This is a genomic window from Azospirillum aestuarii (assembly GCF_016632405.1).
Classification (GTDB): domain Bacteria; phylum Pseudomonadota; class Alphaproteobacteria; order Azospirillales; family Azospirillaceae; genus Azospirillum; species Azospirillum aestuarii.
Map to the genome: position 1 here is coordinate 1 of NZ_JAEPIV010000014.1, position 114,026 is coordinate 114,026.

Sequence of the window (114,026 nt, forward strand, 5' to 3'; positions counted from 1 at the left end):
CGCGCTGCGTCACCGGAGTTCGGTGCGGCGCGTCGGGGCGCTGTATCTAGAAGGTTCGACTTGGCCTGTCAAGCCTTTGTTGTCACGCTGGCCTGACGTTACTTCATCTCGTCTTCGGCATCTCTGCCTTTTCCCTGCCGCCGTCGCGCTTCTCAGCGGCCCCGGCGTCGTGGGAGCCGGGTTATAGGCGGGTTGGATTAGCCCGGCAAGCGCTTTTTTCACCGCCGTCCATTTTTTCGCGGCGGGGCCGGACGGCCGATGGTGGAGATCGACGACGATGCGGCGACGACCAGCGGGGCGAAGCGCTCCTCCGCCTCCTGCGGGGTGAAGCGCGAGCGCGAGACAGCGATGTTGATGGCGCCAATGGGCGTCCCGGCTGGACCGACGATGGCCGCCGCGATCGACAGGTCGCCGTGGTAATACTCCTCGAAAGCGGTGGCGTAGCCGAGATCGGCGGACCGCTCGATCTTCGCCAGCAGATCCTCCCGCTTCCAGGTGGTGTTCGGCGTGTAGGGGTGCAGGTCCATGCGATCGATCAGATCGATGGCTTCCTCCATCGGCATGCGCGACAGCATCGCCACCCCCGGCGCCGTGCAGTAGGCCGGCATCCGCATCCCGAGGACGACGTCGGTGTTCAGCACATGGCGGCTCATGAAGCGCGACACGAAGACGATCTCCGTGTCGTCCAGCATGGTGAGATTGATCGTCTCCTCGGTCGTCTTGCTGAGATGCATCAGGTAGGGCATCGAGCGTTCGAGCAGCCCGTTGCCGCGCAGGTAATGATGGCCGAGGTCCAGCGTCTTGACCGTCAGTTCGAACCGCTTCGTTTCCGGGTCCTTGTGCAGGTAGCCGAGCTTTTCCAGCGTGTGGGTGAAGCGCTGCGCCGCGCTCTTGTCCAGGCCGACGATGGAGGCGATCTGGGTCAGGCTCATCGTCGGGCGCGCCGCGTCGAACGCGTTCAGCACGCGGAACGCCTTTTCCACGGACATCACCATCAGGGGATCGCCGGCGCGCGCGGCGCCGCCCTCCTTCACCGAGGCGTCCGCATCGACGGTTGCGGATTCCGTGTCTGACAGTCGGGAAGACGGACGGCGCGGAGCCATGGCGATCGGTCCTGTGGTTCGTGTGCGAGAGATACCGTTGACAGGTCTAGCAAAGCAAGCCAAGCTATTCAATACCAAGTATCGTATTGCAATACGACGCGCCGCCCCGACGGGCGCCGGAACATCGGCAAGGCGCGCGGAAGACCCGCTTACAGGAGTGAGCCGTGTTCAAATTCATCCTCACCGAGGTCCGTGGCCCGGTCGGCATCATCACGCTGAACCGCCCGGAAATCCTGAACGCCTGGAACGGCGCGATGCGCGACGAGCTGGTCGTCGCGTTCGAGCAGTTCGAGAATCAGGACGGTGTCCGCGCGATCATCCTCACCGGGGCCGGCGACCGCGCCTTCGGCGCCGGGCAGGACCTGAACGAGACCAAGACCTTCGACGCCGATCGCGCCGAGGAGTGGGTGGCGGAGTGGGAGCGCCTCTACCACCGCATGCGCACCCTGTCGAAGCCGCTGGTCATCGCGCTGAACGGCGTCGCCGCCGGCTCCGCCTTCCAGGTCGCCCTGCTCGGCGACTTCCGCATCGGCCACGCCGGGGTGCGCATGGGCCAGCCGGAGATCAACTCCGGCATCGCCAGCACCACCGGCCCGTGGATCATGAAGGAGATGATCGGCCTGGCCCGCACCATGGACCTGACGCTGTCGGGCCGGCTGATGGACGCCGAGGAAAGCCACCGCATCGGCCTGATCAACCGCATCGTCCCGCAGGACCGCGTGATGGCCGAATCCCTGGCTCTGGCCGAGGAACTGGCCGCCAAGCCGCCGGTCGCCATGCGCCTGGACAAGCAGCGGTTCCGCGAGATGACCGAGGCCGGCTTCCGCGACGCGCTGGCCGCCGGCGTGCGCATCCAGCGCGAGGCCTACGCATCCGGCGAACCGGCCCGGATGATGGAGGAGTTCCTCGCCAAGCGCGCCGCGAAGCGCGCGTAGAGCGGACACGTCGTTCCAAGGGCGCAACGATCCGCCCGCCCGCACCGCCACGGCGGTGCTCTTCCACCGGGGCAACAGAGACGCCCCGGACGCACAGAACAGGGAGTTTCACATGAGCAAGACCTTCGGCTTCTCCATGGACCGTCGCAGCCTGATGAAGGGAGCCGCCGGCGTCGCGCTGGGCGCTACCCTGCCCGCCGGGCTGCTCCGTCCGGCCTTCGCCGCCACCCAGCAGATCACCGTCGCCGATCCGGGCGGCCCCTACAGCCCGGCCTTCCGCAAAGCCTTCTACGATCCCTTCGAGAAGGCCACGGGCATCAAGGTGGTCAACGTCGCCCGCGAGGCGGAGCCGACCGCCCAGTTCAAGGCCATCGTGGAGACCAAGTCCTACACCTGGGACGTCTGCACCCTGACCCTGTCGGCCCGCGACATCCTGATGAAGCAGAACCTGCTGGAGCCGCTGAACTTCGCCGCCGCCGACGTCCCCGGCCTGATGCCGGAGTCGCTGACCAGCCATTGGATGGGCACCGACGTCTATTCGACCATCCTCGGCTATCGCGCCGACAAGTTCGCCGCCAACGCGCCGCAGAGCTGGGCCGATTTCTGGAATGTCGAGAAGTTCCCCGGCCGCCGTTCGCTGCGCAAGAACCCCATCGACACGCTGGAGCAGGCGCTGCTCGCCGACGGCGTGCCGCTCGACCAGCTCTACCCGCTCGACGTCGACCGCGCCTTCAAGGCGCTCGACCGCATCAAGCCGCACGTCGCCGTTTGGTGGACCGGCGGCGCCCAGTCCAGCCAGCTCATCCAGAGCGGCGAGGTCGACATGATCGCCCTGTGGAACGCCCGCGCCCAGGCGGTGATCGACGGCGGCGCCCCGGTGAAGATCAACTGGAACCAGGGGCTCTACTCGATCGAGGGCTGGGGCATCCCGCGCGGCAACCCGCGCGCCGACGCCGCCCGCCAGTTCATCAAGTTCTGCGCCGACCCGTCCCGTCAGGCCGTCTTCACCGAGGTCCTGGCCTACGGCCCGACCAACCTCGACGCCTACAAGAGCATCCCGAAGGAGCGCGCCCCGGCGCTGCCGACCTTCGAAGACAATCTGAAGGTGATGACCATCGCCAAGGAGGATTGGTGGGGCGCCAACCGCTCGAAGATGAACGAGCGTTTCAACGCCTGGATTCTCGGCTAAGCCCGCCTGCCGGAAAGGAGACCCGCCGCCATGCTCTCACCGCTCGCACAGGCGCGGACAGCGCCGGTCCAGGCCGGAGCCGCCGCCACGCCGAAGCTGCTGGTCGACGGCCTGACCAAACGGTACGGCGCCATCACGGCGCTGGAACCCACCCGCCTGGAGGTTCCGGCGGGCGAGTTCCTGACGCTGCTCGGCCCGTCGGGGTCCGGCAAGACCACGCTGCTGCAGATGATCTGCGGGCTGGTGGAGCCGAGCGGCGGGCGCATCCTGATCGACGGGCAGGACGAAACCCGGACACCCGTGCACAAGCGGGACATCGGTCTCGTCTTCCAGCATTACGCCCTGTTCCCCCACCTGACGGTGGCCGAGAACATCGGCTTTCCGTTGCGGATGCGGGGCGTCGCCGCGGCGGACCTGACGCGGCGCGTGAAGGAGGCGCTGGAGATGGTCCATCTGGGCCACCTCGCCGGGCGCTTCCCTAAGGAGCTGTCCGGTGGGCAGCAGCAGCGCGTCGCCCTGGCGCGCTGCTTCGTCTACCAGCCCTCGGTCATCCTGATGGACGAGCCGCTGGGTGCCTTGGACAAGAAGCTGCGCGAGCACATGCAGTACGAGATCAAGCGCCTGCACCGCGAGACCGGCGCCACGATCATCTACGTCACTCATGACCAGGAGGAAGCCCTGGCCCTGTCGGACCGCATCTGCCTGATGAACCATGCCCGCATCGAGCAGCTCGGCACCCCGCACGACATCTACGCCCGGCCGAAGACCGCCTTCGCCGCGGACTTCATAGGCGTGTCGAACATCTTCCGCGGGCAGGTCCGGCGCGACGGCAGCGGGGCGCCCATGCTGGTCACCGGCAACGGCAGCTTCCGCCTGTCCGCCGACACGCCGGACAACCAGGACGGAACGCTGGTCGTCCGTCCCGAGCAGCTCGACATCGACGGCGAGGGCGACAACGAGGTGCGGGGCGAGGTGGTGGACACCGTCTATGCCGGCTCCGAGACCCGCGTCCTGGTGTCGCTGGGCGGCGAGGAGACGATCACCGTCCGCCTGCGCCGCGGCATCGCCCCGCCGCGGCTGGGCGAGGTGGTCGCGGTGCGCTGGCGCGCCGACGCCGGGGTGCTGGTGTCATGAGCGCCGCCACCCTGAACCATGACGGCGCCTTCGCCGCGGCGCGGCGGCGGCTGCGCTTCGGCCCGTTGTGGCTGGCCGCCCCCGGCCTCGCCTTCCTGGCCATCTTCTTCCTGTTCCCGGTGCTGCGGCTGCTCGGCCTCAGCGTCCAGGATCTGGAGACCTCGGCCTGGACCGGCGACCATTACGCCCGCATCGTCGCAACGGACGTCTATTTCCGCGTCCTGATGAGCACCTTCCGCATCGCCGGGCTGACCGCCCTGCTGTCGCTCCTGTTCGGCTATCCGCTGGCCTACTGGCTGGCGCAGTTGCCGGAGCGCCAGCGCGGGCTGGCGATCCTTGCGGTGATGGTGCCTTTCTGGACCAGCTATCTGGTGAAGACCTTCGCCTGGATGGTCATCCTCGGGCGCACCGGCGTCATCAACCAGATCCTCTCCGGCACCGGGATGTCGCCCCTGCCGCTGCTGCACAACGAGTTCGGCGTGATGGCCGGCATGGTCCACGCCATGCTGCCGCTGGCCGTGCTGACCATGCTGCCGGTGATGACCACCATCGACCGCCGACTGGTCCAGGCGGCGGAAACGCTGGGGGCGCCGCCGGCCAACGCCTTTTGGCTCGTCTACTTCCAGCTCTCCTTGCCCGGCGTTGCCGCGGCGGGGCTGCTGACCTTCATCTCCTCGCTGGGCTTCTTCATCGTTCCGGCGCTGCTCGGCGGGCCGCAGCAGACCATGCTGGCGCAGCTCATCATCACCCAGATCCAGGAAATGCTGAATTGGGCCTTCGCCGGCGCGCTGGCCACCTTCATGCTGGTCGCGGCGCTGGTCACCTGCTGGGTCTACGACCGGCTGTTCGGCCTGTCCTCCCTGTCGGGAGAAACCTCCGGGCGGGCCGGCGGCGGCCAAGGGCACCTGCGCAGCGCCGGGATGAAAATCCTGTCGGCGTTCGCCAAGGCGTCGGCGGCGCTTGGCGGCCCGGTCGGGCGCGCGCTGGGGCCGAAGATGATGGACCGGCTGCTGCCGCTCTATTCCGCGGCGATCATCGTCTTCCTGGTCGCCCCGGCGCTGGTCGTCGTTCCCATCGCCTTCACCACCTCGCCCTTCCTCGACTTCCCGCCGCCGGGCTACGGGCTGGAGTGGTTCCGGGTCTACTTCAACTCCGACCTGTGGGTGTCGGCGACGATCCGCTCCTTCGTGGTGGCCTTCGCCACGGCGATCCTGGCGACGCTGGTGGCCGGTCTGGCGGCGCTGGCGCTCGCCCGCTCCTCCTCGCGCTGGCGGGGGGCGATCTTCGCCTTCTTCCTGGCGCCGATGATCGTGCCGCGCATCGTCATCGCGGTCGGGCTGTTCTACCTGTTCGCCCAGATCGGGCTGGTCGCCACCGACCTCGGCCTGATCATCGGCCACACGGTGCTGGCCCTGCCCTTCGCCTTCGTCGCCATCTCCGCGGTGGTCAAGGGGCACGACTGGCGGCTGGACCAGGCGGCGGCGACGCTGGGGGCGAACCGCTTCCGGACGCTGATGCTGGTCACCGTTCCGCTGATCCGCGGCGGTCTGGTGGCGGCGTTCCTGTTCGCCTTCATCACCTCCTTCGACGAGCTGACCGTGGCGATCTTCGTCAGCGGCGGCGTCAAGACCACGCTTCCGAAGCAGATGTGGGACGACATGATCCTCCAGTTGAACCCGACGCTGGCCGCCGTGTCCGTCGTGGTCTTCGCGATCGTGATGGCCCTGCTGCTGATGGCGGAATGGCTGCGCCGTCCGGCGCGCTGATCCGCAACCAACCGACCAAACGCATTCGAGATTACGCACCATGTCCGATTTCGAAGAAGGGTTCGTCCGCCTGTTCACGCAGGCGGCCCGGACCGGACGCGCCCGCCTGTTCGCCCGCTTCAACGGCGAGGCGCTGAGCTTCGCCACGCTCGACCGCCAATCCGACGGCGTGGCGGCCGAGTTGCGGCGGCTGGGGCTGAAGCCCGGCGACCGCGTGGCGCTGATGCTGCGCAACAGCCCGCTGGTGCTCTCCACCCTGTTCGGCCTCGCCAAGGCGGGGCTGGTCTGGGTGCCGATCAACGCCCAGCAGCGCGGCGAGGGCCTGCGCTACATCCTGGAGCATTCTGAGCCCGGCGCCATCGTCGCCGAGGCCGAGTTCCTGCCGGTGATCGCCGAGACGGGCGCGGTGCCCGCCGGCACGCCGCTGATCGTCCAGGGCGATCCCTCCGCCGCGCTGCGGCTGGAGACCCTGCTGGAGTCCGACGCCGCCTTCGAGGAGGCGCCGCCGGCCCCCGACGACACCTTCGCCATCATGTACACCTCCGGCACCACCGGGCGGCCCAAGGGCGTGCTGGTGTCGCACCGCATGATGCGGCTGGCCGGCGAGGCGGTGGCCCGCGTCTCCGCCGCCCGCGACGGCGACGTGCTGTTCGTGTGGGAGCCGCTGTACCACATCGGCGGCGCCCAGATGATCGTCATGCCGCTGATCCGTGCCGTGTCGCTCGCCATGGTCGACCGCTTCAGCGCCAGCCGCTTCTGGGATCAGGTGCGGGAGTACGGGGCGACCCACATCCATTACCTAGGCGGCATCCTGCAGATCCTGCTGAAGCAGCCGGTCTCCCCGCGCGACCGCGACCACCCCGTGCGCATTGCCTGGGGCGGCGGCTGCCCCAAGGAGACCTGGACGCCCTTCGAGGAGCGGTTCGGCGTGCAGATCCGCGAATGCTACGGCATGACCGAGGCGTCGAGCATCACCACCTGCAACGACGAGGGCGTGGTCGGCGCGGTCGGCCGCCCGATGCCCTGGTTCACCGTGGAACTGCTGGACGGCGCGGGCAAGCCGGTGCCGCAGGGCGAGCGGGGCGAGATCGTCGTCCGCACCGACCGTCCCGGTGCCATCTTCCCCGGCTATTTCCGCAACCCGGAAGCGACGGCCCGCGCGCTCAAGGACGGCGCCCTGCACACCGGCGACCTCGGCTCGCTTGACGACAGCGGGACGCTGCTGTTCCACGGCCGGATGACCGACAGCGTGCGCTGCAAGGGCGAGAACGTCTCGGCCTGGGAGGTCGAGCATGTCGCGGCCACCCACCCCAGCGTCGAGGACTGCGCCATCATCGGCGTCGCCGCCGACGTGGGCGAGCAGGACATCAAGCTGTTCGTGAAGCCGAAGGCCGGGGCGACGCTGGACATCCCGTCGCTGTCCGGCTGGCTCGGGAAGCAGCTCGCCCCCTACCAGAATCCGCGTTACATCGCGGTGGTCGAGGAGTTCGAGCGCACCCCCAGCCAGCGCATCATGAAGCACAAGCTGTCCCCGGCCTTAGACGGCTGCTGGGATCGGCTGGCCGGCTGACGGCGCGTCTCACCTCCCCCCGCATGCCCCATGGCCTGCGGGGGAATTTTTTGGCCCCGGCTCCGCGCGCCCCCTGCCGCCCCGCCGACGAAGCCCGCCTTATTGGAAAGCCCTGGACATGCCGCTGCACCGCTGGTTCTCGAACCGCAAGTTACTGCACAAGATCCTCGTTCCGGTCCTCGTCCTGCTGATCGTGATCGCCAGCCTCGTCTGGACCGCCCGGAGCGCGATCTCCGATCTGACAAGCTCAACCGCCCGCATCACCGAGCTGGTCGCCGACCGGCTCGGCGCGACGATCGCCGTCCAGTCGGCGCTGGGCGACGCCATGGACACCGAAGCGAACGCCATCGTCGCCTCCTCCCGCGAGGCCATCGACGCCGCCAACGCGCAGCTCACGGCCAACATCGCCAAGGCCCTGTCCGCCATCGACACGCTGGCCGCGGCCTATGACGATCCGGCGGAGCGCGAGAGCATCCAGGCCATCAAGTCGATCGTCGGGGAGTATGAGCGGGTCGCCCAGACCACCGTGCAACTGGCCCGCGGCTTCGACACCGACGGCGCCATCCGCGTGTCCATCGACGTCGGCCGTCCGGTCCGGCAGAAGCTGACCGCCGCGCTGGGCGAGCGGGTGGAGCAGAGCATGGCCGAGACGCGGGAGGCCGAGCGGCGCGCCACCGCCCTGTCCCAACAGGTCATGACGCGGCTCTACACCGTCGCGGGCGCCGGCATTCTGTTCGCCTTCGGCCTGCTGGGGTCCATCCTGCTGTTCTTCGTCGTGCGTCCACTGCACCGCCTGACGTCGGAGATGACCTCCATCGCCGCCGGCGACCTGACCGTCGCCATCCAGGGAACCGAGCGCACGGACGAGGTCGGCCTGCTCGCCCGCGCGCTCCAGGTCTTCAAGAGCAACGGGCTCGACATGCGCCGCCTCCAGGAGGAGAGCGACGTGCAGAAGCGCCAGATGGAGGCCGACCGCCGCGCCGCCATGCTGGCCCTGGCCGACCAGTTCGACGCCAACGTCCAGGGCGTGGTCCAGGCCGTCTCGCAAGCGGCCCGCCAGCTTCAGAGCAACGCGCAGACGATGACCGGAGCCGCCGAGACGACGACGGAACAGGCCTCCTCGGTCGCCGCCGCGACGGAGCAGGCGTCGGCCAACGTCGCGACGGTCGCCGCGGCGTCGGAGCAGCTGGGAAGCTCCATCGGGGAGATCGGCCGTCAGGTGAACGGCGCCGCGACGGTCGCCCGCGACGCCGTGGCCGAAGGGGAACGGACCAACGCGCTGGTCGAGCGGCTGGCCAGCGCCGCCCAGAAGATCGGCGACGTCGTCAACCTGATCCAGAACATCGCCAGCCAGACCAATCTGCTGGCGTTGAACGCAACCATCGAGGCGGCGCGCGCGGGCGAGGCCGGCAAGGGCTTCGCCGTGGTGGCGGGCGAGGTCAAGGCGCTGGCCACCCAGACCTCCCAGGCGACCGAGGAGATCGCCAGCCAGATCACCGAGATCCAGGCGATCACCGAAGGCACCGTGACGGCCATCCGCAACATCGCCCGGACCATCGCCGACGTGGACGCCATCGCCGGCGCCATCGCCGCCGCCGTGGAGGAGCAGACCGCCGCCACGCACGAGATCGGCCGCAACATCCAGCAGGCGGCCCAGGGCACCCGGCTGGTGTCGGGCAACATCGGCGGCGTCAGCCAGTCGGCCACCGACGTGCGCGAGGCCGCCGCCGAGGTGCTGGACGCCGCGAACAGCCTGTCCCGCGATTCCGACCTGCTGCGCGACGAGATCCACGGCTTCATCGCGCGGGTCCGCGCCGGCTGATATCTCTGCGAGAGCGTGACCCCCGCGTGACCATTTTCGCGTCGCGCGGGGGTCACGCTCCCAACGGCCGAATTCGTGGTAGCATGGCGGTCCACAGTCGGAATCCTTTGGAACCCATGCCGAGTCTGTCCAGCGGCCTCAACGCCCTCATCGCCACGGTCCTGCGCAGCCACCCGTCGCTGCGGGTGCTGCCGGTGTCCCGCTACACCCAGGATCAGGCCGCCGCCTACGCCGCCGCGAACGGGCGGGCCCTTGCGCACGCCGTCGATGAGCGGGGGCGGCAATCGCTCCTGGTCGCCCTGGCCGGGCTGGATTACGTCAGCGTCTGCGACCTCGACCACGACCTGACGGTTCCCGCCGAACAGCCGGTGTCGCTGATCGTGCCCGAACTGCGCGGCGGGCTGCTGGCCCGCTTCTCCCCGCGGACCGCCGGGGACGTGTGCCGGATCGTCGAGGCCGTCTGCCCCTGATCCGCACACGTCGCCGGTAAGGCCCCCGTCAAGGCACTCAGGCCGGCTGCATGCTGCCCGTCTGCTGGTAGCGCAGGTGCCAGGAGAAGGCCTCCTCCAGCAGATGCGGCGTGTGGCCGCCGCGCTGGAGCGCCCGGCGGTGATAGTCCAGCGCCAGCTCGCGGTAGCTGGGGTGGACGCAGTTGCGGATGATCGTCTCCGCCCGCTCGCGCGGGGCGAGGCCGCGCAGATCGGCAAGGCCGGTTTCGGTCACCAGGACATCCACGTCATGCTCGTTGTGGTCGGTGTGGGTGACCATCGGCACGACGCTGGAGATCCGGCCGTCCTTCGCCAGCGACTTGGTGACGAAGATGGCGAGGTGAGCGTTGCGCGCGAAGTCGCCGGAGCCGCCGATGCCGTTCATCATCTGCGTGCCGTTGACGTGGGTCGAGTTCACGTTGCCGTAGATGTCGCACTCCAGCGCCGTGTTGATGCCGATCACGCCCAGCCGCCGAATCACCTCCGGGTGGTTGGAGATTTCCTGCGGGCGGAGCAGCAGCCGGCCCTTGTAGCTGCCGATCCTCGGTAGGACCTCCGCGTATTTTCCGGCGCTCAGCGTGATCGAGGAGCCCGAGGCGAAGGTCAGCTTGCCGGCGTCGAACAGCTCGAAGGTGCTGTCCTGCAGGACCTCGCTGTACATGGTCAGGTCGTGGAACGGGCTGTCGATCATGCCGTGCAGCACGGCGTTGGCGATGGTGCCGATCCCGGCCTGGAGCGGGTTCAGCGAGCGGCCCAACCGGCCCTGCCGCACCTCGCGGTCGAGAAATTCGATCAGGTGCCCGGCGATGTCCCTGGTCTCGCCGTCCGGCGGCAGGATGGTCGCGCTGCTGTCCTGCTTGCGGGTCACCACGATGGCCGCGATCTTCGACGGGTCGATGGGGATGCAGGGCAGGCCGGCGCGGCTCTCCGCCGTCACCACCGGGATCGGCTCGCGAAAGGGACGGCGCGTCGGGATGTAGACGTCGTGCATCCCCTCCAGGTCGAGCGGCTGGGTCAGGTTCAGTTCAACGATGACCTTCTCCGCCAGGATGGCGAAGGTCGCGGAGTTGCCGATGGAGGTGGTTGGGACGATCCCGCCCGTCTCGGTGATCGCGCAGGCCTCGATCACCGCCACGTCCACCGGCCCCATTTGGCGGGAGCGCAGAAGTTCCACCGTCTCCGACAGGTGCTGGTCGACGAACATCACCTCGCCACGGTTGATCGCCTTGCGCAGCACCGGGTCGGCCTGGAACGGCAGGCGACGGGCCAGAACCCCGGCCTCCGTCAGAATCCGGTCCACGTCGTTGCCGAGCGAGGCGCCGGTCATCAGCGTGATCTTCAGCCGTTCCGTCGCGGCGCGTTCGGCCAGCGCCAGCGGCACCGCCTTGGCATCCCCGGCGCGGGTGAAGCCGCTCATGCCGATGGTCATGCCGTCGCGGATCAGCAGAGCGGCCTCTTCCGGCGTCACCACCTTCCCCCACAGGGCCTTCAGGCGAATACGGTCGCGGTACATGGTCATCCTTTGCACGTTCTCGGGCGTTTGTTGCCTGGGGCGTTTGTTCGGCGGACGATTCGTTCGCTTTTATCGTTGGGGTCCGTCATAGGCCCCGCTTTCGCAGCGCTGCAATTGCCGGTCGGTCATATCAGGGTGTCCTAATGGGCATGAATGGCCGCATTGCGCCGTGGCTCCTCAAACGCCCGGTTGTGCCCCGGCACCGCCCTGGGGCATATGGATGGGTCGTCCGCCGTGACCCTTGTCCGGCCAACGGGAAAGCCTGCCAGGGAGCCTCCGCCGATGCGTTTCTCTTCCCTCACCGACCGCATCCGCGGCGACCGCGTCGCGGCCTGGGACATCCATTTCGCCGCCTGGACCGCCAAGGGACGCGGCGAGGACGTGATCGTGCTGAGCGTCGGCGACCCGGATTTCGACACGCCCGCCCCGGTGCGCGACGCCGCCATCGCCGCCCTTCACGCCGGCGACACCCATTACACCCCGATTCCCGGCCGTCCGGAGCTGCGCGCCGCGCTGGCCCGCGACGTGGCCCGCCGCACCGGTCTGCCGGTGGAGCCGGAGAACGTCATCGTCTGCGCCGGGGCGCAGAACGGCCTGTTCAACGCCACGCTCTGCCTCGTCGAGGCGGGGGACGAGGTGCTGGTTCCGGAACCGATGTACCTCACCTACGAGGCCTGCGTCCGCGCGTCGGGCGCCACGCTGGTCCCGGTGGCGCCCGACGCCGCCACGCTGCGTCTGGACCCGGTGGCGCTGGCCGCCGCGGTGACCCCGCGCACCCGCGCCATCTTCCTGGCGACCCCCGCCAACCCCACCGGCATCGTCATGTCGGCGGAGGAGTTGGAGGCCGTCGCCGACCTCGCCCGCCGCCACGATCTGTGGGTGGTCGCCGACGAGGTCTACGCCAGCCTGACCTTCGACCGAACCCACATCGGCATCGCCACCCTGCCCGGCATGGCGGAGCGCACGGTGACCATCAACAGCCTGTCCAAGTCGCACGCCATGACCGGCTGGCGGGCCGGCTGGGTGGTCGCCCCGGCGCCGCTGGTCGCCCATATGGGCACGCTGGCGCTGTGCATGCTCTACGGCCTGCCGGGCTTCGTGCAGCAGGCGGCGCTGGTCGCCGTCGAGCAGGGCGACGAGGCGGTGGCGGCGATGCGCGAGGGCTACCGCCGCCGCCGCGACATCGCGCTTGAGGCGCTCGGCTCCGTTCCCGGCCTGCGCTGCCTGAAGCCGGAGGCCGGGATGTTCATGCTGGTGGACGTGCGCGGCACCGGTCTGCCGACCATGGAGTTCGCGTGGCGGCTGTTCCGCGAGACCGGCGTGTCGGTCCTCGACGCCGGCGCCTTCGGCCCGGCGGCGGCGGGCTGCGTCCGCCTGTCCTTCGCGGTCGGCGAGGCGGAGCTTGCCGAGGCCTGCCGCCGCATCGCCGCCTTCGTGACGGGGTTGGCGTGACATAACCCTCTCCCCTCCGCTCACGCGCAAACGAAGTTTGCGCTGACGCGACAGGCGGACCTTCGGTCCGCTGAAAGCGGGGAGAGGGTGGCCCGCAGGGCCGGTGAGGGGGTTGCGCTTGTGCCGAACGTGGCGCCACGCGCACCCCCCTCACCCTAACCCTCTCCCCGGAGGGGAGAGGGGACTCTCGATGCCCCCTCGACGCTGTTACCGAGCGTTACAAATCTAATCCCTTCTGGACATATTCTGCGCGCGACGCCGTGATAGCGTCCCGCCGGGATCGGGGCTGGGCCGCCGGCCGCCCTCCCGACGCGACGTTCAGGACGACGCCCGCAGGCGATGAAGGACCCGATGGATTTGGACACGCCTCTCAAACCGCCGCCCGCGCCCGGGCCGGACAGCCACGCGACGGCAGTGCCGGAGGCCCGCCGGGACCAGTCGGCTCCCGACGCCCAACGGACCGACGCGCCACGGCGGCGCTCGATCCTGGGGCGGGTGCTGGCGTGGCTGGTGGTGCTGTCGCTGATCGGCGGCGGGGTCTGGTGGTTCGCCTTCCGTCCGGCGCCGGAAATGGCGGCGCGCGGCGGCCCGCCCGGCGGCTTCCGGCCCGGCATGCCAACCGCCTCGCCGGTGGTCACCGCCACGGTGGAGAAGGGCGACATGCCGATCCGGCTGAACGGGCTGGGCACCGTGTCGTCGCTCGCCACCGTCACGGTGCGCCCGCAGGTCGGCGGCCAGCTCACCCAGGTCGCCTTCACCGAGGGGCAGGCCGTCCAGAAGGGCGACTTCCTGGCGGAGGTCGACCCGCGCCCCTTCCAGCTTGCCGTCGAACAGGCCGAGGCCCAGCTTCTGCGCGATCAGGCGTTGCTGAAGAACGCCCGGCTGGACCTGGAGCGCTACCGCCTGCTGGTCAAGCAGGACTCCATCGCCAAGCAGCAGCGCGACACCCAGGAATCGCTGGTCCAGCAGTATGAAGGCACGGTGAAGGCCGATCAGGTGGCGGTGGAGAACGCCAAGCTCAACCTGTCCTACACCCGGATCACCGCGCCCGTCTCCGGCCGCGCCGGGCTGCGGCTGGTCGATTCCGGCAACTACGTCACGGCGGGCGAGGCCGGCGGCATCGTCGTCATCACCCAGGTGCAGCCGATCTCCGTCCTGTTCACCCTGCCGGAGGACAACATCCCGGCGATCATGGCGCGGCTGCGCGACGGGGCGCACCTGCCGGTCACCGCCTACGACCGGACGCGCGACCGCGTGCTGGCGACCGGCACGCTGACCACGGTGGACAACCAGATCGACGTGACCACCGGCACGGTCAAGCTGCGCGCCCAGTTCGACAACACCGACCAGTCGCTGTTCCCCAACCAGTTCGTCAACGTCCAGCTTCTGGTGGACACGCTGGCCGGCGTGCCGATGGTCCCGGTGGCGGCGGTCCAGCGCGGGGCGCCCGGCACCTATGTCTATGTGGTGAACGGCGAGGACAGCACGGCCTCCGTCCGTCCGGTGACGCTCGGCGCCAGCGACGGGGCGAAGACCGTCATCACCCAGGGCTTGCAGCCCGGCGAGACGGTGGTGATCCAGGGCGCCGACCGGCTGCGCGAGGGCGCCAAGGTCGCGGCAACCGACGGCTCGGCCCAGCCGGCAACCCCGGCACCGTCCCCCTTTCCGGCCAGCGAGGGGCCGCGTCCGCAGCGCCGCCCCCAGCGCAATGCGTCGTAACGCGCGCCTGTCGCCATGAACATCTCCCACCCCTTCGTCGTCCGCCCGGTCGCCACCTCGCTGCTGATGCTGGCGATCCTGCTGGTGGGGGCGGTGTCCTACCGCTTCCTGCCGCTGTCGGCGTTGCCGGCGGTGGAATACCCGACGATCCAGGTCCAGACCTTTTTCCCCGGCGCCAGCCCGGAGGTGATGACCTCGTCGGTCACCGCCCCGCTGGAACGCCAGCTCGGCCAGATGCCGGGGCTGGTCCAGATGTCCTCGGTCAGCGCCGCCGGGGCGTCGGTCATCACGCTCCAGTTCGGGCTGGAACTCAGCATCGACATCGCGGAGCAGGAGGTGCAGGCGGCCATCAACGCCGCCGGCAACCTGCTGCCCTCCGACCTGCCCGCCCCGCCGATCTACGCCAAGGTCAACCCGGCGGACGCGCCGATCCTGACGCTGGCCCTGACCTCCAAGACGCTGCCGCTGACCCAGGTGCAGGACCTCGCGGACAGCCGCTTCGCGCAGAAGCTGTCGCAGCTTCCCGGCGTCGGTCTGGTCAGCCTCAGCGGCGGGCACCGGCCGGCGGTGCGCATCCGCGCCAACGTCCAGGCGCTGGCCGCCTACGGGCTGAACATCGACGACCTGCGCAGCACCATCAACACGGCCAACGTCAACTCGCCCAAGGGGACCATCGACGGGCCGACCCGCAACTACACCATCAACGCCAACGACCAGCTCCGCCGGGCCGACGAGTACAAGGACCTCGTCGTCGCCTACCGCAGCGGTGCCCCGGTGCGCCTGTCCGACGTGGCCGACGTGCTGGACAGCGCCGAGAACACCCGGCTGGGCGCCTGGATGAACGACACGCCCGCCATCCTCCTGAACATCCAGCGCCAGCCCGGCGCCAACGTGATCGAGGTGGTGGACCGGGTGAAGGAGATGCTGCCCAACCTGACCGCCGCCCTGCCCGGCTCGGTCGACGTCGCCGTGCTGACCGACCGCACCGTGACCATCCGCGCCTCGGTCGAGGACGTGCAGATGGAGATGATGGTCGCCATGGGGCTGGTGGTGCTGGTGATCTTCCTGTTCCTGCGCAACATCCCGGCGACGATCATCCCCAGCCTGTCGGTGCCGCTGTCGCTGGTCGGCACCTTCGCGGTGATGTATCTGGCGGGTTTCAGCCTGAACAACCTGTCCTTGATGGCGCTGACCGTCGCGACCGGCTTCGTCGTGGACGACGCCATCGTGATGATCGAGAACATCGCCCGCCATGTGGAGCGTGGCGAGCCGCCGCTCCAGGCCGCGCTGAAGGGGTCGAAGCAGATCGGCTTCACCATCGTCTCGCTGACCGTCTCGCTGATCGCGGTGCTGATCCCGCTGCTGTTCATGGGCGACGTGGTGGGCCGGCTGTTCCGCGAGTTCGCCATCACGCTGGCCGTCACCATCCTGATCTCCGCCGTCGTCTCGCTGACGCTGGTGCCTATGCTCTGCGCCAAGCTGCTGCGCCACCGCGAGCCGCGGGAGATGTCCGCCATCGCCCGCCGCAGCGAGGCGTGGTTCGACGCGGTGATCGCCGGCTACGCCCGCACGCTGCGCTGGGTTCTCGACCGCCAGGGGGCGACGCTGATGGTCGCCGTGGGGACGCTGGCGCTGACGGTGGTGCTCTACACCGCCATCCCCAAGGGCTTCTTCCCGGCGCAGGACACCGGCCTGATCCAGGGCGTGACGGAGGCCACCCAGTCCGTCTCCTACGCCGCCATGGCGGAGCGGCAGCGGGCGCTGGCGGCGGAGGTGCTGAAGGACCCCGACGTGGTCAGCCTGTCATCCTTCATCGGGGTGGACGGCACCAACACCACCATGAACAGCGGGCGCCTCCTCATCAACCTGAAGCCGAAGGAGCAGCGGACGGACCATGTGGCCGACATCATCCGCCGCATCCGCCACAACACCGCCGCCGTCCCCGGAATCGAGCTGTTCATGCAGCCGGTGCAGGACCTGACCATCGACGCCACGGTCAGCCGCACCCAGTACCAGTTCGTGCTTGAGGACGCGAATCCCGAGGAGCTGCGCGTCTGGGCGCCGAGGCTGCTGGACCGGCTGGCCGCGGTGCCGGAGATCACCGACGTCACCAGCAACCTTCAGGAGAAGGGGCTGTCGGCCGCCATCACCATCGACCGCGACACCGCCGCGCGCTACGGCGTCACCACGGCGGCCATCGACAACGCGCTCTACGACTCCTTCGGCCAGCGCATTGTCTCCACCATCTTCACCCAGGCCAACCAGTTCCGCGTGATCCTGGAGGCCGACCCGGACCGCATGACGGTGGACCAACTGCTGACCTCCATCCATCTGCCCTCGGCGGGCGGCGGGCAGGTGCCGTTGGCCGCCTTCGCCCGGATGGAGGTGCGCAACGCGCCGCTCCAGATCAACCATTTCGGGCAATTCCCGGCGGTCACCGTCTCCTTCAACCTGGCGCCGGGGGTCTCGCTGGGCGCCGCGGTCAAGGCCATCGAGGCGGCGGAGCAGGAACTCGGCCTGCCGGCCAGCGTGCTGACCCGCTTCCAGGGCGCCGCGCTGGCCTTCCAGGCGTCGCTGGGCAACCAGCTCCTGCTGATCCTGGCGGCCATCGTCACGATGTACATCGTGCTGGGCGTCCTCTACGAGAGCTACATCCACCCGATCACGATCCTCTCCACCCTGCCGTCGGCGGGGGTGGGGGCGCTGATCGCGCTGATGCTGGCCGGGCACGACCTGGACATCATCGCCATCATCGGCATCATCCTGCTGATCGGCATCGTGAAGAAGAACGCGATCATGATGATCGACTTCGCGCTCGACGCCGAGCGTGAGGAGGGCAAGCCCCCGCGCGAAGCCATCTATCAGGCCTGCCTGCTGCGCTTCCGTCCGATCCTGATGACGACCATGGCGGCGCTGCTCGGCGCCCTGCCGCTGATGCTCGGCACCGGCACGGGGTCGGAGCTGCGCCAGCCGATGGGCGTGTCCATCGTCGGCGGGCTGATCCTCAGCCAGCTTCTGACTCTCTACACCACGCCGGTGATCTATCTGGCCTTCGACCGGCTGGCAGCAAAGCTGCGCGGGCGTCCCGACGGGCAGACGGAAGGGGCCGCGCGATGAGCTGGGCGGCCAACCTGTCGGCGCCCTTCATCCGGCGGCCGGTGGCGACGACACTGCTGACGCTCGGGCTGGCTCTGGCCGGGGCGCTGGGCTTCGTCGGGCTGCCGGTGTCGCCGCTGCCGCAGGTGGATTTCCCGACCATCTCGGTCACCGCCTCGATGCCCGGCGCCAGCCCGGAGACGATGGCGGCCAGCGTCGCGACACCGCTGGAGCGGCATCTGGCGCAGATCGCCGACGTGACGGAGATGACCTCCTCCAGCTCCGCCGGATCGACGCGCATCACGCTGCAGTTCGGGCTGAACCGCGACATCGACGGCGCGGGCCGCGAGGTGCAGGCCGCCATCAACGCCGCCCGCGCCGATCTGCCGTCCAGCCTGCGGAGCAACCCGACCTACCGCAAGGTCAACCCCGCCGACGCCCCGATCATGATCCTGACCATGACCTCGGCGACGCTCAGTCAGGGGCAGCTCTACGATTCCGCGGCGACCGTGCTCCAGCAGAAGCTGTCGCAGGTCGAGGGCATCGGGCAGGTCAGCATCGGCGGCAGCTCGCTCCCCGCCGTGCGGGTGGAGCTGAATCCCCGCGCCCTGTTCCAGTATGGCATCGGGCTGGAGGACGTGCGCGCCGCCATCGCCTCGGCCAACGCCAACGCCCCCAAGGGCGCGGTCGAGGACGGGGAGCTGCGCTTCCAGATCTACACCAACGATCAGGCCCGCAAGGCGGAGGAGTACCGGTCGCTGGTGATCGCCTATCGCAACGGGGCCGCCGTCCGCCTGTCCGACGTGGCCGAGGTGTCGGACAGTGTGGAGGATCTGCGCAACGCCGGAATCACCAACGGCAAGCCGTCGGTCCTGCTGATGCTGAACCGCCAGCCGGCGGCCAACATCATCGAGACGGTGGACCGGGTGAAGGCCATGCTGCCGGAGCTGCGCGCCTCCATCCCCGCCGACATCGACCTGTCGGTCTCCAGCGACCGCACCACGACCATCCGCGCCTCGCTGGCCGAGGTGGAGCACACGCTGATCGTCGCCGTCGGGCTGGTGGTCATGGTGGTGTTCCTGTTCCTGCGCAACGCGCGGGCGGCGCTGATCCCCAGCGTGGTGGTCCCGGTGTCGCTGGTCGCCACCTTCGGCGCCATGTATCTGCTTGGCTACAGCCTGAACAACCTGTCGCTGATGGCGCTGACCATCGCCACCGGCTTCGTGGTGGACGACGCCATCGTGGTGCTGGAGAACATCGCCCGCCACATCGAGAACGGCATGTCCCGCACCCAGGCCGCGCTGCGCGGCGCGCGGGAGGTCGGCTTCACCGTCCTGTCGATGAGCGTGTCGCTGGTCGCCGTCTTCATCCCGATCCTGCTGATGGGCGGCATCGTCGGGCGGCTGTTCCGCGAATTCGCCCTGACCCTGTCCATCGCCATCCTGGTCTCGATGGTCATCAGCCTGACCACCACGCCGATGATGTGCGCCATCCTGCTGCGCGAGCCGCGCAAGGCGAAGGAACCGGGCCGCATCGTGGGTGGCCTGCGCCGGTTCGGGGCGCGGATCGGCGCCCGGATCGGCGGGGGCACGCTGCGCCTCTACGACCGGACGCTGACGGCGGCGCTCGACAACAGCCTGCTGACCATGGTGGTCTTCGCGGCGACCGTGGCGCTCAGCGTCCACCTCTTCACGATCATCCCCAAGGGCTTCTTCCCGCAACAGGACACCGGCCGGCTGATCGGCTTCGTCGTGGCGGACCAGAGCACCTCCTTCACGCTGATGAAGGAGAAGATGGAGCGCTTCGTGGCGCTGGTGCAGGCCGACCCGGCGGTGGACACGGTGGTGGGCTACACCGGCGGCAGCCGGACCAACAGCGGCTTCATGTCCGTCTCGCTGAAGCCGCTGGCGCAGCGCGACGTCACCGCCGACGCGGTGATCGCCCGCCTTCGCACCCAGCTCACCCAGGTCCCCGGCGCGAACCTCTACCTGTCGGTCATGCAGGATTTGCGGGCGGGGGCGCGGCAGGCCAACGCCAACTACCAGTTCACGCTTCAGGGCGACACGCTGGACGAGCTGCAAACCTGGGCGCCCCGCCTGACCCAGGCGCTCCAGCAGGTGCCGGAGCTGACCGAGGTGAACTCCGACCAGCAGCAACGCGGCTTGGCGCTGGAGGTGACGGTGGACCGCGATGCCGCAGCGCGGCTGGGCCTGTCCTTCAACCAGATCAACAACACGCTCTACGACGCCTTCGGCCAGCGCTCCGCCTCGACCATCTACAACCCGCTGAACCAGTACCGCGTCATCATGGAGGTCGCCCCCCAATACCGTGAGGACCCGGAGATGATGAAGGACATCCTCATCAGCAAATCCGGCGGCGCGGTCAGCGGAACGCAGGCGACGAGCGCCATCGTCGGCGCCGCGACCGCCGACACCGAGGCCGCGCGCAACCAGCGCATCAACCAGATCGCCACCACCGGCCGCACCGCCGCCTCCACCGGATCGGCGCTCAGCACCGGCGTGGAGACGATGATCCCGCTCTCGGCGATCGCCCGCGTCTCGCTGGAGAACACGCCGCTGTCGGTGAACCACCAGGGGCCGTTCGTCGCCACCACCATCTCCTTCAACCTCGCCCCCGATGTCTCGCTGGGCGAGGGGTTGACGCTGATCCGCCACACCATGGACCGGATCGGCGTGCCGACGACCATCCAGGGCAGCTTCCAGGGCACCGCGCGGGTGTTCCAGCAGTCGATCGGCGACCAGCCGGTGCTGATCCTGGCGGCGCTGCTGGCCGTCTACATCGTGCTGGGCGTGCTCTACGAGAGCTACATCCACCCGCTGACCATCCTGTCCACCCTGCCCTCCGCCGGGGTGGGGGCCCTGGTCGCGCTGATGGCGCTGGACAAGGAGCTGAGCATCATCGCGCTGATCGGCGTGATCCTGCTGATCGGCATCGTCAAGAAGAACGCGATCATGATGATCGACGTGGCGCTGGAGGCGGAGCGGAGCGAGGGGCTGGACCCGCGCACCGCGATCCACCGCGCCTGCCTGCTGCGCTTCCGCCCGATCATGATGACCACGGTCGCCGCCCTGCTGGGCGCCCTGCCGCTGGCGCTGGGTTCCGGCGACGGGGCGGAGCTGCGCCAGCCGCTGGGCATCGCCATCGTCGGCGGTCTGGTCGTCAGCCAGATGCTGACCCTCTACACGACACCGGTCACCTACCTGTATCTCGACCGCTTCCGGCTGTGGTGCCGGCGGCAGCAGCGGCGCCCCGGCGCGGGTGTCGCGGCATGATGGGCGGTTATGGCCATCGTAGCCCTCTCCCCTCCGGGGAGAGGGTGCCCGCAAAGCGGGCGGTGAGGGGGTTGCGCGTAGCGGCACGTCCGGCACAAGCGCAACCCCCTCACCCTAACCCTCTCCCCGCTTTCGGCGGACCGAAGGTCCGCCTGTCGCGTCAGCGCAAACTGTGTTTGCGCGTGAGCGGAGGGGAGAGAGGAATCGACCGACGGATGAACCTGACATGACGACGACATTCGGGCGGCGCGCCCGTCTCCTGGGCACGGCAGTCGGCGCCCTCACGCTGCTGTCGGCCTGCACCGTGGGGCCGGATTACGAGCGGCCGTCCGCCGCCGTGCCATCTGCCTACAAGGAAGGCGGCGTCACCCCCGTGGCCTTCGCACCGCCCCCTGTCCCGCGCGACGACGGCTGGCGCCCGGCCACGCCGGGACAGGCGGAGGCCGGCCCCTGGTGGACCGTCTTCGACGATCCGGTGCTGGACGGGCTGATGCGCCGGGTGGAGGTCGACAACCAGAGCCTGAAGGCGGCGGAGGCCGCCTACCGGCAGGCAAAGGCGCTGTCGGATCAGGCCCGCTCCTCCTTCTTCCCCATCCTGTCGGTCAGCGGCGGCGCCGACAGGGCGGGAACCGTCGGGTCGGGCAACCGCAGCACCTCCGGCACCGGCATCAGCCGCAGCGGAACCCCGGTGACCACCTACGACGCCGGGCTGGGGGCGAGCTGGGCGCCGGACCTCTGGGGCCGCATCCGCCGTTCGGTGGAAAGCAACGACGCCAACCTCCAGGCCAGCGCCGCCGACCTCGCCGCCGCCCGCCTGTCGGCGCAGGCGCAGCTGGCCACCGCCTACGTCCAGTTCCGCGTGGCGGACGAGCGCAAGGCGCTGCTGGAGCGGGCCATCGCCGCCTACCGCCAGTCGCTGGAGATCGCCCGCAACCGCCACGCCGTGGGCACCGCGACGCTGGCCGACGTCTTCACCGCCGAAACACAGGTCCGCTCCACCGAGTCGCAGCTCGTGGCGCTGGGGGTGCAGCGCGCCCAGTTCGAGCACGCCATGGCGGTTCTGGTCGGGCAGGCGCCCGCCGCCTTCGCCCTGGCCCCGGCGCCGTTGACCGCCGCGGTCCCGGCGATTCCGCCCGGCGTGCCCTCCGCCCTGCTGGAGCGCCGGCCGGACATCGCGGCGGCGGAACGCCAGATGGCCCAGGCCAACGCCCAGATCGGCATCGCGGAGTCGGCCTGGTACCCGGACGTGGTGCTGTCCGGTTCCCTCACCAACAGTGCGACGATCCTGCCAAAGCTCCTCCAGGCGCCGACGGCGCTCTGGGCGGTCGGGGCGCAGGTCGCCCAGACCCTGTTCGACGGCGGCACGCGGACGGCCGAGGTGGAGCTGCGCCGCGCCGTCTTCGACCAGAGCGTGGCGCAGTACCGCCAGACCGTGCTGACCGCCTTCCGGGAGGTGGAGGACCAACTCGCCGCCCAGCGCATCCTGGCGCAGCAGGCCGCCGTGCAGGACGACGCGGTACGGCTGGCGCGCGAGGCGGAGCGGCTGACCCTGAACCAGTACCGGGCGGGCACCCTGCCCTACAGCAGCGTCCTGACCGCCCAGACCGCCGCCCTGTCGGACGAGGAAAGCGCCCTCTCGGTGCGGCAGAGCCGCCTGCTGGCCGCCGTCTTGCTTCTCCAGGCGTTGGGGGGCACTCCGCCGAGTTTTTAATCCGGGGGAAGGCCGGGCTACCCCTTCGGACTCAGCATCGAAAGTGGTGCGGGGATGGGGCGGTCAGTCCTTTGAAAAAATGGATAAAACCCGCGCAGTTGCTGGCTGCGGGGGTGGTGCGGGGGTCAATCCGCTGGACGGGCTAGCCCGCAATTTCAGTAACGGCATGGGGAACTTGAGATTTATCTGAGTCCCGTGCGTTCAACCCTAAAGAAAAGCAGGCGCAGCATGATCCTCGATGCTCGCTCGGTGTCCTCGGGCACCAACCTTGACGCGGACCTCTGCATCGTCGGCGCCGGCGCCGCCGGGCTTGCCATAGCCCGTGCGCTGGCCGGTTCGCGCTGGAAGATCGTCCTTCTGGAAAGCGGCGGGCTCGACCCCGACGGCCACACCCAGTCGCTCTACGCCGGCGAGAATCTCGGCCTGCCCTACGAGCGGCTGTCCACCGCGCGCAGCCGCTATTTCGGCGGCAGCACCAATTGCTGGGGTGGCTTCTGCCGGCCTTTCGAACCGATCGACATGGAGGCGCGGCCCTGGGTGCCGAACAGCGGCTGGCCCTTCGGGCCGGAGATGCTGGCCCCCTACTACGCACGCGCCCACAGCCACCTGAACCTGCCGTCGCACATCTACGACAACGGCCATTGGGAAAAGACCCTGGCGCCGGACGGGATCGAGTTCCTGCCGGTGGAGGGCGGCGCCCTGGAGAACCGCGTCGCCCAGATCAGCGACCAGCCGCGCGTCGGCGTGACCTCCGTCGACGAGATCGTCCAGGCCGCGAACATCGCCTGCTACCTGAACGCCAACGTCACCGAGTTCGAGACCAACGACACCGCCACGGTGGTGGAGCGGGTGCGCTGCGCCGCCCTCAGCGGCGCCCGCTTCACGGTCACCGCGCGGCAGTTCGTCCTGTGCTGCGGCGGCATCGAGAACGCGCGCCTGCTGCTGCTCTCCAACCGTGTGCAGAGTGCCGGGCTGGGCAACGGCCACGATCTGGTCGGCCGCTACTTCACCGACCACCCGCGCATCAAGGCCGGTTCCGTCCGCCTGACCGATCAGGCGCGGCATCGCCGCCTCTACGACATGACGCTGACCCTGTCGCGCCGCCGGCTGAACGCCAAGCACCTCCCCGTCTCCGCCTCCCTGTCGCCGACGGTGGAGACGCAACGCCGGCTGGGGCTTTTGAACTCGCGCAGCTATCTGGTGGCGCAGTATCACGGCGAGGCGACCGCCGGGGTGCGGGCGTTGCACGACCTGCGCATGCTGATGTCCGACCGCCGCAAGTTCGGCCACGCCGAGGGCGACCTGCGCGCCCTCCTGCGCGAGGCGGTGCCGCAGATCGCGCTGCATCTGCCGAATCTCGCCTACGCGCTGTTCGACAATGTGGTGAATCCGGCCTGGGTGACGCGCAGCTTCCTGCTGGAAACCATCGTGGAGCCGGTGCCCAACCCGGACAGCCGCGTGACCCTGGCGACCGAACGCGACGCGCTGGGCCTCAACCGGGCCGACACGGTCTGGCGCCTGACCGAGCAGGACCGCGACAACTTCCTGCGCACCAACGAGCTGGTGCGGACGGAGCTGACCCGCAACGGCCTGATCACGGTGACCGAGCCGGACCCGCAGGAGGCCGCAGAACGCGCCTGGGCGGAGCGCATCTCCTGGTGCTGGCACCATATGGGCACCACCCGCATGCACGACGACCCGAAGCAGGGCGTGGTCGACGCGCGCTGCAAGGTGCACGGGATGCACAACCTGTACATCGGCGGCAGCTCCGTCTTCCCCAGCATGGGTTGCGACCACCCGACCGTCAACCTCGTGGCGCTGGCCTTCCGCCTCGCCGAGGAGGTGTCGGTCCGCCTGCAGCACGACCGCGCCGTCACCCTGGAGGGCCAGCAGGCGGCTTGAACGCCTTGCCGAGGCGGGCGGGGAGCATCTTCCCGCCCGCAACCCCCAATCCCGGTTGACCGAGAAATCAACTCAACTACTCTTGAGCCAAGAAGGGTTCTAAAGCGGATTGCATTCCGCTTTGGAGCCCGCCGGCGAATGAGGCGATGTCCCTGAAGCGAACGCAGGTTCGCTTCAGGGACAAGGGACGTTGGGGACGGGTATGGCGGACGATATCGGGACGGGAAATCCGGACCTCTTGCTGCGCTTTCAGGCCATGCTGGACACGGTGCCGGACGGAATCGTCATCATCGATGCCGGAGGGCGCATCCAGACCTTCAACCCGGCCTGCGAGCGGCTGTTCGGCTGGACGGCGGCCGAGGTGATCGGCCACAACGTCAAGATGCTGATGCCGCCGCCCTACCGGGAGGAGCATGACGGCTACCTGGAGCGCTACCAGCGGACCGGGGAGCGCCGGATCATCGGCATCGGGCGGGAGGTCACCGGCCTGCGCCGCGACGGCACCACCTTCCCGATGGAGCTGTCGGTCGGCGAGGCCTGCCGGGAGGCCGGCGGCGGCGGGGTCTACATCGGCATCATCCGCGACATCAGCGAGCGCAAGCGGGCCGAAACCGCCCTGCGCGAGCGCGAGGCCCGCCTCACCTCCATCCTTGAGACGGTGCCCGAGGCGATCATCGTCATCAGCGAGCGCGGTCTGATCGAGTCCTTCAGCCCGGCGGCGGAGCGGCTGTTCGGCTACAGCGCCGCCGAGGTGACGGGACGCAATGTCAGCCTGTTGATGCCCTCCCCCTACCGGGAGCAGCACGACCGCTACATGGACCATTACCTGACCACGGGGGAGCGCCGGATCATCGGCATCGGGCGGGTGGTCTCCGGGCTGCGCCGCGACGGCTCCGTCTTCCCCATGGAGTTGGCGGTGGGCGAGGTGCGGTTGGCCGGACACCGCTGTTTCACCGGCTTCATCCGCGACCTGACCGAGCGGCAAGCGACCGAGAAGCGCCTTCAGGAGCTTCAGGCGGAGCTTCTGCACGTCAGCCGGGTCAGCGCCATGGGCCAGATGGCCTCCACCCTGGCGCACGAGCTGAACCAGCCGCTGACCGCCGTCATCAACTACGCCAAGGCGGTGAAGCGCCTGCTCGACCGTCCGGACGGGGCGGACAAGGCGCGGGAGACGATGGACAAGGCCACCGCCCAGGCCGCCCGCGCCGGCCAGATCATCCGCCGCCTGCGCAACTTCATCGAGAAGGGCCAGACCGAGCACACGGTGGAAAGCATCGGCAAGGTGGTGGAGGAGGCCAGCGCCCTCGCCCTGGTCGGCGCCAAGGAACGCAGCGTCCATGTCCGTCTGGAGATGAGCGGCGACGAGCGGCCCGTGCTGATCGACAAGATCCAGATCCAGCAGGTCGTCCTCAATCTCGTCCGCAACGCCATCGAGGCCATGGCCGAGTCGGAGATTCGGGAATTGACGGTCGCCACCGGCCCCGACCCGGAAGCGGCGGCGCTGATGCGCGTCACCGTCCGCGACACCGGCCCCGGCCTGAACGAGGCCGTCCTGGCCCAGCTTTTCCAGCCCTTCGTCACCACCAAGGAGAAGGGGATGGGGCTCGGCCTGTCGATCTGCCGGTCGATCATCGAGGCCCATGGCGGCCGCCTGTGGTTGGAACCGGGAGACCGAGGGGCCACCTTTGCCTTCACCGTGCCGGTTGCCGGAGAGGATGATGCGCCCTGAGTCCCCATTGCCGCCCGAGTTATCCCCGTCGGACATGACGGTCTTCGTCCTGGACGACGACGAGGCGGTGCGCGATTCCGTCGTGATCCTGCTGGAATGCGAGGGCTTCCGGGTCGAGGGCTTCGCATCGCCCCTCGCCTTCCTGGAATCGGACGCGCCGTCGCGCCCCGGCTGCCTGCTGGTCGATGTGCGGATGCCGCAGATGAGCGGGCTCGACGTGCAGGAGCGTCTGGTGCAGGAGGGGCGCGGCCTGCCGGTGATCGTCATGACCGGCCACGCCGACGTGCCCCTGGCGGTGCGGGCGATGAAGGCCGGCGCCGTCGATTTCGTCGAGAAGCCCTTCGACGAGCAGGCCCTGATCGGCAGCGTGAAGACGGCCCTGGCCCGCGCCGTTCCAACGCCTGCACCGCAGGCCGCCCAAGCCCCGGCTCCGGTTCCGGCCGCTCCCGCCGCGTCCCCCGAGGTGTTGGAAAGGTTGTCCAGCCTGACGCCGCGGGAGCGCGACGTGCTGCAATGGCTGGTCGAAGGCAAGTCGAACAAGGTCATCGCCTTCGAGCTGTCGATCAGCCCGCGCACGGTCGAGATCCACCGCGCCCGCGTGATGGAGAAGATGCGCGCCGACAGCCTGCCCTCGCTCGTCCGCATGGCTCTGTCCGCCGGGATCACCCCCAAAGGGGAGTGATACGGACGGTGAGCGACGCCGGCGGCGACTGATCCACATCAAAACCACGCCCGATAAGGGGAACTCCGTATTCCGGCACCGCCGGGCGGCTTCTATCTTCCCTGTACCGCCCGCCAACGGGCGTCATTCCGCGTGATTTCCGATGCTGGAGGCAGTCTTGGCCGAACCGGGCGATAGCATCGTCTACATCGTCGACGACGACGAGCCGGTGCGGGACTCGATGAAGGCGCTGCTCGAAGCCTGTGCCTTCGAAGTGCGCGACTATGCGTCGTGTCAGAGTTTCATGGATCAGTACAACGGCAAGCCATCGGGCTGCCTCGTTCTCGACCTGCATCTGCCGGTGATGAGCGGGCTGGAGTTCATCGAGCGCTTCGGCGCGAACCTGCATGGCCTGCCCGTCATCATGGTGTCGGGGCGCGGCGATCCCGCGACCTTCGCCCGCGCGCGGGAAGCCGGCGTGACCGCCTTCCTGGAAAAGCCGTTCGAGGAGGACCAGCTTCTTGACGCGGTGCAGCGCCTGCTGCCAGCCTGACCGTCCTTCTCGGGCCTGAGAGGGCCGCCGTTCCCCGGACAGGGTTCATCAGACACCGTCCGCAGCGGAGCGCGCCCATGGCGTCCGAAGAATTCTTTTCCCGCCCCCTGTCTGCCCTGGAGGCCGTGCGCAGCCGCCGCAGCGTCCGCGCCTTCACCGCCGAGCCGGTGCCGCGCGCCGTGGTGGAAGAGATCCTCGAAGCCGCCGGCCGGGCGCCCAGCGGGTCGAACATCCAGCCCTGGAAGGTCCATGCGGTGGCCGGTGCGGCGCGCGAGGCGCTGTCGGCCGACCTGCGCGCCGCCCATTTCGACCCGGCGGACGCCCAGGCCGGGGCGGAATACACCTATTACCCGACCCAGTGGTTCGAGCCCTATCTGGCGCGGCGCCGGAAGATCGGCTGGGACCTCTACGGCCTGCTCGGCATCGCCAAGAACGACCGGGCGGCGATGGCGCGGCAGCACGCCCGAAACTACGATTTCTTCGGCGCCCCGGTCGGGCTGTTCTTCACGATGGACCGGCGGATGGAGCAGGGAAGCTGGCTCGACGTCGGCATGTTCATGGAGAATGTGATGGTGGCGGCGCGGGGCTTCGGGCTGGACACCTGCCCGCAGGCCGCCTTCATCACCTATCACCGCATCGTCCGCCGCCATCTCGACATCCCGGACACCGACATCCTGCTGAGCGGCATGGCGCTGGGCCACGCCGACCCCAACGCGCCGGAAAACCGCCTGGAGACCGAGCGCGCCCCGGTCGCCGACTTCACCCGTTTCCACGGCTTCTGATATCCCCGCTTTGTCGGCCCCTGTTCGCGATGTGCGTTTTCGCACAGGCGTCGGCGGGCCGTGACGGCACTCTCCAGCCGCGCCGCGAAGCGCTGGCCTGACCGCTCCATCCCGGCAGGCTCCGCCCCGCGTCCCGTTTCCTGCGGCTTGGAGTGTTCCGACGATGGCTCTGCTCGATGATCTTGTGGTGCAGACCGCCCTGTTTCCGCTGGTGGTCGGCGTCGCCGCCGTCGGTGTGGTCCGTGTCGCGGGCGGGCGGACACGAGGCCCCCGGTTGGCGGCGGCGGGTGTTGCCGCCGCCTTCCTGGCGGCCTACGCGCTGATCGTCGGCCTGCCGGCCCTGCCGCCGCCCTCCAGCATGGGCCGCCTGTTCTGGAGCGCGGTGGCCGGTCTGGTCATCGGCGTCGGCGCCGACCTCGCCGGGCTGGACCGCCGCCGCGGCACATGGCTGCTCGGCGCCTGGGTGACGGCGTCGCTGTTGTGGATCGCCCTGCCGGTGCTGCCGGGCGGCCTGGACACCATCACCGCCGCCGTCCTGCTGCTGGCCGGCGGCTGGATCGCCCTGTCCCGCACCGCCTCCGAGGGCGAGGGGGTGGCCACGCCCGGCGTCGCCCTGCTGGCCGCCGCGGTGGCGGTGGGCGGGGTGGCGCTGGTCGGCGCCTCCGCCTCCGTCGCCCAGTTGGCCTTCGCGCTGGCCGCGGCCACCGGCGGCCTGCTGCTGTGGAACTGGCCGGTGGAGCGCCATGCCTGGGGCAACGCCGGTCAGGCGGCGCTGGGCATCCTGGTGCTGCTGGCCGCCACCCTGACCTTCTTCTCCTCCGCTCGCGCCGAAGCCCTGCTGCTCGTCCTGCCGGCCTTCTTCGCCGACCGGCTGCGCGACCGCCTGCCCCTGCCGCGCACCGCCGCGGGACGGGCCATGGGCACCGTGGCGCTGACCGTCCTCGCCCTGGTGCCGGCCGCCGCCGCCGTGGGCGTCGCCTTCCTTCTGTCCGCCGGTTCCGACGTGTCCGGCTACTGACCCAACCCCAACCCACTCTTTCGAACCGACAAAGGACTCCGAATCATGAAGCGTCTTCTCGCCGCCGCCGCCCTCTCCGCCCTCGTCGCCCTGCCGATGACGGTCCAGGCCGCCCCGGTCGCCTACAAGCTGGACCCGGCCCACACCGCGGTGGTCTTCATCGTCGACCATCTCGGCTTCTCCAAGGCGGTGGGCAGCTTCAACACGGTGGCCGGCGAGCTGGCCTTCGACAAGGACGCCGCGGACAAGAGCAGCCTGTCGGTGACCATCGACACCGCCAGCGTCGACACCAACCACGCCAAGCGCGACGAGCACCTGAAGTCGCCGGACTTCTTCAACGTGAAGGAGTTCCCGAAGATGACCTTCAAGAGCACGAAGATCGAGAAGACCGGTGACAAGACCGGAAAACTGCACGGCGACCTGACCCTGCTGGGCGTCACCAAGCCGGTGGTCCTCGACGTGACCTTCAACAAGGACGGCGTCAGCCCGGCCAGCAAGATGGACACGGTCGGCTTCTCCGCCCGCGGCACGATCAAGCGCTCCGACTTCGGCATGAAGTACGGCGTGCCGAACATCGGCGACGACATCCAGATCATCATCGAGTCCGAGGCTGTGAAGGCGTAAGGCGCGCCGTCAATCCTCCTCCGCCGCCTGCCGGACCCGGTCCCGCAGGCGGCGGGTGTCCAGCAGGACCAGCGCCCCCCGCCGCTTCTCCAGCAGCCCGTCGCGCTCCAGCGCGCTCAGCTCCCGCGAGACCGCCTCGCGCCGGGTGCTGACACGGGCGGCGAGGTCGGCGTGGGGCGGCGGCGGGGAGATGGTGGCGCTGTGCTCCCCCCGCCCGTCCGGCCGGGCCAGCCGCAACAGCTCGGCGTAGATGCGGTGGCGCACGTCGAGCGTGTTGAATTCGTTCACCCGCGTGGCGAGCTTCCGGATCTCCCCGGCCAGCAGGACCATCACCTGGTCGCAGACGTCAGGGTGGCGGTGGACGCAGTCGCGGAACAGCGGAGCGGGCATGCAGGCGACCGTGGCGTTGGTCACGGCGACGATGCCGGCGGAGCGGGCCTTACCGTCGATGGCCGCCAGCTCCCCGAAGAATTCCCCGGCGGGGATGTCGCGCAGGATCACCGTCCGCCCGGAGATCGCGCGGATCGTCACCCGGACCAGACCGGCGGCGACGACGAAGACGTCGGTCCCCTCATCCTCGAAATCGATGATCCATTGCCCGGCCTCCACCCGGCGCCAGACGCAGCGGTCCTCCAGCGCCCGCAGCGCGTCGGGGGACAGGGAGCGGAACAGCGCCGCCCCGGCCAGCGTTTCGGTCCGGCGCCTCATGAACGGGAATGGATGTCGGGCTGTGGCATGGCGCGGGATGATCTCATAGGATGCCGGTGGACGCCACGAACAAGCCGAGCCCGCCGACCGACATGGACGCCCGTCCCATCCGCCGCCCGGCCCCGTTCATGACCCGGAACCGTTCATGAAACGCCGGATCGAACGCCCGTTGCGCCTGTTCACCGGCCTGACGCTGTTCACCTTCGTCATCACCCATTTCCTCGCCCACGCCGCCGGGCTGCTGCTGCTTCCGGGGATGGAGGTGGCGCGGCGCACCCTGCTGTGGGTCTGGGACACGCTGCCGGGACAGGCGCTCCTCGCCGGCTCCTTCGTCACCCACGCCGGGCTGGGTCTGTGGGCGCTGTACCGGCGCCGCCACCTGCGCATGCCCGCCGGGGAGGCGTGGCAACTGGGGCTGGGGCTGTGCATCCCGCTCCTGCTGATCTCCCACGGCATGGCGGGGATGCTGTCGGACGACCTCTACAACGACCCGTTGACCTACCCGCGGGCGATCGTCCTCTACTGGATCACCGCGCCGGAAACCCTGCTGTGGCGCCAGCTCCTGCTGCTGGTGATCGTGTGGATACACGGCTGCATCGGGGTGCGGGGCTGGCTGATGCTGAAGCCCTGGTACCGGCGCCGCGCCTCGCTGCTCGGCGCCTTCGCCATGCTGCTGCCGTTGCTGGCGCTGGCCGGGATCGTCAACGCCGGCTGGGACGCGGAGCGTCGGGCCGCCGCCGATCCCGCCTATCTGGAGCAGTTCCGCCCGCCCCCTGCCGGCACGCCGGAGGCGGAGAACCGCGCCGCGCTGGCGGCGATCAGCGGCGGCGTGTTCAACACCTATGTCCTGCTGCTGGTCGGCACGCTGGGGCTGCGGCAGTACCGCAACTGGCGGGCGCGGGCGACCAGCCCGGTGCGCATCGCCTATCCGGGCGGGCGCTCGGTCACCGTGCCGCGCGGGACCTCGGTGCTGGAGGCCAGCCGGGCCAACGGCGTCCCGCACACCGCGCTGTGCGGCGGGAGGGGGCGTTGCTCCACCTGCCGCATCCGGGTGACCGAGGGGGCTGACGCCCTGCCGCCGCCCAACGCCACCGAGCGGGCGGTGCTGGAGCGGATGAAGGCGCCACGCGCCGTCCGCCTCGCCTGCCAGCTCCGCCCGGTGGCGCCGCTGTCGGTGACGCCGCTGCTGTCGGCGCGGGACAACGGCCGCAACTTCGCCGTCTCCGCCCCCATGGACAGCGGGCGGGAGCTGGCGATCACCGCGCTGTTCGTGGATCTGCGGGGATCGACCTCGCTGGCGGCTGAGCGGTTGCCCTTCGACGCCCTGTTCATCGTCACCCGCTACGTCCAGGTGGTCACCGACGCGATCCGCAAGCACGGCGGCTACGTCATCGCCATCGCCGGAGACGGGGTGATGGGCATGTTCGCCAACGAAGAGGACCCCGCGGCGGCGGCGGCCAGCGCGCTGCGCGCCACCGCCGATCTGTGGCGTGACATCGAGGTGCTGAGCCGCGACCTCGCGGAGGAGCTGGACCAGCCGCTGGCCTTCGGGGCCGGGGTGCATTCCGGCCTCGCCGTGGTCGGGGCGGTAGCCTGTTCGGAGGACGGATCGCTCCAGTTCATCGGCGACACCGGCAACGTCGCGGCACGGCTGGAGGAGATGACCAAGACGCTGGGCGCCACCGTGGTCTTTTCCGACGCGGCCGCCGAACTGGCGGGGCTCCGGCGTCTGGAGCATCTGGAGCGCCGGGACGTGGAGATCCGGGGCCGCGACGGCACGCTGGGGGTGCGGACGGTCCAGCGCCAGGAGGATTTGCGGGCGCTGCTGGAGGGTGCTGGCGCCTGAAGAAAAAACCCCGCCGGAAGGCAGGGGTTTTTCGATTGTCAGAGCAGATGGGCCTGGGCCAGGACCTCGTTGCCGCCGCGCCAGATCATATCGAGCGCCACGTAGGTGATGATGGCGAGGCCGATCCAGCCGATCCAGCGGTGCTTGTGCAGCACATGCGCGATCATGTTGGCCGCAGCACCCATCAGGACGACGGAGAGCAGAAGGCCGATGACCAGGACCGTCGGATGGTCCTTGGCGGCACCGGCCACCGCCAGCACGTTGTCGAGCGACATCGACACGTCCGCCACCACGATCTGCCAGACCGCCGCGCCAAAGGTGGTCGTCGCCACCGCCGCAGCGACCGCGGCGTCCCCGGAGCCGGTCCCGGCCAGCGCCTCGTCGGGCGTCACTTCGTCCGCCCCTCCGGAGTGCAGTTCGCGGAACATCTTCCAGCAGACCCACAGCAGAAGAACGCCGCCGGCCAGGGTCAGCCCGATGATGGCGAGAAGCTGGGTGGTGATCAGGGCGAAGAAGATGCGCAGCATGATGGCCGCGCCGATGCCCCAGACGATCACCTTGCGGCGCTGCTCCATGGGAACGGCGGCGGCGGCCATGCCGACCACGATGGCGTTGTCGCCGGCCAGCACGAGGTCGATGGCGACCACCTGCCCAAGGGCGGTGAGCTGCGACCAGAGATCAAGGCTTTCCATATGAGAATCTCTTCGAAGGCTTCGGTTGGGCTCAATAGCGGTGTGCGGTCATCTCTTTTCTTGGGGCTTGCGCCTGAAACAGCGGCCCTGGGGATTCTGTCGCACGAATCCAACCACGGCGCAGCAGGTTTAGCGTGCAGCGGTGGGTTGCATCGGATGTGGGGGCGGAATCAATCCGGCGCGCGCAGACGGTAGCCGACGCCGGTCTCGGTCAGGATGTGCAGGGGGCGTTCCGGTTCCGCTTCGATCTTCTGGCGGAGCTGACGGATGTAGATGCGCAGATACTGCACGTCGGTGTCGGCGCCCCAGACCTCCTTCAGGATGAAGCGGTGGGTCAGAACCTTGCCGGCATGGGCGACCAGCAGGCGCAGCAGGTCGTATTCGCGGGGCGAGAGCTTCACCTCGGCGCCGCGGACGGTCACGATCCGCCGGACCAGATCGACGGCGAGGTCGCCGCTGCGGAACAGCGGGCGCTCCCCCTGCCGCTGCAGGCGGTGGCGCAGGGCGGCGCGGATGCGGGCCAGCAGCTCGTCCATGCCGAAGGGCTTGGTCACATAGTCGTCGGCCCCGAGGTCCAGCGCCTCCACCTTGCCCGCCTCGTCGGCACGGCTGGACAGGACGATGATCGGGGCGGCCACCCCGTCGGCGCGCAGGCGGCGGATCACCTCCAGTCCGTCGATCCCCGGCAGTCCAAGGTCGAGCACCAGCAGGTCCGGCGGACGCCGCCGCACCGCCTCCAGCGCGCCCGCCCCGTCCTCCGCCTCGGCGATGTCGTAGCCCTGGGCGGTCAGGGTGGTGCGCAGGAAGCGGCGGATCGGCGGTTCGTCGTCGACGACCAGGACGCGCAGCGGCAGGGAGTCCGACCTCATGGCGCCCCCTCCTCCTCAAGGCCGGGCTCCTCGAGGCCGGGCAAAGCCGCGGCGGCGGGCATGGTCAGGGTGAAGACGGCGCCGGAGCGGTCCCTGCGGTTGCCGGCGGTGATGGTGCCGCCCATCGCCTCGACGAAGCCGCGGCAGATCGCCAGCCCCAGCCCGGTCCCCGCGCGCTGCCGGTCCTGGGCCTGGACGCGGTAGAATTTGTCGAAGATCCGCTCGACATCCGCCGCCGGGATGCCGTCGCCCTCGTCCCGCACCTCGATGCGCACCCGACCGCCCTCCCGCAACGCCCCGACCTCGATCCGCGACCCTGTTGGCGCGTATTTGGCCGCGTTGTCCAGCAGATTGAAGAGAACCTGTTCGAACAGCACGTCGTCCGCCTCCAGCATCGGCAGGTCGGCGGCCAGATCGACGTCCACCCGGTGCGCGGCCAGGATGCGTCCCGCCCGCTCCAGGGCGCTGCCCACCGTCTCGGCCAGATCGACCGGGCCGGTGCGCGGGCGGATGGCCCCCGATTCCAGCCGCGTCATGTCCAGCAGGTTGGCGATGAAGCGGTTCAGCCGCTCCGCCTCCTCCTGGATGGTGGCGGCGAGGTCGCGGCGCGACGCCTCGTCCATCCCGGCGCCGTAGGCGGTCAGGCTGGTCGCCGACCCCAGGATGGAAGCCAGCGGGGTCCGCAGGTCGTGCGAGATCGAGGTGAGCAGGGCCGAGCGCAGCCGTTCCGTCTCGGCGGCCAGACGGGCGCGATCCACGTCCTCCGCCAGGGTGACGCGCTCGATGGCCAGCGCGGCCTGATCGGTCAGCGCGTCGAGCAGGCGGCGCTGGTCGGGGGTCAGCAGGGCGCCGGGCTTGCCGGTGCGGGCGGTGTCGGTGTCGATGCCGACCACCCCGACCGGGCCGCGACCGGTGCGCAGGGGAAGGAACAGCCACTTGGCGCCGGGCAGCGTGTCCGAGCCGCGCCCGGCGGGCCGGTTGTTCTCCCACGCCCAGACGGCGGCGGCGAGGTCGGCCTCGCGCAGTTCGTCCTCCGGCGGGTAGCCGGCGCGGACGGACACCGTGTCGCCGTCGGGCAGCAGCAGGACCACATGCACCTTGAGCATCGCCGCGATCTGGTGGGCGGTCGCCCACAGCAGGTCGTCCATGGTGACCACGCCGGCCAGCTTGCGGCTGAAGCCGTAGAGATCCTCCGTCGTCTTGGCGCGCAGGCGGGCGGTGACCGCCTGGGCGCGCACGCGGGCGGTCAGGTTGCTGGCGATCACCGCGACCACCGCGAAGAAGAACAGCGCGACGATGTTCTCCGGATCGGCGATGGAGAAGGTGTAGAGCGGGTTCAGGAAGAAATAGTTGAAGGCCAGGATGCTGGCGACGCAGGCGTAGAGCGACGGCCCCAGCCCGCCGGTCACCGCGCTGGCCAGCACCGCCGTCAGAAACACCAGCCCGATGTTGCCGACATCCAAGATCAGATGCAGCAAGTGCCCGACGCCCAGCGCCAGGGCGACATAGCCGGTGGCCGCGGCGTAGGGCCACCAGGACAGCGCCGGGCGCCGGGGGGCCGCGGTGCGCACCGTCTTGGGCGGGATCGGCTCCTCGGCGTCGTCGGCGATGACATGAACGCTGATGCCGCCGGCCTGCCGGATCAGCCGGAGGGCGATGGAACTGCGCAGCAGCTCCGCCCAGGGGCCGCGGTGGGACTTGGCGATGACGATGTGCGCGACGTTGTTGGTCCGCGCATACTCGATCACCGCGCCGGCAACGTCGCCGCCGGGGATGGTCACCGCCTCGCCGCCCAGCTTCTCGACCAGCCGCAGCGCGTCGGCGATGCGGTCGCGCTCGGCCTCGCTCAGGCGCAGGCTGCGCGGAGTCTCGACGTGCAGCGCGGTCCAATGGGCGCGCAGCCGCTCCGCCTGACGGCGGGCGTAGCGGACGACGGCGGCGCAGGCCGGGTCCTCGTTAACGCAGACCAGCAGCCGTTCCCCCGCCGCCCAGGGACCGGCGATGGCGTGGGCCTGCATGTGGGTCAGCAATTGCTCGTCCACCCGCTGGGCGGTGCGGCGCAGCGCCAGCTCGCGAAGCGCCGTCAGGTTGCCGGGGGAAAAGTAATGGCGGATCGCCCGCTCGGCGGTCCGCGGGACATAGACCTTGCCGTCCTTCAGCCGCTGGATCAGGTCGTCCGGCGTGATGTCGATGACCTCGATGTCGTCGGCGCGGTCGACGATCGAGTCCGGCACCGTCTCGCGCACGCGGACGCGGGTGATCCGGGCGACGACGTCGTTCAGGCTCTCCACATGCTGGATGTTCATCGTCGTGTAGACGTCGATCCCGGCGGCGAAGATCTCCTCGACGTCGAGGTAGCGCTTGGCGTGGCGGCTGCCGGGAGCGTTCGTGTGGGCCAGCTCGTCCACCAGCACGATGGCGGGTCGGCGGGCGAGGATGGCGTCGAGGTCCATCTCGTCGAGCCGGCGCCCCTTGTAGTCGATCTTGCGGCGGGGGATGACCTCCAGCCCGGCGAGCAGCGCCCCGGTCTCGCGCCGGCCATGGGTCTCGACCACGCCGACCACCACGTCCACCCCGTCGCGCCGCTTGGCCTGGGCGGTCAGCAGCATCTCGTAGGTCTTGCCGACGCCGGGGGCCGCACCCAGGAACAGCTTCAGCCGCCCGCGCCCCTCCCGCGCCGCTTCGCGCAGGAGCGCTTCGGGCGAAGGCCGGGCAGCGGCGGCGGTTCGGTCGTTCGGCATCGGGGGCGGCTTTCGGAACGGATCGGCGGCCCCGTCCCCTCCCCGCTCATGCGGGAGAATGGGCGGGGCCGCCTGTTGATCTTCAGCTAATGCGTCGCCGTGGCGGCGTCGAGGGCGAGATTGAGGCGCAGCACGTTGACCACCGGCTCCCCCAGCGGTCCCAGCGGCGACGGCTCGGTGTTCAGGGTGACCAGGGCGCGGACCTGGGCCTCCGTCAGGCCGCGGGCGCGGGCGATGCGGGGGACCTGGAAGTCGGCGGCGGCGGGCGACAGATGCGGGTCGAGGCCGCTGGCCGAGGTCGTCACCAGCTCGACCGGTACCGGAACGCCCGGATTCTCGGCCTTCAGCCGCTCCGTCTCCGCGCGCACCCGGTCGGCCAGCGCCTGGGCGGTCGGGCCGAGGTTGGAGCCGCCGGAGGCCGCGGCGTTGTAGGGCGCCGGCACGCTCTTCGACGGATCGGACGGGTCCGGCCCCAGCGTGGCGGAGGGGCGCCCATGGAAGTAGCCCTCCCCCGTCACGCTCTGGCCGATCAGGGCGGAGCCGACGACCGTCCCGTCCCGCTCGATCAGGCTGCCGTTGGCCTGATGCGGGAAGACGGCCTGGGCGATGCCGGTGACGGCCAGCGGGTAGACCAGCCCGGTCACCACGGTCAGCGCGGCGATCATGACGAGGGCGGGACGCAGTTCCTTGATCATGGCGGGTTCCTCACACGAGGCCGATGGCGTTGACGATCAGGTCGATCAGCTTGATCCCCACGAAGGGCACGATCAGGCCGCCCAGCCCGTAGATCAGCAGGTTCCGGCGCAGCAGCCGCGCCGCGCCCACCGCGCGGTAGGCGACGCCGCGCAGCGCCAGCGGGATCAGCGCCACGATGATCAGCGCGTTGAAGATGATCGCCGACAGGATGGCGCTCTCCGGGCTGGCCAGCCCCATCACGTTCAAGGCGCCCAGCTGCGGGTAGAAGGCCAGGAACATGGCGGGGATGATGGCGAAATACTTCGCCACGTCGTTGGCGATGGAGAAGGTGGTCAAGGCGCCGCGCGTCATCAGCAGCTGCTTGCCGATCTCCACGATCTCGATCAGCTTGGTCGGATCGCTGTCCAGGTCCACCATGTTGCCGGCCTCGCGGGCGGCGACGGTGCCGGTGTTCATCGCCACGCCGACGTCGGCCTGGGCCAGCGCCGGGGCGTCGTTGGTGCCGTCGCCGCACATGGCGACCAGCTTGCCCCGCGCCTGCTCGTCGCGGATCAGCTGCAGCTTCATCTCCGGCGTCGCCTGGGCCAGGAAATCGTCCACCCCGGCCTCCGCCGCGATGGCGGCGGCGGTCATGGCGTTGTCGCCGGTGATCATCACCGTCTTGATTCCCATCTTGCGCAGCGCCGCGAAGCGCTCCCGGATGCCACCCTTGACGATGTCCTTCAGGTGGATGACGCCGAGCAGCCTGCCGTCGCGGGCGACGGCCAGCGGCGTGCCGCCGGACTTGGCGACGCGCTCCGCGATGGCCTGCACCTCGCGCACCGCCGCCTCCAGGGCAGGATCGGAGCGCAGCGCGGTGACCGTGTTGTCCTGGGCGGCGGTGCCGTGCCCGAGGGTCCGCACATGGGCCAGCACCGCGTCCACCGCACCCTTGCGGATGGTCACGCCGTCGCTGTCGATGCCGCTCAGCCGCGTCTGGGCGGTGAAGGGCACAAAGCGGGCGTGCAGACCGGCCATGTCGCGGGCGCGGATTCCGTATTTCTCCTTCGCCAGGACGGTGATGGAGCGGCCCTCCGGCGTCTCGTCGGCCAGCGAGGCGAGCTGGGCGGCGTCGGCCAAGTCGCGGTCGGCCACGCCGGAGATCGGCAGGAACTCCGCCGCTTGGCGGTTGCCCAGCGTGATGGTGCCGGTCTTGTCGAGCAGCAGCGTGTCCACATCGCCCGCCGCCTCCACCGCCCGCCCCGACATGGCCAGCACGTTGAAGCGCACCAGCCGGTCCATGCCGGCGATGCCGATGGCCGACAGCAGCGCGCCGATGGTGGTGGGGATCAACGTCACGAACAGGGCCGCCAGGACCAGCACCCCGACCGACCCGCCGGCATAAGCGGCGAAGCTGGGGATGGTCGCCACGGCGATGACGAAGATGACCGTCATGCCGGCCAGCAGGATGTTCAGCGCGATCTCGTTGGGCGTCTTCTGCCGCTGCGCGCCCTCCACCAGCCCGATCATGCGGTCGAGGAATGTGTTGCCCTGGGCGGCGGTGATCCGCACCCTGATCCAGTCGGAGATCACCTGCGTGCCGCCGGTCACCGCCGAGCGGTCGCCGCCGGATTCACGGACGACCGGGGCGGATTCGCCGGTGATCGCGGCTTCGTTGACGCTGGCCACGCCCTCCACCACCTCGCCGTCGGAGGGGATAAGGTCGCCCGCCTCCACCAGAACGAGGTCGCCGGGCTTCAGGAGGGTGGCAGGAACGCTCTCCCAACCCGCGCCCGCTAGCCGCTTGGCGGTGGTCTCCGTGCGGGTGCGGCGCAGGCTGGCCGCCTGGGCCTTGCCGCGGCCCTCCGCCACCGCCTCCGCGAAGTTGGCGAAGAGCAGGGTGAACCACAGCCACAGCACGATCTGCAGGGAGAAGCCGATCCCCCCGGCGCCGGTCAGCAGGTCACGCAGGAACAGCAGCGTGGTCAGCGCCGCCACCACCTCCACGCAGAACATCACAGGGTTGCGGGCCATCAGCCGCGGGTCGAGCTTGCGGACGGAGCCGGCAACGGCGGGCAGGAGGATGGCCGGGTCCAGCAGCGTGGAGGCTGGAGTCCGGGTGGCGGTTTTCGAATGGGTGTCCATGGATGGTCCCCGGTCAGAAGAGGAGGCCGGCGCGCATCGCCAGATGCTCGGCCACCGGGCCGAGGGCGAGCGCCGGGAAGAAGGTCAGACCGCCGACGATCAGGATGACCCCGGCCAGCAGCCCGATGAACAGGCCGCCATGGGTCGGGAAGGTGCCGGCCGAGGCCGCGCTGCGCGTCTTGGCGGCAAGCGAGCCGGCGACCGCCAGCATCGGCACGATGACCAGGAAGCGGCCCACCAGCATCCCGGCGGCCAGCGTCAGGTTGTACCAGAGCGTGTTGCCCGACAGCCCGCCGAAGGCGCTGCCGTTGTTGGCCGCCGCCGAGACGTAGGCGTAGAGCGCCTCCGAGAAGCCGTGCGGTCCGGCGTTGGCGAGCGAGGCGAGGCCGGTGTCCAGCACCACGGCGAAGGCGGTGCCGCCCAGCATCATCAAGGGCAGGCAGAGCACGGCGAGCATGGTCATCTTGACCTCCTTCGCCTCAAGCTTCTTGCCCAGATACTCCGGCGTGCGCCCGACCATCAGCCCGGCGACGAACATGGTGACGATGGCGAACAGCAGCATGCCGTAAAGACCGGCCCCGACGCCGCCGACGATGATCTCGCCCAGCATCATGTTGACCATCGGCACCATGCCGCCCAGCGGCATGAAGCTGTCGTGCATGGCGTTGACCGCGCCGCAGGAGGCCGCCGTGGTCACCGCGGCGAACAGGGCGCTCATGGCGATGCCGAAGCGGGTCTCCTTGCCCTCCATGTTGCCGGCGGCGTTGTCCAGCCCGAGGGCGGCGAAGGCCGGGTTGCCCTGGGCCTCCGCCCAATAGACGACGGCGACGCCGATGACGAACAGCAGGCCCATAGCCGCCAGGATGGCCCAGCCCTGCCGCTCGTCCCCGGCCATGCGCCCGAACAGGTTGGTCAGACCGGCGCCGATGGCGAAGATCGACAGCATCTGCACCAGATTGGTCAGGGCGTTCGGATTCTCGAAGGGATGGGTGGAGTTCGCGTTGAAGAAGCCGCCGCCGTTGGTGCCCAGCATCTTGATCGCCTCCTGCGAGGCGACGGGGCCGAGCGCGATGGTCTGCTTGACACCGTCCAGCGTGGTGGCGTCCACCGTCCCGGCCAGCGTCTGCGGCACGCCCTGCCAGACCAGGAACAGCGCGTAGAGCAGGCTGAGCGGCAGCAGCAGGTAGAGCGTGCCGCGGGTCAGGTCGGTCCAAAAATTGCCGACCGTCCGCGCCCCGCTGCGGGTGAAGCCGCGGACCAGCGCCACGGCCAGCGCGATGCCGGTCGCCGCCGACACGAAGTTTTGCACGGTCAGCCCGGCCATCTGCACGAGGTGGCTCATCGTGCTTTCGCCGCCGTAATTCTGCCAGTTCGTGTTGGTGACGAAGCTGGCGGCGGTGTTGAAGGCGAGATCGGCGGGGACCGCCGCCATGCCCGTGGGGTTCAGGGGCAGGACGCCCTGGAGGCGCTGCAGCGCGTAGAGCAGCAGCAGGCCGGCGACGTTGAACAGCAGCATGGCGACCGCGTAGGTCACCCAATGCTGTTCCGCCTTCGCGTCCACCCCAGCGAGGCGGTAGAGCCCGCGCTCGACGGGGCCGAGCAGCGGCGAGAGCAGCGTGCGCTCCCCGTTGAACAGCCGCGTCATGTAGCCGCCGAGCGGGCGCGCCACGGCGGCCACGAGGGCGGCGAAGAACAGGATGTGAATCCAGCCGCTGACGGTCATGGGAGTCTCCTCAGAACCGTTCGGGGCGGATCAGGGCGTACACGAGGTAGCCCAGCAGCCCGGCGGCGACGAGGCCGCCGAGCGCGTAATCGACGAACATGGTCCAGCCCCCCTCACAAGCGGTCGCAGGCGTGCACATAGGCGATGGACGCGGCGAAGAAGGCCGCGGTGATCGCCAGAGCGATGATGTCCAGCATGGTTGCCTCCGGGGCGCGTCCGGAGAGCCGGGCGCGCGTCAGCGTGGATCGGATGCCGGCACGGCTGTGTCCGGCACGATCAGGCTGCGCCCGAAGCGCGTATAGATTCGAGGGGGGTGGTGGGGTGTGTGGAATATAGAGGGCGTATATGAAGAGTTGCTAAGTGCATGAAATGGCGGAGTTCTTTCCCCCACCCCGGCCCTCCCCCGCTATCGCAGGGGAGGGAGAATCAAGTCCCCTCCCCTGCGATAGCGGGGGAGGGCCGGGGTGGGAGCACCGTCAGCACAGCGACACGCCCCCTCACTCGCCCGGCGTTTCCTCCATCCGGCGGAGCAGCATATCGCACGGCCCCTGGAGATGCTCCCGCATCAGGAACTCCACCCGCCCGCTCTGGCGCCGGGCGATGGCGTCGAGGATGCGGCGGTGCTCCTCGTTGTACTGGCGCAGGGTGGGGCCGTCCTTTTCCATCTCAAGGACGTCGTAGATCTTCGGAACCCGGTAGACGGTCTGGAAGGAGCGGTTGAACAGCCCGCTCGGCACCAGCCCCATCAGGGTGGTGTGGAAGCGCTGGTTCAGCAGGCGCCACTGCTCCAGCGCCTCCCCCTCCAGCGGGCTATCCCCGGACATCAGCGCCTCGGCGCGGTCGAGGCCGTTGCGCAGCGCCCGCTCCACGTCGAGCGGCAGGCCGCGCTCCGCCACGATGCGGCAGCCGTGCCCCTCCAGAAGGCTGCGCATCTCGTAGCTTTCCAGAAGGTCGCGCCGGGTGAACTGGCGCACCGTGTAGCCGCGGTTGGTCTCGTAGGTGACCAGCCCTTCCCGCTCCGCCGCCACCAGCGCCTCGCGGATCGGGGTCCGCGACACGCCGAACTGGGCGGCCAGCTCCGCCTCCTTCAGCTTGGTGCCGGGGAGCAGCTTGCCCTCCAGCACCCGGTTGCGCAGGGCGGTCATGATGGAGCCGACCTGTTCGGACCGGTAGGTCCCGGTCGCCTTCTCATCGCTGAACGGGGTCACGGTGTCCTCCGGCCGGGGCTTCGGGCGCCGGCGGTTGGAAAATGGCGGGGCAAGGGATTGCGTTCTATCGGCGGCGCAGGAAACGCACAAGCAGAACGCTCATCAGGATCGTCCCGAACAGCCGCAGCGTCTGCAGGGTAAGGATGAAGGGCACGTCGGCGGCGCTGCCCAGAGCCACCACCGTCACCGAATCCAGCCCGCCGGGGCTGGTCGCCAGATAGGCGGTCAGCGCGTCCTTGCCGGTCAGCGTGACCAGCAGCCAAGCCGAGCCGAGCGACATCGCCACCAGACCGAAGGTGGACAGCAGCATCAGCGGCACCGACGCCACCAGATCGCGCAGCAGCTCCCGCCGGAAGCGCAGGCCGGTCGTCCAGCCGATGATCGTGAAGGCGACGGCGATCAGCCAGGACGGCGAGTCCAGCACCACCAGCCCGGTCATGTTGAGCGTGCCGCCGAGCAGGATCGGGCCGAGCAGCGCGCCCGCCGGAAGCCGCGTCACGGTGCCGGCCCAGCCGCCGGCCAGCGCGACCCCCACCAGCGCCAGCGTCGAGGCGACGGAGGCGGACGGTGGAGGGACGGCGCCGGGAACGGCGATCGGTACAGGGACGCTGCCCAGCAGGAAATGGCAGACGAGCGAGGCCAGGACGACGACCACGATCACCCGCAGATACTGCATCACCGCGACGAAGCGCGGGTCGCCGCCGAAATCGCCGGCCATGGCGATCATCGCCGGGGCGGCGCCCGGCATGGTCCCCCACAGGGCGGTGCCGCCGGGAAAGCGGCCCGACCGCTCCAGCAGCCAGCCGACCAGCACCGCGCCGGCCAGCATCGTGGACAGGGCCATCAGCATGGGAAACCAGTGCAGCGCCACGTCGTGCAGGATGGTCACGTCCATCGAGCGGGCGACGACGCCGCCCGTCAGCGCCTGGGCCAGCCAGGAGAAGCGCTTGGGCAGCTCGATGGAGGCGCCGCGCACCCCCAGCAGGATCGCCGCCGCCATGGGGCCGAGCAGCGTCGCGCCGGGAAGGCCGGCCACCATGAACAGGGCGGTGAACAGGAGGGTCGCCCCCACCAGCAGGCACCACTGGAGGGGATGGGAAAGGGGCATCATGTCGGCAGATTGCTCAGGGGCGCGCCCGCCGGTCGGTCGCGGGCGCGCCACCGCTCCATACAGTTCGGATGGGGTCAGGGACGGAGGAACGGGATCATGCGGCCACGGCCTCGGCCTGCGTCTCGACGTAGGCCATCACCTCCGCCACCGGCAGCACGTCGCCGTACTTGGCGTTCATGTCGAACAGGGCGGAGTCGTGCGGGGACTGGTGGCGGTCGCCCACGCATTCGGCGGGAACGATGACGCGGAAGCCGTGGGACACCGCGTCCACCGCCGTCGCTCGCACGCAGCCGCTGGTCGAGCAGCCGGTGAGGATGACCGTGTCGCACTCCATCACCCGCAGCATGGTGCTGAGCGGCGTGCCGAAGAAGGCGGAGGAATGATGCTTGACCAGCACGACGTCCTGCGGCTCCGGCGTCACGCGGGCGTCGAATTCGGCCAGCGGGTTGTCGGCGGTGAAGGCGCGCAGCGCCGGGATCTTCTTCACGAACATGCCGCCCTCGGTCCCGGCCGCGTCATAGACGACCTTGGTGTAGATGACCGGCAGGCCGGCGCGGCGGGCGGCGGCGTAGAGCGGCGCGCTGGCGATCACCGCATCCACCACCCCCTGCCCGAAGAAGGGGGCGCCAGGCTGGGTGTAGAAGTCGATGAAGTCGATGGAGATGACGGCGGCCTTCCGCCCGAAGCCGATCCGGTTCTGGAAGACACCGGAATAGTTGTCCTTGAGTTCGTCGGTGACGCTGAACATGGGGGGTGATCCTCAGGCTGATTGCAGGGGGCCGATTACAGGGGGATGGGGCGGATGGGGGGATAGCCGATGTCCTGAAGGACCGCCGTGGCGACCTCGGACCGGGTTTCCGGGGTTTCGGGGAAGTGGCAGGCGACCCGATCGGTGCCGCCACAGGAGCGCAGTTCGGGCTGGTCGATCAGGCAGGCGCGCGGCAGCAGGGCGTCGCCGCTGCGCTCGGTGGGCACGCCGCCCGTCGCCGCGACCAGCCGCGCCTGGTAGCAGCGCGGGTGGAAGCGGCAGCCCGGCGGCACGTTGGTGGCCGAGCCGATCTCGCCCATCGTCACCGAGGTGCGGCGGCGGTTGCGCATCCGCACGTCGGCGATGGGCACCGCCGCCAGCAGCGAGACGGTGTAGGGGTGCAGCGGCCGGCGGTAGAGGTTGTCGCGCTCCGCCATCTCAACGACCTTGCCGAGATACATCACGGCGATGCGGTGGCTGACATGGCGGACCACCGCCAGATCGTGGGCGATGAACAGGTAGGACAGCCCGCGCTCGCGCTGGATGCGCTGGAGCAGGTTGATGATCTGCGCCTGGATCGACACGTCGAGCGCCGACACCGGCTCGTCCAGCACCAGGATCTTCGGATCGAGCGTCAGGGCGCGGGCGATGCCGATGCGCTGCCGCTGGCCGCCGGAGAACTGGTGCGGGTAGCGGTCGGCGTGCGAGGGGTCGAGCCCGACGAGGCTCATCACCCCGGCGACCTTCTGCGGCCCGTCGCCGTCCCACAGGCCGTGGACCTTCAGCGGCTCGGCGATGCTCTGGCCGATGGTGACGCGGGGGTCGAGCGATCCGTAGGGGTCCTGGAAGACCATCTGGATGTCGCGCCGCATCGCCTGCATCTCGGCCTTGGACACGCCGGTCACGTCGCGCCCGTCGACCAGCAGCCGCCCGCTGGTCGGCTCGACCAGACGGAGGGCGAGGCGGCCCAGCGTGCTCTTGCCGCTGCCGCTCTCGCCGACCAGCCCCAGCGTCTCGCCGGCGCGGATGGTCAGCGACACGCCGTCCACCGCCCGCACCGCCTTGCCGGCCTTCTTGAACAGGCCGCCGCGGCGGGTGAAGACGCGGGTGGCGTCGACGAGTTCCAGGGCCGGAGGCGTTGCGGAGAGGGTGTCGCTCATCGTGTGGCCTCCTTCCGGTCGGGCAGGTCTTCGTGGAAACAGGCGCTGCGGTGGCCGGAGCGGTCGCCGGCCAGCGGCAGGGGGCGCCGTGTGCAGCAGTCCGCCCGCCCGTGGCCAACCGTGCAGCGCGGCTCGAAGGCGCAGCCGGGCGGCAGGCGGGCGACGTTGGGCGGCTGGCCCTCGATGGCCGGAAGCTCCTCGTCCACCGGGCCGTCGAGCCGCGGGATGCTGCGGAACAGCGCGCGTGTGTAAGGGTGGCGGGGCCTGGTGAAGACTTCCTCCATGGAGCCGGTCTCGACCAGCCGCCCGGCGTACATCACCGCCACGTCGTCGGCGTATTTGGCGACCAGCCCCAGATCGTGGGTGATGAGCACGAGCGCCATGCCGGTCTCCGCCTGGAGGTCGGCGAGCAGGTCGAGGATCTGCGCCTGCACCGTCACGTCGAGCGCCGTGGTCGGCTCGTCGGCGATCAGGATCTTGGGCGACAGGGCGATGGCCATGGCGATCAGCACGCGCTGGCGCTGCCCGCCGCTGAGCTGGTGCGGGTAGTCGTCCACCCGCCGGGCCGGGTCGGGGATCTGGACGCGGGCCAGCAGCTCGATGGCGCGGGCGCGGGCGGCGGCCCGCCCGATGCGCTGGTGCGCCCGCAGCACCTCGACGATCTGCTCGCCGATGGTGAAGACGGGGTTCAGCGCGGTCAGCGGGTCCTGGAAGATCATCGAAATGACCGCCCCGCGCAGGCGGCGCAGCCGCTCCGGCGGCTGGTGCAGGATGTCGGTCCCGTCGATCCGCACCTCGCCACGGCGGACGCGGCCCGGCGTGGCGACGAGGCCCAGCGCCGACAGGAAGGTCATCGACTTGCCCGATCCGGACTCGCCGACCACCGCCAGCGTGCCGCCGGCCCGCACGGCGAGCGACACGCCGTCGATGACGGTGACCGGCCCGTCGTCGCCGGGAAAGACCGTGGTCAGGTCGCGCAGCTCCAGCGCGACCGGGCGGGGGGCCGTGGCGGGGGCGATGGGAGCCGTCGGCGCCACGGGATGAAGGTTGGGCATGGGGTGATTTGGCATGGGCATTCTCACAGCACGCGCCCGGAGGAGCGGCGCATCTGCGGGTCGAGCGTGTCGCGCAGGCCGTCCCCCAGCAGGTTCAGGGCGACCACCATCACCGCGATGCAGATCCCCGCCGACAGCGAGATCAGCGGGTTGGAGGCCAGAAAGCTCTGCCCGTCGGCGATGACGTTGCCCCAGGTCGGGGCCGGCGGCTGGACGCCGAGGCCGAGGAAGCTCAAGCCCGCTTCGGCCAGGATGGCGGTGGCGGCGCTGACCGTGGCGACCACGATCACCGGCGGCAGGCTGTTCGGCACGACGTGCAGGAACAGCAGCCGCATCGTGCCCATGCCGATGGCCCGCGACGCCTCGACGTAGGTGCGCGGCTTGATGGTCAGGACGACCGCCCGCATCACCGCAGCGACCCGCGGCGTGAAGGCCAGCGCCACCGCGATGATGACCGATTCCAGCGACGAGCCGCGGGCCGCCACCAGGGCCAGCGCGAGCAGGAAGCCGGGGAAGGCCAGCAGGATGTCGATGATCGAGACGGTGACCCGCTCGACCCAGCCGCCGAAGAAGCCGGCGACGGCGCCGATCACCATCCCCAGCGACAGCGAGAGCGCCATCACCGCGACGGCGACCTGGAGCGAGATGCGGGTGCCCCAGATCAGGCGGGACAGCACGTCGCGCCCGAACTGGTCGGTGCCCAGGAGATGCGCGGCCGAGGGCGGAGCCAGCGTGTTGGCGAGGTCGGTCTCAAGCGGCGACATCGGGGCGATCCAGGGGGCCGCCACCGCCACGATCAGCAGCAGGGTCAGCAAAATCACGCCGATCAGGAAGCCCGGATGGCGGAAATAGCGCATCAAGGACGACCGCCGCGCCGAAGCGGACGCGGAGAGGGTTGCTGTGGCTGCCATGGATCACCGTGTGGACAGGCGCGGATCGACCAGCCCGTAGGCGAGGTCGAGCAGGCTGTTGACGAGGACGACGGCGACCGCCAGCACCAGCACGCCCGCCTGGACGAGCTGGTAGTCGCGGGCCGAGACCGCCTTCAGGATCATCGAGCCGATGCCGGGACGGCTGAACACCACCTCGATCAGGATGGCGCTGCCGAGCGACCAGGCGAAGGTCACCCCGACGATGGCGAGGATCGGCACCAGCGCGTTCTTCAGCGCCAGCCGCCACACCACCCGGCGTTCCGGCACCCCCATCGCGCGGGCGACCCGGATGCAGTCCTGGCCCAGCACCTCCAGCATCGCCGAGCGGGTCAGGCGGGTGATGTAGGCCGCGACCGAGATGCCCAGCACGCCGGCCGGAAGCACCAGATGGTGCAGGTGGGTGAGGAACCCGCCGCCCGAGCTGGCCCCCAGCGCCGGGAACCATTTCAGCTCCTGCGAGAACAGCAGGACGGAGGCGAGGCCGAGCCAGAAGACCGGGAAGGAGATGCCGAACAGCGCGACGATCATGATGAGCATGTCGCTCCACGATCCCTGCCGCTCCGCGGTGAGGATGCCGAGCGGGATGCCGATCGCCACCGCCACCGCGAGGCCGGCGAAGGCGAGGATCGCGGAGTCGGGAAGGCTGAACAGGATCTCCTCCAGCGCCGGGCGGCCGGTGACCACCGACGACCCGAAATCCCCAGTGACGGCGCGCAGCACGTAGAGCCCGTACTGCACGTAGACCGGCTGGTCGAGGCCGAGCTGGGCGCGCAGCGTCGCCAGCGCCTCCTCGGTCGCGTAGTCGCCCAGCATGTACTGGGCAGGGTCGCCGGGGATCATCCGGACCAGGAAGAAGGTCACGGTCACGATGCCGAACACCGTGATCGCGAGCTGCGAGAGTTGGCGAAGAAGCCGGTCCATCGTCACGCCTCCAGCAGCGAGACCGGATAGGCGCTCATCGTGAACAGGGAGTTCTGGACGAAGCCGGAGACCTTCTTGGTGTGGGCGATGAACAGGTGGTCAGCGTAGAGCGGGATCACCGGCACGTCGCCCATCACCTTGGCCTGGATCTTCCCGTAGACCTCCTTGCGGGCGGCGTCGCCCTGGGCCTGCCGGGCGGCGGCGATCAACTCCTCGATGCCCTCGTAATGGGCGGTGTTGAGGCCCGGCGGGAAGGAGGACTTGGCGAACAGCGACAGGATCGGGCTGTCCGGGTCCGGCGCGCCGACCACGCCGGTGATGCAGGTCGGCACCGTGCCCTTGTTGCGCGCCTGGAGGTAGGCGCCACGCTCCAGCACCTTGATCTTGGCGTCGATGCCCACGGCGGCGAGGTCGCTGGCGATCGGAACGACGATCTTGTCGTAGGGGTTGGCGCCCGGCGCCACGAGGTCCAGCGTGAAGCTTCCCACCCCGGCCTCCTTGAGCAGCGCCTTGGCCTTCGCCGGGTCGTAGGGGAACAGCGGGACTTTGTCGGAAAATTCCTGGAAGGAGGAGGTGAGGAAGCCGCTGGCCTCCGACTTGGTGCCCTTGAAGAAGCCGTCGATCAGCGCCTTGCGGTTGATGGCGTGGTAGATCGCCTGCCGCACCCGCAGGTCGCCCAGCGGCTTGATCGAGGTGTTGAGGACGAGGTTGATCGTGTGGTTGGCGTCGCGGTCGAGCAGGGTGACCAGCCCGCCGCCCTTCAGGCGCTGGATGACCTCCGGCTGCTGCAGGCCGAAGAAGATGTCGATCTCGCCATTCTCCAGGGCGATGGCCGCCGCCGTCTCATCCTTGATGACGCGGAACTGCACCTCCTCGACCTTGGGAGCGCCCGCGAAATAGTCCTTGTTGGCGGACAGCTTGACCTCGCGGCCCGGCGCCCAGTTTTGGAACACGAAGGGACCGGTGCCGATGGGGTTCAGCGCGAAGGCCTTGTCGCCGATCTCGCCCAGCGCCTTGCGGCTGACGATCCAGCCCTGGTTGAAGGCCGACACCTTGTGCAGGAAGCCGGAATTCGGCTCCTTCAGCGTGATGACCACGCGGTCGGGGGACGGCGTCTCGATGGATTTGATGGAGGCGAGCTGGCCGCTGTAGCTGCTGCCGGTCTGCGGGTCGAGCACGCGCTCGAACGAGAACTTCACATCGTCGGAGGTGAAGGGGCCGAAGCCCTTGTGCCAGGTGACGCCGCTGCGCAAGGCGAAGCTGTAGACGGTGCCGTCGCCGGAAACCTCCCAGCCTGTGGCGAGGTCGGGGACGATGGCGTTGCTCGCCTCGTCATACTTGACCAGCCCGTTGAAGATCTGGGTGGCGACCGTCTGGTTCTCGATCTGGAAGATGCGGGCGGGATCGAGGTTGCCGATGTCGCTGCCGATGCGCACCCGCAGGACCGGCGGAGCCGCCGACGCCGGCAGAGGCCACCCACTGCCCGCAACCAGGGCGCCGGCGGCCAGCAGGGTGCCGAACTGGCGGCGGTTGACACCGCTCCGCTCGATCCGGCCGGCCCGTTCCTTGCGATTGATCCCGTCCATAAGCCTGCTCCTCTGTGTCAAAGATTTTACGGGCAGCGCTGAGATTTGTCCGGTCTATTTTTGCACACAATCTGCGCTGGACCCTTATGTCCGACCAAATTCGCAGGAATCATGCCACCCTGCGTCGAGCTGTCGCAGGCTGTCCATAAATTCTTTTGAATCAGCTATTTAAAGAGTTTTTCCGCGGCATTGCTTGTGAATATAGCAATATGCATATCTGCGCAAAAGGCGGGCAGAGGCGGGTTTGAAATGGTGAAACTATGGACTTTGAATGCAAAAAAACCTCGTTGTATGCTGGTTGGGCGCCCGTGATGCGGCGCAGCAGCGGAAGAAGGAACCTCCTGAAATGAGCGATCTTTCCATCTACGACCGCCAGGGCATCGGCAAGCCGCTCGGCTTCGGCCGCAAGTGCGCCCTCCTCATCATCGACTTCCAGATCGGTTTCACGCGCGAGGACGCCTTCGGCGGCTTCAACATCAACAGCGCCATCACCGCCACGGGAAAGTTGCTCGGACATGTCCGCCCGCTGGGCATGCCGATCGCCCACGCCTGCTTCATCGCGCCGGAGGCTGCGGGCGGTATCGGCCCGTTCGGCGAGAAGATTCCGTCGCTGCTGACCCTGACCGCCGATTCCCCCGACGTCGCCTTCGCTCCGGAGGTCGCACCGCTGCCCAACGAGTTCATCGTGCGCAAGCAGCACGCCTCGGCCTTCTTCGGCACCGCCCTGTCGTCCTGGCTGCGGGCGAACGCGGTCGACACGCTGCTGGTCACCGGCTGCACGACCTCGGGCTGCGTGCGGGCCAGCGTGATCGACGCCTCCGCCCACGGGCTGCGCCCGATCATCGTGGAGGAGTGCGTCGGTGACCGGGCGGAGGAGCCGCACCGCGCCAACCTGTTCGACATGGGCAAGAAATACGCCGACGTGATGCCGCTGGACGCGGTCATCTCCCATCTGGCGCTGGCGGACGCCGCCTGACCCGGCGGTTCCATCCCTAAGCGCAACGAAGCGACCTCAACAGGCCGTCGCCGGAGCAGTTCGTCCGAAGCCATCCGGCACGCGAGCGGAAAGCAGCAACGCATGTCCGATCTTTCGACAACGCATCCGGTCCGGTCCGGCGGCGGCAGTCCCTCCATGCCCGGCCCCAGCGAGGCGGAAACCCGTGCCCGCCTCGCCCGCATCGAGAGCCTGAACCCGATCGTCAACGCCCTCCTGACGGTGGACGCCGACGGGGCGATCCGCCGGGCGCAGGCGCAGGACGAGGCACGGGCGGCAGGGGATTGGCCCGGCCTGCTCGACGGGGTGACGGTCACCGTCAAGGACTGCTTCGACCTGGCCGGGGAGACGACCAGCTACGGCTCCTCCACCCGCTTCGCCCGGCTGGGGCAACAAGACGCCCCGCTGATCCGCCGCCTGCGCAACGCCGGCGCCATCCTGGTCGGGCGCAACAACCTGTCCGAATTCTGCCTGGGCTCGACGAACCAGAACGAGCATCACGGCCCCTGCCGGAATCCCTGGGACACCGGCCGCGTGCCCGGCGGGTCGAGCGGCGGGTCGGCGGCGTCGGTCGCCGCCGGGCTGTGCCGGGTGTCCATCGGCACCGACACCGGCGGCTCCATCCGCATCCCGGCGGCTCTCTGCGGGGTGGTCGGGCTGCGGCCCAGCGTCGGCCGGGTGTCCAACGTCGGCGTGATTCCGTGCAGCGTCGATTTTGACACCGTCGGCCCGCTGGCCTACTCGGTCGCCGATGTGGCGCGCGCCTTCGCCGCCATCGCCGGCTACGACCCGGAAGACCCCAATTCGGCGGAGGTCCCACTCGGCAATTTCCTGCCGGACTTGAAGACGGGGATCGCCGGTGTGCGCATCGGGCTGCCGCGCAACTTCTTCTTCGACAATCTCCAGCCCGCGGTGGCGGAGCGGGTGCGCGCGGCGGCGGCGGTGCTGGAGAGGGAAGGTGCCGTTCTGGTCGACATCACCATCGAGGATGCCGAGGTGGCACAGGCCCGCACCGCCTTCTCGCTGCTCGTCGCCGACATGGCGCAATACCACCTCGACAAGATGGAGACGGCGCCCGAATCCATCGGGCCGGAGGTGCTGCGCCGCCTGCAGCTCGGCCTGCCGGTGTCCGGTGTGCAATACGCGGAATCGCGGCGTTGGCTGGCCTCCTGGAAGCTGCGGTTCCGCAAGCTGTTCGAGCGGGTGGACCTGATCCTCACCCCGACCACCCCCATCGTGGCGCCGCGCATCTACGACAGCGCCGACATGATCGAGGCGACGCGGGCGGTCAGCCGCTTCACCTACGGCTTCGGCGCGCTCGGCCTGCCCGCCATGTCGGTGCCCTGCGGCTTCGACGGCGACGGGATGCCGGTGGGCATGCAGATCGTCGGGTGCTGGTTCGACGAGCCGCTGGTCTTCCGCGCCGGGGCGGCCTTCCAGGCGGCGACCGACCACCACCGCCAGCGCCCCGCCCTGCCCGCCTGATGCCTCCCGCCTGATTTCCCGAAAAGGACCCGCCATGGAACCGTTCGAACTCACGGCCAGCGAGGCCGCCCGCGCCATCCGCGACGGCCGCCTGACCAGCGAGGCGCTGGTCCGCTCCTGCCTGGAGCGGATCAAGGCTCGCGATCCGGAGGTGCGCGCCTGGATCACCGTCGATCCCGCCCTGGCGCTGGCCGCCGCGCGGGAGGCCGACAAGCGCCCCGCCGCCGGCCCGCTGCACGGCCTGCCCTTCGGCGTGAAGGACGTGATCGACACCGCCGACCTGCCGACCACCCAGAATTCGCCGATCTTCCAGGGTCACAGGCCCGCCCGCGATGCCGCCTGCGTGTCCATCGCGCGCAGCGCCGGGGGAATCCTGCTGGGCAAGACCGACACGGTGGAGTTCGCCTCCGGCGGGCGCAAGGCGGCGACGCGCAACCCGGTCAACCCCGCCCACACGCCGGGCGGCTCCTCCTCCGGGTCGGGGGCGGCGGTCGGCGACCGGCATGTGCCGCTGGCCTTCGGCACCCAGACCGGCGGCTCGCACATCCGGCCCGCCGCCTTCAACGGCATTTACGGCTTCAAGCCGACCTGGGGCGTGGTCAGCCGCGAGGGGATGAAGCACTACGCGGTGTCCCTCGACACACTCGGCTGGTACGGGCGTTCGGTCGCCGACCTCGCGCTGATGGCCGAGGCGTTTCAGCTGGACGGCATGGGTGCGACTCCGCCGGTCACCCTGGCGGGCCTGCGCGTCGGGCTCTGCCGCTCCCCCGTCTGGTCGCACATCGAGCCGGCGGGCGAGGCGGCGCTGCTGCTCGCCGCCCGGCGGCTTGAGGAGGCCGGCGCGGTGGTCGTGCCCTTCGAGCTGCCGGACGAATTCTCGACCCTGGCCGAGGTGCAGGACGTGATCCGCCGCGGCGAGGGGCGGGCCTCCTTCCTCGACCTATACATCAGCGACCGCCACCGGCTGCATCCCGAACTGGCCGACCATTGCGAGCACAACCGCGGCATCACCCCGCGCACCCTGGCCGAGGCCTACGACGTCGCCGACAGCTGCCGGCCGCGCTTCACCGCCCTGTTCGAGTCCATCGACGTGATCCTGACCCCGCCCGCGCCGGGCGAGGCGCCGGAGGGGCTTCACACCACGGGCGACCACATCTTCAACTCGATCTGGACGGTGCTGCACGTCCCCTGCCTCGCCATGCCCTGCGGCCACGGGCCGCGCGGGCTTCCGGTGGGGGTGCAGCTGGTGGCGCCGCGTTTCCAGGACGCCGCCCTGCTGGCGATGGCCGAGGCCATGGCCCCGGTGGTCGACGTCTGAGGGCCGCGTCCCCCGGAAACTTTCCCGGACCGGGAGGGTTGGACGGGTGCGGCGCCGCAGACGGGCGCCCGAGCATCGGAGGAGAGGACGGATGAAGCTCGACGGGTCCTGCCACTGCGGCGCGGTGCGTTTCTCGGTGGACGCCTACGCGCCGGTTCCCTACCTGCGCTGCTACTGCTCGATCTGCCGCAAGACGGCGGGCGGGGGCGGCTACGCCATCAATCTGGGGGCCAATGCCGACACGCTGGAGGTGACGGGGGCGGAGCACATCTCCGTCTTCCACGCCCGCATCGACGGCCGGGAAAGCCCCGGCGAGCGGCGCTTCTGCGCGCGCTGCGGCTCCGCCCTGTGGGTGAGCGACCCGCGCTGGCCGGAGCTGGTCCACCCCTTCGCCAGCGCCATCGACAGCCCCCTGCCGGAGGCACCGGCCCACGTCCACATGATGCTGGGGTCGAAGGCCGACTGGGTCCCGGTCCAGGCCGGACCGGGGGACGAACAAAGCGACGACTACCCGCCGGAATCGCTGGAGGAGTGGCACCGCGCCCACGGGATGCTGGATGAAGGTAAAAAAATGGAGGGCGGGGCGTGAGCCCCGCCCTCCGGACCGGTCAGTTCTTCAGCTTGTAGCCGGTGCGGAAGATCCACCAGACCGCCGTCAGGCAGAGCGCCAGGAACAGCGCGGTCATGGCGAGGCTGATCCCCACCGGCACGTCGGCCTGTCCGTAGAAGCTCCAGCGGAAGCCGCTGACCAGATAGACGACCGGGTTGAACAGGGTGATCTTCTGCCACAGCGGCGGCAGCATGCTGATCGAGTAGAAGCTGCCGCCGAGGAAGGCCAGCGGCGTGATGACCAGGATCGGCACGATCTGCAGCTTCTCCCAGCCGTCCGCCCAGACGCCCAGGATGAAGCCGAACAGGCTGAATGTGACCGAGGTCAGCACCAGGAAGGCGACCATCCAGAACGGGTGCTGGATCGAGTAATCGACGAACAGCCGGGCGGTCAGCAGAATCAGCACGCCGAGGACGATCGACTTGGTCGCTGCCGCCCCGACATAGCCGAGCACCGTCTCGAAGGCCGAGATCGGAGCCGACAGCACCTCGTAGATCGTCCCGGAATAGCGCGGCATGTAGATGCCGAAGGAAGCGTTGGACACGCTTTCCGTCAGCACCGACATCATGACGAGGCCGGGCACCAGGAAGGCGCCGTAGCTCACCCCGTCCACCGCCGTGAAGCGCCCGCCGATGGCCGCCCCGAAGACGATGAAGTAGAGCGAGGTCGAGATGACCGGCGCCGCGATGCTCTGGAACAGGGTGCGCCAGGTGCGGGCCAGCTCGAACAGGTAGATGGCCTTGACCGCATGAAGGTTGATGGGGGAGGTCATGCCCGCTCCTTCACAAGGCTGACGAAGATCTCCTCGAGGGAGCTTTCCTCGGTGTGCAGGTTCGTGAAATCGATGCCGTGGTCGCCCAGCTTGCGGAGAAGCCGGGCGATGCCCGTCTGGTCGTCCTGCGTGTCGAAGCTGTAAACCAACTCCCGCCCGTCGCCGGACAGGGTCAGGGGGTAGCCGGCCAGCTCCGCCGGGATGGACTCCAGCGGGTTCTGGAGTTGCAGGGTCAGAAGCCGCTTGCCGAGCTTGCGCATCAGCGCGGCCTTGTCCTCGACCAGGACGATGCGGCCGTTGGAGATGACGCCGATGCTGTCGGCCATCTCCTCTGCCTCCTCGATGTAGTGGGTGGTCAGGATGATGGTCACGCCGCTGTCGCGCAGGTGCCCGATCATCTCCCACATGCCCCGGCGAAGCTCCACGTCCACCCCGGCGGTCGGCTCGTCGAGGAAGAGGATGCGCGGCTCATGCGACAGGGCCTTGGCGATCATCACGCGGCGCTTCATGCCGCCGGACAGCGCCATGACCTTGCTGTCCTTCTTGTTCCAGAGGGACAGGTCCTTCAGCACCTTCTCGATGTGGGCGGGATCGGGCGGCTTGCCGAACAGCCCGCGGCTGAAGCTGACGGTGGCCCAGACGCTCTCGAACGCCTCGGTCGTCAGCTCCTGCGGGACGAGGCCGATCAGCGAGCGCGCGGCGCGCCAGTCGCGCACGATGTCGTGCCCGTCGACCGTCACGGTGCCCGCGGTGGCGTTGACGATGCCGCAGACGGTGCTGATGAGCGTCGTCTTGCCGGCCCCGTTCGGTCCCAGCAGGGCGAAGATCTCGCCGCGGCGGATGTCGAGATCGATCCCTTTCAGCGCCTGGAAGCCGGTGGCGTAGGTCTTTTCCAGCCCACGCACCTGAATGATCGGCTGCATGTCCCCCCTCTGCCTGTCGGTCGGCCCGTTCCGGGCGGGCGTCACCTTAACGGCGGGACGGCCCGCGGTCATCGGGCATTCGGCGCGACGCAACCATTCCGGATGAGGGGGGCCTGATTTGGGAGTCCCGATTCGGGGTGAGGGACACCCGCCCACAAATGATTTCGGGACAACAGCCCTGCCCATCCCCATATTATGTAAAAAGCACGATAGAGGACGAGCGCTCATGCCGAAAGATGTTGTGCTCAGCGATGTCGATGTTTGGGAAAGCTCCATCACCACATGGCTGCGTGCCAACGTGGCCGAGGACCCGGCACACGATGTCGACCATCTTCTTCGCGTCTGGCGCACCGCCAAGGCCCTGGCCGCGGCGGAGGCCGAACGGGACGGCGGGCCGTCGTCCGAGACGCTGGCCGACATGCTCGTCGTGCTGGCCGCGGCCCTGCTCCACGACATCGTGAACGTGCCCAAGGACCATCCGGACCGCAGCCGCGCCTCCCGCCTGTCGGCGGACCGGGCGGAGGAGGTCCTGCGCGGCATGGGCTTCCCGGACGCGCTGATCCCCGCCACCCGCCACGCCATCGAGGCGCACAGCTACTCCGCCGGCATCCCGCCGCTGACCGTGGAGGCGAAGCTGGTCCAGGACGCCGACCGGCTGGAAAGCCTGGGGGCCATCGGCATCGCCCGCTGCTTCGCCACCTCCGGCCTGATGAAGCGGGCGCTGTTCCACGGCGAAGACCCGATGGCCGAGGGCCGCCCGCTGGACGACCTGCAATACGCGCTGGACCATTTCAAGGCGAAGCTGCTGCTGCTTCCCAACACCATGCAGACCCCGGCGGGCCGGGCGCGGGCGCAGGAACGCGCCGCCTTCCTGCTGTCCTTCCAGGTCCAGCTTCTGGCGGAGATCGCCGGGGACGCCTGAAGGTCCCGGCACGGCCTGCGTGTAAAGGCAGGCCCGACGACAACGCTCTCCTCCCCGGGGCGGCGTCGCGTTAGCATAACCTAATGGAGCGTTCCGCGCTGACGGTGCGGCTCTTGCGGACCGGGCCGCGGCAATCGCGGCGCGGCTTGGTCTGTTGTGCGAAACGACGCTATTCGGGTTGCATTGACCATGAACAAGAACAGGCATTCCGGCGGCCCTTCCGCGCCGGACATGCGCAAACTGTCGGACGCTCTCGCTTTGGCCCAAAAAGGCGAACTGGGACGCGCCGTCGCGTTGTTCGAACAGGCGACCAGGGGCGCCGCCTTGACCCCGCAGATCGCGGGGTTCGGACGGGACCTCCAGGCGGCGGTCGGCAACGCCGCCTTCGGAAGCCAGCGCTACGACGACGCCTTGATCGCGTTCGAGCGGGCGCGCCACTACGATCCACATCACCCCGGAATCCTGCTCAACATCGGCAACACGCTGTTCAGGATGGGAGCCCACGACCGCGCCGCCGGGACGCTCGAACAGGCGCGGTCGCTGCACCCGGCAAGTCCGGACACGCTGCTCAGCCTCTCGGCGGCGCTGTTCCAGTTGGGACGCCTCGCGGAGGCGGAGCGTCTGGCCCGTCAGGCGGCGGCGGTGGCGCCGAGCGCGCCCGCGGTGTGGTTCAACTTGGGGACCGCCCTCAAAGGGCAGGACAAGCTGGCCACCGCCGCGGAAGCCTACCGCCGCGCTTTGAGGATCGCGCCGCAGAATCCGACCGCGGCGGTCGGGCTGATCCAGACGAAGCAGCGATCCTGCGACTGGTCCTCCTTCGACGACGACGCGGCCATGCTGGAGGCCATCGCGTCGCAGGGTGTGCCGGTCCAGGCCTCCATGATGCTGTCCCACCGCGTGTCCGCCCGGTCGCTCCTGGCCGCGGCGCAGGCGCACGCGCGGACGATCCGGTCGAAGCCGGTGCGGCTGAAGACGAAGCCCGGCAAGGCGGACGTCGCGACCATCGCCTATCTGTCGAACGACTTCCGCCAGCATCCGGTCGCGCAGCTGCTGGCCGAGGTGCTGGCGCTGCACGACCGGTCGCGTTTCCGCGTGCTCGCCTACAGCTACGGCCCGGACGAAGACGGCGTCGAGCGCCGCCGCATCCGCGAAGGCGTCGACCGCTTCATCGACATCGGCTCCCTGACCGCGGAGGCCGCCGCCGAAACGATCCGGCGGGACGGCGTCGACATCCTGATCGACCTCAAGGGCTACACCGGCCACCCGCGGCCGCACATCCTCGCCGCCCGGCCGGCACCGGTGCAGGTCCAGTTCCTGGGCTATCCGGGCACCATGGGCGCGCCCTGGATCGACTACATCGTCGCCGATCCCATCGCCCTGCCGCCGGAACTGGAGGATGGCTTCACCGAGGCGGTCGCGCGGATGCCGCGCTGCTTCCTGCCGCGGGACCGCCGGTACGAGGTTCCACCGCCGCCGCCACGGTCGGCCTGCGGTCTCCCGGCGGATGGCTTCGTGCTCGCCTGCTTCAACAACGCCTACAAGATCACGCCCGAGATCTGGGCCGTCTGGATGGCCCTGCTGCACAAAATACCCGACGCGGTGCTGTGGTTTGCCCGGACGACCGCGGAGACTGAGCAGAACCTGCTCCAAGCGGCCCGATCAGCGGGGGTTGCAACGGATCGCGTCGTCTTCGCGCCCTGGGCGCCGACCCTGGAGGATCATTTGTCCCGTCTCCAGAACGCCGACCTGATGCTGGACACCTTGCACTACGGTGCCCACACGACGGCGAGCGATGCGCTGTGGGCCGGGCTCCCGGTGGTGACGTGCCTGGGCCACACGTTGCAATCGCGCATCGCCGCCAGCCTGCTCCACACCGCGGGCCTGCCGGACTTCGTGAGGGAGTCTCTGGCGGGTTATGAAGACACCGCTCTTCATTGGGCGAACAACCGCGCCGCTCTGGAAGCCGTTCGGAAGAGGCTGCGCGCCGAGCGCGACGGCGGGCCGCTGTTCGACATGAACGCCTACACGCGCTCGCTGGATCAGGCGCTGCTGACGATGCTGGACCGACAGCGCAGAGGCTTGCCGCCGGCGACGTTCACGGTCGTCGGGTAAAACGACGGGCGAAACGAAAAAGGACCGCTCCGGAGGAGTCGGTCCTTTTTTCCGGCCCGGATGGGCGGGCCGCCGCGTCGAGGGGCCGGAAGGCCCTGGCGCCGGTCATTCGCGCATCAGCGTCGGCAGGTCGAGCGTCGAGGTGCCGGCCGCCGGGGCGAAGGTGCCGGACGACACAGCCTGGTATACGATGTACAGCGGGGTGGCCGAGATCCAAGCGCTGGCGAACTCCGTAACACCCTTGGCAATGGTCGACAGAAGGCCGTCGTGGTGGCTGTGATGGGCGGAAGCGTAAGCCATGATGTGTCTCCTCTTTGCTGATGGGGTTATTGTGCCGTGGCATACCCAATACCAGAAGCGCTATGCCCGCAGAGCAGCAAGACCGAAAAATTACAGCTTCCTCAAGCGTTTAGGATCAAAACAGTCGGTCTGCCGAACCAAAATTTTGGATACTCCGGTATGACTTCACCCACATGATTGCGTATGTGTTTGTCGGAGAATCGCGTATTCTCCCATCATTACCCCTGGAGATAATCTGGAGAGCCGTCTGTGCCGGTGCATGAGTGGCCGCAGATCGTGCGCGCGTTACGAAGGCTGCACGGCCTGACCGCCGCGCAGTTCGCCGTCATGCTGGCCACCACCGAGGAAACCGTCGCCCGCTGGGAATCCGGCGCCACCCTGCCCGACCCGCGGGAGCAGGCGTTGTTGCGCGATGTGCTGACCGGCCATTTCCGGCACCACCCCACCTTCCTCGGCCTGAAGGCGATGGTGCGGAGCATGGGCGAGAAATGCACCCTCTACACACCTGGGCTGATCGCCCAGGCCGTGTCACCGCCGCTGGCCCGATGGATCGAGCGGCACCGCTTCGACATCGTCGGCTCCTCCCTGCTGCCGCGCATCGACGGTCAGACCGCCGAGATGATGGAGCGCTACGCCCTGCCCATGCTGGATGGAACGAACGACGTCCTGTCCGTCACCTACAACGACCGGGCCGTGGCCTGCCGCAACGCCGTCATCAACCGGCGACTGAGCGTCGTCCCGGTGGACGGCGTGCGCGTCCTCGTGCTGGTGGACCGCGTGCTCTACCTGGACGACGGCCATGACACGCCGGACCCGGATGTCCACATGCTCACCGCCGACGAACTGGCCGACGGCTGATGGCTGACGGCGACCGGGGCTGACCGCCCTTCCGAAGATCCGGCTTGCTCCCGGCCGCGTTGTCTGCTCCATGGACGCCGGTACGGAGGGGAGCCAAGGCTTTGAGCACGGGACTGATCGCGTTGCTGGACGATGTGGCCGGGTTGGCGAAAGTTGCCGCCGCCTCGCTGGACGATGCCGCCGGACAGGCGGCGCGGGCGGGGGCCAAGGCCGCCGGAGTGGTGGTGGACGACGCCGCGGTGACGCCGCGCTACATGGTCGGCTTCACCGCCGACCGCGAACTGCCGATCATCGGCAAGATCGCGCTGGGTTCGCTGAAGAACAAGCTGGTGTTTCTGCTGCCCCTGGCGCTGGCGCTCAGCCTCGTGGCGCCCTGGGCGATCACGCCGCTGCTGATGCTGGGCGGCGGCTTCCTCTGCTACGAGGGAGCGGAGAAGGTGTGGGAGGCGCTGCGCCCACACGCGGCGCATCATGCTGCCGAGGGATTGGACGCTGCGGAGCAGAACGCCGCGCAGTTCGAGCGGGAGAAGGTCAACAGCGCCATCAAGACCGACCTGATCCTATCGGCGGAGATCATGGCCATCGTCCTGTCCACGGTCGCCGCCGAAACCTCATCCTTCTGGATGCAGGCCGCCGTCCTTGCCATCGTCGGGGTGGGCATCACGGCGCTGGTCTATGGCGCGGTGGCGCTGATCGTGAAGGCGGACGACGCGGGTCTGTCGCTGGCGCAGAACGGGCGCCCGGCGGCCAGCCTCCTGGGGCTGCGCAGCCCCTCCTCCAGTGCGCCGGGCGGCGCCGACCGGGCGCTCGCCCCGGTGACGCAGGCGATCGGGCGCGGTCTGGTCAAGGGAATGCCGGTCTTCCTGAAACTGCTGGCGCTGGTCGGCACCGCCGCCATGCTGTGGGTGGGCGGCGGCATCGTCATCCATGGGTTGGAAGGCTTTGGCCTGACCGCGGTCGGGCACGCGATCCACGGTGTCGCCGTGGCGGCGGGAGAGGCCGTGCCGGCGGCGAAGGCCGCGGTGGAATGGCTGGTCGGGGCGGCGGGGGCCGGGGTGTTCGGGCTGCTGCTGGGCGCCCTGCTGATCCCCCTGGTGCACAAGGTGATCGAGCCGCTCTGGGGCATGGTGAGGGGCAAATAGAGCGTCTGGAAGCGCCAAGGGGCGGCCCTGCCCGGACCGCCCCTTGGCGTTTGCCCTTCACACGCGGCCCTACCCCGTTTCCACAATGACAAGGACGCTCCATGGACGGGGCTTGGTGTGCCCGGACCGGCCGTGGGTCCGCCGAGAGATCGGAGCGCCGTATATTAATATATCAGCACCCCGTCCCTTGGCAAGCCTCCTGCCCTCACATCAGCATGTTCGGCAGGAACAGCACCAGCCCCGGCCACAGCGCCAACACGGCGACCAAAGCGATGACGGTGCCGACGAAGGGCAACGACTCGACGATGTATTCTTCCACCGGGCAGTCGAGCAGGCTGCACACCGTGTACATCGCCACACCCACCGGCGGCGTCATCGAGCCCAGCGTTACGATGGTCATCATCAGGATGCCGAAATGCACCGGATCGACGCCCAGCGGCGTCACGATGGGCAGGAAGATCGGCGTCAGCAACAGGACCAGCACCGTGCTTTCGACGAACAGGCCGGCGATGAACAGGAAGATCAGGATCAGCGCGACCACCAGCAGCGGGTTGGTGGTGAGTTGGGTCATCGCCTCGGCGATGGTCTGGGGCGCCTGCTCGAAGATAATGGCGTAACCGACCATGCCCGAGAACAGGATGATGAGCATGATCAGGCCGGTGTCCACCACCGCTTCCTGAAGCGCCTCGGCCACCGCGGCCCAGGTCAGCTCCCGGTGCAGCAGGAAGCCGACCACCGCGGCGTAGACGACGGCGAAGGCGCCGACCTCCGACGGGGTGAACAGGCCGCCGCGGATGGCGAACAGCAGAGCCACCGGGAACAGCAGCGCCCATTTCGCGTCGGCCATCGCCCGGCCTACGGCACGCAGGGTCGGACGCTCCGCCATCTCCGGACGATAGCCGCGCCGCTTGGCGATCAGCCAGACGGTCAGCATCAGCCCGGCCATCATCAGCAGACCCGGAATGACGCCGGCCAGGAACAGCCGGCCGATCGACACGTTGCCGACGAAACCGTAGAGGATCAGCCCCAGGCTGGGCGGGATGGTCGCGGTGATCAGCGAGCCGACCGCGATGACCGCCGAGGTGAAGCCCTTCGAATAGCCGCGGGCGATCAGGCTGGGGCCGAGGATGCGGGCCTCCATCGCGGCGTCGGCCACCGCCGAACCGGAGACGCCGCCCATCAGCGTGGACAGCACGATGCAGACCTGCGCCAGCCCGCCGGACATCCAGGAGACCAGCACATTGGAGCAGTTGATCAGGCGGCTGGTGATGCCCGTCCGGTTCATCATGTGCCCGGCGAGCACGAAGAAGGGCACGGCCAGCAGCGGGAAGCTCTGCGAGGCCGAGGCGACCTGCTGCACCCCGATGGACATCGGAATGATGTCGTTCGTGGCGAAGAAGGAGAAGCCGGCGATGCCGATGGCGAAGGCGATCGGAAGCCCGAAGGCCATCAGCGCGAAGAAGGTGACGGCAAGCAGGGTCACGGCACGACCTCCTCGATGTCGCCGGCCTTGGGAGCCGGCGCGAAGACCGGTTTGGGGTGGCTGCGCAGCCCGCGCAGGGTGTCCAGGATCTGCCCGGTCAGCGTGATCGCCAGCAGCAGGCAGCCCACCGGCACCGCCGATGTCACGAAGGCGTAGCTGATGCCGCTGTCGCCGAACTGGCGCTCCAGATTCAGCATGGTCAGGCGGTAGCCCATCACCGTCATGGTGAGGAGGAAGGCGAGGACCAGCACGCCCAGAACGACATCCAGCAGGGCCCGGCTGGAGTCCGGCAGGCGCTTCACCAGATAGTCGATGCCGATGTGGGCGCGCTTGCGCAGCGCCATGTCGGCGCCGAGGAAGGCGACCCAGACGAACAGAAGCTGCGCCACGTCCACCGACCAGACCAGGGGATGGCCGAACCAGCGCATGACGCCGGCGGCGAAGACGAGCAGCACGATGGCAGCGAGGAGAAGCATCGCCAGGAAGGCTTCCCCCTTGTGAAACAAGGACGACATGATGGCGGTCCCTTGATGGCGGAAGGTGACGGCAGGCAGCGTTGATCTTGGAAGGGACTGCCCCCACCCCGGCCCTCCCCCGCTGTCGCAGGGGAGGGAGAATTTGTCCCCTCCCCTGCGACAGCGGGGAGGGTCAGGGAGGGGGCAAGCTCAGCGCGAACCGATCCCCGCCTCAGTTCTGCAGCAGCTTTTCCACTTCCTTGTGGAGTTCGGCGTAGCCCAGCTTCTCGTAGACCGGCGCGGTGGCCTTGCGGAACGGGGTCACGTCGATCTCCTCGATCGTCATGCCCTTGTCCTTCATCTGCTTCTCGAAATCGGCGAGCGACGCCTGGGTGGCGCGCGACGCGCTGTCGCCGGCCTTCAGCGCCTCTTCCTTCAGGATCGTCTGCTGCTCCGGCGGCAGCTTGTCGAACCAGGCGGCGCTGGTGACGATGCCGGTGATCAGGTTGATGTGGCCGGTCTTGGTGACGTGGTTGGTCACCTCGTACAGACGGGAACCGAAGCTGGCCGGGTGCTGCGCCTCGACGCCGTCGATCACCTTCTGCTGAAGGCCGGTGTAGACCTCCGACCAGCCCATCGGGGTCGGGGTGGCGCCCATGGCGCGGATCGTCTCCATCCACACCGGAGCGCCCGGCGTGCGCATGCGGATGCCGGCGAGGTCTTCCGGCCCCTTCACCGGCTTGTTGGTCAGCAGGTGCCGTTCGCCCTGCCACCAGTTGAAGGACAGGACCTGATGACCCGACGCCTTGCGCAGCTTGTCCGACCACTGGTCGAACATCGGCGAGGTGACGACCTTGCGGATGCCGTCGTAGCCCTGGGCGAGGTACGGGCCGCCCAGAACGCCGAACTCCTTCACGAAGACGGCGAGACGCCCGCCGTCCACGACCACCGCGACTCCGGCCCCGGCGCGGGCCTGCTCCAGCACGTCCTCATCCTTGCCGAGCTGCGAGCCGGGAAACAGGCGGACGGCCATCTTGCCGCCGGACCGCGCCTCGACGCTCTTCTTGAACTCTTCCAGCCCCTTATAGAGCGGGTCCTGCTGGGCCAGCGCCGTGTTGACGCTGAGCGTGTAGTCGGCGGCCAGCGCGCCGCCGGCGACGGTGGCCAGCGCAAAGCCGAGGGCGGCCACGCGCCAGGTGCGGGTGATGATGCTCATGTTTCCTCCCTTTGAGGACAACGCCTCTTGCACGGAGGCGATTGTTCGGTACGCGACTGGTATGGTAGTATACAAGAATGGTGTTGTCCATGGGCTTGCGTACGACGCAGGATGAATCCGCCGCCCAGGATCGTCCGGGCGGGCACCGGCGGGGCGGACGGAAAGAAGAAAGGATGGGAGGAGCATGTTGAGGAGGATCGAGCCGGATTCGGCGGAGCCCGTGGCGCGCCGCGTTTTTCGGGAGTTGCGCCACGCCATCGTGACGATGCAGTTCCAGCCCGGCCAGCCGCTGTCCGAACAGGAGGTGGCGGGCCAGCTTGGGGTCAGCCGCCAGCCGGTGCGCGAGGCCTTCATCAAGTTGAGCGAGTCCGGGCTGGTGGTCATCCGCCCACAGCGCGGCACCTTCGTGGTGAAAATCTCGGCCAAGCAGGTGATGGACGCCCGCTTCGTCCGCGAGGCGGTGGAGCGGGCCGTGGCCCGCAAGGCCGGCGAGGGTTTGCCAGCCCGCACCGTCGCGGAGCTGGAGGCCAACCTGAAGGCGCAGCGGGAAGCCGCCAAGAGCACCAACCCGGCGTCCTTTCTGGAGTTGGACGAAGCCTTCCACCGCACCATCGCGCTCGGGGTGGACTGCGAATACGCCTGGCGCGTGGTGGAGGAGACCAAGGCCCAGATGGACCGGGTGCGCTACCTCAGCCTGCCGCAGGCGACCCCGCTGGACCGGCTGATTTCCCAGCACGAGCAGATCGTCGAGGGCATCCGCGCCCGCTGTCCCGACGCCGCCGAGGCGGCCATGCGCCTGCATCTGCGCGAGATCCTGAACTCCCTGCCCGAGCTGGCCCGGCGCTTCCCCGACCTGTTCGACAGCGAGTCCGCTCCGGCGGAGCCGATCGCCGAATCCGCGTGAACGCTGGAATCACAGCGCTGCAAGAGAATCAATGGCAGCGCTGTGAAGAGCGCTGCGAATACTTGGATCATCGAAGCATCGCCCTATAACAGCGCTGTGTTGCGCTGCAATATCGCTATGGAAGGCATGCGAATTGCGCGGCTTGTCTTTAAACCGTGCGGTGCGAACATTGGCTCAGCACAAAAACGGGGCCTGCCCGCCCCCGCCGAAGCCAATTGGAGCCTTGCCATGAAAACCCACATCATCGCCCGCCTCGTGATCGTCAGCGGCTTCGCCCTCGCCTCCCTGCTGACCGCCGCCATCCAGTAAACCCGTCGTCCAAATGAAAAGGGCCGCGCGGGCCGGGCCTTCCCGGATCGCGCGGCCCTTGGATACGAAAAGACGTCCGGGTCAATCGGCGTGGGCGCCGCTCGGCATCGCCGGGGGCGTGACCTTGTTCCGGCCCCACTGGCCGAGAACCACCAGCACCACGATGAAGGCCGTGATGTCGAAGACCGACAGGCAGACGAACAGCGGCTCGTAACCGATCGTGCTGGCGAGCTGGCCGATGATCAACGAGAAGATCATGCCGCCCATGTAGCCGGCCATGCCGCCGAAGCCGGTCGCCGTGGCGACGTCCTGCTTCTCGAAGGTGTCGGTGACCAGGGCGTAGAGCAGGCTCGACAGCATCTGGTGCGCGAAGGCGCCGACCGAGAACAGGAAGATGGCGGTGATCGGGCTGCTGGTCAGGCCGATCAGGGCCGGGCCGATCATGCACACCGCGCCGATGCCGATGCCGGCGATGCGCGAGTTGACCAGTGACATGCGGAAGCGCTTGGCGAAGAAGGGCGACAGGTAGCCGCTGAGGACGCAGCCGATGTCGGCGAACAGGAAGGGCAGCCAGGCGAACAGCGCGAACTGCTTGATGTCCATGCCGCGGGTGCTGACCATGTAGAGCGGAATCCAGAAGCTGAAGGTCTGCCACGCCGGCTCGGTCAGGAAGCGGGCGGCGGCGATGCCCCAGAACTTGCGCATGGTGACGACGCGCTTCATCGAGGGCTTGGGAAGCTGGACCTGCTCCTGGCCGTCCAGGATGTAGGCGTGCTCCTCCTTGGTCAGGCGCGGGTGGTTCTCCGGGTTGCGGTACAGCGCCAGCCACAGCATCGACAGGCCGACGCCCAGCAGGCCGGTGACGACGAAGGCGATCTGCCAGCTCCAGGTCACGGACAGCCAGATCACCAGCGGCGGGGCGATCATGGCGCCGACGGAGCTGCCGGTGTTGAACCAGCCCGTGGCGATGGAGCGCTCCTTGGCCGGGAACCACAGGGTGGCGGTCTTGGCGCCCGACGGCATGGCCGCCGCCTCGCTGATGCCCAGCAGGCCGCGGAAGAAGGCCATCGACTGCCAGCCGCCGGAGAAGGCGTGCAAGGCCGCGGCACTGCCCCAGACGAAGGCGAACATCGCGTAGCCGAATTTCAGGCCGATGAGGTCCGTCACATAGCCGGCGATCGGCTGCATCAGGCTGTAGCAGAGCTGGAACACGCTGACGATGTAGGAATACTGCTCCGTCGAGAAGTGCAGTTCTTCCTTGAGCATCGGCGCCAGGATGCCCAGCGTGTTGCGGTCGATGTAGTTGATGATCGTCCCCAGCATGATGAGCGCCAGGACTTTCCATCTCAGGCCACGCACTATCTTCATGACTTCCTCACTTGCCTGTTCATCGGCAGGCATGGGCGCACGCCTTTCCCTTCCGGGAATTTCCTGGCGATTGCAATTATTGGGTGGGGCCCAGGGGCTTGAAGGCTGACACGCGGTGGGCTCCGCATGCGTTGCATATATTAATATATCAGTTTAGCGCGCAAGCGCTAAGTCGGCCGCTCCACCATGACCGACACTATGTCGCATACCAGATGGCAGGAAAAACAATGGGGCACGGCCCTAAAACAAAGGGGCACGGCCCTGTCCGGCGCCGCGCCCCTCCTTTGCCAACCCGCTGATCGGGAATTAGAACTGGCTCTCCGCAACCTTCTTGACCAGAAAGTCGCGGAAGACCGCGATGCGCTTGGAATGGCGCAGTTCCTCCGGATAGACGAAGAAAGCGTCCACCTTCGACCCGGACTGGTCCGGCAGCACTCGCACAATATCGTTCAGGCCGGTCACCAGATAGTCGGGCAGCGAGCCGACGCCCAGCCCGCTCTCCACGGCGCGGAAGATCGCGTACAGGTTGTTGACCTGAAGAACGGTCCGGTCGCGGGCCACCGCATCGGTCACCAGATCGCGCAGCCAATGGGTGTTCGCGAAAGGCGGGCGCAGCTCCTGCGGATAGGTCACCAGATCGTGCGAGGCGAGATCGGCCACCGTCTGCGGCTCTCCCTTGCGGTCCAGGTAACGGCGGTGCGCGTAGAGGTGCGAGCGGAAGGTCATCAGGTGCCGCTGGATCAGGTCCGGCTGGCGCGGCGGGCTGACGCGGATCGCCACGTCGGCCTCGCGCATGCCCAGATCCAGCTCCGTGTCGGTGATGAGCAGGGTGAGCTGGATGTCCGGGTAGAGCGCAAGGAATTCCCCGATGCGCGGAGTCAGCCAGGTCGAGCCGAAGGCGGCCGTGGCCGTCACCTTCAGCGGTCCCTTGGCGGCGTCCTTGCTCTCGCTCAGCATCGCCTGGGTCATCGACAGCTTCGCGAAGATGTCGCGCGCCGCGTGATTCAGCAACTCGCCCTGCTCGGTCAGGATCAGCCCGCGGGCGTGCCGGTGAAACAGCGGTACGCCGAGGCTGTCCTCCAGCGCGCTGATCTGCCGGCTGACCGCCGATTGGCTGAGGTTGAGGGCCTCGCCCGCGTGGGTGAAGCTGCCGGCCTCGGCCACAGCGTGGAACACCCGCAACTTGTCCCAGTCCATCATCCCGTCCTGCTTCCCATGCCTTCGCCTGTCGGTCGGGGTCTGTCAGCGGGAAATTTCGCCGAGCGCCCCTGTTCCAATACTCTTTATGGCAAAAAGCGGCGCAGGTCTTCCATCGCGAACGTCATGAGCGGTCCGGGCGACCGGATGTTGAACGTATTGAATGCGGGATTACGGCCGACGGACCACGGTTGTCACAGCGCACAAAGGCTCACATGGACGCGATGTCCTTTTCCGCCGTGTCCTTCAACAGCTGATCGAAGCTTTCGGACTTGAAGCCCAGAGCGCTGAGCTTGTCCCCCGCCGCGCGTTCCGAGTCGGTCCGCGCCATCTTGTTCAAGGCGAATTCCGCCGTCAGCTTTATGCTGGTTCCTCCGCCTTCTGGTTGGCTCATCAACGAGCTGCGCTCCCACATCGAGCTTCGCAACTCGTTTGTGATCGCCACAGCCTGATCCAGGCGTGATGACGAATTTGCCGTTTTATCAATAGCGGACAGTCGCGCCTCAATGCTTTCCGAAAGTGTTCTGATCTTCTTCTGTTTGTCGGTTTCCTGCCCGGCACCCGCTTCGGCAGCGCCCTTCCAGAAGGTCTGGCTGCGCGATTCCTTCAGTTTTCCCGAAAGCGCGTCGTTCATTTCATCAGACGACATTTGCCCCGACGAAACGAAGAGACCCAATGCGCTTCTATCATTGCTGGATAGCTTGCCGAACAATGAAAGCGCATCGCCTTTTAAAGCTAATGCCAACGGACTTAGTGATACTTGATCAGTCTTCGTATTTCCAACCACCGCCACATCATCTTTAGATTTCTCAGATACTGCCTTGTTCATTGCCGTTTTGTGCTGCGTTGATGGTAAGGGAGCAGCGTTGTTAAAGGAGATTTGAGAATTCATTATTACCTCCGATTTTGATTCACTCCACCAATCAAGCGAAATGGATCAGCCCATAGCACTTCACAGAATATCTGTACTCGATGAAATTATCAACAAAATAAAATAGTTAGATTGCGAAGTGATGCGCATACGTTAATATGCTTCGTTAGATAACTAAGGTTAGTGGTAATATAATCAAAATTGCAACGTTCGTGATTTATAGTTTATAGATTTTCGTTTTCTCTCTAACAAAAACAAGAAGGATAATGATATGGGTACATATGTACTTTCAACTGGAAACGATTACTGGGTCTCGCCGAATCCGAGCGAGCAGGTAAATGTTTATGCGGGTGAAGGAAACGACACCGTTGGCGGGGGAAATCTGGACGATTACCTGGATGGCGGTAACGGCAACGACGATTTGTATGGGTTCAACGGAAATGATTTTTTGAACGGACTTGCCGGCTCCGATTATCTGGTCGGCGGAGCTGGGAACGATACCTTGTTAGGTGGCGATGGTTGGGATTATCTCTATGGAGGCGATGGAGACGATGTCCTGAACGGTGGGGCCTGCGCCGGTTCCGGTGGTGTAATTGGCATGGACGAGCTTTATGGCGGAGCCGGCAACGACGTCTATCTCCACTACAACAATGATGGTGGAGTTTCCGCTATTTCTGATAGCTCAGGGACAGCGGATCGGGTAATTTTCAATGATGCCACCATTTATGACTTGGAGTTTTATGTTACCGGAACAAGGTTGACGATTACTACGTCGGCTGACTACGCAGATGGATATAACAACAACGGCGTCGAGATTTACAACTTCTTTGGCGTGAGCAATGGGTATCTCACCCACGGCTCCGGGGAGGTCGAGTATCTTCAGGTTGGAAACTCCGCTTACAGCATATGGGGTCTCCTGTTCGGGTAAAATCCGGCATCGAGCTTGCGGGATCTGCGCAAAGTCAGCGCCGATCCCGCATTGCCGTGAACAAAAAATGATGAACGGCAATTTTCAGATTGGGCTTCGAGCACTCAAGACTGAAATCCGTCGTGTTTTTATTTCACTCTGCCAAGTGCCCCAGCGGCAGGGCCGTGCGGTAGCGCACCTGCTTCAACGCGAAGCTCGACCGGATGTTGGCGACTCCGGAAATCCGCGTCAGATGCTCCTTGAGAAAGCGCTCGTAGCTGGCGAGGTCGGGGACCACCACGCGCAGCAGGTAATCCGCATCGCCGGTCATCAGATAGCATTCCATCACCTCCGGCAGCGCCATCACGGCGGCCTCAAAGGCGTCGATCCGCTCCTCCACCTGCCGTTCCAGGCTGACGCTGACGAAGACGTTCACCGGCAGATCGACCGCGGCGGGATCGACCAAGGCGACATGGCGGGCGATGACGCCCGCCTCCTCCAGCGCCTTGACGCGACGCAGGCAGGGGGACGGCGACAGGCCGACGCGCTCCGCCAGTTCGTTGTTGGGCATCCGCCCGTCCTGCTGGAGCAGGGCCAGAATCTTCCGGTCGATGCGATCGAGTTTGATTTTTGGCATTTCATGCTGCCATTTGCTGTTCTGCGCAATCCAAAGCTAAACCGACCGGCTTTCCGGCGCCACTTTGCAAACTCCTGCCGCGGCACAAATGATAGGCTCCACCAATCATCGACCGCCGTTCCGTCAAGAGAGGCACCGACATGGACGCGACCGTTCCGAACCACGCCGACCTCGCCTGCCTGCGCGAGCTGGAGCGCAAGGTTCTCTGGCTCGCGTCCTGGACGATCCACAACGCCAACCACATCCGCCCCAACCAGGACGGGCTGAAGATCGGCGGGCATCAGGCGTCCTCGGCCTCGCTGGCGACGATCATGACGGCGCTCTATTTCCAGGCCCTGCGCCCAGAGGACCGGGTCGCGGTGAAGCCGCACGCCAGCCCGATCTTCCACGCCATCCAGTATCTGCTGGGCAACCAGACGCGCGGGAATCTGGAAAATTTTCGCGGCTTCAAGGGCGCCCAGTCCTACCCGTCGCGAACCAAGGACGTGGACGACGTGGACTTCTCCACCGGCTCGGTCGGGCTGGGGGTGGCGCAGACGCTCTTCGCCTCGCTGGTGCAGGATTACGTGAAGGCCAAGGGCTGGGCAAAGGACCTGCCCGAGGGGCGCATGGTGTCGCTGGTCGGCGACGCCGAGATGGACGAGGGCAACATCTTCGAAGCCCTTCAGGAGGGCTGGAAGCACGGGCTGCGCAACACCTGGTGGATCGTCGACTACAACCGCCAGAGCCTGGACGCGGTGATCCGCGAGGGGCTGTGGGAGCGGCTGGAGAACATCTTCCGCGCCTTCGGCTGGGACGTGGTGATCCTGAAATACGGCGCACTGATGCAGGCGGCCTTCCAGGAGGAGGGCGGCCAGCGCCTGCGCGCCTGGATCGACCGGTGTCCGAACCAGCTCTATTCCGCGCTGACCTACCAGGGCGGGGCGGCGTGGCGGAAGCGGCTGCTCGACGATCTGGGCGACCAGGGGCCGGTCACCCGCCTGATCGAGCGCCGCAACGACGAGGAACTGGCCCTGCTGATGGGCAATCTGGGCGGCCACGACCTGCCCTCGCTGCTCGACGCCTTCGCCCAGGCGCGCACGCACGACCGGCCCGTCTGCTTCATCGCCTACACCATCAAGGGCGCCGGGCTGCCACTGGCCGGGCACAAGGACAACCATTCCGGCCTGATGACCCCGGCGCAGATGGAGGCGTTCCGCGCCGCCAACGCCGTCCGTCCGGGCCATGAGTGGGACCGCTTCGAGGGGCTGAGCCTGTCGGCGGCGGAATTGGACGCCTTCCTGAAGCAGGTGCCCTTCGCGGCCAAGGGGCGGCGGCGCCATGGTGCCGCGGCGGTCCCGGTGCCGGCGGCGCTGGCCGCTCCGACGCAGAAGGCGCTGTCCACCCAGGCGGCCTTCGGCCTGATCCTGAACGAGTTGGGGCGCGAGAAGACGGAGCTGGCGGAACGCATCGTGACGACCGCGCCGGACGTGACGGTCTCCACCAACCTCGGCGCCTGGGTGAACCGCCGCGGCCTGTTCGCCAAGAGCGCGCTGGCCGACCTGTTCAAGAAGGAGCGCATCCCCTCCACCTACACGTGGGACTTCTCGCCCGACGGCCAGCATTTCGAACTGGGCATCGCCGAGTCCAACCTGTTCATCCTGCTGTCGGCGCTGGGCCTGTCGCACTCGCTGTTCGGGGAGCGTCTGCTGCCCATCGGCACCGTCTACGACCCCTTCGTCATGCGGGCGGCGGACCAGATGAACTACGCCTGCTATCAGGACGCGCGGTTCCTTCTGGTGGCGACCCCGTCCGGCGTGACGCTGGCCCCGGAAGGCGGGGCGCACCAGTCCATCGCCACGCCGCTGGTCGGCATGGCCCAGGACGGGCTCGCCTGCTTCGAGCCGGCCTTCGCCGACGAGCTGGCCGTCACCATGCGCTGGGCCTTCGACTACATGCAGCGGGAGGGCGAGGGCGAGCCGGACGAGCGGAACTGGCTGCGCGACGAGACCGGCGGCTCGGTCTATCTGCGCCTGTCGTCGCGCGTGCTGGAGCAGCCGGTCCGGACGATGGACGCGGAGCTGGAGAGCGGCATCGTCCAGGGCGCCTACTGGCTGCGCCGTCCCGGGCCGAACGCCCAGGTGGTGGTCGCCTACAGCGGCGTGGTGGCGCCCGAGGCCATCGAGGCGGTGGGCATGCTCGGCGAGGACCGCCGCGACGTCGGGCTGCTGGCCGTCACCTCCGCCGACCGGCTGCACGCCGGCTGGAGCGCGGCGCAACGGGCGCGCGAACGCGGCAAGCCCCATGCGCGTTCTCACGTCGAACGGCTGCTGGAGGGTGTGCCGTCCCACTGCGCGCTGGTGACGGTGCAGGACGGCCATCCGGCGGGGCTGGGCTGGCTGGGCTCGGTCCTTGGTCACCGCACGCGGGCGCTGGGGGTGGAGCATTTCGGCCAGACGGGCACCATCGCCGACCTCTACCGCCATCACGGGATCGACGCCCAGGCCATCGTCCGCGCGGCGGAGGCCCTGTCCCCCGGCCGCCCGGTCCGCCATCTGAAGGCTGTGTAGGCTGGACGGAGCAGCCCGTCACTCGCGCTGCCCCGCCTGACGGATCATCCACAGAAAGAAAAGGGTGCCTGCTCCGAAAAACGCCACACCACAAAGCGCCGTGATCTTGTCCCACAGGTCGCCCTTCATTGCGAAGACGGCAAAGGTGGCGAAGACGCCCAGCGCCGTCATCACAACACCGAGACCAAAGAACACCCAGAGGCTGCGTCGGTCGGATTTGCGGACAGATATGCGCTTGGCTTCCGCCCATGTCATCCGCTCATCCGAGATCGGATACCTGCGCGCTGTGATATGATTTGCGAAAATTTGGACGGCGAGCCCCACAAAAAATACAATCAGTATTATAGGAAACGATGGCTTTAATATTGTTAAGGACAATCCAGCGATTGAACCAAAGACAACAGACCGCTTTGCTGACGACTTTATTTTATTTTCTTCTTGCTCGTTCGGCACAATGCGGGCGCGCCCGAACATACCAAAAGGGTAGTACAGTCTCAGCCCGGTGGCACTGGTTTTGAAAGGCGCTTCGGCCATGCTGTCAAGTAAGCCCACTGCACACCATTAATCAATCATGAATTACAATCCATGGTAGCGATCTCCCGAAGAAAAGACAAGGAGGAGAGATAAGGAAGAGGCTCACCCCCACCAATCCACAGGCGACCGCGGCAACGCAGCCGTATGGTTGAGCAACTTTCAAGAGTTGGTGCAAGCGAGCATTGCCCCGCAATGGCGTCCTTCCCAAGCACACCGTGACGCCTCGCACCTTGGATCACCACATATGGATCGCATCCATATCGGTCACAGCGCAAGGCGAGGTCGGGATGAGCTGGTCGATCCCCATCGGCACCGTGAAGGGCACGGTGATCCGCATCCACATCACCTTCTTCCTGTTCCTTCTGTGGATCGGCGCCGCCTACCACGCGCAGGGCGGCTGGCCGGCGGCGCTGGAGGGGGTGGTCTTCCTCTCGCTGCTGTTCCTCTGCGTCCTGCTGCACGAGTTCGGGCACGTCTTCGCCGCCCGGCGCTACGGTGTCCGCACGCCGGACATCACCCTGCTGCCCATCGGCGGGGTGGCCCGACTGGAGCGGTTGCCGGAGAAGCCGTCGCAGGAACTGGTGGTGGCGTTGGCCGGGCCGGCGGTCAATCTGGTGATCGCGGCGCTGCTCTATGCCGCGCTCGGCGGCTTTGTGCCGGCGGAAGCAGCGGAGGTGCGGAACGCCGGCATTGACGTGCTGTCCCGGCTGGCCGTGGTGAACCTGTTCCTGGCGCTGTTCAACCTGATCCCGGCCTTCCCCATGGATGGCGGGCGCGTGCTGCGGGCGGTGCTGGCGAGTCGCATGGGCTATGTCCGCGGCACCCAGGTGGCGGCCTCGGTCGGACAGGCGGTGGCCATCGGGCTGGGGCTGCTCGGGCTGTTCGGCAACCCGATGCTGCTGTTCATCGCGTTGTTCGTCTATCTGGGCGCCTCGTCGGAGGCGCACGCGGTGCAGATGCGCGAGATCACCCACGGCGTGGTCGTGTCCGACGCCATGGTCACCCGCTTCGAGACGCTGCCGCCTTCTGGCGTGCTGGAGGACGCGGTGCAGTGCCTGATCCGGACGACCCAGCACGAGTTTCCCGTGGTGGACGGGGGCGGCACGCTGCGCGGCGTGCTGACCCGCGACGACCTGATCCGCGCCCTGCGCGATCGCGGCCCGGACACGCCGGTGCTGGAAGTGATGCGCCCCGACATCCCCGTGATCCACCGGCACGGCAAGCTGGACGAGGCGTTGCGCCTGATACAGGAGAAGAGCCTGCCCGCGGTCGGAGTCGATGATGGGAATGGGCGGCTGGTCGGGCTGGTGACTCCGGAAAATGTGGGGGAGATGATGATGGTCCAGGCCGCCAAACACGCCCTGCGCCGCTGACCGCCTCCCCCTTCCGTTGCGCGGGCACTCCCTTCGGGAACAAGCGGCGGCCGGGGTCATTGTGCTAGGACAGCGGATGCCCCCACAGCGAAAGGGAGGATGACATGGCGATGCGCTCCACGCGCCGGGCGGCGCTGGCAATGGCCGGCTTCGCCGGAATGACCGCCGCCATAGCGGGGCGGAAGGCGGGGGCGGACCAGCCCGGCGTCCACCGCGTCGCCATTCAGGTCAGCAGCAACGACCCGGCGCTGATGAACATGGCGCTGAACAACGTCAAGAACATCATCGAGTATTACAAGACCATCGGCGAGACGGTGGAGGTCGAGCTGGTCACCTTCGGTCCCGGCCTGCACATGCTGCGCGCCGACCGCTCGCCGGTGAAGGAACGCCTGACCTCGCTGAAGGGCAGCCTGCCGACCCTGACCTACTCCGCCTGCGAGAACACCCGCAACGGTATGATCCGCGTGGAGCAGGGCGAGGTTCCCATGGTGCCGGAAGCCAAGCTGGTGCCTTCCGGCGTCGTCCGCCTGATGCAGCTTCAGGAAGAGGGCTGGTCCTACCTCCGACCCTAACAGACGCTCTATTCCGCCGCGATGTCTTTCAGCAGGGCCGTCGTCACCGGCCCTACCCTTCCGGCGCCAATGGCCTGCCCGTCGACGCGCAGCAGGGGGCGTACGCCAAGGCTGTTGGTCAGGAAGGCCTCCCCGGCCCCCAGCAGGTCGGCAACGGAAAGCGGCGCCTCCCCGGCGTTGCCCCGTTCCAAAATCAGCGCGCGGCGGATGCCCGGCAGCGCGCCCTCGACGACCGGCGGGGTCTGCAGGCGCCCGTCTCGAACAATGAACAGGTTCGCCACGCTGGACTCGGCCAGACGGCCCGCGCCGTTGAGCAGGAGCGCCTCCCCCGCGCCGCGCGTTGCCGCCTCCTGCCGGGCGAGGATCGAATCCAGGTAATTCAGCGACTTCACGCGCGACAGCGGCGAATGCTCGTTGCGCCGGGTGGTTTGGGCGATGACCGCCTCCACCGGGCCGGCGGGCGGTGGCGCGGGGGCCAGCGTCATCAGCAGAGTCGGCACGGCGTCCGCCGGCGGCAGGACGCCGCGCGCTCCGGTGCCCCGCGTCAGCGTCACCCGCAGCACGCCCTCCGCCCGGCCCTCCGCCGCGATCAGCGCTTCGGCGGCGTCGGCCAGCGCCGTAGCGTCGTAAGGGAGCGGCAGGCCGAGCAGCGCCGCTCCATCTGCCAGCCGGGCGAGATGCCGGGCGAGATGGCGGGCGGTGCCGCCGGCCACCCGGATCGTCTCGAACAGCCCGTCGCCCAGCGTGAAGCCACGGTCCGCCGGGTCGATGCGCGCCTCCGCCGCCGGCAGCAGGCGCCCGTTCAGCCAGACGACGTTCATGTCCGGGCTCATGTCCGGGCCTCCTCCAGCGCGCGGAGCTGGGCGCGGATCTTGACCATCATCTCCTCATGCTCGTCCACCGGGTCGGAATCGGCGACGATGCCGCCGCCGGCCTGGGCGATCACCGTATCCGGTGTGATCGACAGGGTGCGGATGACGATGCTGCTGTCCATAGCGCCGTCGAAGCCGAGCCAGGCCACCGAGCCGCAATAGGCGCCGCGCCGCGCCACCTCCAGCTCGTCGATGATCTGCATGGCACGGATCTTGGGCGCCCCGGTGATCGAGCCGCCGGGCAGCGCCGCCCGCAGCAGGTCCACCGCTCCCAGGCCGGGCCGCAGCCGCGCCGTGACGACCGAGACGAGGTGATGCACGTTGGCGAAGCTCTCCAATCCATAGAGCGTCGGCACCCGGACGCTGCCCACCCGCGACACCCGGCCGAGGTCGTTGCGCAGCAGGTCGGTGATCATCAGGTTTTCCGCCCGGTCCTTGACGCTGGCCGCCAGCTCCGCGGCGGCGGCGGCGTCCTCGGCGGGGTCGGCGTAGCGCGGGCGGGTGCCCTTGATCGGGCGCGTCTCCACCTCCCCCGCGGCGCTGATGCGGATGAAGCGCTCCGGCGAGGCGCTGGCGATGCGCAGGCGCGGGCCGCAGTCGAGATAGGCGGCGAAGGGCGCCGGGCTGATCGCGCTCAGCCGCCGATACAGCGCGTAGGCGTCCAGCCCGTCGCGCCGCTCGGCCAGGAAGCGCTGGGTGAAGTTGGCCTGATAGATGTCGCCGGCCCGGATGTACTCCAGCACCCGCTCCACCCGTGTCAGATAGGCGTCCCGCTCCAATTCGCTCCGCCAGGGGGCGACCGGGACGGGGCCGAGAGGGGACGCCCCGCCGCCCTCCAGCCGGGTGGCCAGGGCGCGGGCGCGGTCCTCGGCCTCCGGACGGGCGGCGATCACCCAGGCGCGGCGCTCCGCATGGTCGAAGGCGGCCACCGCGTCGTAGAAGCCGAAGGCCATCTCCAGCTGGCCGCCGGGGTTGGCGTGGCGCGAATGGATGCGCTCCAGCCGCAGCCCCGCCTCGTAGCCGATGAAGCCGACCGCCCCGCCGCGGAAGGGCGCCGGTCCCGGCAGACCCTCGGGCCGGGCGTGGCGCGCCAGCTCGTCGGCCAGAACGGCGAAGGGGTCGCCGTCCACCGGCCGGCCGTCGAGATGCGCCCGCCCGCCCAGCGACTCCAGCGTGCGGAAGGGCTCCGCCGCGATGTAGCTGAAGCGGCCGTGGGCGGGGTGCGGGGCGGCGCTGTCGAGCAGCATCGACCAGGGCTGTCCGGACAGAGCGCGGAAGGCCTCCGCCGGATCGGCGCATGACAAGGGGATCGCCAGCATGGCGTCTCAGCTTCCTGTAAGACCGGCCTTCACATGAGAATGGTGGCGCCGCCGTCCACCACCAACACATGCCCATTGACGTAGGACGCGGCAGGCGAGGCCAGGAACACCGCGGCCCCGGCGATCTCCTCCGGTCGGCCCCAGCGGCCGATCGGGGTGCGTCCCTCGAAATAGGCGGACAGGGCCGGGTTGCCGGTGATGCCGGCGTTGGTCTCCGTCGCGAAGAAGCCCGGCGCGATGGCGTTGCTGGTCAGGCCCTTTGCGCCGTACTCGGCGGCGAGCGCCCGCACCATACCGGCCAGCCCGGCCTTGGCGGCAGCATAGACCGCGTCGTTGGCACGGGCGATCTGCCCGGAGATGGAGGTCACCGTGATCAGCCGTCCGAAGCCCTGGGGCAGCATCAGCCGCGCCGCCTCCCGCGCCAGGATCAGGCCGGCGGCCAGATCGACGTTGAGCAGTTCGCTGATCTCCTCGTCCGCGAAGTCGGTCAGCGGCTTGCGGTTGCGCTGCCCGACATTCTGGACCAGCACGTCCAGCCGCCCGTGATCCCGCCCGATCCGCGCGAAGGCGTCCCGCACCGCGTCCCGGTCGGCCACGTCGAAGGCCAGCACCGAGGCCCGTCCGCCCGCCGCAGCGATGGCCTCGGCCTGCGGTTCCAGCCGCGCGGCGTCACGCCCGTTCAGCAGCACATGGGCGCCGGACCCGGCCATGGCGCGGGCGATTTCCAGACCCAGCCCGCGCCCGGACCCGGTGACCAGCGCCACCCGGCCTTCCAGCGAGAACTGCGACAGATAGGGAAGATGCGGGGCGGTCATGGTCACCGATGCGGAGGGTGTGAACGGTTTCGCAGGTTTAGCAGATGCTCCGCCGGATGGCACGCTGTCCGACATCGGGCCTCAGGCGCGGGGAAGCAGTTCCACCGTTTCCGCGATGGTCCAGCCGTCCGCCCGCACCAGCCGCCCGAGGCGCCCGTACAGCGTGGCGCCACTGGACACGCGCCCCTCCGCAGCCCAGACGTTGGCGGCGGGGGCGGTCAACAGACCCAGCACCTCCACCGAGAAGGCGACTCCGTTCCGCGCCAGCAGGCGCCCGAAGGGCTCCGTCCCCTCGCGAAGCTGTTCGGCGAAGGCCGCGGGAAAGCCGCCGAGCGCGATGCGGATGCTCGCCAGCTCCACCGGCAGCGCGTCCGGCCCGATGGTCAGCACGATGTCGCGTAGCAGCGCGGTCCCGTCCGGCTCCGTCCGCTGGCGCAGCACCCGCACGCCCACCGGCTCGCCCCACCGCTCCGACAGGACGGCGGTCATGCCGCGGTCGTGGTCGAGCAGCGCCCGATAGGGCGCCGGGACCACGGCGGGGGGCAGCGTGGACAATCCCCGTGCTCCAGGCCCCCACCCCGTCGTCAGAGCCCGCGCGCGCGCCAGGGCGGAACCGGAATCGTCCACGGAGGAACAGCCGGCGGCGGAGGCGGACGAAAAGGAAGGCTTCATTCGGAATCGCGGTTCTGCGGAAGGGCTTGGCCGCTCCCGGAGAGGGAAGGGCCACGGGCCGGCATTCTAGGAACAGCGCCCCGCCAACCGCAATGCCGAAGGCGCACATCGCAGGGTCGTGCCACTCGCTTGGCCCCACAATGAAAAGGGGCGCCGACCGCAGCCCTGTCCCGCGCCGGCGGCCTCTTGCGCTTCACGGACGCTGCATTAGATCACGCTCATAAAGACGCCCGTCCTGGAGGGGGAGCCGCGCCATGTCCGACCATCTTCACGTCGCCTGCCCAAGCTGCGACACCCTGAACCGCATGCCGCGCGGACGCCTGGACCAGCCGGGCGCCGGGAAATGCGGCCGCTGCGGTCAGCCGCTGTTCCAGGGCAAACCAATCGCGCTGACCGCCGCCCGCTTCACCCCTCAGGCGGAGCGCAGCGACCTGCCGCTGCTCATCGACTTCTGGGCGGAGTGGTGCGGGCCGTGCCGGATGATGGCGCCGGTCTTCGAGCAGGCCGCCGGCCGGCTGGAGCCCCATGTCCGCCTCGCCAAGGTCGACACCGAGGCCGCCCCCGATCTCGCCGCACGCTTCGGCGTGCGCAGCATCCCGACCCTCGTCCTGGTCCACCATGGGCGCGAGCTGGCGCGCACCGCCGGGGCGATGCCGCTGCCCGCCCTGCTCGGCTGGGTGCGGCAGGCGATGGCGGCCGTCTGACCCTTATTCCGCTTCCAGAAGCAGCCGGGTCAGGTCGGAGACGGAGGCGACCTCCAGCTTGTCCATGACGTTGTGGCGATGCACCTCCACCGTCTTCAGGCTGAGGTTGATCTCCGCCGCGATGACCTTGTTCGGCTTGCCCTGCACCACCAGATCGGCGACCTGCCGCTCGCGCGGGGTCAGGCGGGCCAGCAGGGCGCGGACATGGGCCTTGCGCGCCTGCGCCTCCCACGCCCGACGGGACGTCTCCAGCGCCTCGTGCACCCGGTCGAGCAGGAGCTGGTCGTTGAAGGGCTTCTCGATGAAGTCCACCGCCCCGGCGCGGAAGGCGCGGGCGGCCATCGGCACGTCGCCGTGGCCGGTGATGACCACGACGGCCAGGACGGAGCCGGCGCGGGCCAGCGTGTCCTGCAACTCCAGCCCGCTCATCCCCGGCATGCGCACGTCGGTGACGAGGCAGCCGGGCCGGTCGGCGCGGACGGCGCGCAGGAACTCCTCGCCGGAGCCGAAGGATTCCACCGCCACGCCCAGCGAGCCGATCAGCCAGCCCAGCGAATGGCGCATCGCCGGATCGTCGTCCACCACGTAAACGGTGCGGGCCGCGTCAGCCTGCATTGACCTTCTCCTCCGCTGCGGGCAGGACGAAGCGCACCACGGTGCCCCCGCCCGGATGATCGGTGGCCCAGAGATGGCCGCCATGGCTTTCCACGATGGTCCGGCAGATCGACAGGCCCAGCCCCATGCCGCCGGGCTTGGTGGTGAAGAAGGGGTCGAACAGGCGCGCCCGCGCGTCCTCCGACAGGCCGTGCCCGCGGTCGGCCACGGCGATCTCCACCCGCCCTTCCGCGTTCAGCCCGGTGCGCACGGTGACGCCGCGTCCCTCCCCCGCCTCGCCGTCCGCCCCACCATCCATGGCGTCCAGCGCGTTCTTGACGAGGTTCAGGACGACCTGCTCAATTTGCACCCGGTCGGCCAGGACCGGCGGCAGGCCGGCGGTCAGAGCGCGGGTGACGGGGATGTTGCCGCTGCGCGCCCGCCCCTCGCAGAGCTGCAACGCCGCCTCCACCGCGCCGTTGACGTCCGCCGGCTCCAGCTGGGCGGCCCGCTTGCGCACGAAGTCGCGGATGCGGGCGATGATCTGCCCGGCGCGGTCGGCCTGGGCGGCGATGGCGCGGGAGGCCTCCGCGAATTCGGCAGCGCTGCCCACCCCGGCCTCCAGCCGCCGCGTGCAGCCGCGCGCGTAGTTGGCGATGGCGCCCAGCGGCTGGTTCAGCTCATGAGCGATGTTGCTGGCCATCTCGCCCAGGATGGAGAGGCGGGCGACGTGGTCCATCTCCTTCTGCCGCTCGCGAGCGGTCTCCTCGGCGCGGCGGCGCTCGGCCATCTCGCGGCGCAGTTCGCGGTTGGCCGCGCGCAGCTCGGCGGTGCGCACCTTGATGAGATGCTCGACCCGCAGCGAATGGACCGCCCACCACAGCAGGGCCAGCGCCGCCAGCGCCAGCCAGTGCCAATGCTCCCGCGCAAGGTCGATAAGGGTGACGTCGCGCAGATGCTCGTAGGGACCGATGCGCAGGCTGCGGAACAGGCCATGGACCGGCTGGTAGTCCATCGGCACCGTCCAGCCCTCGTAGCCGCCGGCCAGCGCCGCCGGATGGCCGTCCGGCATCTGGAACAGCGCGACCACCACCGCCTTCGCCAGATCCTCCGGCGTTTTGGCCAGCCGGGCGAGCGGCCAGTCGGGATAGAGTCCGGTGGACAGGGCGCAGCCGAAGCCCGGTTCCGTCCGCGGGGCGACGACCTGGAAACCCGCGCGGTCGAGGTGGCCTTCCTGAGCCAGCTCCTCCAGCACGCAGGCGCGCAGAACGCCCGCGTCCACCTCCCCGTCGCGGACGGCGAAGGCGATGCGGTCCACCGGGAAGCCTGAGAAGCGCAGTTCCTTCAGGTCGGCGTAGGGGTCGACCCCGGCCGTCAGCAGCGCCCCCCAGGCGACCTGAAAACCGCCGAAGGCATCGGGGTCCACCGCCATCACGGACTTGCCCTTGAGGTCGGCGAGGCTGCGGATGTCGTCGCGCCCGGCCCGGACGATCAGCGCCGAGCCCACCGCCGCCCCCGACGCGCCTGAGCGGGAGGAGTGGAGCGTGGCGATGCGGGTGACACCGTGACGGGCCTCCAGCTCCACATAGTTGCCGGTGTTGGTCAGAACGAAATCGACGCTGCCGGCGGCCACCGCCGCGTCCATGCCCGGCAGGTCGAGGGGCACCATCTCCGCCCCGCGCTGCGGAAAGCGGTCCGCCAGATAACGGACGGTCGGCTCCCAGACAGCGTTGGCGTGGTCGCCGCCACGGTAGGCCAGCACGCCGACGCGGATCGGCGGCTCCGCCGCCCCGGCCGGTGCCCCTGCCGCGACCGTTGCGGCGAGAATCCCGGCCAGCGCGAACGTCAGTCGGACCGATCGGGACGTGAGGCGCATGGCATCCTTCGGGCGAGGCCGGTGAACGGGAACGGTCGTGTGGGCGGTGGCTCCCCCATGCGCCGCATACACCCGCGCCCGGCCACATTCAATCCGTATGGCTCCTTATCCGTCCAGCTTGGCCGGCGCGTCCGGCTGCACGCGCGTCAGGCCCAGCAGTTTCAGCGCGTAGCGTTCATAGACCGGCTCGCCGATGCCCTTGCGCACCTTGCGCAGGAAGTAGCGCTCGAATCCGATCTTGGCGAGATGGACCCAGCGCCCGTGCGACGACCAGTTGACGTTGCGCGGCGGGATCTGCGGCATGGCGACGAAGGCGACGCCGCTGTCCCCGAAATCGGCGAGGCAGAGCGCGTTCCAGGTCGCCTCCTCCGTCGGTTCCTTCCCGTCCAGGATGGCGCGGATGTTGTGGGCGGCGGCGGTCACCATGGTTTCGATCATGTAGCCGGTCTTCGGAACGCCCACCGGGACCGGAGTCTTCTCCACCGGTGGGATGGCGATGCAGACGCCGACGCCGAAGACGTTTCGGAAGGTGGGGTTGCGCTGGTGGCGGTCGGTCAGCACGAAACCGCGCGGGTTCACCAGCCCCTCCACACCGCGCAACGGGGCTATACCGCGGAAGGCGGGGAGCATCATGGTCAGGCGGCTGCCCACCATGTGCCGCGCCTTGTCCTTGCCGTCCGCGTCGACCTCCGTGACGTGGACCGTGTCGGACTCGAATCGGTCCACGCGGGCGTTGGCGATCCATTGGATGTGCCGTTCGCGCAACGCCGACTCCAGAAGCCCCTTGGTGTCGCCCACCCCGCCCAGCCCGAGATGCCCGATGTAGGGTTCCGACGTGACGAAGGTCATCGGCACCTTGTGGCGGATCTTGCGGCGGCGCAGGTCGGCGTCGGCGATCATCGCGAACTCGTAGGCCGGTCCGAAGCAGGACGCCCCCTGCACCGCCCCGACGACCAGCGGGCCGGGGTTGCGGCAGAAGTCCTCCCATCGCTGGGCCGCCGCCTCCGCGTGGTCGACGTGGCAGATCGAGACGGTGTTGGCCTGCGGCCCGAAGCCCTCGATCTCGTCGAAGGCCAGTTCGGGGCCGGTGGCGATGACGAGCTGGTCGTAGCCGAGGCTGGTCCCGTCCCCGAGATCCAGCGCGTTGTCCTGGGGCCGCAGCGCGCGGCAGCCGGAATGGTTGAAGGCGATGCCCTTGCGGGCGAAGGGCTCCGCCAGAGCGACGGTGATGTCGCCGCGCTTGCGCCAGCCGACCGCCACCCAAGGGTTGGACGGCACGAACTGGAACTGGCCGCTGTTCGATACGACGGTGATCCGGTCGCCGGGCCGCGCCAGATCCTTCAGCTCATAGGCCATCGGTATGCCGCCGATGCCCGCCCCGAGTACGACGATGTGGGCCATATCCGTTTCCTCTCCGGACGATCCGGGTCTGTTGGGCTGCCCGGTTGTGTGTTTTGGTCGAGATCTCCCCCTTGCCCGGCCCGCGCCTACTCGAAGGCCATGCCGGGGCGCAGCCCGATCCGCTTCAGCACGATCGCCAGCGGACAGAAGCCGGTGAAGGCCGCCTGGAGCAGGTTGGCCCCGACGAAGGCGGTCAGCCACAGCCAGTTCGGGCTGTGAAGCTGGGACAAGGCGAGGCTCAGCAGGATCACGGTCCCAGCAAAAGCCATGACGATGCGGTCGATGCTCATGAGGCGGTCTCCTTCAAGCCGGACGGACTGCCGGCTGGCTTTCGCATTTTATTCGTTGACGCTAAATTAGCAATGTCTAAAATATAGGATCAAGACGCCCTGAGTTCCGCTCCTCCCGTCCGAAGTGGCCCGCCATGCCCCGCTCCCTTCCTCCATACACGCCGGCCCGCAAGGCGCTGCTCGCCGTCACCCTGCTGGCGGCCCTCCTTCCCCTGTCCGCAACGGCGGCCGAGCCCGACAGCCTGACCGTGCAGCCGCGCCCGGTGGAGGACCTGAAGGCCGTCTTCGCCACCGTGGAAAGCGTGCGCGAGACGCTGGCCCGCACGCGCATCGGCGGCACCGTGGCCGACCTGAAGGCGACGGAGGGCGACAAGGTGACCCTCGGGCAGGTCATCGCCACCGTTCACGACCCCAAGCTGCCGCTCCAACTCGCCGCGCTGGACGCGCGCATCCAGGCGCTGAAGGCGCAGCAGCATCAGGCGGAGCTGGAGCTTGGACGCGCCCGCCAGCTCCGCGCCAGCGGCACCGGCACGCAGCAGCGGCTGGACGACGCGCAGGCCGCGCTGGACGTCGCCCGCGCCCAGATCGCCGCCATGGAGGCCGAACGCTCCGTCGTCGCCCAACAGGCGCGGGAGGGAGAGGTGCTGGCCCCCGCCGCCGGGCGCATCCTTCAGGTCAAGGTGATCGACGGCGCCGTGGTCATGCCGGGCGAGCCGGTCGCCAGCATCGCCACCGACACCTACATCCTGCGGCTGCGCCTGCCGGAGCGGCACGCCCGCTTCCTGAAGGAGGGCGACCCGGTGCTGGTCGGCCAGCGCGGGCTGGCTCCGGTGACCGTCACCGATCCCGGCGCCACGGCGCTGGCGCGCGGCGCCGTCCGGCAGGTCTATCCCGAGATGGCCGGCGGGCAGGTGATCGCCGACGCCACGGTCAGCGGCCTGGGCAACTTCTTCGTCGGCGAGCGGGTGCGGGTCTATGTCGCCACCGGCACGCGCGACGCGGTGGTGATTCCGCCGGATTGGCTGCTGCGCCGCTTCGGCACCGATTTTGTCCGGCTGGCCGACGGGACGGAGGTCCCGGTCCAGGCGGGCAGCGCCATTCCCATGGTCGGCGACCGGCCCGGCGGGCTGGAGATCCTGTCCGGCCTGAAGCCCGGCGATGTCATCGTCCGCCCGGCGGGCTCGTGAGGGGGAACGCCATGAGGCTCGGCCTTTCCGGGGTGCTGACGCGGACCTTCATCCGCTCGCCCCTGACCCCGCTGCTGCTGCTCGCCTCGCTGGCGGTCGGCGCCATCGCCCTGCTGTCGCTGCCGCGAGAGGAGGAGCCGCAGATCAGCGTCCCCATGGTCGACATCCTCGTCCAGGCGGACGGGCTGAAGGCCGGCGACGCCGTGGAGCTGGTCACCCGGCCGCTGGAGGAGATCGTCAAGGGCATCGACGGGGTCGAGCACACCTACAGCCAGACCATGGACGACCGCGTGGTGGTCACCGCGCGCTTCCTCGTCGGCACCCCGTCCGACGACGCCATCCTGCGCGTGCACGAGAAGGTGCGGGCCAGCATGGACCGCATCCCGCTGGGCATTCCGGAGCCGCTGATTGTCGGGCGCGGCATCAACGACGTCGCGATCCTGACGCTCACCCTGTCGCCCAGGGCGGAGGCCGCCGGGCGCTGGACCGTCAACGCCCTGCACGGCGTGGCCGACGACCTGCTGGGCCAGCTCGTCCAGGTGGAGGATGTGGGGCGCAGCTTCATCGTCGGCGGTCAGCCCGACCAGATCCGCGTGGAGCCCGACCCGGAGCGGCTGGCGCTCTACGGCGTCACGCTGAACCAGCTCGTGGACAAGGTGAAGAACGCCAACCGCTCCTTCATCGCCGGGTCGGTGCGCAGCGCGGGCGGCAGCCTGCCGGTGGTCGCCGGCCAGACGCTCCAGGGCACGGCGGACATCGGGTTGCTTCTGGTCACCACTCGCGACGGGCGGCCCGTCTATGTGAAGGATGTGGCCGACGTGGTGGTGGGGGCGCGGCCCGGCGAGATCAGCGCCTGGCATCTGGTGCCGGACGGCAAAGGCGGGCTGATCCGCACCCCTGCCGTCACCATCGCCATCGCCAAGCGCGCCGGGGCCAACGCCGTCACCATCGCCGACCGCGTGCTGGAGCGCGTCCAGGCCATCCAGGCGGAGGGGCTGCCGAAGGACCTCACGCTGACCGTCACCCGCAACTACGGCGAGACGGCCGACGAGAAGGTCAACGAGCTGCTGTTCCATCTGGCGCTCGCCACCGTCACCATCGTCGGGCTGATCGTTCTCGCCATCGGCTGGCGGGAAGGGTTGGTGACACTGGTCGTCATCCCGACGACGATCCTGCTGACCATGTTCGCATCCTGGCTGATGGGCTACACCATCAATCGCGTCAGTCTGTTCGCCCTGATCTTCTCCATCGGCATCCTGGTGGACGACGCCATCGTGGTGGTGGAGAACATCGACCGTCATTGGTCGATGCGCGACGGGCGCAGCAAGGTCCAGGCCGCCGTCGAGGCGGTGGCGGAGGTCGGCAATCCGACCATCGTCGCCACCCTGACGGTCATCGCCGCCCTGCTGCCGATGATGTTCGTCTCCGGCCTGATGGGCCCCTACATGAGCCCGATCCCGGCCAACGCCTCCGCGGCCATGGTCTTCAGCTTCTTCGTCGCCATGGTGCTGACGCCCTGGCTGATGGTGACGCTGCGTCCGGGCGAAACCCCGGTGGGTGAACACGGCGAGCAGGACGGCGGCCGGCTGGGGCGCCTCTACCGCGCCGCAGCGCGCCCGGTCGTGCGCAGCAAGCGCCGGGCCTGGATCTTCCTGCTGGCGGTCGGGGTGGCGACGCTCGCCTCGACGGCGCTGTTCTACACCAAGGACGTGGCGGTCAAGCTGCTACCCTTCGACAACAAGTCGGAGCTTCAGGTGGTGCTCGACCTGCCGCGCGGCGCGGCGCCGGAGGACACGGAGCGCGCCCTGCTCGCCGCCGCGGGGAAGATCGCCGATCTGCCGGAACTGGCCAGCGTCCAGGCCTATGCCGGGACCGCGTCCCCCTTCAACTTCAACGGTCTGGTCCGGCATTACTACCTGCGCGACCAGCCGGAGCAGGGCGACCTACAGGTCAATCTCGCCCCCAAGAGCGAGCGGGCCCGCAGCAGCCACGCGGTCGCGCTCGACATCCGGGCGCGGCTCTCCACCCTCCCCCTGCCCGCCGGGACCGTGCTGAAGGTGGTCGAGGTGCCGCCCGGCCCGCCCGTGCTGTCCACCCTGCTGATGGAGGTCTACGGCCCCGACGCGGAGACCCGGCGCAAGGCGGCGCTGGCGGTGGAGGACGCCTTCCGCGGCGTGGACTTCATCGTTGACGTCGAGAACAGCATCCGCCCGCCCGGCGACCGTCTGCGTTTCGCGCTGGATCGCGAAAGCCTGGAGTTCCACGGCGTGGAGGAGCAGGCCGTCTACGACACGCTGCGCGCGCTGACGGGCGGCGTTCCGGTCGGCTACTCGCACCGCGGGGCGGGGCGCACACCCATCGAAATCGCCGTGCAGATGCCGCGCTCCGGCCTGTTCCTGTCCGAACGCCTCCTTTCCACCCCGGTTCCGGGGGCACGCGGCACGGTGGAACTGGGCGATCTGGTGACGATGACGCGGGAACCAGCCTCCCACACGCTGTTCCGCCACAACGGGCGCTTCGCGGAGATGGTCATGGCCGATCTGGCCGGTCGGTTCGAGGCGCCGATTTACGGGATGCTGGCGGTGCAGGAGCGGCTGGACGCCGTCGATTGGGCCGCCGCCGGGCTGGCCGCCGCGCCGGAGATCCGGATGCACGGCCAGCCGGATGACCAGAACCGGCCGGTGCTGCTGTGGGACGGCGAGTGGGAGATCACCTACGTCACCTTCCGCGACATGGGGGCCGCCTTCGGCGTGGCGATCCTGGGCATCTATCTGCTGGTCGTCGCCCAGTTCGGGAGCTTCAAGCTGCCGCTGGTGATCCTGGTGCCGGTGCCGCTGACCCTGATCGGAATCGTGCTGGGCCACTGGCTGTTCGGGGCGGCCTTCACCGCCACCTCGATGATCGGCTTCATCGCGCTGGCGGGCATCATCGTGCGCAACTCCATCCTGCTGGTGGACTTCATCCGCCACCTGCGGGAGCGCGGGACACCGCTGCGCGAGGCGGTGCTGGAGGCCGGGGCCATCCGCTTCAAGCCGATCCTGCTGACCGCCGTCGCCGCGATGATCGGGGCGGCCTTCATCCTGACCGATCCGATCTTCCAGGGGCTGGCGATCTCGCTGCTGTTCGGGCTGTTCAGCTCGACCCTTCTGACGGTGCTGGTGATCCCGGCGATCTACATCGTCCTGCGCGGGGAGGCGAAGGCGGCCGCTCCCCCCGCCCCGCCGCCGGCCGCCGGCCACCGCCGCCGTGAACTCCTCGACCTCCAGGGATGACCATGTTCAAGACCCTTCTCTCCCGTCTCGGCCTCAACCGGAGCGCAAACGCCATGAACGATCAGATCAAGACCGTCGACGCCGCCACCGTCATGGGCTGGCTGAGAGAGGGCTCGGTGGTGATCGTCGATGTCCGCGAACCGCATGAGCACCGCGCCGGCCACATTCCCGGCGCCACGCTGGTGCCGCTGTCGCAGTTCGACCCGGCCCGCGTGCCGGACGCGACGGGCAAACACCTCGTCCTCCATTGCCAGAGCGGGCGGCGCTGCGGCCCTGCGTCGGCCAGGATGGCGGCCGGCGGCTACACCGGGGACATCCATCGACTGAACGGCGGCATGGCCGCCTGGATGGCCGCTTCCGGCCCGGTCGAGCGCTGAGGGGCGCGTCTCAGGGCATCGGGTTCGCGTCGGCCACGCAGCGCGCGCCGACGCAGAACTGGCGGTACAGCTCCAGCAGGATCGGGCGCACCCGGTCCGACCCGATGCGGTAGTGGATTGAGGTACCGTCCCGCCGGGTGGCGACCAGCCCCTCGTCCCGCAGCTTGGCAAGATGCTGGGACAGGTTCGACTGCGACAGGCCGAGCCGCCGCGCGAGGTCGCCCACCGGCATCTCACCGTCCAGCAGGCTGCACAGAATCATCAGCCGGTGGCGGCTGGCGATGGAGCGCAGGAAGGCTTCCGCCTCGGCGGCCCGCGCTTCCAGCTCGGCGGGGTCGAGCGGCCAATCGGTGGATAGCTCATTGGATGGCATGGGCCTCATCCGCCCTATAAATAAGACATCGCTAATTTATAGGGCGCCTCCTGGCGATCAAGCGGATTGTGACCGGCCTTTCTGAACCGCGGTTGAACGCTCCGTTCAGGCAAGGCTCAGCCGCGCCTTGCCATGATCCCTCCTGACCGGGCGGACCACCCGCCCCTTGCGATGGAGACAGGATCATGCGCCATTCAACCACCCTCCCCGTCCTGGCCGCCCCCGTCCTGGCTGCGGCCTTCGCCGCCCTTCTGCTGTCCGGCTCCGCCGACGCGGGCGAGCGGGACCACGCGGTTCAGCCCTCCTCACCGCAGCCGGTCGCCGACGTGCTGCGGACCAGGGGTGGCACCGTCTCCGGAACGGTCGCCGCGGTGGGCGCGACCTGGATGACCATCCAGGATGACAGCGCGCGGACCGATGTCACGGTGCGCGGCTTCCTGCCGGCGGGCATCGAGCCGGGCGCTCCCATCACCGTCACCGGACGCGCCCGCAAGGGCGGGATGGTGGCCAGCGAGATCGTCCTCGCCGACGGTTCGCTGCACAAGCCCACCCGCGACGACGATTGACCGCGGAAAGCGTCCCGCCCCGGGATTAAAAGGCCTTCCCGAAACGAAAACGGAGCAGGAATTCGGGAAATCCAGTCCACGGGGTGGAGACGTGACGTTCAGCCTGCGCGATCAACTGTCGAATCAACTGCGCTCCCTGCGCCGCTACGCCCTCGCGCTGGCGCGCAACCGCGACGATGCGGAGGATCTCGTGCAGGAGACGCTGGTGCGCGCCATCTCCGGTTCCCGAACCTTCCGCCCGAACGGCGACCTACGGTCCTGGCTGTTCGGCATCCTGCACAACGTCCACGTCAACGGGGTGCGGCGGGAGCAGGTGCGGGCGCGCGGCGCCTCGGCCATCGAGGCCATGAGTTCCGGGCAGATGCCGCCCAACCAGCCCGACCATGTCGAACTGATGCGGACCATCAAGGCCTTCTCCACCCTTCCGGACGAGCAGCGCCGCGTCCTGACCCTCGTCGCCGTGGAGGGGATGAGCTACCAGGAAGCCGCCCGCCAGCTGGACATTCCGCTCGGCACGCTGATGTCGCGCCTGGCCCGCGGGCGGGAGGCGCTGCGGGTGGAGATGGGCCACCGGGAGATGGGCCGACGCGACCACGCCCAGACCGCACTGCGGGCGGTGAGGTGAGCCATGGGCAGCGATCCCATCAGCCTCAACCAGAACGCCGACCTGCATCTCTACATGGACGGCGAGATGGAGCCGGCCCGCCGCGCCGCCTTCGAGGCGCAACTCGCCGCCAACCCGGCCCTGGCCGCCAAGCTGCACGAGTACCGGCACCAGCAGGAGATGCTGAAGCTCGGCCTCGACATGATGGCCGCCGTGTCGGTGCAGGAGACCGAAACGCTGGCCGGGCGCCTGCGCTGGCGTCTGGACATGGACCGCTTCACCCGGCGGGTTGCCCCGCTGGCCGCGGCGGTGCTGCTGGTCATGGGAGGATGGAGCCTGACCGTGTGGGTGCAGTCGGGCGGGGCCACCGGACCGCAGCTGGCCGGCGAGGTCGATGACGTCCCCGCCTTCGCCGACGAGGCGGCGGACGCGCATTCCAAGGCCGTCGCGCTCAACACGCTGCAGCCGTCCCCCCCTCGGACGAGCACCACGCCGGTCCCGGTGCAGACCGCCCAGGTGCCGCTGCCGGAGGGGCGCGGCATGACGGTTGCGCTTCCCGCCATCGGTCCGGAACTGACCCTGATCCGGGCCAGCGTCGTGCCATGGAACCATGGCACCGCTCTCCAGTTTCTCTACAGGGAGCCGGACGGCGAGTTGCTGACCCTGTTCGTCGCGTCCGGCGAGCCGGCGCAGGACGGCACCCTGCACACCGTCGTGCACGACAGCCTGCGGCTCGTCTATTGGCGCGCCGGACTGGTCGCCTACACCGTCACCGGCAACAAGGCCGACGGCGATCTGCTGACCGTCGCCAAGAAGATGGCGGACAGCATCCGCCGATCCTGACACCGCACCGCCCTGAAACCCAGTCGGGCGGAGCCCCACCAAGCCTGTGGAGCCCAGCCATGAGCCTGTACACCGATCCGGACGAGCGGAACGGCCATCCGCTGGACATGGTCGAAACCTTCATCGCCCGCGAGCATTGGGAACCGATCCTGCGGCAGGCCGCCTTCAACGGCATGGTGTTGGGCGCGGTCACCCTGCTGCTGGGGCTGGACGCGCTGCCCGGCCTCGCGATCATCCACATCATCACCTTCGCGTCGGGCATGGCCCAGGGATTCCTGGCGCTGCGCCTGGAGGAGGGCGGGCAGGACGAGGCCGCCGTCGCCGTGGGGCGCCGCTCCATGGCCGCCTTCCTGCTGGCCTCGATCACGCTGTTCTTGATGCCGTTCGCGGCCTGATCCGCGCAGAAGTCACGCGCGGAACCGGCCGTTCCGTGTCATGGTCCCCGTCCCGCCGGGGACCTCCCCATGCGGGGACTCCAATCCAGGGAATGGGACAGCCGATGCGGGGCAGGCAGACACGCTCCGGGAGCCGGATGCAGATCCGTGCGCCCTATCTCGATCCGGTGCGTGTGGGGGAAACCTCGGGGAACCTGCGCTGCCGCTGCTGCGGGCGGCCCGATGGGGTCGTCGTGCGCTGCCTGCCCGACGGGCGCTGGTACGATGGGGCGGACGAGACGTGGCGTGACGGCCGCGGGCGCCGCGTGCCCTGGCCGGAGGCTACCGAGTACGCCGCCACCACCGACGTTCTGGTCAGCGTCGAGGCGCTGCGCATCACCCGCTCCGCGGTCGAGCGGGTCCGCCTGCTGTGCAACCGCTGCCGCCGGCTGGAGGGCGCCGTCCATGGCCGCGCCCGCGCCCGGATCAGCATCCTGCTGCGCCGAGCCATCGGCGATCTGTTCCTGGGCCGCTACGACGATCCCGCCGTCCTCACGGCGCTGGTTGATCTCTACCGTAAAGACGGCTGAGCCAACGGTTGCGCGTCAGCCGGCGGTGTCTTCGGCCATCCCACCGTCGAGCCGTGCCGCCAACTCCCGCCGCGCCAGCAGCTCGGGCGCCACCGTCGCCACAGGGGCTGCCGTGGGCAGGCGGCCGTAGGCGCCGATGCCGAAGGTCCCGGCGTCGCCGACGATCCACTCCTCGGCGGGCGGCGGCTGCGGCGTTTCGATCTTCCGGAACAACGCCGCGGCGGAGGCCAGCGCGGAGGACGCGGTGAGCGGAATCGTGGCATTCGCGCGTTCGGTCCGGCCCTGCATGGCCAGGACTTCATCATGTGCATCGGACATCGGCCTCTCCCTCACCGCGTGACGAAGGGTAACAATGGAAGTGTGGCATGGAAGTCACGCTCCGTCCAATTGCACGAACGGATGAACCGCCGCCTGGACAACAGTCCGCCCCCACCGCCGGTTCATAAGCAATTAGGGGGAATACGATCCGGCTGAGCCGCGCGGCCGTCCCGGCCGTTCAGACCAAGGCAGCGCAACGGGGGAGACGGCAGACGCATGGGACGGTTGCTCCGCTGGACGGCGGGTCTGCTGCTTCTGGCCGCCATGGGCGGGGCGGCGACGGTGGGAACGGGGACCGTCACGATACCGCCCCGCTACGACCCCTGGGCGCCGCTGGACATCGGGGAGACTCCGAACCTGCTGACCCGCCTCAAGCTGTCCCGGCTGGACGGCGCGCCCCGGCAATGCCATGCCGTCCTGGGCGTCGCGGGCCTGCGCTTCAGTCCGGTGACCGACCGGCAGACCGGCGAGGGCTGCGGCTTGACCGACGCGGTGCAGGTCAGTCGCTCGGCGGTGGCCTTCAACAGCGGCTTCACCGTCACCTGCCCGCTCGCCGCCGCCTGGATGCTGTTCGAGACGCACACGCTCCAGCCCGCCGCGCGGCGGCATTTCGGCCAGCCCGTGACGCGGGTGCGGCATCTGGGAAGCTACGCCTGCCGCAACGTCTACGGCCGGGCGGAGGGACGCCGCAGCGAGCACGCCACCGCCAACGCCCTCGACATCGCCGGCTTCACGCTGGCCGACGGGACCACCATCGCCCTGCCCGGCGACTGGACGCCGTCGGATGGGCGTAAGGGGGCATTCCTGCGTGAGATCCGCGACGGCGCCTGCGACGTCTTCCGCGCGGTGCTGGGCCCCGACTACAACGAGGCCCACCGCGACCACTTCCACCTCGACATGGGGCCGTACCGCGTCTGCCGGTGAGGCGCCATCCACCGGATCAAGCGCTGTGGTAGGACAGCACGCCGTCGGTGCGCGTCTCGGTGCGCAGTTCGCCGCGCCCGACCATGTGGTTGAGGTGGGCCAGCGCCTCCCCGAAGGCGAAGCTCAGCTGGTGCGAATCCAGCGCCCGGCGGAACAGCACCGGCACCAGCTCCTTGCAGCTCAGCGGCTTGGCTCGGCAGGCCTCGGCAATCTGAGCGCAGCGGTCGGCGTGGTGGGCCTCCAGCGCGCGGGTGCGGTGGTCCAGCCCGTAGAAGGGCAGCCGATGGCCGGACAGGACCAGGGAGTCCGCCGCCACCTCCTCGCGGATCGCGGCCAGCGACGACAGGTAAAGTCCCAGCGGGTCGGCCTTGGGCTGCATCGCCGAGACGCTGACGTTGGGGGAGATGCGCGCGATGACCTGATCGGCGGCCAGGAACAGCCGGTCGGCGGCGCAATAGAGCATCGCCTGCTCCGGCGAATGGCCGCCACCGGTCAGGATGCGCCAGTCGCGTCCGCCCAACCGCAGGGTCTGGCCGGGGATCATCCGCTCGAAGCTGGGGGCCAGCCCCGTCGTGCGGTTCAGGTAGCTGAGGCCGCGCTTCAGCATCTGCTGGATCTCGTCGGGCGACAGGCCCCCGGATTGGTAGAAGGCGTCCTGCGCCTCCAGCGTCTGGGGGTCGCGGCCCTGCTGCAGCAGCTTGGCGTAGAAATACTCGCTCTGCGTCATGTGCAGCGGCGGGGCGAAGCGCTCGTGCAGCCAGCCGGCCAGACCGACATGGTCGGGGTGGAAATGGCTGACCACCAGCCGGACGATCGGCTTGCCGCCCAGCGCGCCGCGCAGCAGCCGGTCACAGCAGTCGCGGCTGACGTCGTCACCCAGCCCGGTGTCGAACAGCGCCCAGCCGTCCCCCTCCTCGAAGAGGTAGAGGTTGACGTGGTCCAGTGCGTAGGGCAGCGGCAGGCGCAGCCACAGCACACCCGGCGCCACCTCCCGGACCGTTCCATTGTCCGGCGGTTCGGAAAACGGATGGCGGATGAGTTCGGCGTCGTCTTTCACCCTAATGATCCTCCTTGCGCTGCGGTGCCCCCGACCTCTTGGCTACCCGTTGGTTCGCGTCCGGTCAACTATCCGCAAATAGAACATTCCGGTCATTGACGCACCTCGCGTTTCGTTCCATGGCCGCTCCGGCGCGGGAGCATCGGCGGGCTCGCGACGAATGCGCCGCGCATCGGTTATCAAAAGGGCATTGCCGAAGGAGAATAGCCGGATGACCACCGCAACGTTCAGGATCATCCGTCACGCCGACGGGCCGGTTTTCTTTGATGACCGGACGATCACACTCGCGGAAGCGCAGATCATCATCAACGATGCCATCGCGCGTGGTGACCTGGAGGTCGGGTCCTTCTTGCGCATCGACGACGAGGAACTGGTGATCGAACGGGAGGTTGGGGGGTAGGCGGCGCACCGCCCACCCCGCAGCCCGTCCTTTTCGCCCCGTCAGCTCATCGCGACGAGGCTGGCGTTGCCGCCGGCCGCCGCGGTGTTGACGCTGATCGACCGCTCGTTCAGCAGCAAGTCGAGGTCGTAGCCTTCGCCCCGTCCCGCCGCCAGCGCCTCGGCACTCGCCGCCTGCACCAGCAGGATCGGGCCGGGAAGCTCCGCGACGCGCCGGTTGACGGCGGTCACGCGCTCGCGGTCGCCCTCCACCAGAACCGCGGCGAGCGGCCCGACGTCCCGCCAATCCGCCGTCGTCCGCACCCGCGCGGCCAGGGCCGGCGGCAGGCCGCGCAGCAGTTCAGCCAGTTCCTGCGGGGCGTCCACCGCGGCGCTGTTGCCCGTCGCCAGGACCGCGCCGAGTTGGAGCAGCAGGCCCGTCCGCGTCTGCGGCAGCAGCAGGACGCGGCCCCGCCCATGCAGCTCATAGAGGTTGCGCTCGCCTACCGGGCCGTTCAGCTCCGCGCCGCCGCCGATGGCGCTGCGCGCCACATAGCCGGCGCAGCGCGACGCCTCCGCCGTGAAGCCCTTGGCGCGCAGCCACTCGCCGTAGGCCAGCCCCGCCGCGCGCGCCGCGTCCGGCCCGCGGAACTCCAGCCAGCCCTTGGGACGGCGGCTCAGCAGGCGGGAGAGGTAGAGCGGACCGCCCGCCTTGGGGCCGGTGCCCGACAGGCCGTGGCCGCCGAAGGGCTGCACGCCGACCACCGCGCCGATGGTGTTGCGGTTGACATAGACGTTGCCCGCGCCGATCCGCCCGGTCACCCGCTCGATGGTGGCGTCGATGCGGGTGTGCAGTCCGAAAGTCAGGCCGTAGCCCGTCGCGTTGATGGAGTCGACCAGGGCGTCCAGATCGTCGCGGTGGAAGCGGACGACGTGCAGGACTGGGCCGAAGACCTCCCGCTCAAGCTCATGGATGCCGCCGATCTCGATCACGGTCGGGGCGACGAAGGTGCCCTCTGCCGTCTCGGCGGGCAGCGGCAGGAACTCCACATTGCGGCCCTTGGCGCGCATCGCCTCGATGTGGCCGGCGATGGTGGCGCGGGCCTCCTCGCTGATGACCGGGCCGACATCGACGGCCAGCCGGTCCGGGTTGCCGATGCGCAGCTCGCGCATGGCGCCCTTCAGCATGGCGAGCGTGCGGTCGGCCACGTCCTCCTGCAGGCAGAGGATGCGCAGGGCGGAGCAGCGCTGGCCGGCGCTGTCGAAGGCCGACGCGATCACGTCGCCCACCACCTGCTCGGCCAGGGCGGAGCTGTCGACGATCATGGCGTTCTGGCCGCCGGTCTCGGCGATCAGCGGGATCGGCGCACCGTCCGGCAGCAGGCGGCTTGCCAATTGGCGCTGGATCAGCCGCGCCACCTCGGTGGAGCCGGTGAACATCACGCCACGCACCGCCTCATGCCCGACCAGGGCGGCGCCGACCCCGCCCGCGCCGGGCAGAAGCTGGAGCGCCCCGGCGGGGATGCCCGCCGCGTGCAGGATGCGCACCGCCTCGGCGGCGATCAGCGGGGTTTCCTCGGCCGGCTTCGCCAGAACCGGGTTGCCGGCGGCCAGCGCCGCGGCGATCTGGCCGGAGAAGATGGCCAGCGGGAAGTTCCACGGGCTGATGCAGACCACCGGCCCCAGCGGGCGGTGGGTGGCGTTGTCGAAACGGTCGCGCGCCTGCGCCCCGTAATAACGCAGGAAGTCGATGGCCTCCCGCACCTCGGCGATGGCGTTGGGCAGCGACTTGCCCGCCTCGCGGACGATCAGGCCGAGCAGGGTCGGCATCCGCTCCTGCATCGCGTCGGCGGCGCGGAACAGGCTGGCGGCGCGCTCCTCCGGCGGGGTGGCGGCCCAGGCGGACGCCGCGGCGACGGCGTGGCCGAAGGCCTCCGCCACCAGGGCCTCGCTCGCCTCGGTCACCGAACCGACCACGTCGCGGCGGTCGGCCGGGTTGCGCACCGGCTGGGCCTGCCCCGCCCGCTCGCCGTCGGCCAGCAGCGGTGCCGCGGTCCATGTCATCGCGGCGCTGGCCGACAGAGCGGCGGACAGGCGGGCCAGCTCCGTCTCGTCGGACAGGTCGATGCCGGCGGAGTTGGCCCGCTCCGGCGCGTAGAGGTTCTGCGGCAGGGCGATCAGCGCGTGCGGCGCGCCCACCGGGGCGATGGCCCTGGCGACCGCCACCGGATCGGCGACCAACTCGTCGACCGGGACCGCCGGGTCGGCGATGCGGTTGACGAAGGAGCTGTTGGCCCCGTTCTCCAGCAGGCGGCGAACCAGATAGGCCAGCAGCGTCTCGTGCGTGCCGACCGGCGCGTAGATGCGGCAGGGCCGCTTCAGCGGGCCGACGACCTCCTTGTAGAGCGGCTCGCCCATGCCGTGCAGGCACTGGAACTCGTATTTGCCAACCTGGAAGTCGCTGCCAGCCATCTCGTAGATGGTGGCGAGCGTCTGGGCGTTGTGGGTGGCGAACTGCGGGAACACCGCCTCCGGGGCAGCGAGCAGCTTGCGCGCACAGGCGACGTAGGAGACGTCGGTGTAGACCTTGCGCGTGTAGACCGGGAAGTCGGGCAGCCCGTCGAGCTGGGCGCGCTTGATCTCGCTGTCCCAATAGGCGCCCTTGACCAGCCGGATCATCAGCCGGTGGCCGCTGCGCCGCGCCAGATCGACCAGGAAGTCGATGACGTAGGGGCAGCGCTTGCCGTAGGCCTGCACGACGAAGCCGATGCCGTTCCAGCCCGCCAGATCCGGATCGAAGCACAGCGATTCCATCAGGTCGAGCGACAGCTCCAGCCGGTCGGCCTCCTCGGCGTCGATGTTCAGGCCGATGTCGTAGCCCTTGGCGAGCAGCGCCAGCGCCTTCACGCGCGGCAGCAGCTCGTCCATCACCCGGTCGGCCTGGGCGCGGGAATAGCGCGGGTGGATCGCCGACAGCTTGATGGAGATGCCCGGCCCCTCATAGACGCCGCGCCCCGCCGACGCCTTGCCGATGGCGTGGATGGCGTTCTCGTAGTCGGCGTAGTAGCGCGCGGCGTCCTCCGCCGTCAGCGCGGCCTCGCCCAGCATGTCGTAGGAATAGCGGAAGCCCTCGGCCTCCATCGGGCGGGCGTTGGTCAGCGCCTCCTGGATGGTCTGGCCGGTGACGAACTGCTCGCCCATCATGCGCATGGCGAAATCGACGCCACGGCGGATCAGCGGCTCGCCGCCGCGCGCGATCAGGCGCGTCAGGGCGGAGGACAGCGCCTGCTCGCCGCCCGCCGAGGTCAGCTTGCCGGTGATCAGCAGGCCCCAGGTGGCGGCGTTGACGAACATCGAGCCGCCCTTGCCGAGATGCGCCTGCCAGTCGCCCCCGGCGATCTTGTCGCGGATCAGCGCGTCGCGCGTGGCGTGGTCGGGGATGCGCAGCAGCGCCTCCGCCAGACACATCAGCGCCATGCCCTCCTGGCTGGACAGGCTGTATTCGTGGATCAGCCCCTCGACGCCGCGGCCCCGCGGCTTGGCGCGCAGGGCGGTGATCAGCTTGCGGGCGGTGGCTGCGGCGGCGGTGACGATGCCGGGCGGCAGCGCGGCCTGCTCGAACAGGAAGGGCAGGCACTCCGGCTCGGGCCGGCGGTAGGCGGCGGTGATCCCCGCGCGCAGCTCGGTCGCCGGGCGGATGGGCGGGGCGAAGTCCGCGAACGGTGCCGTGCTGCCGGAGGCGGCGGACGGGCTGGCGGCCCGGGTGTCGGCCCGGGTGGCGGTCGGGTTGGTCATGCTGTTCATCGGTGTCGTCCGCTCGAATCCGCAGGCCGGGGGCGAGCCGGTCCCTGATGGTGAAAAGGGGAGGTTTCTCAGGCTTTCGGGCCGGTTCCGCCCAGTTCGGCGGCACGTTGGGCCGCCGCGCGCAGGGTCGCGTTCAACAGAGTCTGGAGGTGGTCATCGGCCATCAGCTTGGAAAGGCCGGCCGCCGTGGTCCCACCGGGGGAGGTCACGCCGGCGCGAAGCTCGGCCGCCGGCTGGCCGGTGGCGCCCATCAGTGCACCCGCCCCTTCGACCGTGGCGCGGGCCAGCCGTTCCGACACGTCGGCGGGCAGCCCCACCTCCACCCCGGCGCGGGTCAGGCACTCCACGAGATAGAAGACATAGGCGGGGCCGGAGCCGGACAGCGCCGTGGCGGCGTCGACCAGCGCCTCGTCGGCCAGCCATTCCAGGCTTCCGACGGCGGTCAGCAGGGACGCGGCGCGCTCCCTCCGCTCCGCCGGGCAGCCCGTCTCGGCGACCGCGACGGTGGCGCCGCGCCCGACCGCCGCCGGGAGGTTCGGCATCGCCCGCACCACGCTGCCCGCCGCCGGGAACAGGCGGCGCAGGTCGGCCAGCGTCTTGCCCGCCATGATCGACAGCACCAGCGTGTGCGGTGCCAGCGACGCCTGCACGCCCGACGCGGCGCTCTCGACCATCTGCGGCTTGACCGCGACCACGAGGGTATCGACCACAGCGCCGTCCGCCGGGTTCAAGCGGACGCCGGTCCGCGCGGCCAGTTCGACCAGATCCGGCGCGGGGCTGGGGTCGGCGACCGAGATGGCGGAGGCCGGCACGCCCTGCGCCAGCCAGCCGCGCAGCATGGCGCCGCCCATGCGTCCGGCGCCCAGCAGAAGGATCGTGCCGCCGCCCGGCGCCGATCCGGCACCGTCCGCAGCATTGGGGGCAATGTCGATGGTCACGGTGTCTCTCACCCGATCCAATTCGTCTTCTCAAGGCCGCGGCATCCGCTTTGTTTTGCTTGTTCCGCCGCAGCATCCGCAGACTATCGCGGAGCCCGCCGTGCCTCCACGGTTGTTTTTGCCTCAACGCCGCGATATCAACGGCCAAAGGCGGCATGGAGCACGAAAATGACGGAGCTTGACCGGACCGACCGGCGCATCCTGGCGATTTTGCAGATGGACGGGCGGATTTCCGCCGTTGATCTGGCGGAACGGGTCGGCCTGTCCCCCACCTCCGCCGGCGAGCGGATGCGGCGGCTGCTGAAGGACGGCTATGTGACGGGATTCACGGCGCGGCTCGATCCGCACCGGTTGGGCTTCGGGCTGATGGTGTTCGTCGAAGTGCTGCTCGACAAGACGACGCCCGACGTGTTCGACCGCTTCGCCCAGGCCATCCGCCACGCGCCGGAGGTCCTAGAGTGCCACATGGTGGCCGGCGGGTTCGATTATCTGGTGAAGACGCGGGTGGCCGACATGGCGGCCTACCGGCGGTTTCTCGGGGATGTGCTGCTGTCGCTGCCCGGCGTCCGGGAAACCCGCACCTACGCGGTGATGGAGGAGGTCAAGAACGACGGCCCCCTCCCCCTCTGACTCAAAGGCGCTGTCCGGTCACGACACCCGGACGGGAGCCACCGTGCGGCGCGCGGGAAGGACGGCCCGCACCGTCGCGTGCAACGTGGCCAAGCCCAGCACAGACAGCGCCGTCAGGAAGCCGGTCAGCAGAAGCGCCAGCACCAGAAAGACCATCGTCTCCATGTCATACCTCCTTGCAAAGCATGGAGGGAGGCTACGCCCGGACCGGTTCCGGCGGTTTGACCCGAGTCAATGGATGGTCTGATTCCATAACCATCCCCTTTTTTGTCCGTAGCCACGCCATTGCTGGCTGCGCACCGTTCAACTCGGATACCGCCGTTGCGGTGGGTGGCGTAGAGGCATTTCCCCACCGGTTGCAACGCCAAATCAGCGCGCCACCGGGGCGTATCGGCATCACTGTGGCGGTAATGCATCGCATTTGAGATTTATTATCCTAAAATCGTCCCATTTAAGGCCACAACGAAGCCGATAGTCTTAAGGGGTAAGCCAAATGGCTAGAGCGCTAACCGAAAGGATGGGGACGCACCGACCGCGTGCCTGCCCCGCCGGCCACCAACCGCGGTGGCATCCCCACAAGGAAGAGAGTGCAGACCATGGACGATCTGGGTATCGACCTCCACCACCAGGACCTGACCGACCACACGAATTACGCCGGCGATCTCGGCGCCGACACGTCGCACCTGTCGATCAGCGAGACCGCCGTGTCCACCGCCGATTCCTTCGCGACGCCGGCCAGTCTCCTCCAGGCCCAGGCCCTCCAGACCGCGCAGCCGCTGGCGCTCGCCGATGCCGCCGCGACCGCCGACAACGCCACGAAGATCGTCATCAACGCCGCCGGCAACCTGGCGGGCGGTGTCGCCCCGCACTTCAAGGTGATGGTGGACGGCAAGGTCATCGGCGAAGGCTCCGCCGGCACCGATGCCAAGGACTTTACCTTCAACGCCAACGTCACGGCGGATCAGGCCCACAAGATCCAGATCCAGTACGACAACGATGGCTTCGTGAACGGCCAGGACCGCAACCTGATCGTCAACAAGATCACCATCAACGGCCACGCGCTCGACGCGGCCGACCCGTCGGTGACCTACGACAAGGGCGCGCTGGACGGCAAGGACGTGGTGAAGGGCCAGTCCGGCATGTGGTGGGACGGCACGCTGGTCGTCGCCGCGCCCAAGGAGTTCTTCCCCGCCGCGACCGCCGAAGCGGTGACGGGCGCCACGAAGATCGTCGTCAACGCCGCCGGCAACCTGGCGGGCGGCGTGTCCCCGCACTTCAAGGTGATGGTCGACGGTAAGGTCATCGGCGAGGGTTCCGCTGGCACCGCCGCCAAGGACTTCACCTTCAACGCGAACATCGCCGCCGGTCAGGCCCACAAGGTCCAGATCCAGTACGACAACGATGGCTTCGTGAACGGCCAGGACCGCAACCTGATCGTCAACAAGATCACCATCAACGGCAACGCGGTCAACCCGACCGACGCCTCCGTCACCTACGACAAGGGCGCGCTGGACGGCAAGGACGTGGTGAAGGGCCAGTCCGGCATGTGGTGGGACGGCACGCTGGTCGTCGCCGCGCCCAAGGAGTTCTTCCCCGCCGCGACCACGACGCCCACCACGCCCACCACCCCCACGACTCCGACCGCGCCGACCACCCCCACCACGCCGACGGCCCCGCCCGCCCCGTCGAACCCGGGCGGCGGCACGTCGGATTATCCGGCGACCCCGGCCTCGCAGGTCTTCTACATCGACGCGACGCACGGCAGCGACAGCAACTCCGGCAACAACCCGAACCAGGCATGGAAGTCGCTGGCCAAGGTGAACTCGACCAACTTCGCCGCCGGTTCGCTGGTTCTGTTCGAGCGTGGCGAGACCTGGACCGACAGCCTGCTGGTCTCCACCTCCGGCACCTCTGACAAGCCGATCATCTACGGCGCCTACGGCACCGGCGCCGATCCGATCATCAAGGCCAAGAGCGGCGCCAGCTACGCCGTCAGCCTGAACAACAAGGACAACGTCACGTTCGACAACCTGACGATGACGGGTTCGAACGACACCGGCCTGCTGCTCAACGGCGGCGCCATGAACGTGAAGGTCACCAACTCCCAGATCCTGGACAACCGGGGCTCGGGAATCGTGGTGAGCGGCACGTCGAACAACCTGCGCATCGATCATTCCACGATCGACGGCAACGGCGGCTACGGCATCGTCCACTACTCCTACGACAACGCCAACCAGTACATCACCAACAGCGTCATCAGCGACAACGGCTGGCGGACCGATGCGGTGTATTCGGGCTGGAACGGCCGCATCCTGAGCGGCGAGATCGCCGGCAACACGATCGTCAACAACGGCAGCGGCGGCGGCGACGGCCGGTCGCACGGGCTGTACCACGACCACAGCCAGGCCAACAGCACGCTGAAGATCCACGACAACGTGATTTCCTCGAACCCGCGCGGCGCCGGCATCCTCGCCAAGTCGAGCACCGAGATCTACAACAACACGATCTTCGGCAACTCGAACGTCGGCATCTCGATCGGCCAAAACCAGGGCACCAACGTCACCTACAAGATCTACGGCAACGAGATCTTCAACAACAACGGTGGCATCATGGAGCACCTGAAGGGAGCCGGGTCGATCACGCTGAGCCTGTACGACAACACCTTCTACAACAACAACGGCCGTGCGGCGATCAACATCGCCGACAGCATCAAGCAGACGGTGACCAACAACACCATCTCCTCGGTCTCCAAGGCCAACCCGATCATCTGACGATCGGCGGCTCCGACCCTTTGGCAACGTCCGCGCCCGGCCAGACTCTGGCCGGGCGTTGGCGTGTCGGGACGACTTTTCCGGCTTTCGTCCGCGACACAAAACGGCAATAATCGGAAGCACAGCCCGGCCAGAGACGCTGCCTTTTCCTCCATTTCTTGTGCATCGCACAATAAGGCCCGCCTCATTGGAGTGATGGCGTCCGGACGCCATCCCCGTTCGCCGCCTTTTCATGGCGGTCAGCCGTTATTTCTCCGCAGGGCGCGCGGCATCCCCCGCTTTCTCCAAAATCGACCAAAGTGGCAGTCGGCTTTCCCTTTGGGACGCTGCGAAGGGGATATTTATCTTGCACTTTATGTAGGTTTACCCGCCATCCGCCCTTTGATAGCGTCCACAGACCTATTCCGTGCCTATGCGTGCATCGGCACCGGCCGATACGACGGCCAGGGGTGTCCTAATGCGGGATGCGGACCGGAGGGAAACCCCCGCAGAACCGACCAGGAAAGGGACGAGACAGGGCAAGAACGGCACTGCAAACGACGACAAGGACGGGACGGCCGGCGCCGCACAGGTGCCGGACCGACGGCCACCGGGGGAAGGAACGCCGAAGCCGATTCCGCGCGCGTGCCGCGGGACCGGGGCATTGGGCGGCACGCACACGCCTCCATTCCCAGGGCCGCGGTGTCCGTGGTCACGGCCATCGCACGCCGTCCGCGTCGCCACGACAAGAGGGGTGGAGACCAGGTATGAATCACGTGAGCGGACCGAGGGACGGTCGGGACACTCAATCGATCAGCGTGCTTATGGCCACCTATGCCGGCGAGAAGGCGGACAACCTTCAGGCCGCGCTGGAGAGCGTCTATACGCAGACGCTTCTCCCGCGCGAATGCGTGCTGGTGGTCGATGGACGGATCGGGGAGGAGCAGGAAAAGGTCATCGCCCGCTATCAGGCGTCCAACGCCTGCCGGCTCGTGGTGGTGCGACGGCGCAACCAGGGGGGCTTGGCCCGCGCGCTGAACGATGGGCTGCAATACTGCACGGGCTATCTGGTGGCCCGCATGGACAGCGACGACATCTGCCTGCCCCACCGCTTCGAGACGCAGGCGCGGGCCTTCGCCGAGCAGGGGGGGCTGGACGCGTCCTTCTCCTGGCACGCGGAGTTCGAACAGGACCCCGGCGCCATCACCTGCGTGAAGCGCAGCCCGGAGACGCACGAAGAGATCAGCCAGGGCATGAAGTGGCACTGCGTCCTGTCGCACCCCACCATGATGGTGCGGCGGCGGGCGCTGACCGCCATCGGCGGCTACCGCTCCTGCTTCGGGAATCTGGAGGATTACGACCTGTATGTCCGCCTGCTCCAGGCCGGCGCGCGCATGGAGACGGTGCAGGAGGCACTGCTGCTCTTCCGCACCAGCATGGCCCAGCGCGTCCGCCGCGGCGGGTTGCGCTACGCCGTCAACGAATGGGCCTTCCGGGTCTGGTGCTGGCGGTCGGGCTTCCTGACCAATTCGGAGTTCCTGGCGACGGCCTCGCTTCAGATCGGCTTCCGGCTGACGCCGCCGGGCCTGAAGAGGATGCTGTACCGCCTGGTCCGCACGCCGACCGAGGCGCAGGCCATGGCCCGAATCCACACCGCCATGATTCAGCCCAAGCGCCTCGCCCCCGATGGCGCGGACGCCCTCTGACCTTCTGCCCTCTGACCCTTCCGCGGGAGGAATTGAATGAGCGTTGCCGACGTGATTTCCGGTGGCGGGTTGGGTCGGCGGCTCCGGTGGACGGACGCGCTGCGCAACCCGCTGGGGACCGCCTGCCATCACGCCTACGGCAGTCCGGTGCTGGCCGTCGTCTACCACGCCGTGTGCGACACGGTGCCGGATCATCTGAAGCACATCTACCGGCCCCGCACGCCGAAGGAATTCACGGAGGATCTCGACTTCCTCCTGAAGCACTTCGAGCCGACGGATCTGCCCACGGTCACCGGGTCGGCCATGGGCGGGCCGGAGATCCGCCGCCCGTCGCTGCTGGTCACCTTCGACGACGGCATGCGCGAGGTGGCGGAGGTGGCGATGCCCATCCTGCGCCGCAAGGGCATCCGGCCGGCGCTGTACCTGAACCTGAACTTCCTCGACAACAAAACGCTCTTCTACCGGCACAAGGCGAGCCTTCTGGCGGAGCGGCTGGGCCGGCTGGCGGAGGCCGATCCCCGCCGCGCCGTCTGCGCCGCCACCCTGGCGCGGGCGGGCGCCGTCGCCGCCAATCCCGCTGCGGGCGTCATGAAGGTAAGCTGGCACCAGCGCGCCGTGCTGGATGAGATCGCCAGCGTGCTGGAGTTCGACACGGCCGGCTTCCTGGCGACCCACAAGCCTTATCTGACCCGCGACGAGATCGCCGACCTGATGGCGGAGGGGGTGTCGATCGGGGCCCACGGCTTCGACCATCCCAACCACCGCCTGCTGACGCCCGAACAGCGCAAGGAAGAGGTGACGGGCAGCGTCGCCGGCATCCGGGCACTGTTCGGCCCCGGCTGCGGCTCCTTCGCCTTCCCCTATTCGGACGAGGGCTTGCCCGACACGCTGTTCGGAGACCTGTACGGCAGCGGCGTCGACCTTACCTTCGGCACCTCCTGGCCGCGCCGCGGCGGTCCGCAGCGGCGGGTTCAGCGGATCTGCTTCGAGAACGGTCCGGCCCCCGCGAAGCAGCAGCTCGTCAAGCGCCTGTTGCGCGGCGGTGCCGGCAACATGAAGCGCGCGCTCGCCGGATGAACGGTCTGGCCGGATAGGCGGGCTGGCTTACGGAACACTCCCTCTCCCAGCACGGGCGAGGGAGTTCCTGCCGTTTTCATATGCATTACGGGCGATAACGACGCTGCAATTCCAAAGAGAAGACCTATTCCTCCCTTTGGAATGCCCCCTTATCGTACGCTGATCGCTTAAGCGTGATCCCTTTTCATTTCCCTTTATTTGTCCGCGACGTAACACAAAATACCGCTATGGGGACACGCTGCGGTTCTGGTCGCCGGTTCCTCCGCTTATAAGGCCCCCCGCGAGGAGATCGCTATGATCGAGCAAGCCACGCCGGCCAGCCCGAACCTGCTGGGTGGGGTTGCGGACGTCCTTCCGGCGGACGCCGCTGCGAAGGCGACGGACCGCGTCTCCCCCCCGATGCTTGATCTCCACCGGGCCGGCTGGGCCATTCTGTGCACCGGCTGCGCGCTGGCGGCCTGGGGCCTCGCCTACGCGCTGATCCGCGTCGCCCTGTAAGGCCGCGCGAGCTGGACCCATGGATCACCTCCCCCCGCCTCCCCCCGCCATCGAGCGCCCCGCCCAGCCGTCGCTGCTCGTCAGCGCGCGCCGGAGCGCCGACCAGAACGCCGCCCAGAACGCCGCCCAGAACGCCGAGGACGCGCCGGTCTTCTACGTCGATGCCACGGACGGTGACGACCGCCGGTCGGGCCGCGGCCCGAAGGAGGCGTGGAAATCGCTGGAGAAGGTGAACGCCACGGCCTTCCCGCCGGGCAGCCGCGTGCTGTTCGAGCGTGGGGAGAACTGGCGCGGCAGCCTGCTGGCCTCCTCCTCCGGCACGACCGACCGGCCGATCACCTACGGCGCCTATGGAAAGGGCGACAGCCCGGTGATCGACGCGCGGGGCGCCTCGATCGCGGTCAGCCTGAACGGGCGGACGAACGTCGCCTTCGACGGGCTGGCGATCACCGGCGCGGCCGACACCGGCCTGCTGCTCGGCCCGCGGGCGCGCAACGTGTCGGTGACGAACGTGACGGTCGCGGGCAACGGCGGCTCCGGAATCGTCGTACAGGGAACGTCGGAAGGGCTGCGGATCGACGGCTCGGCCATCACCGGCAACGGCGCCTACGGGATCGTGCATTACGCCGCGGACAACACCGATCAGGTCATCACGCGCAACACCATCGCCGACAACGGCTGGCGCAAGGACGGCGGCGTCTATTCCGGCTGGAACGGGCGCATCCTGACCGGCGAGATCGCCCACAACCGGGTCTTCAACAACGGCGTCAACGGCGGCGAGGGCCGCTCCCACGGCCTCTACCACGACCAGGGGCAGGCTGGGAGCGCGTTGAAAATCCACGACAACCTGATCCACGACAACCGGCGCGGCGCCGGCATCCTGGCCAAGTCCAGCACCGAGATCTACCGCAACGTCATCTTCCGCAACGCCGACGCGGGCCTCTCGCTCGGCCAGAACCGCGGGATCGACGTGACCTACCGGGTCTACGACAACGAGTTCTACGACAACAACGGCGGCGTCCTGCAGCACCAGAAGGGCAACGGCTCGATCACGCTGGAACTGCGCGACAACCTCTTCCACCGCAACGGCAAGCGGGCCGCCATCATCATCGCCGACAGCATCGGCAAGTCCATCACCGGCAACCGGGTCAGCAACGACGCCAAATCGGAGGCCAAATCCGAAACCCGGGCCGGGACCACCGCCAACCAACCATCGGCCAACCAACCATCGGGAGGAACAGTGCAGGAAGCGTCCGGAATGCGGCCGGAATCCGTGCGCTGACCTTGGCCCCAGGAGCCGCGGACGAGCCGCGGGCCGGGCAAGGGACGGCGCGTTCGAACAAGGGGGGGCATGTGAGCACCAGCAGCAGCACCGTCGGTCAGTCGATCACCGACCGGCTGAAGAAAACCGTTTTCCGCTTCGACACCTCGGACACGGGGGAACTGCGCGGCTTCCAGCGCAAGATGTTCGGGGAACGGGTCTGGCAGGTGGACGAGGCCTACAACCGCTGGCTCTTCGACGAGGTGCCCGACCGGGACGCGGACGGGCCGCAGGTCTGGGTGTGCAAGCGGCAGGGGCAGATCGTCGGCCAGCAATGCGGGATTCCGTTCCGCCTGAAGGCGCGGGACCGGGAAATCCCGGCCTCCTGGGCCAACAGCCTGATGGTCCTGCCGGAATGGCGGATGCGCGGCGCCTTCACGCCCCTGGCGGAAGCGCAACTCGACAGCCGTCCGCTGGCCATGGCCATCCACATCTCGGATTCCGCCTACAAGGCCTACAGCAAGGCCGGCTGGATCGACATCGGCGCCCTGCCCGCCTATGTCTTCCCGTTGGACACGCGGCGCTGCCTGGAGGCGTCCTCGCTCCAGGGCCGTATGCGGGCCATCGGGACGATCGCCGGGCCGGCGCTGCACGGCGCGCGGATCGGCGGCCATTTGCTGAGCCGGGCAACCGGCGCGCGGTTCGAGGAGATCGGACGGTTCGACGGGCGGGCCGACGCCATCTGGCGGCGCGCCTCCCCGCATTACCCGCTGATCGCGTTGCGCGACCTCACTCACTTGCGCTGGCGCTACGACGCGATTCCCTGCGCCTCGGACTACCGCCGCTTCATCCTGATGCGCGGGGACGAGCCGCTGGGCTATGTCGTCCTGCGCCGCGAGACCTGGCGCAAGGAGCCCTGCCTCGCCATCGTCGATTACCTGTGCGAGCCGAAGTGGCTGTGGGTCCTGCTCAGCCACACGCTGCGCATCGCCGCGACGGAGCGCGCGACCGCGCTGATCTGCCGGACGCTGAACACGCGGGCGGAGCGGACCTTCCTCGCCATGGGCATGATGAAGGTGCCCGACCGCGTGGGCTTCCCCGTGCGGGTGATGGCGCACGCTGGGCCGGACGCCGGCATCGACCGGGACGAGTTCGCCGATCGCGGCAACTGGCTGCTGACCATGGGCGACGGCGACGCCAGCTTCCTGATGCACAACACGCTGCCCGAGACCGCCGGGCTGCAACCGGAGGGAGTCGCCGTACAGGGATGACCGAGGTGCGAAGGAGCCGTCCGGCCGCCGACGCGCCGGTCCGGCTCCTTTCGTCTATTCTGCCCGTGGTTACTCAAAAGGGGTTAATGAAGCGCCTTTCGGGATGGTCATCCCTAAAGTCTCACAAGAAAGATCACCCGATCAACTGACGGTAGTTCGGCCTTTTACGACGTTTACGGCTGCCACTTTTTCTATCACGATTGCTGGGTGCTTAGACAAAGCAGCCTAATGTATTCGGTGAGAGGAAACGCCGATCGATCAGTCTTATGAACAGCAAAAGCCAAGGCCCGATGTCAGAACCGGACCTTGGCTTCGGTTTTGTGTCGGTAAATTTGATCTCTGCAATACAGCGCGAATAACGGTGAAACCTCTACGAACAAGAGAGCCGGAAAAGGAGACGTCTTATGTCGAGCAATGAGTTTGCCGACCTGTTGGTGAGCGGGGGTTCGGTCGGCACGTCCGGCATTCCGGAAGCCCTGGCGGCGCTGGAGTCGAAGATCGCGGCGGGCACCGCCAGCGTCGGCGTCATCGGCCTGGGTTACGTCGGTCTGCCTCTGGCGCGGCTGTTCGCGCGGGCCGGCTTCTCGGTGACGGGCTTCGACATCGACCCGGAAAAGGTCGCCAGCCTGAACGGCGGCACTTCCTACATCGGCACCGTGTCGACCGACGAGGTCCGCGGGATGATCGAGGAGGGCCGCTTCACGGCGACGGCGAACTTCCAGTCGCTGGCCGACATGGACGCCATCGTCATCTGCGTGCCGACGCCGCTGACTCGCAACCGCGAACCGGACATGAGCTGCATCGAGGTCACCACCCGGCAGATCGCCCAGGTGCTGCGCCCCGGCCAGCTGATCGTCCTCGAATCGACCACCTACCCCGGCACGACGCGCGAGGTGGTGCGCCCGATCCTGGAGAAGACCGGCCTCGTCAGCGGCACGGACTTCCTGCTGGCCTTCTCGCCGGAGCGCGAGGACCCCGGCAACGAGACCTTCACCACCGCCCGCATCCCGAAGATCGTCGGCGGCGAGGACCCCAACGCGCTGCGCATCGCCTGCTCGATGTACGGCCGCGCGCTGGAGCGCGTGATCCCGGTCTCGTCGCTGGAAGCGGCCGAGGCGGTGAAGCTGACCGAGAACATCTTCCGCTGCGTCAACATCGCGCTCGTCAACGAGTTGAAGGTCGTCTACGACGCGATGGGCATCGACGTGTGGGAAGTGATCGAGGGCGCAAAGACCAAGCCTTTCGGCTACATGCCCTTCTACCCCGGCCCCGGCCTGGGCGGCCACTGCATCCCGATCGACCCCTTCTACCTGACCTGGAAGGCCCGCGAGTTCGACGTCGCCACCCGCTTCATCGAACTGGCCGGCGAGATCAACACCCGCATGCCGCATTACGTGGTGGAGCGGCTGTCCCAGGCCATGGACTCCAAGCTTGGCCGCGCACTGCGCGGATCGCGCATCCTCGTTCTGGGCGTCGCCTACAAGAAGAACATCGAGGACATGCGCGAAAGCCCGGCGCTGAAGATCATCGATCTTCTCCAGGACCGCGGCTGCGAGGTCTTCTACTACGACCCGCATGTGCCGGAGCTTCCGGAGACGCGCCGCCTCGCCCGCATGGCCGGCACGCCGTCGGTCGCGCTGGAGGAGATCCGGGACGGCGCCTTCGACGCCGCGATCCTGTGCACCGACCACGACTCCTTCGATCTGAAGGCCTTCCTGGACGGGCTGCCGCTGATCGTCGACACCCGCAACGCCTTCGGCAAGGCGGGCATCGTCGACGAGAAGATCGTGAAGGGCTGACCGCCGGCCTGGACCCTCACCGACCGATCCTCAGGAGAATGGGATGGCCGCGTACACTCATGTAGACGGAGCCCTGGGGTCCGAAGCCAGCACGCGGGAGGTCGCGCTCCGCGACCTCCTCCAGGTGCTGCGCCGACGCCGGGGCACGATCATCGCCAGCGTCCTGTGCTGCACCGCGCTGGCCACCACCGGTGCCCTGCTCTACGAGCCGCGGTTCACCAGTCAGGCCGTGCTCATCATCGACCCGCGCACGACGGAGGTCACGGACATCAACGCCGTGATCTCCAACCTGCCGCGCGAGGCGGCGGCGATCCGGACCGAAATCGACATGATCACCTCCACCGCCACCGCCGCCAAGGTGGTGGACCGGCTGGGGCTGGTCCATGACCCGGAGTTCAACGGCGCCATCGAGCGGCCTTCGGCCATCGACCGGGCCATCGCCGGGATCAACGACACCGTCGGCTACGACCTGGCGCCGCTGCGCCAGCAGATCACCGCCTACCTGACTTCCGCCGGGATCGGCGTGAAGGAGCCGACGTCGCCGGAGAAGGAGCGCGCCGCGGTCATCGCCGACGTTCGCCGCGGCCTGTCGGCGACCAGCGACGCGCAGTCCTACACCATCCTTGTCTCCTTCAAGGCGAAGGAGTCGGACAAGGCAGCGCGCATCGCCAACGCCTTCGTGGACGAGTACCTGCGCGACCAGCTCCAGACCAAGAAGGACGTCAACCAGCAGGCCAACAAGTGGCTGGAGGACCGCATCAACGAGCTGCGCGCCCAGGTCGAGGTGTCGGACAAGGCGGTGCAGGACTACCGCGCGCAGCAGGGGCTCGTGCTCGGCGGGGCCAGCGGCGAGACCTTCCTGTCGCAGCAGCTGGCCGAGTTGAACCGCGCCCTGGTCGTCGCCCAGACGGAGCGGGGCCGGGCGGAGGCGCGGGCGCAGAACGCCCGGATCGTCGCGCGCAGCCCGACCGACGGCAACGCGGCGGAGATTCTGGGCTCGCCGCTGATCCAGCGGCTGGGCGAGGAGGAGTCGGCCATCGCGCGCCGGCTCGCCGAATACCGCACCCGCTACGGGGACCAGCATCCGGCGGTGCAGGCCTACGTCAACCAGTTGACGAACCTGCGCCAGAAGATGCGCGAGGAAGCCACCAAGATCATGGCGGTCATCAACAACGAGGTCGAGATCGCCCGCGCCCGCGAGCGCGAGCTTGAGACCGCGTTGAAGAAGCTGACCGCCGAGACCGCGGGCGAGTTGGGCGCCAACGTCCGTCTGGCCCAGCTTCAGCGCGAGGCCGACGCCAACCGCCGCGTCTATGAAGGGCTGCTCCAACGCCTCGTCGAAACGCGCGAGCAGGACGACCTTCAGCAGCGCGACGCCCGCGTCGTGTCCAAGGCGGAACCGCCGCTGGAGCCGTCGACGCCGGGCAAGAAGCTGTTCGTCGGCGGCGGTCTGGCCGTGGGCCTGCTGATCGGCATGTTCCTGGCCTTCCTGCGCGACCATCTGAACAAGACCTTCCGCAACACCCAGCATGTGGAGGAGACGATCGGCGTGCCGGCCATCGGGCTGGTGCCGTCCCTGCCGCATCACAAGAACGCCAAGCCGGAGGATTACGTCCTCGACCGTCCGCGGTCGGAGTACAGCGAGGCGGTGCGCGCCATCGGCGTGTCGCTCTACGCCCGCGGCGCCCTGAACACCGGCTCTGTGGTGATGGTGACCTCCGCCGTTCCCGGCGAGGGCAAGACCACCGTCTGCCTGACCCTGGCGCGCATGCTGGCGGCATCCGGCCGGCGGGTCCTGCTTCTGGAGTGCGACCTGCGCTGCCCGCGCATCGGGAACGTGCTGGGCGACAACGCTCCGGGCGACCTGAGCGACCTGATCGTCGGCAAGGCGGAATGGCAGGACGTGGTCCAGGTGGATGGCCGCAGCGGACTGCACTACGTCGTCGGCCGTCCGCATTGCGACCACCCGCAGGAGCTTCTGGGGTCGGAGAAGCTGGCGAGCATCATCAAGTTCGCCTCGCTCGAATACGACTGCGTCATCCTCGACACCCCGCCGATGGCGGTCGTGGCGGACGCGGGCGTGCTGACCCGGTCGGCGACGGAATGCCTGTTCGTGGTGCGCTGGGAGCAGACGCCGCGCGCCGTCGTCCAGCGGGCCATCGAGCGGCTGACCGAGCTGGGCCGCGACGTCACCAGCGTCGTGCTGAGCCGGGTGGACCTGAAGAAGCTGGCCCGCACCGACGCGTCGGAAGAGGCCTACGGCATGAACGAGGCGCGCCGCTACTACACGCGCTGACCATGACGTGACGGCGGAAACGCCCGGCGCGATTGCGTTTGGTCATCTTAGCCCTCTCCCCTCTGGGGAGAGGGTGACCCGCAGGGTCGGTGAGGGGGTTGTGCACGGAGGTGTGTCCGGCAGCAGCGCAACCCCCTCACCCTGACCCTCTCCCCAGAGGGGAGAGGGAAATGAATGCGGGTTCATCGGGGGAACAGGATGAGTGCAACGCCATTTCCGCGAAACCGAGCCGCTCTGGCGGCGGCGCCCGCTGCGGACGCGCCGCCCGCCCGGCCACGGACGACGCCGCTCCTGCGCAGCGCCGCCGATCTCACGCCCAGCCTGTTCGATCAGGTGGTGTGCGCGATCGGCCTGATCCTGCTGTGGGATGCGCTGCTGTCGGTGATGATGTCCGCGCCCTCGCAGCGCTTCATCCTGCGCGCGGGCGGCGCGCCGGAATCCTCCGGCGACACCATCAAGCAGCTCATCTTCGCCGGCCTCTACGCCACGGCCCTGCTGCGGATCGTCATGCTCCACGGCGTCCGGGCCTTCCGCTATCTCAGCATTCCCATGGCGCTCATGGTGGTGCTGGCCATCGCGTCCAGCCAGTGGTCGCATGA

The 114,026-nt window shown here is 68.8% G+C and carries 98 protein-coding genes (1 of these 98 running past the window's edge); 55 read left to right on the top strand and 43 right to left on the bottom strand.

The window, feature by feature from the left end; translation table 11 throughout:
* Nucleotides 1-218: 218 nt before the first annotated feature.
* Nucleotides 219-1,103, bottom strand: coding sequence for an IclR family transcriptional regulator (locus JJL56_RS21095; RefSeq protein ID WP_200486165.1), 885 nt, complete (start codon nt 1,101-1,103; stop codon nt 219-221).
* 164 nt (nt 1,104-1,267) lie between these two features.
* On the opposite strand from JJL56_RS21095, the gene JJL56_RS21100 reads away from it, so the two are divergent.
* The 7 genes from JJL56_RS21100 (at nt 1,268) to JJL56_RS21130 (ending at nt 9,989) form a co-directional block, all read left to right on the top strand.
* Nucleotides 1,268-2,038, top strand: a complete 771-nt coding sequence (locus tag JJL56_RS21100; RefSeq protein ID WP_145624894.1) for an enoyl-CoA hydratase/isomerase family protein — start codon at nt 1,268-1,270, stop codon at nt 2,036-2,038.
* 112 nt (nt 2,039-2,150) lie between these two features.
* A complete protein-coding gene (locus JJL56_RS21105) occupies nt 2,151-3,227 on the top strand; it encodes a polyamine ABC transporter substrate-binding protein (protein WP_145624893.1) in 1,077 nt (358 codons plus the stop codon).
* A gap of 30 nt (nt 3,228-3,257) precedes the next feature.
* On the top strand, nt 3,258-4,361 hold the full coding sequence (locus JJL56_RS21110; RefSeq protein WP_145624892.1) for an ABC transporter ATP-binding protein: 1,104 nt from the start codon (nt 3,258-3,260) through the stop codon (nt 4,359-4,361).
* Nucleotides 4,358-6,127 (top strand): ABC transporter permease subunit, encoded by a 1,770-nt coding sequence (locus JJL56_RS21115; protein WP_200486166.1) that lies wholly within the window; start codon nt 4,358-4,360, stop codon nt 6,125-6,127. Before JJL56_RS21110 ends, JJL56_RS21115 begins: the two co-directional genes overlap by 4 nt.
* A 40-nt stretch (nt 6,128-6,167) precedes the next feature.
* Nucleotides 6,168-7,697 carry an AMP-binding protein gene (locus tag JJL56_RS21120; RefSeq protein ID WP_200486167.1) on the top strand — a complete coding sequence of 510 codons (1,530 nt, stop codon included), beginning with the start codon at nt 6,168-6,170 and terminating at the stop codon, nt 7,695-7,697.
* A gap of 118 nt (nt 7,698-7,815) precedes the next feature.
* Nucleotides 7,816-9,519 carry a methyl-accepting chemotaxis protein gene (locus JJL56_RS21125; RefSeq protein WP_145624888.1) on the top strand — a complete coding sequence of 568 codons (1,704 nt, stop codon included), beginning with the start codon at nt 7,816-7,818 and terminating at the stop codon, nt 9,517-9,519.
* Nucleotides 9,520-9,635: 116 nt separating this feature from the next.
* Nucleotides 9,636-9,989, top strand: a complete 354-nt coding sequence (locus JJL56_RS21130; protein WP_145624887.1) for a hypothetical protein — start codon at nt 9,636-9,638, stop codon at nt 9,987-9,989.
* Between the two features lie 37 nt (nt 9,990-10,026).
* Here JJL56_RS21130 and scpC read toward each other — a convergent pair whose 3' ends face one another.
* A complete protein-coding gene (gene scpC, locus JJL56_RS21135; RefSeq protein WP_200486221.1) occupies nt 10,027-11,520 on the bottom strand; it encodes a succinyl-CoA:acetate CoA-transferase ScpC in 1,494 nt (497 codons plus the stop codon).
* 282 nt (nt 11,521-11,802) lie between these two features.
* On the opposite strand from scpC, the gene JJL56_RS21140 reads away from it, so the two are divergent.
* The 12 genes from JJL56_RS21140 to JJL56_RS21195 all read left to right on the top strand — a co-directional run bounded on the left by JJL56_RS21140 (nt 11,803) and on the right by JJL56_RS21195 (nt 30,060).
* Nucleotides 11,803-12,972: a pyridoxal phosphate-dependent aminotransferase gene (locus JJL56_RS21140; protein ID WP_200486168.1), complete on the top strand. Its 1,170-nt coding sequence runs from the start codon at nt 11,803-11,805 to the stop codon at nt 12,970-12,972.
* Nucleotides 12,973-13,323: 351 nt separating this feature from the next.
* Complete coding sequence (locus JJL56_RS21145; RefSeq protein WP_200486169.1) at nt 13,324-14,691, top strand: MdtA/MuxA family multidrug efflux RND transporter periplasmic adaptor subunit; 1,368 nt, start codon at nt 13,324-13,326, stop codon at nt 14,689-14,691.
* Nucleotides 14,692-14,706: 15 nt separating this feature from the next.
* Nucleotides 14,707-17,808 carry an MdtB/MuxB family multidrug efflux RND transporter permease subunit gene (locus JJL56_RS21150; RefSeq protein WP_200486170.1) on the top strand — a complete coding sequence of 1,034 codons (3,102 nt, stop codon included), beginning with the start codon at nt 14,707-14,709 and terminating at the stop codon, nt 17,806-17,808.
* Nucleotides 17,805-21,080 (top strand): efflux RND transporter permease subunit, encoded by a 3,276-nt coding sequence (locus tag JJL56_RS21155; protein ID WP_200486171.1) that lies wholly within the window; start codon nt 17,805-17,807, stop codon nt 21,078-21,080. The genes JJL56_RS21150 and JJL56_RS21155 overlap by 4 nt, the downstream gene beginning before the upstream one ends.
* 226 nt (nt 21,081-21,306) lie before the next feature.
* A complete protein-coding gene (locus JJL56_RS21160; RefSeq protein WP_200486172.1) occupies nt 21,307-22,791 on the top strand; it encodes an efflux transporter outer membrane subunit in 1,485 nt (494 codons plus the stop codon).
* Between the two features lie 228 nt (nt 22,792-23,019).
* Entirely contained in the window at nt 23,020-24,693 is a 1,674-nt protein-coding gene (locus JJL56_RS21165) for a GMC family oxidoreductase (protein WP_145624879.1), read from the top strand.
* A 238-nt stretch (nt 24,694-24,931) separates the two neighbouring features.
* Complete coding sequence (locus tag JJL56_RS21170) at nt 24,932-26,422, top strand: PAS domain-containing sensor histidine kinase (protein ID WP_200486173.1); 1,491 nt, start codon at nt 24,932-24,934, stop codon at nt 26,420-26,422.
* A 34-nt stretch (nt 26,423-26,456) separates the two neighbouring features.
* The gene (locus tag JJL56_RS21175) at nt 26,457-27,104 is read left to right on the top strand and encodes a response regulator transcription factor (RefSeq protein ID WP_247890597.1); all 648 of its coding nucleotides are present in this window, start codon (nt 26,457-26,459) and stop codon (nt 27,102-27,104) included.
* A gap of 157 nt (nt 27,105-27,261) precedes the next feature.
* The gene (locus JJL56_RS21180; protein WP_051141058.1) at nt 27,262-27,636 is read left to right on the top strand and encodes a response regulator transcription factor; all 375 of its coding nucleotides are present in this window, start codon (nt 27,262-27,264) and stop codon (nt 27,634-27,636) included.
* A gap of 77 nt (nt 27,637-27,713) precedes the next feature.
* Nucleotides 27,714-28,418 (top strand): nitroreductase, encoded by a 705-nt coding sequence (locus JJL56_RS21185; protein WP_200486174.1) that lies wholly within the window; start codon nt 27,714-27,716, stop codon nt 28,416-28,418.
* Between the two features lie 163 nt (nt 28,419-28,581).
* Entirely contained in the window at nt 28,582-29,436 is an 855-nt protein-coding gene (locus JJL56_RS21190; RefSeq protein ID WP_145624858.1) for a hypothetical protein, read from the top strand.
* A 45-nt stretch (nt 29,437-29,481) separates the two neighbouring features.
* On the top strand, nt 29,482-30,060 hold the full coding sequence (locus JJL56_RS21195; RefSeq protein ID WP_145624856.1) for a YceI family protein: 579 nt from the start codon (nt 29,482-29,484) through the stop codon (nt 30,058-30,060).
* A 9-nt stretch (nt 30,061-30,069) separates the two neighbouring features.
* Here JJL56_RS21195 and JJL56_RS21200 read toward each other — a convergent pair whose 3' ends face one another.
* On the bottom strand, nt 30,070-30,768 hold the full coding sequence (locus JJL56_RS21200; RefSeq protein ID WP_145624855.1) for a Crp/Fnr family transcriptional regulator: 699 nt from the start codon (nt 30,766-30,768) through the stop codon (nt 30,070-30,072).
* A gap of 145 nt (nt 30,769-30,913) precedes the next feature.
* On the opposite strand from JJL56_RS21200, the gene JJL56_RS21205 reads away from it, so the two are divergent.
* Nucleotides 30,914-32,614: an adenylate/guanylate cyclase domain-containing protein gene (locus JJL56_RS21205; RefSeq protein WP_200486175.1), complete on the top strand. Its 1,701-nt coding sequence runs from the start codon at nt 30,914-30,916 to the stop codon at nt 32,612-32,614.
* Between the two features lie 38 nt (nt 32,615-32,652).
* On the opposite strand, the gene JJL56_RS21210 is transcribed toward JJL56_RS21205, so the two are convergent.
* The 15 genes from JJL56_RS21210 to JJL56_RS21280 all read right to left on the bottom strand — a co-directional run bounded on the left by JJL56_RS21210 (nt 32,653) and on the right by JJL56_RS21280 (nt 50,180).
* Complete coding sequence (locus JJL56_RS21210; protein WP_145624853.1) at nt 32,653-33,306, bottom strand: TerC family protein; 654 nt, start codon at nt 33,304-33,306, stop codon at nt 32,653-32,655.
* A gap of 170 nt (nt 33,307-33,476) precedes the next feature.
* The gene (locus JJL56_RS21215; protein WP_200486176.1) at nt 33,477-34,175 is read right to left on the bottom strand and encodes a response regulator; all 699 of its coding nucleotides are present in this window, start codon (nt 34,173-34,175) and stop codon (nt 33,477-33,479) included.
* A complete protein-coding gene (locus JJL56_RS21220; protein ID WP_200486177.1) occupies nt 34,172-36,916 on the bottom strand; it encodes a sensor histidine kinase in 2,745 nt (914 codons plus the stop codon). The genes JJL56_RS21215 and JJL56_RS21220 overlap by 4 nt, the downstream gene beginning before the upstream one ends.
* A gap of 86 nt (nt 36,917-37,002) precedes the next feature.
* On the bottom strand, nt 37,003-37,611 hold the full coding sequence (locus JJL56_RS21225) for a K(+)-transporting ATPase subunit C (protein WP_200486178.1): 609 nt from the start codon (nt 37,609-37,611) through the stop codon (nt 37,003-37,005).
* A gap of 10 nt (nt 37,612-37,621) precedes the next feature.
* A complete protein-coding gene (kdpB, locus tag JJL56_RS21230; protein WP_200486179.1) occupies nt 37,622-39,736 on the bottom strand; it encodes a potassium-transporting ATPase subunit KdpB in 2,115 nt (704 codons plus the stop codon).
* A 13-nt stretch (nt 39,737-39,749) separates the two neighbouring features.
* The gene (gene kdpA / locus JJL56_RS21235) at nt 39,750-41,459 is read right to left on the bottom strand and encodes a potassium-transporting ATPase subunit KdpA (RefSeq protein ID WP_200486180.1); all 1,710 of its coding nucleotides are present in this window, start codon (nt 41,457-41,459) and stop codon (nt 39,750-39,752) included.
* A gap of 10 nt (nt 41,460-41,469) precedes the next feature.
* Nucleotides 41,470-41,559, bottom strand: a complete 90-nt coding sequence (locus tag JJL56_RS21240; protein ID WP_014242079.1) for a K(+)-transporting ATPase subunit F — start codon at nt 41,557-41,559, stop codon at nt 41,470-41,472.
* Between the two features lie 397 nt (nt 41,560-41,956).
* Nucleotides 41,957-42,667 carry a GntR family transcriptional regulator gene (locus JJL56_RS21245; protein WP_345772617.1) on the bottom strand — a complete coding sequence of 237 codons (711 nt, stop codon included), beginning with the start codon at nt 42,665-42,667 and terminating at the stop codon, nt 41,957-41,959.
* 64 nt (nt 42,668-42,731) lie between these two features.
* A complete protein-coding gene (locus tag JJL56_RS21250; protein ID WP_200486181.1) occupies nt 42,732-43,778 on the bottom strand; it encodes an AbrB family transcriptional regulator in 1,047 nt (348 codons plus the stop codon).
* 94 nt (nt 43,779-43,872) lie between these two features.
* A complete protein-coding gene (locus JJL56_RS21255) occupies nt 43,873-44,526 on the bottom strand; it encodes an isochorismatase family protein (protein ID WP_145624844.1) in 654 nt (217 codons plus the stop codon).
* A 35-nt stretch (nt 44,527-44,561) separates the two neighbouring features.
* Nucleotides 44,562-45,686: an ABC transporter ATP-binding protein gene (locus JJL56_RS21260; protein WP_200486182.1), complete on the bottom strand. Its 1,125-nt coding sequence runs from the start codon at nt 45,684-45,686 to the stop codon at nt 44,562-44,564.
* Nucleotides 45,683-46,756, bottom strand: a complete 1,074-nt coding sequence (locus JJL56_RS21265; RefSeq protein ID WP_282188940.1) for an ABC transporter ATP-binding protein — start codon at nt 46,754-46,756, stop codon at nt 45,683-45,685. Before JJL56_RS21265 ends, JJL56_RS21260 begins: the two co-directional genes overlap by 4 nt.
* A gap of 8 nt (nt 46,757-46,764) precedes the next feature.
* On the bottom strand, nt 46,765-47,598 hold the full coding sequence (locus tag JJL56_RS21270) for an ABC transporter permease (protein ID WP_014242070.1): 834 nt from the start codon (nt 47,596-47,598) through the stop codon (nt 46,765-46,767).
* Nucleotides 47,599-47,655: 57 nt separating this feature from the next.
* Nucleotides 47,656-48,594, bottom strand: coding sequence for an ABC transporter permease (locus tag JJL56_RS21275; protein WP_014242069.1), 939 nt, complete (start codon nt 48,592-48,594; stop codon nt 47,656-47,658).
* A gap of 2 nt (nt 48,595-48,596) precedes the next feature.
* Nucleotides 48,597-50,180 carry an ABC transporter substrate-binding protein gene (locus JJL56_RS21280; RefSeq protein ID WP_200486184.1) on the bottom strand — a complete coding sequence of 528 codons (1,584 nt, stop codon included), beginning with the start codon at nt 50,178-50,180 and terminating at the stop codon, nt 48,597-48,599.
* Between the two features lie 346 nt (nt 50,181-50,526).
* Here JJL56_RS21280 and JJL56_RS21285 point away from each other — a divergent pair, with 346 nt between their 5' ends.
* From JJL56_RS21285 to JJL56_RS21300, 4 genes are all read left to right on the top strand, one after another.
* On the top strand, nt 50,527-51,156 hold the full coding sequence (locus JJL56_RS21285) for an isochorismatase family protein (RefSeq protein ID WP_200486185.1): 630 nt from the start codon (nt 50,527-50,529) through the stop codon (nt 51,154-51,156).
* Between the two features lie 102 nt (nt 51,157-51,258).
* On the top strand, nt 51,259-52,659 hold the full coding sequence (locus JJL56_RS21290) for an amidase (protein ID WP_247891174.1): 1,401 nt from the start codon (nt 51,259-51,261) through the stop codon (nt 52,657-52,659).
* Between the two features lie 34 nt (nt 52,660-52,693).
* On the top strand, nt 52,694-53,977 hold the full coding sequence (locus JJL56_RS21295; protein WP_200486186.1) for an amidase: 1,284 nt from the start codon (nt 52,694-52,696) through the stop codon (nt 53,975-53,977).
* A gap of 91 nt (nt 53,978-54,068) precedes the next feature.
* Nucleotides 54,069-54,566, top strand: coding sequence for a GFA family protein (locus JJL56_RS21300; protein ID WP_145624835.1), 498 nt, complete (start codon nt 54,069-54,071; stop codon nt 54,564-54,566).
* A 19-nt stretch (nt 54,567-54,585) separates the two neighbouring features.
* Here JJL56_RS21300 and JJL56_RS21305 read toward each other — a convergent pair whose 3' ends face one another.
* Nucleotides 54,586-55,359, bottom strand: coding sequence for an ABC transporter permease (locus JJL56_RS21305; RefSeq protein WP_200486187.1), 774 nt, complete (start codon nt 55,357-55,359; stop codon nt 54,586-54,588).
* Nucleotides 55,356-56,282, bottom strand: a complete 927-nt coding sequence (locus tag JJL56_RS21310) for an ABC transporter ATP-binding protein (protein WP_145624834.1) — start codon at nt 56,280-56,282, stop codon at nt 55,356-55,358. The genes JJL56_RS21305 and JJL56_RS21310 overlap by 4 nt, the downstream gene beginning before the upstream one ends.
* Nucleotides 56,283-56,508: 226 nt before the next feature.
* Here JJL56_RS21310 and JJL56_RS21315 point away from each other — a divergent pair, with 226 nt between their 5' ends.
* Nucleotides 56,509-57,204 (top strand): HD domain-containing protein, encoded by a 696-nt coding sequence (locus tag JJL56_RS21315; RefSeq protein WP_145624833.1) that lies wholly within the window; start codon nt 56,509-56,511, stop codon nt 57,202-57,204.
* A gap of 189 nt (nt 57,205-57,393) precedes the next feature.
* A complete protein-coding gene (locus JJL56_RS21320; protein ID WP_200486188.1) occupies nt 57,394-59,316 on the top strand; it encodes an O-linked N-acetylglucosamine transferase, SPINDLY family protein in 1,923 nt (640 codons plus the stop codon).
* A 105-nt stretch (nt 59,317-59,421) separates the two neighbouring features.
* Here JJL56_RS21320 and JJL56_RS21325 read toward each other — a convergent pair whose 3' ends face one another.
* Nucleotides 59,422-59,616 (bottom strand): hypothetical protein, encoded by a 195-nt coding sequence (locus tag JJL56_RS21325; protein ID WP_145624830.1) that lies wholly within the window; start codon nt 59,614-59,616, stop codon nt 59,422-59,424.
* Nucleotides 59,617-59,865: 249 nt separating this feature from the next.
* On the opposite strand from JJL56_RS21325, the gene JJL56_RS21330 reads away from it, so the two are divergent.
* Nucleotides 59,866-60,474, top strand: coding sequence for a helix-turn-helix domain-containing protein (locus tag JJL56_RS21330; protein WP_145624829.1), 609 nt, complete (start codon nt 59,866-59,868; stop codon nt 60,472-60,474).
* Between the two features lie 101 nt (nt 60,475-60,575).
* Nucleotides 60,576-61,616: a DUF808 domain-containing protein gene (locus JJL56_RS21335; protein WP_200486189.1), complete on the top strand. Its 1,041-nt coding sequence runs from the start codon at nt 60,576-60,578 to the stop codon at nt 61,614-61,616.
* Nucleotides 61,617-61,821: 205 nt separating this feature from the next.
* On the opposite strand, the gene JJL56_RS21340 is transcribed toward JJL56_RS21335, so the two are convergent.
* From JJL56_RS21340 to JJL56_RS21350, 3 genes are all read right to left on the bottom strand, one after another.
* Nucleotides 61,822-63,099, bottom strand: a complete 1,278-nt coding sequence (locus tag JJL56_RS21340) for a TRAP transporter large permease (protein WP_145624827.1) — start codon at nt 63,097-63,099, stop codon at nt 61,822-61,824.
* Nucleotides 63,096-63,614, bottom strand: coding sequence for a TRAP transporter small permease (locus JJL56_RS21345; RefSeq protein ID WP_145624826.1), 519 nt, complete (start codon nt 63,612-63,614; stop codon nt 63,096-63,098). The genes JJL56_RS21340 and JJL56_RS21345 overlap by 4 nt, the downstream gene beginning before the upstream one ends.
* A gap of 172 nt (nt 63,615-63,786) precedes the next feature.
* Nucleotides 63,787-64,770 carry a C4-dicarboxylate TRAP transporter substrate-binding protein gene (locus tag JJL56_RS21350; RefSeq protein WP_145624824.1) on the bottom strand — a complete coding sequence of 328 codons (984 nt, stop codon included), beginning with the start codon at nt 64,768-64,770 and terminating at the stop codon, nt 63,787-63,789.
* Nucleotides 64,771-64,954: 184 nt separating this feature from the next.
* Between JJL56_RS21350 and JJL56_RS21355 the strand changes: the two genes are divergently transcribed.
* The gene (locus JJL56_RS21355) at nt 64,955-65,674 is read left to right on the top strand and encodes a GntR family transcriptional regulator (RefSeq protein WP_145624823.1); all 720 of its coding nucleotides are present in this window, start codon (nt 64,955-64,957) and stop codon (nt 65,672-65,674) included.
* Between the two features lie 42 nt (nt 65,675-65,716).
* Nucleotides 65,717-65,983 (top strand): hypothetical protein, encoded by a 267-nt coding sequence (locus tag JJL56_RS21360; RefSeq protein WP_200486190.1) that lies wholly within the window; start codon nt 65,717-65,719, stop codon nt 65,981-65,983.
* Nucleotides 65,984-66,064: 81 nt separating this feature from the next.
* On the opposite strand, the gene JJL56_RS21365 is transcribed toward JJL56_RS21360, so the two are convergent.
* The 3 genes from JJL56_RS21365 to JJL56_RS21375 all read right to left on the bottom strand — a co-directional run bounded on the left by JJL56_RS21365 (nt 66,065) and on the right by JJL56_RS21375 (nt 69,440).
* The gene (locus JJL56_RS21365; RefSeq protein WP_145624821.1) at nt 66,065-67,351 is read right to left on the bottom strand and encodes an MFS transporter; all 1,287 of its coding nucleotides are present in this window, start codon (nt 67,349-67,351) and stop codon (nt 66,065-66,067) included.
* A gap of 306 nt (nt 67,352-67,657) precedes the next feature.
* Entirely contained in the window at nt 67,658-68,548 is an 891-nt protein-coding gene (locus JJL56_RS21370) for a LysR family transcriptional regulator (protein ID WP_186452880.1), read from the bottom strand.
* 211 nt (nt 68,549-68,759) lie between these two features.
* The gene (locus JJL56_RS21375; protein ID WP_200486191.1) at nt 68,760-69,440 is read right to left on the bottom strand and encodes a hypothetical protein; all 681 of its coding nucleotides are present in this window, start codon (nt 69,438-69,440) and stop codon (nt 68,760-68,762) included.
* Nucleotides 69,441-69,690: 250 nt separating this feature from the next.
* Here JJL56_RS21375 and JJL56_RS21380 point away from each other — a divergent pair, with 250 nt between their 5' ends.
* On the top strand, nt 69,691-70,347 hold the full coding sequence (locus JJL56_RS21380; RefSeq protein WP_145624815.1) for a calcium-binding protein: 657 nt from the start codon (nt 69,691-69,693) through the stop codon (nt 70,345-70,347).
* A 133-nt stretch (nt 70,348-70,480) separates the two neighbouring features.
* On the opposite strand, the gene JJL56_RS21385 is transcribed toward JJL56_RS21380, so the two are convergent.
* The gene (locus JJL56_RS21385; protein ID WP_200486192.1) at nt 70,481-70,963 is read right to left on the bottom strand and encodes an Lrp/AsnC family transcriptional regulator; all 483 of its coding nucleotides are present in this window, start codon (nt 70,961-70,963) and stop codon (nt 70,481-70,483) included.
* A gap of 140 nt (nt 70,964-71,103) precedes the next feature.
* Here JJL56_RS21385 and JJL56_RS21390 point away from each other — a divergent pair, with 140 nt between their 5' ends.
* Nucleotides 71,104-73,512: a transketolase gene (locus tag JJL56_RS21390; RefSeq protein ID WP_200486193.1), complete on the top strand. Its 2,409-nt coding sequence runs from the start codon at nt 71,104-71,106 to the stop codon at nt 73,510-73,512.
* 18 nt (nt 73,513-73,530) lie between these two features.
* Here JJL56_RS21390 and JJL56_RS21395 read toward each other — a convergent pair whose 3' ends face one another.
* On the bottom strand, nt 73,531-74,046 hold the full coding sequence (locus tag JJL56_RS21395) for a hypothetical protein (protein WP_200486194.1): 516 nt from the start codon (nt 74,044-74,046) through the stop codon (nt 73,531-73,533).
* 287 nt (nt 74,047-74,333) lie between these two features.
* Between JJL56_RS21395 and JJL56_RS21400 the strand changes: the two genes are divergently transcribed.
* Nucleotides 74,334-75,419 carry a site-2 protease family protein gene (locus JJL56_RS21400; protein ID WP_145624808.1) on the top strand — a complete coding sequence of 362 codons (1,086 nt, stop codon included), beginning with the start codon at nt 74,334-74,336 and terminating at the stop codon, nt 75,417-75,419.
* Nucleotides 75,420-75,523: 104 nt separating this feature from the next.
* Nucleotides 75,524-75,991, top strand: a complete 468-nt coding sequence (locus tag JJL56_RS21405) for a DsrE family protein (RefSeq protein WP_200486195.1) — start codon at nt 75,524-75,526, stop codon at nt 75,989-75,991.
* Between the two features lie 8 nt (nt 75,992-75,999).
* Here the strand turns inward: JJL56_RS21405 and JJL56_RS21410 are convergent, their stop codons facing one another.
* The 4 genes from JJL56_RS21410 to JJL56_RS21425 form a co-directional block, all read right to left on the bottom strand.
* Nucleotides 76,000-76,824: an aminotransferase class IV gene (locus tag JJL56_RS21410; protein WP_247891175.1), complete on the bottom strand. Its 825-nt coding sequence runs from the start codon at nt 76,822-76,824 to the stop codon at nt 76,000-76,002.
* A complete protein-coding gene (gene pabB, locus JJL56_RS21415; RefSeq protein ID WP_200486196.1) occupies nt 76,821-78,182 on the bottom strand; it encodes an aminodeoxychorismate synthase component I in 1,362 nt (453 codons plus the stop codon). Before pabB ends, JJL56_RS21410 begins: the two co-directional genes overlap by 4 nt.
* Before the next feature lie 29 nt (nt 78,183-78,211).
* Nucleotides 78,212-78,997 (bottom strand): SDR family oxidoreductase, encoded by a 786-nt coding sequence (locus JJL56_RS21420; RefSeq protein WP_200486197.1) that lies wholly within the window; start codon nt 78,995-78,997, stop codon nt 78,212-78,214.
* Nucleotides 78,998-79,078: 81 nt separating this feature from the next.
* Entirely contained in the window at nt 79,079-79,552 is a 474-nt protein-coding gene (locus tag JJL56_RS21425) for a hypothetical protein (RefSeq protein ID WP_247891176.1), read from the bottom strand.
* Between the two features lie 371 nt (nt 79,553-79,923).
* Here JJL56_RS21425 and trxC point away from each other — a divergent pair, with 371 nt between their 5' ends.
* Nucleotides 79,924-80,373: a thioredoxin TrxC gene (trxC, locus tag JJL56_RS21430; protein WP_145624800.1), complete on the top strand. Its 450-nt coding sequence runs from the start codon at nt 79,924-79,926 to the stop codon at nt 80,371-80,373.
* Between the two features lie 3 nt (nt 80,374-80,376).
* On the opposite strand, the gene JJL56_RS21435 is transcribed toward trxC, so the two are convergent.
* From JJL56_RS21435 to JJL56_RS21450, 4 genes are all read right to left on the bottom strand, one after another.
* Nucleotides 80,377-80,988 carry a response regulator transcription factor gene (locus JJL56_RS21435; RefSeq protein ID WP_145624798.1) on the bottom strand — a complete coding sequence of 204 codons (612 nt, stop codon included), beginning with the start codon at nt 80,986-80,988 and terminating at the stop codon, nt 80,377-80,379.
* The gene (locus tag JJL56_RS21440; RefSeq protein WP_200486199.1) at nt 80,978-82,843 is read right to left on the bottom strand and encodes a sensor histidine kinase; all 1,866 of its coding nucleotides are present in this window, start codon (nt 82,841-82,843) and stop codon (nt 80,978-80,980) included. Before JJL56_RS21440 ends, JJL56_RS21435 begins: the two co-directional genes overlap by 11 nt.
* A 105-nt stretch (nt 82,844-82,948) precedes the next feature.
* Nucleotides 82,949-84,244, bottom strand: a complete 1,296-nt coding sequence (locus JJL56_RS21445) for an NAD(P)/FAD-dependent oxidoreductase (RefSeq protein ID WP_145624795.1) — start codon at nt 84,242-84,244, stop codon at nt 82,949-82,951.
* 86 nt (nt 84,245-84,330) lie between these two features.
* Nucleotides 84,331-84,534, bottom strand: a complete 204-nt coding sequence (locus JJL56_RS21450) for a YgaP family membrane protein (protein ID WP_145624794.1) — start codon at nt 84,532-84,534, stop codon at nt 84,331-84,333.
* Between the two features lie 134 nt (nt 84,535-84,668).
* Here JJL56_RS21450 and JJL56_RS21455 point away from each other — a divergent pair, with 134 nt between their 5' ends.
* From JJL56_RS21455 to JJL56_RS21465, 3 genes are read left to right on the top strand one after another with little or no spacing between them, the layout of a single operon-like run.
* Nucleotides 84,669-85,721, top strand: coding sequence for an efflux RND transporter periplasmic adaptor subunit (locus JJL56_RS21455; RefSeq protein WP_200486200.1), 1,053 nt, complete (start codon nt 84,669-84,671; stop codon nt 85,719-85,721).
* An 11-nt stretch (nt 85,722-85,732) separates the two neighbouring features.
* Nucleotides 85,733-88,993 (top strand): efflux RND transporter permease subunit, encoded by a 3,261-nt coding sequence (locus tag JJL56_RS21460; RefSeq protein ID WP_247891177.1) that lies wholly within the window; start codon nt 85,733-85,735, stop codon nt 88,991-88,993.
* Nucleotides 88,994-89,046: 53 nt separating this feature from the next.
* Complete coding sequence (locus tag JJL56_RS21465) at nt 89,047-89,370, top strand: rhodanese-like domain-containing protein (protein WP_247889371.1); 324 nt, start codon at nt 89,047-89,049, stop codon at nt 89,368-89,370.
* A gap of 10 nt (nt 89,371-89,380) precedes the next feature.
* Here JJL56_RS21465 and JJL56_RS21470 read toward each other — a convergent pair whose 3' ends face one another.
* Nucleotides 89,381-89,743 carry an ArsR/SmtB family transcription factor gene (locus tag JJL56_RS21470; protein WP_145624787.1) on the bottom strand — a complete coding sequence of 121 codons (363 nt, stop codon included), beginning with the start codon at nt 89,741-89,743 and terminating at the stop codon, nt 89,381-89,383.
* Between the two features lie 185 nt (nt 89,744-89,928).
* On the opposite strand from JJL56_RS21470, the gene JJL56_RS21475 reads away from it, so the two are divergent.
* From JJL56_RS21475 to JJL56_RS21495, 5 genes are all read left to right on the top strand, one after another.
* Nucleotides 89,929-90,309, top strand: a complete 381-nt coding sequence (locus JJL56_RS21475; protein ID WP_200486201.1) for a hypothetical protein — start codon at nt 89,929-89,931, stop codon at nt 90,307-90,309.
* Nucleotides 90,310-90,400: 91 nt separating this feature from the next.
* Entirely contained in the window at nt 90,401-90,934 is a 534-nt protein-coding gene (locus tag JJL56_RS21480) for a sigma-70 family RNA polymerase sigma factor (RefSeq protein WP_145624783.1), read from the top strand.
* Between the two features lie 3 nt (nt 90,935-90,937).
* The gene (locus tag JJL56_RS21485; protein ID WP_145624781.1) at nt 90,938-91,756 is read left to right on the top strand and encodes an anti-sigma factor family protein; all 819 of its coding nucleotides are present in this window, start codon (nt 90,938-90,940) and stop codon (nt 91,754-91,756) included.
* 59 nt (nt 91,757-91,815) lie between these two features.
* Nucleotides 91,816-92,151 (top strand): hypothetical protein, encoded by a 336-nt coding sequence (locus JJL56_RS21490; RefSeq protein WP_145624779.1) that lies wholly within the window; start codon nt 91,816-91,818, stop codon nt 92,149-92,151.
* Between the two features lie 137 nt (nt 92,152-92,288).
* A complete protein-coding gene (locus JJL56_RS21495; protein WP_145624777.1) occupies nt 92,289-92,720 on the top strand; it encodes a hypothetical protein in 432 nt (143 codons plus the stop codon).
* A gap of 15 nt (nt 92,721-92,735) precedes the next feature.
* Here JJL56_RS21495 and JJL56_RS21500 read toward each other — a convergent pair whose 3' ends face one another.
* Nucleotides 92,736-93,038, bottom strand: a complete 303-nt coding sequence (locus tag JJL56_RS21500) for a hypothetical protein (RefSeq protein ID WP_200486202.1) — start codon at nt 93,036-93,038, stop codon at nt 92,736-92,738.
* A 216-nt stretch (nt 93,039-93,254) separates the two neighbouring features.
* Here JJL56_RS21500 and JJL56_RS21505 point away from each other — a divergent pair, with 216 nt between their 5' ends.
* Entirely contained in the window at nt 93,255-93,962 is a 708-nt protein-coding gene (locus JJL56_RS21505; RefSeq protein WP_145624773.1) for an extensin-like domain-containing protein, read from the top strand.
* 16 nt (nt 93,963-93,978) lie between these two features.
* On the opposite strand, the gene JJL56_RS21510 is transcribed toward JJL56_RS21505, so the two are convergent.
* Nucleotides 93,979-95,019, bottom strand: coding sequence for an MBL fold metallo-hydrolase (locus tag JJL56_RS21510; RefSeq protein ID WP_200486203.1), 1,041 nt, complete (start codon nt 95,017-95,019; stop codon nt 93,979-93,981).
* Nucleotides 95,020-95,230: 211 nt separating this feature from the next.
* On the opposite strand from JJL56_RS21510, the gene JJL56_RS21515 reads away from it, so the two are divergent.
* Nucleotides 95,231-95,419 carry a hypothetical protein gene (locus JJL56_RS21515; protein WP_109068776.1) on the top strand — a complete coding sequence of 63 codons (189 nt, stop codon included), beginning with the start codon at nt 95,231-95,233 and terminating at the stop codon, nt 95,417-95,419.
* A gap of 41 nt (nt 95,420-95,460) precedes the next feature.
* On the opposite strand, the gene putA is transcribed toward JJL56_RS21515, so the two are convergent.
* A complete protein-coding gene (putA, locus tag JJL56_RS21520) occupies nt 95,461-99,201 on the bottom strand; it encodes a trifunctional transcriptional regulator/proline dehydrogenase/L-glutamate gamma-semialdehyde dehydrogenase (protein WP_200486204.1) in 3,741 nt (1,246 codons plus the stop codon).
* Between the two features lie 68 nt (nt 99,202-99,269).
* Nucleotides 99,270-100,139: a pyrroline-5-carboxylate reductase gene (gene proC, locus JJL56_RS21525; protein WP_345772618.1), complete on the bottom strand. Its 870-nt coding sequence runs from the start codon at nt 100,137-100,139 to the stop codon at nt 99,270-99,272.
* Nucleotides 100,140-100,307: 168 nt separating this feature from the next.
* On the opposite strand from proC, the gene JJL56_RS21530 reads away from it, so the two are divergent.
* Entirely contained in the window at nt 100,308-100,769 is a 462-nt protein-coding gene (locus tag JJL56_RS21530; protein WP_145624767.1) for an Lrp/AsnC ligand binding domain-containing protein, read from the top strand.
* 18 nt (nt 100,770-100,787) lie between these two features.
* Here JJL56_RS21530 and JJL56_RS21535 read toward each other — a convergent pair whose 3' ends face one another.
* Complete coding sequence (locus tag JJL56_RS21535; RefSeq protein WP_186452869.1) at nt 100,788-100,934, bottom strand: hypothetical protein; 147 nt, start codon at nt 100,932-100,934, stop codon at nt 100,788-100,790.
* 431 nt (nt 100,935-101,365) lie between these two features.
* Here JJL56_RS21535 and JJL56_RS21540 point away from each other — a divergent pair, with 431 nt between their 5' ends.
* The 9 genes from JJL56_RS21540 to JJL56_RS21580 all read left to right on the top strand — a co-directional run.
* Nucleotides 101,366-103,540 carry a carbohydrate-binding domain-containing protein gene (locus JJL56_RS21540; protein ID WP_200486205.1) on the top strand — a complete coding sequence of 725 codons (2,175 nt, stop codon included), beginning with the start codon at nt 101,366-101,368 and terminating at the stop codon, nt 103,538-103,540.
* A gap of 803 nt (nt 103,541-104,343) precedes the next feature.
* Nucleotides 104,344-105,225, top strand: a complete 882-nt coding sequence (locus JJL56_RS21545; RefSeq protein WP_145624764.1) for a glycosyltransferase — start codon at nt 104,344-104,346, stop codon at nt 105,223-105,225.
* A gap of 36 nt (nt 105,226-105,261) precedes the next feature.
* The gene (locus JJL56_RS21550; RefSeq protein WP_200486206.1) at nt 105,262-106,302 is read left to right on the top strand and encodes a polysaccharide deacetylase family protein; all 1,041 of its coding nucleotides are present in this window, start codon (nt 105,262-105,264) and stop codon (nt 106,300-106,302) included.
* Between the two features lie 294 nt (nt 106,303-106,596).
* Nucleotides 106,597-106,800, top strand: a complete 204-nt coding sequence (locus tag JJL56_RS21555) for a hypothetical protein (protein WP_145624760.1) — start codon at nt 106,597-106,599, stop codon at nt 106,798-106,800.
* A gap of 19 nt (nt 106,801-106,819) precedes the next feature.
* A complete protein-coding gene (locus JJL56_RS21560; RefSeq protein ID WP_200486207.1) occupies nt 106,820-108,082 on the top strand; it encodes a right-handed parallel beta-helix repeat-containing protein in 1,263 nt (420 codons plus the stop codon).
* A 71-nt stretch (nt 108,083-108,153) separates the two neighbouring features.
* Entirely contained in the window at nt 108,154-109,332 is a 1,179-nt protein-coding gene (locus JJL56_RS21565; protein WP_145624757.1) for a GNAT family N-acetyltransferase, read from the top strand.
* 404 nt (nt 109,333-109,736) lie between these two features.
* A complete protein-coding gene (locus JJL56_RS21570; RefSeq protein ID WP_109068784.1) occupies nt 109,737-111,131 on the top strand; it encodes a nucleotide sugar dehydrogenase in 1,395 nt (464 codons plus the stop codon).
* Between the two features lie 43 nt (nt 111,132-111,174).
* Nucleotides 111,175-113,427 (top strand): GumC family protein, encoded by a 2,253-nt coding sequence (locus tag JJL56_RS21575; RefSeq protein WP_145624756.1) that lies wholly within the window; start codon nt 111,175-111,177, stop codon nt 113,425-113,427.
* A gap of 198 nt (nt 113,428-113,625) precedes the next feature.
* Nucleotides 113,626-114,026: the beginning of an O-antigen ligase family protein gene (locus tag JJL56_RS21580; RefSeq protein WP_200486208.1), read on the top strand. 1,033 nt of this gene lie beyond the right edge of the window; 401 of the gene's 1,434 nt are visible here — the first part of the coding sequence; its start codon is at nt 113,626-113,628; its stop codon lies off the right edge, out of view.

What these genes read in the sequence shown, in the direction of transcription:
- JJL56_RS21495 (WP_145624777.1), top strand. Translation starts at nt 92,289, where the DNA reads ATGCAGATCCGTGCGCCCTATCTCGATCCGGTGCGTGTGGGGGAAACC.
- JJL56_RS21305 (WP_200486187.1), bottom strand. Translation starts at nt 55,359, where the DNA reads ATGACCTCCCCCATCAACCTTCATGCGGTCAAGGCCATCTACCTGTTC.
- JJL56_RS21325 (WP_145624830.1), bottom strand. Translation starts at nt 59,616, where the DNA reads ATGGCTTACGCTTCCGCCCATCACAGCCACCACGACGGCCTTCTGTCG.
- JJL56_RS21375 (WP_200486191.1), bottom strand. Translation starts at nt 69,440, where the DNA reads ATGAATTCTCAAATCTCCTTTAACAACGCTGCTCCCTTACCATCAACG.
- JJL56_RS21205 (WP_200486175.1), top strand. Translation starts at nt 30,914, where the DNA reads ATGAAACGCCGGATCGAACGCCCGTTGCGCCTGTTCACCGGCCTGACG.
- JJL56_RS21470 (WP_145624787.1), bottom strand. Translation starts at nt 89,743, where the DNA reads ATGCCATCCAATGAGCTATCCACCGATTGGCCGCTCGACCCCGCCGAG.
- kdpA (WP_200486180.1), bottom strand. Translation starts at nt 41,459, where the DNA reads ATGACCGTCAGCGGCTGGATTCACATCCTGTTCTTCGCCGCCCTCGTG.
- JJL56_RS21155 (WP_200486171.1), top strand. Translation starts at nt 17,805, where the DNA reads ATGAGCTGGGCGGCCAACCTGTCGGCGCCCTTCATCCGGCGGCCGGTG.
- JJL56_RS21405 (WP_200486195.1), top strand. Translation starts at nt 75,524, where the DNA reads ATGGCGATGCGCTCCACGCGCCGGGCGGCGCTGGCAATGGCCGGCTTC.
- JJL56_RS21255 (WP_145624844.1), bottom strand. Translation starts at nt 44,526, where the DNA reads ATGTTCAGCGTCACCGACGAACTCAAGGACAACTATTCCGGTGTCTTC.
- JJL56_RS21175 (WP_247890597.1), top strand. Translation starts at nt 26,457, where the DNA reads ATGACGGTCTTCGTCCTGGACGACGACGAGGCGGTGCGCGATTCCGTC.
- JJL56_RS21310 (WP_145624834.1), bottom strand. Translation starts at nt 56,282, where the DNA reads ATGCAGCCGATCATTCAGGTGCGTGGGCTGGAAAAGACCTACGCCACC.
- JJL56_RS21465 (WP_247889371.1), top strand. Translation starts at nt 89,047, where the DNA reads ATGAACGATCAGATCAAGACCGTCGACGCCGCCACCGTCATGGGCTGG.
- JJL56_RS21505 (WP_145624773.1), top strand. Translation starts at nt 93,255, where the DNA reads ATGGGACGGTTGCTCCGCTGGACGGCGGGTCTGCTGCTTCTGGCCGCC.
- JJL56_RS21215 (WP_200486176.1), bottom strand. Translation starts at nt 34,175, where the DNA reads ATGAGGTCGGACTCCCTGCCGCTGCGCGTCCTGGTCGTCGACGACGAA.
- JJL56_RS21160 (WP_200486172.1), top strand. Translation starts at nt 21,307, where the DNA reads ATGACGACGACATTCGGGCGGCGCGCCCGTCTCCTGGGCACGGCAGTC.
- JJL56_RS21500 (WP_200486202.1), bottom strand. Translation starts at nt 93,038, where the DNA reads ATGTCCGATGCACATGATGAAGTCCTGGCCATGCAGGGCCGGACCGAA.
- JJL56_RS21390 (WP_200486193.1), top strand. Translation starts at nt 71,104, where the DNA reads ATGGACGCGACCGTTCCGAACCACGCCGACCTCGCCTGCCTGCGCGAG.
- JJL56_RS21220 (WP_200486177.1), bottom strand. Translation starts at nt 36,916, where the DNA reads ATGCCGAACGACCGAACCGCCGCCGCTGCCCGGCCTTCGCCCGAAGCG.
- JJL56_RS21445 (WP_145624795.1), bottom strand. Translation starts at nt 84,244, where the DNA reads ATGGCCCACATCGTCGTACTCGGGGCGGGCATCGGCGGCATACCGATG.
- JJL56_RS21540 (WP_200486205.1), top strand. Translation starts at nt 101,366, where the DNA reads ATGGACGATCTGGGTATCGACCTCCACCACCAGGACCTGACCGACCAC.
- JJL56_RS21110 (WP_145624892.1), top strand. Translation starts at nt 3,258, where the DNA reads ATGCTCTCACCGCTCGCACAGGCGCGGACAGCGCCGGTCCAGGCCGGA.
- JJL56_RS21200 (WP_145624855.1), bottom strand. Translation starts at nt 30,768, where the DNA reads ATGAGGCGCCGGACCGAAACGCTGGCCGGGGCGGCGCTGTTCCGCTCC.
- JJL56_RS21275 (WP_014242069.1), bottom strand. Translation starts at nt 48,594, where the DNA reads ATGGACCGGCTTCTTCGCCAACTCTCGCAGCTCGCGATCACGGTGTTC.
- JJL56_RS21560 (WP_200486207.1), top strand. Translation starts at nt 106,820, where the DNA reads ATGGATCACCTCCCCCCGCCTCCCCCCGCCATCGAGCGCCCCGCCCAG.
- JJL56_RS21315 (WP_145624833.1), top strand. Translation starts at nt 56,509, where the DNA reads ATGCCGAAAGATGTTGTGCTCAGCGATGTCGATGTTTGGGAAAGCTCC.
- JJL56_RS21285 (WP_200486185.1), top strand. Translation starts at nt 50,527, where the DNA reads ATGAGCGATCTTTCCATCTACGACCGCCAGGGCATCGGCAAGCCGCTC.
- JJL56_RS21450 (WP_145624794.1), bottom strand. Translation starts at nt 84,534, where the DNA reads ATGAGCATCGACCGCATCGTCATGGCTTTTGCTGGGACCGTGATCCTG.
- JJL56_RS21370 (WP_186452880.1), bottom strand. Translation starts at nt 68,548, where the DNA reads ATGGACTGGGACAAGTTGCGGGTGTTCCACGCTGTGGCCGAGGCCGGC.
- JJL56_RS21365 (WP_145624821.1), bottom strand. Translation starts at nt 67,351, where the DNA reads ATGAAGATAGTGCGTGGCCTGAGATGGAAAGTCCTGGCGCTCATCATG.
- JJL56_RS21290 (WP_247891174.1), top strand. Translation starts at nt 51,259, where the DNA reads ATGTCCGATCTTTCGACAACGCATCCGGTCCGGTCCGGCGGCGGCAGT.
- scpC (WP_200486221.1), bottom strand. Translation starts at nt 11,520, where the DNA reads ATGTACCGCGACCGTATTCGCCTGAAGGCCCTGTGGGGGAAGGTGGTG.
- JJL56_RS21440 (WP_200486199.1), bottom strand. Translation starts at nt 82,843, where the DNA reads ATGCGCCTCACGTCCCGATCGGTCCGACTGACGTTCGCGCTGGCCGGG.
- JJL56_RS21150 (WP_200486170.1), top strand. Translation starts at nt 14,707, where the DNA reads ATGAACATCTCCCACCCCTTCGTCGTCCGCCCGGTCGCCACCTCGCTG.
- JJL56_RS21120 (WP_200486167.1), top strand. Translation starts at nt 6,168, where the DNA reads ATGTCCGATTTCGAAGAAGGGTTCGTCCGCCTGTTCACGCAGGCGGCC.
- JJL56_RS21380 (WP_145624815.1), top strand. Translation starts at nt 69,691, where the DNA reads ATGGGTACATATGTACTTTCAACTGGAAACGATTACTGGGTCTCGCCG.
- JJL56_RS21225 (WP_200486178.1), bottom strand. Translation starts at nt 37,611, where the DNA reads ATGATCAAGGAACTGCGTCCCGCCCTCGTCATGATCGCCGCGCTGACC.
- JJL56_RS21545 (WP_145624764.1), top strand. Translation starts at nt 104,344, where the DNA reads ATGGCCACCTATGCCGGCGAGAAGGCGGACAACCTTCAGGCCGCGCTG.
- JJL56_RS21460 (WP_247891177.1), top strand. Translation starts at nt 85,733, where the DNA reads ATGAGGCTCGGCCTTTCCGGGGTGCTGACGCGGACCTTCATCCGCTCG.
- JJL56_RS21345 (WP_145624826.1), bottom strand. Translation starts at nt 63,614, where the DNA reads ATGTCGTCCTTGTTTCACAAGGGGGAAGCCTTCCTGGCGATGCTTCTC.
- JJL56_RS21485 (WP_145624781.1), top strand. Translation starts at nt 90,938, where the DNA reads ATGGGCAGCGATCCCATCAGCCTCAACCAGAACGCCGACCTGCATCTC.
- JJL56_RS21105 (WP_145624893.1), top strand. Translation starts at nt 2,151, where the DNA reads ATGAGCAAGACCTTCGGCTTCTCCATGGACCGTCGCAGCCTGATGAAG.
- JJL56_RS21270 (WP_014242070.1), bottom strand. Translation starts at nt 47,598, where the DNA reads ATGCGCTATTTCCGCCATCCGGGCTTCCTGATCGGCGTGATTTTGCTG.
- JJL56_RS21240 (WP_014242079.1), bottom strand. Translation starts at nt 41,559, where the DNA reads ATGTTCGTCGATTACGCGCTCGGCGGCCTCGTCGCCGCCGGGCTGCTG.
- JJL56_RS21300 (WP_145624835.1), top strand. Translation starts at nt 54,069, where the DNA reads ATGAAGCTCGACGGGTCCTGCCACTGCGGCGCGGTGCGTTTCTCGGTG.
- JJL56_RS21455 (WP_200486200.1), top strand. Translation starts at nt 84,669, where the DNA reads ATGCCCCGCTCCCTTCCTCCATACACGCCGGCCCGCAAGGCGCTGCTC.
- pabB (WP_200486196.1), bottom strand. Translation starts at nt 78,182, where the DNA reads ATGCTGGCGATCCCCTTGTCATGCGCCGATCCGGCGGAGGCCTTCCGC.
- JJL56_RS21130 (WP_145624887.1), top strand. Translation starts at nt 9,636, where the DNA reads ATGCCGAGTCTGTCCAGCGGCCTCAACGCCCTCATCGCCACGGTCCTG.
- JJL56_RS21400 (WP_145624808.1), top strand. Translation starts at nt 74,334, where the DNA reads ATGAGCTGGTCGATCCCCATCGGCACCGTGAAGGGCACGGTGATCCGC.
- trxC (WP_145624800.1), top strand. Translation starts at nt 79,924, where the DNA reads ATGTCCGACCATCTTCACGTCGCCTGCCCAAGCTGCGACACCCTGAAC.
- JJL56_RS21570 (WP_109068784.1), top strand. Translation starts at nt 109,737, where the DNA reads ATGTCGAGCAATGAGTTTGCCGACCTGTTGGTGAGCGGGGGTTCGGTC.
- JJL56_RS21475 (WP_200486201.1), top strand. Translation starts at nt 89,929, where the DNA reads ATGCGCCATTCAACCACCCTCCCCGTCCTGGCCGCCCCCGTCCTGGCT.
- JJL56_RS21165 (WP_145624879.1), top strand. Translation starts at nt 23,020, where the DNA reads ATGATCCTCGATGCTCGCTCGGTGTCCTCGGGCACCAACCTTGACGCG.
- JJL56_RS21210 (WP_145624853.1), bottom strand. Translation starts at nt 33,306, where the DNA reads ATGGAAAGCCTTGATCTCTGGTCGCAGCTCACCGCCCTTGGGCAGGTG.
- JJL56_RS21435 (WP_145624798.1), bottom strand. Translation starts at nt 80,988, where the DNA reads ATGCAGGCTGACGCGGCCCGCACCGTTTACGTGGTGGACGACGATCCG.
- JJL56_RS21490 (WP_145624779.1), top strand. Translation starts at nt 91,816, where the DNA reads ATGAGCCTGTACACCGATCCGGACGAGCGGAACGGCCATCCGCTGGAC.
- JJL56_RS21575 (WP_145624756.1), top strand. Translation starts at nt 111,175, where the DNA reads ATGGCCGCGTACACTCATGTAGACGGAGCCCTGGGGTCCGAAGCCAGC.
- JJL56_RS21125 (WP_145624888.1), top strand. Translation starts at nt 7,816, where the DNA reads ATGCCGCTGCACCGCTGGTTCTCGAACCGCAAGTTACTGCACAAGATC.
- JJL56_RS21145 (WP_200486169.1), top strand. Translation starts at nt 13,324, where the DNA reads ATGGATTTGGACACGCCTCTCAAACCGCCGCCCGCGCCCGGGCCGGAC.
- JJL56_RS21095 (WP_200486165.1), bottom strand. Translation starts at nt 1,103, where the DNA reads ATGGCTCCGCGCCGTCCGTCTTCCCGACTGTCAGACACGGAATCCGCA.
- JJL56_RS21280 (WP_200486184.1), bottom strand. Translation starts at nt 50,180, where the DNA reads ATGGACGGGATCAATCGCAAGGAACGGGCCGGCCGGATCGAGCGGAGC.
- JJL56_RS21320 (WP_200486188.1), top strand. Translation starts at nt 57,394, where the DNA reads ATGAACAAGAACAGGCATTCCGGCGGCCCTTCCGCGCCGGACATGCGC.
- JJL56_RS21555 (WP_145624760.1), top strand. Translation starts at nt 106,597, where the DNA reads ATGATCGAGCAAGCCACGCCGGCCAGCCCGAACCTGCTGGGTGGGGTT.
- JJL56_RS21515 (WP_109068776.1), top strand. Translation starts at nt 95,231, where the DNA reads ATGACCACCGCAACGTTCAGGATCATCCGTCACGCCGACGGGCCGGTT.
- JJL56_RS21530 (WP_145624767.1), top strand. Translation starts at nt 100,308, where the DNA reads ATGACGGAGCTTGACCGGACCGACCGGCGCATCCTGGCGATTTTGCAG.
- kdpB (WP_200486179.1), bottom strand. Translation starts at nt 39,736, where the DNA reads ATGGACACCCATTCGAAAACCGCCACCCGGACTCCAGCCTCCACGCTG.
- JJL56_RS21550 (WP_200486206.1), top strand. Translation starts at nt 105,262, where the DNA reads ATGAGCGTTGCCGACGTGATTTCCGGTGGCGGGTTGGGTCGGCGGCTC.
- JJL56_RS21420 (WP_200486197.1), bottom strand. Translation starts at nt 78,997, where the DNA reads ATGACCGCCCCGCATCTTCCCTATCTGTCGCAGTTCTCGCTGGAAGGC.
- putA (WP_200486204.1), bottom strand. Translation starts at nt 99,201, where the DNA reads ATGAACAGCATGACCAACCCGACCGCCACCCGGGCCGACACCCGGGCC.
- JJL56_RS21535 (WP_186452869.1), bottom strand. Translation starts at nt 100,934, where the DNA reads ATGGAGACGATGGTCTTTCTGGTGCTGGCGCTTCTGCTGACCGGCTTC.
- JJL56_RS21185 (WP_200486174.1), top strand. Translation starts at nt 27,714, where the DNA reads ATGGCGTCCGAAGAATTCTTTTCCCGCCCCCTGTCTGCCCTGGAGGCC.
- JJL56_RS21250 (WP_200486181.1), bottom strand. Translation starts at nt 43,778, where the DNA reads ATGATGCCCCTTTCCCATCCCCTCCAGTGGTGCCTGCTGGTGGGGGCG.
- JJL56_RS21395 (WP_200486194.1), bottom strand. Translation starts at nt 74,046, where the DNA reads ATGGCCGAAGCGCCTTTCAAAACCAGTGCCACCGGGCTGAGACTGTAC.
- JJL56_RS21195 (WP_145624856.1), top strand. Translation starts at nt 29,482, where the DNA reads ATGAAGCGTCTTCTCGCCGCCGCCGCCCTCTCCGCCCTCGTCGCCCTG.
- JJL56_RS21260 (WP_200486182.1), bottom strand. Translation starts at nt 45,686, where the DNA reads ATGAGCGACACCCTCTCCGCAACGCCTCCGGCCCTGGAACTCGTCGAC.
- JJL56_RS21350 (WP_145624824.1), bottom strand. Translation starts at nt 64,770, where the DNA reads ATGAGCATCATCACCCGCACCTGGCGCGTGGCCGCCCTCGGCTTTGCG.
- JJL56_RS21295 (WP_200486186.1), top strand. Translation starts at nt 52,694, where the DNA reads ATGGAACCGTTCGAACTCACGGCCAGCGAGGCCGCCCGCGCCATCCGC.
- JJL56_RS21140 (WP_200486168.1), top strand. Translation starts at nt 11,803, where the DNA reads ATGCGTTTCTCTTCCCTCACCGACCGCATCCGCGGCGACCGCGTCGCG.
- JJL56_RS21355 (WP_145624823.1), top strand. Translation starts at nt 64,955, where the DNA reads ATGTTGAGGAGGATCGAGCCGGATTCGGCGGAGCCCGTGGCGCGCCGC.
- JJL56_RS21410 (WP_247891175.1), bottom strand. Translation starts at nt 76,824, where the DNA reads ATGAGCCCGGACATGAACGTCGTCTGGCTGAACGGGCGCCTGCTGCCG.
- JJL56_RS21265 (WP_282188940.1), bottom strand. Translation starts at nt 46,756, where the DNA reads ATGCCAAATCACCCCATGCCCAACCTTCATCCCGTGGCGCCGACGGCT.
- JJL56_RS21190 (WP_145624858.1), top strand. Translation starts at nt 28,582, where the DNA reads ATGGCTCTGCTCGATGATCTTGTGGTGCAGACCGCCCTGTTTCCGCTG.
- JJL56_RS21385 (WP_200486192.1), bottom strand. Translation starts at nt 70,963, where the DNA reads ATGCCAAAAATCAAACTCGATCGCATCGACCGGAAGATTCTGGCCCTG.
- JJL56_RS21115 (WP_200486166.1), top strand. Translation starts at nt 4,358, where the DNA reads ATGAGCGCCGCCACCCTGAACCATGACGGCGCCTTCGCCGCGGCGCGG.